The sequence below is a fragment of the Peribacillus phoenicis genome (genome assembly GCF_047238085.1).
Taxonomy (GTDB): Bacteria; Bacillota; Bacilli; order Bacillales; family DSM-1321; genus Peribacillus.
The window spans coordinates 358,528-473,870 of sequence record NZ_JBDFMF010000001.1; the positions used below are offsets into that span (position 1 = coordinate 358,528).

Sequence of the window (115,343 nt, forward strand, 5' to 3'; positions counted from 1 at the left end):
CCGCTAAGTTCAATTCCTCCATGATTCTCCCATTTTCCATGACCGCCACCCTATTTGCTAACCTTCGAATTACATCCATTTCATGAGTCACGATCAGGATGGTCACACCATAGGTTTCGTTTATTTTTTTTAGATAGGCCAGGATGGATTGAGTGGTTTGCGGATCAAGTGAAGAGGTTGGCTCGTCACATAGCAATACATTAGGTCTTGTGCTTATGGCACGGGCGATCGCGACTCTTTGCTTTTGTCCGCCAGAGAGCTGCGCAGGATAATGATTGGCTTTATCAGATAAATCGACGATTTGCAGTGATTCAGCTATAATTTTGGCTCGCTCATGTTTTGGTACATTGGCAAGTTCCAATGCCAGACTAACATTTCCTTGTACCGTTCGATTTGCCAAGAGGTTGAAATGCTGAAAAACCATCCCGATTTTGTTGCGTGCTTCTCGAAGCTGTTTGCCAGATAAATCACTAAGGATAGAATCATTTATTGCTATCGTACCTTCAGTAGGCTTTTCTAATAGGTTACCCATGCGCAGTAAAGTCGATTTACCTGCACCGCTAAAACCGATGATCCCATATATTTCATTCTCCTTAATATCCAGATTTACATTGGAAACGGCAGTGAATAATTCATTTTTTACAGTAAATGTCTTACCTACATTTTTAAATGTTATCATTCTGGAACCTCCCAATCTTAAAGCGTTTATATCCATTCATTTAAAATAATCAGGCCGGTGAAATCCTTCAAATTCTGTATTGCTTTCAATCGCTTTTTGAAATTCAGGGGATTGGTAGGCGTTAATGATTTCCTTCACGAATCGTTTTTTCTTATCTTCGGTTCTTACTGCTACAAAATTTTGATATTCAAATGGGGGATCCTCCAAATAAAGGGCGGAAGAAAGTTTCCGGTCGGATACCAAGATGGTATACCCATTGGCTACCGCATAATCTACATCAGGCAAGATTCGGGGAACTTGAGCCTGTTCCACCTCAACAAATGAAAAGTTCACTTTTTGATCGACGATATCTTTTTTGGAGACAGTCAAGGGATCGTATCCTTTTTTTAATTGAAGCCACCCTATTTGTTCAAGCATTCTTAATGCTCTTGCCACGTTAGCGGGATCATTCGGGATTGCCACTTTTTGCCCATCCTTCAATTCATCCTTGCTGCCATGCTTATCGGAATATAAGCCCATAGGTGCTGTGGGGACTTTAATGGTTTCGGTAAGCTCCAGTTTGTTTTCATTGATGAAATTCTTGAAAAAAGCAGTATGCTGAAATACATTTACATCGATGGAGCCTTCGGCCAAGGCAAAGTTTGGTTGGTTTGGGTCACTGATTTCCACGTATTTAACGGAGTATCCTTTATTTTTCAGATAAGGTTCTATGCCTTTTTTCACTTGGTCACTATAAGGACCTGGAGTGAAGCCGAAAATAATTTCTTTCTTAGCTTCACTCGCTGCTTTATCACTGCCGTTGCTGTTGCAAGCTGAAAGCAACATGACGAATAATAGGGACATGATGATGAACAGAAATGAATTTCTCATGGAATTCCTCTTTTCTTTTTTTGTATAGGGTTCATTCTTTTTTAGGAATAAAAAAAAGCATGAACAAGGTTTGTTCATGCCGCCGGTTATCCGGTAGGCTTGCATAGTATAGTTTTCCAATTGGAATAATTAAACTATAACAAGAGTATGGATAATTTATCAAGTGTTAATTTTTCTGGATATTTATGGGTTAAAATCAAAAACGCACTTGACCAATTGATTTTATCGGATTATGATAGTGAACATAAAAAAATAGCTTATCGGACAACCGAGAGCCCTTGTTAGGAGTCAGTTCCATACTCCTTCAAGGGCTTTTGTGTTATCCAGGGAGGAGTTGGGAACTTAATGAATAAGAGAAGCCGGCTTGCCGAAAGTTTGAAAGACGGAAGAAATGTTTGGCTTGATGGAAAGAAAATAGACGATCTATATGCCCATCAGGCTTTCACAGGCACTTTAAAGACTTTAACAAATTTGTTGGGTATGCTGGATTCACCTGAAGAACAAAAGATTGTCGGGTATGAAAGTCCAAAAACAAAGGAATATGTTCATAGATCTTTTCTCATTCCTAAAGATTTGGAAGAACTGATTTCAAGAAGAAAGGCTTTTGAGTTATGGTCGCGGAAAACTTACGGAGTGATGAGCCGATTATCCGACTATGCGAATTCGATGGTCACAGCATATTTCATTGATAGGGATTTCTTTAACCAGTATGATTCAGGATTTTCCGAAAAAATCACTGCATACTATGAACAGGCTAGGGATGAACGGCGTATTGTGATCCAGGCGATTCTTGACCCTCAGATAGATCGGTCAAAGCCGAGTGATGAACAGGAAGATGCTTTATTGAAAGTCATAAGGGAAACGGAAGAAGGAATAGTTGTTAGAGGGGCGAAAATGATTGCTACCGCTTCCCCGTATGCACATGATGTCATCATCATGCCGCATCAGAAGCTGACTCCTGATAAAACGGAGCATGCCAATATGTGCATTATCCCTTTGAATCTTCCTGGCCTGCAAATTGTCTGTCGTGAATCATTCGCTTCAAAAGACCAAAAGAAACATCCATTAAGTGCACAATTTGATGAAATGGACGCTGTTTTAATTTTTGATGATGTGTTGATTCCGTGGGAACGCGTTTTGATAAGGGGATCTGTAGAAGGAGTGTTTGAAGCTCAGCGGCACCAGCAATTGAACTGTCTCGCCCATCATCAGACGGTCGTTCGCTTGCTTACGAAGCTTCAATTCGTAACGGGGGTGGCTACGGCCATCGCTCAATCGATCGGTGTTGATCAATTCTTACAAGTGAAGGAAAAGCTTGGTGAACTATATACCCAAATCGATAGTATAGAAGCGTTGCTTATTGCTTCAGAGGTTCAAGGTTCACTTAACGAGAAGGGCGTTTATCTGCCTGCTCTCGTACCTTTGCAAACGGCCCGAAATCTTGGAACCCGCCATTATCCAAGAGCGATCGAGATTTTAAAACAAATCGGGGCGGGCGGTTTTATCCAGCTCCCTTCTACAACGATAGAGGACAGCAACGACCTCATTCCACTATTGGAAAAGTATTATAGAGGAGCGAATGTTGATGCCGTCACTAAAACTTCTTTATTTCAAATAGGATGGGAACTGATCGGAAGCACACTGGGATCGAGGCATGATCTGTATGAAAGGCTGTATACCGGGGATCCCATTCGAACCTTCGCTTTGCAATATGAAACCTATGATAAAGAGCCGTTAAAACGGAAACTCCTCCGTTTTTTGGAGGGGGTAAATGGAAAGGGGAATCGTGATGATCGAAAACAATCGGTATCTTCAACGACTTAATGATGGGAGAAATATTTGGCTAGATGGGGATATCGTCAAAAACTTAGACGAACACCCTGCATTTAAGGGAACGGTCCATACGATACAATCATTGCTGGATTTACAAACAAAAGCAGACAGTAAATCGTTGCTGACATACAAAACGGAGGAAGGGCTTGATGCGAACCTGTCATTTCTCGTTCCAAGGACGCATAAGGATCTGGAAAAAAAACGTTTGGCGTATCAGCATTGGGCCGATCAGACTTTTGGGGTCATGAGCCGTCTATCTGAATATTCCCGTTCCATATTTACTGGTTGGTTTGCAAACCGTTCAGAGTATGAAGATGCACATCCAGGTTTTTCTGAAAAAATAGAAAGCTATTACTATCAATCCCGTAATCTTAATTTATTGTCAACAGTTGCAGGGCATGATCCACAAAAGGATCGTTCAAAAACATTAGTGGAAAAGAAACCGGGGATTTTACATATCAGCCGTAAAGATAGCGAAGGGATCTATGTTCGCGGTGCGAAAATGATTGCGACAGCGGCTCCGTATGTCGATGAAATTTTAATCTTTTCCTATCACAAGAGAGGAGAAAATGAACGTGAATTTGCAAATGTTTTCTTTGTGCCTGTCAATGCGAATGGATTGCATATCGTTTGCAGGGAGTCATTTGCCGATAAACGGGAGGAGGATCACCCGTTAAGTGCACGTTTTGACGAAATGGATGCAGTCCTAATTTTTGATGATGTATTCATCCCTTGGGAGCGAGTACTGGTTCATGAGGATCCGGAATTTGCTTGGAAGCTTCGTTGTGATGCCCCTTCATCACTGCTTAGCCAGCATCAAACAGTAGTGAGACTTGTCAGCAAACTGGAAAGTGTCGTAGCAATCGGGAACGAATTAGCGGAAACGGCTGGGGCAACACAATTTCTGCATGTGAAAGAGAAGCTTGCAGAATTGATCATACAGTTAGAAACCATTAAAGCATTACTGCTCGCTTCAGAATATAAAGCAAAAATGTATAACGGCATACTGCTTCCTAATCAAGATTTCTTAGCGACAGCAAGGAATCTGGGAACTAGATTCTACCCAAGAGCGTTGGAAATCCTCCAGCAGATTGGGGCAGGGGGGCTATTGCAGGTCCCATCCAGCATAAAAGAATTGGAAGGTCCCATAGGTCCTTTGTTAAAAGAATATTACCAGGGTACAGAGACATCTGCAGAAGATAGGACACGATTAATTAAATTAACGTGGGATTTATTGGGGAGTCCTCTTGCATCAAGACATGAATTATATGAGAGATTTTATTCCGGCGATCCTGTCAGAACGTATGCAGCACAGTACAATAATTATAAAAATAAGCAGAATCTCGTTGATTATGCTTATGAGGTTTTAAAATAAGGAGGTCCTATAATGTCTGTGCATTTTTACTGGTATGTACCTACAAATGGTGATGGTGAATACTTAGGCCTAAACGAGCCGCAGAGGAAGCCTACCTTGGATTATATAATAAGTGTTGCGAAAGCAGCTGAAAAGGCCGGTTTTGAAGGGATATTAATTCCTACGGGCATACCTTACCTAGACTCATGGATAGTGGGTTCGGCCATCATTCATCATACGAGAACAATTAAGCCGTTAATCGCTTTTCGCCCAGGATTCATTGCTCCGACGGTTGCGGCTAAAATGGCCGCGACCCTTGATCAATTCTCAGAAGGGAGAATGCTTGTCAATGTAGTGACTGGAGGATCGGCAAAAGAATTGGGTCAGGATGGTGACTTCGTTGAGCACAATGAGCGATATGCCAGAACAGGTGAATTCCTTGAAGTCGTACAAAAATCATGGACTGAACAGAAGGTTAATCATATAGGAGAATATTTTACCATCAGTGATGGAGTATTGAATCCAAGCATTCATCAAAGTCCGAATATTCCGATTTATTTTGGAGGTTCATCTGATGCAGCAAAGGAAATTGCAGCGAAATCCGCCGATGTATATTTGCAATGGGGAGAACCAGCCCAGCAAATTGAACAACAAATCAATGACGTCAAACAAAGAGCGAAGAAGTATGGAAGGCAATTGGAATATGGTGTCAGGATTCATGTGGTCGTTCGGGATGAGGAGAGTGAAGCATGGGAGGCAGCCGCAAAAATAATAAGTAAGGCTGACAGGGAAACTCTGAGTAATATGAATCATTACTATGAAACGACGGATTCAGTGGCCCAAAAACGGATGAATGAATTAACGAGGAACAATGAGCGTTTTGGAAGATATGGCTGGTCGGGAATCGGGAAAATCAGGAAAGGAGCGGGTACAGCCATTGTAGGCACCCCTGAACAAGTAAGGGAAGGCCTGCAAGAATATATCGATATTGGCGTCAAACATTTTATCCTATCCGGTTTTCCTCATTTAGAGGAGGCAGAACGATTTGGGCAAGCAGTACGACCATTATTTGGAGAAAAGGTTTTATGAGCAGGAAGGTCCATAAAAATAAGGAGGGAAGGATATGAAATTTTCAATCTGGGGGGCTAATTTATCAGGTGGTTTCTTGCGGGCAAACGTAGAACAAAATACGGATGGAAGTATGGAGTATAATCGGAAACTCGCTAAAATGGCAGACCAGCTACAAGTGGATTCCATCCTTTATGCCATTCGCTATGTGGGCAGTATCGGAGGTAGCTCGACGGATAGAGGTCAACTTGATCCCTTATCAGTAATTACCGCTTTGGCAGGGTATACCGAAAGAGTTCATTTTATTGCTGCGGTTTTACCAGGCTTCATTCACCCTGCAACCCTCGCAAAAGTAAGTTCAAGCATCGACATTATCTCAAATGGGAGATTCCACATAAATTTGGTCAGCGGTTGGTTTAAAGAAGAGCAAGAAATGTTTGGGATAGAATGGATTAAGCATGAAGAGCGGTATAAACGTTCAAGGGAATACCTAGAAGTTTTAAAAGGATTGTGGACGACCGATAATTTTTCTTTTCAAGGGGACTATTATCAAATAAAGAATGCGATATTGGCACCGAAACCGATTCAAAAACCATATCCAGCAATCTATCAAGGCGGTAATTCCCAAGATTCCCAAGAGATGGCCGGGGAATTATCCGATTATTACTTTATGAATGGAGCCTCCATAGAAGAGTTGAAAGAACAAATGAATTATGTAAATGCTGTAGCACAAAATCATGGTCGTGAAGTTAAATTTGCCGTTAATGCTTTTGTCATTGCCAGAAAAACGGAAGAGGAGGCAAGAAGCGAATATCGGTATATCATCGAACAGGCAGATGATACGGCGATAGCACAGTTCAAAAACCGTAAAGATACGAAAGGCATGTGGAAAAATGCATCCTCTATTAGTGATTTTGTTGCTAATAATGAAGGATTCAGGACAGGGTTGATCGGCAGTTACGAATCAGTTGCAAGCAAAATTCAGGAACTTCAAGCAATTGGAATCGATAAGATCCTATTAACTTTTCGAAATGCACTTGAGGAATTACCGGATTTTTATAACAACGTTAACAATCGCTTACAATCAGAGTTCATTAAGAAATAAAAATGGACAAAAAATTCAGAAGCTTAATCGAGGATGCCATAATGAAACCTGGATGAATCGGAAAATATAGAATTCAAAAAGACCGCTATAAGTGGTCTTTTTGGGATTGGATTGAAGAAATTTCCGACACTCCTGCCGAATTACTGGCTAGCCGAGACCCCACAGGCACTTACTTTGATGAGGCTTGGCAGACACTCGCTTTCCTCGGGCAATCTTCTTAATGAAGGATCAAACCTTTACCTTTTTTAGTGTACAAGAATCGAAATGGCACTATACACTAATAACAAAGCCATGATTACATTAAACTGACTTCGATACTTTGATAAAAACGTTTGAAAAACAGAACCGAACATACTCCAGCAGAACGTACTCATAAAACCAACAAAAGCCAGAAATAATGAAAAGAATAGTAAGCTGAAATTTGAAGAGTGATAAGGTAGTATGAAGGTCGATATTGCCGTGATGCCATATAGGATGCCTTTTGGATTTATGAATTGTAAAAGCATGCCAGCTATAAAACTGTTGTTCCTGTCATCATTATCGTCCTTATCTTTATTTGAACTGGAAATGATTTTTATGGCCAGATACAGCATGTAAATTGCACCTAGGATCGTCATGATAAATTCAATCTTTGGTATGAAATTTTCAAGCAAAACATTAAAATAACTGCACAATAACATTATTACAAAAAAACCGGCACCTACCCCGAAACAAAATTTAATATTCTTTTTTAACCCGTACTTGTTCGCAAATAACATGGCCATGATGTTATTTGGACCTGGAGTGAAACTCGTAATAAAAACAAATAGCAAAAAAGATAGTAAAGGCATGGTTGACTCCCCTTTGTATGTTATAATGTCCAAAAGTGACATTATAACGACTTCCTTTTTATTGTACAATGCGGACGTTATATTGTAAATGAGGGGCATTTTTATGGAAGAGATAAATTTTATTATTGCTAACAATTTAAAAGCCATCAGGGAAAGTAAAAAATTAAGTCTTGAAAAGGTTGCAGAATTAACTGGAGTAAGCAAAACGATGATCGGACAAATAGAAAGGGGAGGATCGAGCCCAACGATTACAACAATTTGGAAAATAGCCAATGGATTAAAGATTTCATTTTCTTCATTGATAAATAGTCCGCAGCCGGATACAAAAATTGTTTTAAAAAGTGAAATTCAATCATTATCTGAAGATAACGGCAAATATCGAGTTTATCCCCACTTTCCCTTTGAGGATGAGAAGCGCTTTGAAGTATATTCAGTCGAGATAGAAAAAGGTGGATTCCTAAGTTCCGATTCGCATAGGGATGGAACGGAAGAGTACATAACTGTTTTTGAAGGGGAAGTGACTGTACGTGTAAATAACGAAGAATATACAGTAAGGAATGGTGATTCTATCAGGTTCAAGGCTGACAGACCGCATGCCTACCATAATTCAGGGGAAACATTGACTCGATTAAGCATGATCTTATATTATCCAGCTTAAAAAAAGGGAGTAATGTAGTTCTGTTAATTATATCTTTGCAAAGTGAATATCCCCTATAGATTGCCTGTTGGTAAGGTCTTCCTGTTGGGGATACTGCTTCAACAAGTCAAAGGCCCAACGATTTGACTCGTTATCAAATTACTAGTAAACTGAGGTGCATCAAAGATGGGAGGTAGGCTTAACATGGATAGACGGGGATTTTCGGATGAGAACAAATTGAGTTTGCTGATTTGGCTGCGAATGGTTCGTTTTTATCAAAGAAGCAATCAGCTTTCGAATGAACACTTACAGCATTTCGGCGTAACCGCTGCACAATTCGATATGTTGGCACAAGTGCTTATCCATCAGCCTGTTTCACAAATCGAATTAGCGGAGCACCTAACGATAAGCCGTGGAGGCGTATCACATATGCTGACAAGGCTGGAAAAAGAGAACTTGATCGTCCGTAATCAACAATGGAAGGTTAAATATATTTCATTAACGGAAAAAGGGAAAGAGTTAATGGAAAAGGTCATGCCTATTCAATCCGATTTCCAAGCTTCATTATTCGATATATTGGATGATGAAGAAAAGAAGCGCATGCATGAGATGATGATAAAGATTCATAGACATAGTTTACAGATGGAAGTGCCTAATCCCAGCCAGGAGGAATCCTAAGACTGGATCAGGCAGCCATAATGATAGTATTCTTATCAGTTTACTAGTAACTTAAGGGAGGAATGGAGTAATGAAAAGTGAAAATCATTTTAAACGGGATATTGTCGAAGTGAAAGATGTGAAGCTTCAAAGGTATAGTCCGATTCATACGGCCGGACCAATCATAGAACCAGGAAACTGGGAAAAGAGTGATCCGTTCCTTTTAATGATGGAGGATAAATTTCAAAAGGGATCATTCGATATTCACCCGCACAGGGGAATCGAAACCGTTACATTCGTCATTGACGGAACGATCGAGCACTATGACAGTCATACCGGGGATGGAGGGATACTTGGACCTGGTGATGTCCAATGGATGACAGCGGGAAGCGGCGTCGTGCATAATGAGGTGCCTTCCGAAGGTGTGACTGCCCATTCCCTTCAACTTTGGGTCAACCTTCCCCGGAGTGAAAAGATGACGACACCAAGATATCAAAACTTAATGGCAAAAGATATGCCGGTCAGAAAAGAAGAAGGAGCACTGATCCGTGTCTTTTCCGGATCATCCAAGGATGTTATCTCGACAACGAAAAACCATGTTCCCGTGACGATGGTGGAGATGGTTCTGGAGCCAGGAGCTCCGGTCACACAGAATTTACCAGGAAGCTTCAACGGATTCATCTATCTAATAGAAGGAAGCGGAATCTTCGGTAACAACGAAGTGAGAGCCTCAAAGGGACAGGTCTTATGGCTGGGTGCTTGTAAAGAATCAGGGGAAAGTGAAGTTGATATAACGGCTACTGAACCTTTAAGACTTGTTTTATATGCAGGAGAACCTTTAATGGAGCCTGTTGTTGCCCGCGGACCGTTTGTCATGAATACTGAAGAGGAAATCGATCAGGCATACCTTGAGTATCGGCAAGGGACTTTCTTGAAGCATTGATATGAAAATTTCGACAAGGGCATCGTAACTGATGCTCTTTTTTTTGAATCCTCCCATAAGAATAGGTAAATATTGATGGCAAAAGGGAGTGTATTTAATGCGTGGATCGGAAAAAATGCTCCGGAGTCCGAATAATGAGGTGAAGGTTGAAAAAATTCGTGAACGGTCGAATAAAGTACGGTGAAGGTCGAATAAAGTGCCGGAACGGTCGAATAAATTCGTGGAAGGTCGAATAAAGTGCAAACCTCTGAAATCAACTGGACTTTTTTTGAAAAAACTGGAAACTAACTAGTCTTCTTCGTCATTGTCTGCAGTCTGGGAGAGATTTAAATCTCTCCCTTTTTTGATTTTTAGCAATTAGGTATAAAGACCAAGGGTTATTCCAAAAAACTGATTCTATTTTACCACTAATTAATTTTCTTGATATATCATCAATTAGCCACTAGGTATTTTGGGGTGATTATAATGATAATATTCTGTTAATATTCCGTGATGTATTGTAAATTTGTTTTAAAATTGGATTATTTTGTTGTAATATAGGAGATACACGGATCTTTAGAGGAAAAAAGTAGGGTGGATTTGTGTATGGGTAAGTAAATTTGTCGGAATTAATTTTTTGGAAAAGCGTGTCAATTCTATGGATAAGTTAGCAGAATGTTATGTCAGTATAGAACTTATAGGGGGATTAACTATAATGGGGAAAAAGAAAATCGTAAAAATTGCATCCGCTACCATGATGGTTGCGACAGCGGTCGTAGCAGTAGCACCGGCACCTTCGGATGCTGCCACTAGCCTGAATAGTAAAATCAAAACAGCCAAGGCCGCCATCAAAAAACCATTCGACACCTATTTCTACACTTCTAAACTCGCTTCAGTGTCCACTGTTGAAAAACAAATCAAGTCTGCAAAACAAGCAAAAAAAGACATCAACTCTACCATTAAAAAATCAATGCTAAGCAAAAAAGAAAAAGATGCCAAATACAAAGAAATCGAAGCTTATGATAAGTACATCACTCGTTCTGAAGGTTATGTAAAAGGGTATAAAGCGGCTGAAAAAGCAAAAGCTGCCCATGATAAATCGATTAACGCCTTTACGAATTCCATCATCGCCAAAAAATCAAATGATATCAGGGATCAATATAATGCACTGGATAAAGCCGTGAAAAAGACAGACAAAGATATAAAAGATACGGTTTACGGTGCGAAAATCGAAAAGCTTCTATATAATAAATTCACTAAATCGACCAAAACAGCTTTGAACGGTGACCTGAAAGTTCCGTACTACTATGAAAAAGCTGCATACTGGGTGAAGAAGGGTGATTTAAAGACCGCGGACAACCGGATGAATACCGTTTCGTCGCAGTTGAAAAAGGTCAGCAAAACATCCAAACTTGGTAAAGCCATTCATGCTTATGTTAAAGAGGTGAAAGGTAAGTATGATGAAGCGGTATATGCAGAAAAGAAAAAAGAAGTGGCAAAACGGGTCAATGCCTATGTAGCTCTTGCCAATGGGGAACTTAAAACGAAAGAACAGATAAAAGCGGCTAAAAAGGCGAGAGCCGACATCCATTTAAATGGGATCAAGGAGTCGGACCGAAAGGAATTCGAAGCGAAAATAGCATTGGCGGATAAGAAAGTGGCAGCTGCTAAAGAAGCTTTGAAAAATCCGGCGAAGGCAATCACGCTTTCCTTGATGCATACGAATGACACGCATGCCCACTTGGACAATGTAGCCAAAAGGGTGACGGCTGTTAAAGAAGTGCGTAAGAGTAAACCGCAAGCTCTTTTGGTGGATGCTGGTGACGTATTCTCGGGAACGCTCTATTTTAATGAATTCAAAGGGCAAGCTGATCTTCGCTTCATGAATTTAATGAAATATGATGTCATGACATTTGGGAATCATGAGTTTGACTTGGGATCAAGCGCTGAAGGGCATCAAGCTTTGGCTGACTTCATTAAAGGGGCACAGTTCCCATTTGTCAGTTCGAATGTGGACTTCTCCAAAGATGATAAGTTCAAGGGACTATTCTCGGACATGATTTCAAGTAAGCCGGAGCAAGGGAAGATATACAATGGAATCGTAAAACAAGTGGATGGCCAAAAGGTAGGGTTCTTCGGGCTTACAACGGAAGAGACTAAAGATATTTCAAGTCCTGGCAGTATAGAATTCGAAAACTACCTTGAAGAAGCCGAAAAAGCGGTCAAGGCGTTCAAAGGCATGGGTGTCAATAAGATAGTTGCCGTATCCCATATTGGTTATGATGACAATGCAGCTTATGACAATGATTTAACATTAGCTGCCAAGGTCAAAGGCATCGACGTGATTGTGGGCGGACATAGCCATACGCAGTTAAACGCCCCCGTTATTGTTGACAAAGATGATAAAGGGAAAACCAAAGATCCGACAGTCATCGTTCAAGGGTATCAGTATAGCGACTATTTAGGCACGATCGATGTGGAATTCGATAAGAAAGGCAAGATTGTCGGACAAGCCGGACAGCTGATTAAGCTTTCTGAAAAACAGGATGATCCTGAAGCGGCAAAAGTGCTCGAAACATACTCCTCGAAGATTAAGGAACTCAAGGAAACGAAGACTGGGGCAACAGCTGTGAAGGCTTTGGACACACCGCGTGATGCAGGGGATGAAACGAAACCGAGTGTTCGTAAAAATGAAACCGAACTGGGTAATTTAATTACAGACGGAATGCTTAGTAAAGCAAAAGAATTCAATAAGGATGCGGTCATTGCTTTCCAAAATGGCGGGGGCATCCGCGCTAGTATTGATCAAGGTGAGATCACATTAGGGGAAATCCTAACCGTTTTACCGTTTGGGAATACGTTAGCGACGATAAAGCTTACAGGTGCAGAGATCAATGAAGCATTAGAGCATAGTGTAAGCCTCGCCCCTAAGGAAAATGGCGGCTTCCTGCATGTTTCCGGAATGAAATTCAGCTACGACAGTTCGAAGGAAGCAGGCAATCGTGTGACAAAGGCTGAAGTCCTTGGACAAGATGGAATATATTCCGAATTGGATGCAGCGAAGGAATATGTCGTGGCGACAAATGCTTTTACAGCCAAGGGCGGAGATGGATTCACCGTTTTCAAGAAGGCTTATGAAGAAGGAAGAGTGACGGATATCGGACTCGCTGATTGGGAGAATTTACGGGATTATGTAAGCGGGCTGAAAACTGTCGATCCAAGCATCGAAGGACGCATCAAGGATGTGGCCGGAAGCAATACAGACCCGACTGTGGTATTGGCCAAAGACTTTGGCGGAACGGCTGAAGCGCCAAAAACACATGAAGGCAATGTAGTTGTTGATATTACTGATGTTGCTTCATTGGAAAATGCAGTGGTTAAAGGGAATCTTACATTAACGGGAACTCCTTCGGATGACTTTACTTTTTCACAGGTTACAGTCGAGGGTAATTTGGATTTATCGGGACTTAACGGTAAGACCGTGAGCATGAGCGGTGTCACGGTGAATGGCGAAACCATTCTTTAAGCGGTATTCAAATGACTGCCGAGCCTACGAAAAAAAAGTTGGAGGGGTTGAGATCTTGAAGAAGAATGGGATAAGCAAGCTTTTATTTGCCATACTGATCGTGCTGTCAACGGTTCTGCCAAATGCAGCCGCTGCAAATGCCGAAGGGACAATATCGGTCATGGAAGCGATTAATAATAACAGTGGAACGGCGACGGTGAAGGGATACATCGTCGGTACAGCTAAAAGCGGTACAAGCTATCAGCAAACATCGCCTTTTACGGAAAGTACAAACATAGGTATTGCGGATAGTCCGGATGAAACGGATGTTAAGAAAATCATGCCTGTTCAGCTTCCAGCCGGAAATATCCGAACGGCTTTGAATTTGGTCGAACATCCGGAATTACTTAAAGCGCAGGTGATGATTACGGGAAAACTGGAAAAGTACTTTTCAGTACCCGGCCTGAAATCCGCAACGGATTACAAAATCATCACTGATGGAGGAACGACTCCAGAACAGCCTGATGTGAAGGTACTGGACTCCATTGCCGAAGCACGCACGAATACCGAAGATGTCGTGCAGGTAGATGGAGTGGTCACCACGGGGCTTGGTTATTGGGGAGGAAAGGGTTTTTATATCCAGGATGAAACGGCTGGGCTATATGTTTATGGTTCTTCGTGGCCTGCGGATGTAAAGCAAGGGGATAAGGTTACTTTAATCGGACAAGTATCCGCTTATAATAAGGAATTACAAATCCAACCAACTTCCCTTGAAGTCGTATCTTCTGATAATGAACTTCCTGATATCCAAAAAATTGATGCTTCAGGGGTCAATGAGGAAACACAAGGTGAGCTGGTCACCATTGATAAGGCGACCATTACAGAATTGGAAGCATCGGGAACATACGGAACATTCGAATTCAAGGCGGAAGATACTGAAGGGAAATCTGTTGTCGTTCGCCATGATAACCGGACCGGTTCGAGTTATGAAGATTTCGTGAAGAGCTTTAAAGCAGGGGATGTCATTTCCGTAACCGGAATCGGATCGAGGTTCAATGACACGTATCAGTTGAAGCCGCGTGGTCTTGAAGATTATGAACTCGTGAACAAACCAGCCGTATACACGGATATTTTCCCTGGTACGGTTAGTGAAAATACAAAGGTATCACTTGAATCTGGTTGGGAAGGAGCGAAAATCCATTATACGCTGGATGGATCCACACCGACGTCTTCAAGTGCTTTGTACACAGAACCTATCATTTTAACGAAAGATACTGTCATCAAGGCAATCGCAGTCAATGACAAGACATCGGAAGTTTTCACATTTGCCTATACCGTTAACAAAACCACTGAAGTGAAGATTCGTGACATACAGGGGATGAATCATTTTTCATCTTATGAAACTCAACTCGTCTCGGGTGTGGAAGGTGTCGTCACTTATGTAAAAGATGCGAATAACTTTTACATGCAAGATCCCAACCCGGATAAGGACTTAACGACATCCGAGGGAATACTTGTGTACAACAAAGCACATGGCCTGAAAGCGGGAGATCATGTCAAAGTGGCAGGTAAAGTTGCCGAATGGTATATCGAAGGATACGCTGAAATGAAAACGACGGATCTGCCGACAACTGAATTGACCAATACTACGATTGAAAAGCTTGGCACTGCAGCTATGCCAGAACCGATCATCATTGGAAAGGATGTCATTCCGCCGTCTGAGAACATCGATGATGATAGATTGACAGACTTTAACCCAAGTGAAGACGGCATTGATTTCTACGAGAGTTTGGAAGGAATGCTCGTAGAAGTATATAACCCGAAAGTGGTTGCTCCTCAAGACTATGGTGAATTGGTCGTGATTCCGGGGTATATGGAAACGACGACTGCAGTTGGAGGCGTCAAAATAACGGAAACGGATTTCAATCCTGAAAGAATTACCCTGGATATAAATGATGAATCATATACAGCTAAAACCGGTGATTTCTTTGAAGGCTCGGTTACAGGTGTCATCAGCTATGGATATAGCAACTATAGGGTACTGACGGATAAAGCTCAGCTGCCGGCATTAAAGGATGGCGGTACGGCTCGGGAAGTGACATCCTTAGAGAAGGATACTGATAAGCTATCGATCGCTTCCTATAATATCGAGAATTTCTCGACTCAAACCGCTAATTCGAAAGTTGAAACGATCGCAACATCCATCATTACCAATCTAAAACAACCCGATATCATCGGCGTAACGGAAATGCAAGATAATGATGGGGCAACAGATAGCGGGACAACGGATTCTGCCCAAAGTGCCAAGAAGTTAACCGACAAAATAAAAGAGCTGGGCGGACCGCAATATCAATACATCGATATCGCACCGGAAGATAAACTTGATGGCGGGGCACCCGGCGGGAATATCCGGGTAGGCTTTTTATATAATGTCGACCGCGTCAAATTGACTGAAGGAACGAAAGGAACGGCAACACAGTCCGTGGCCTTCAAAGATGGAAAACTTACCTTGAACCCTGGACGAATCGAGCCTGCCGATCCCGCCTTCACTTCAAGCAGGAAGCCTCTAGCCGCTCAATTCGAATTTAAAGGTGAAAGCGTAGTGGTGGTAGCCAATCACTTTAATTCCAAGGGCGGTGACCAGCCGTTATTCGGCAAAAACCAGCCTCCTGTCCTTTCAAGTGAAACGCAAAGGCTTCAAATTGCCTCTATCGTCAATCGGTTTGTCAGTGATATCAAGTCACAGGATGCAAAAGCGAATATCGTCCTGCTTGGAGACTTTAATGATTTTGAATTTTCGGCTCCGCTTAAAACATTAAAGGGCAAAGACCTAACCAATATGATCGAGAAAGTCCCTTTTGAAAAACGTTATTCTTACACATATCAAGGCAATTCACAAGTACTGGACCATATCCTGGTATCGAATAATATGGCCGCGGCCACAAAAGTCGATATTGTCCATATTAATTCATCCTTCATGGAAGTTCACGGAAGGGCTAGCGATCATGACCCTGTATTGATTTCAACCACTTTATCTAAATCAGGCGAAGTTGAAACTCCTGCTCCAGAAAAAACATATAATCTGACAAACGTTAAAACAAAAAAACTTACGATTGCTTCACCTAGTGCTTTGATCGATCTTGATGAAACATCCAGCATCGAAGAAGGTATCTGGTTAAAAGGTTCATATGCTGTACTCAAAGGCCTTGGGCTTAAGAATACTGCTGTGTCGATAAAACCGGATAAGGAAGGTGCAATCATTGATTTTGGAGGCATGGCGGTGAAGGAAGTCATCATTGATAACGCCAATGTAAAAGAAATCAGGGGCGCTGAAAATGTTCAGAAATGGTCGGTCACAGAAGGTGTCGACACATCGAATATCAAGTTTGTCGATTCGAAAGGGGAAGCAATTGCTTCCCCTTTCGACCCTAAAGAAAACCATGCGCCCGTCGTAACGAAAAACATGGAAAATCTTGAAGTGAAAGCCGGTTCCAAGGTCACCATCGATTTGAGTGAGCACTTTTCAGATCCAGATGGAGATAAGCTGACCTTTTCATCCACTATCGGTACAGTCACAGACCAGACATTAACCCTTCCTGCAAATGAAGCTGGAACATACCTTGTCGCAGTCAAGGCCGAGGACCAGCTATCGGAAACGGTTGTCCGTTTCACGCTGACCGTTTCGAATGATAAGCCGCTCGAAGCTTATTACGAAACGGCGGCAGGAAAAACGGGAACGGAATTGAAATCGGTTCTGCACTCGATAATTAAGGGCCATACGATGTTATCTTATGATCAAGTGTGGAATGCCCTTAAAGAAACGGATGAAGATCCGGTGAACAAACAGAATGTCATCTTGCTTTACTCTGGAAAATCCATCTCGGAGAACGCGAATGGGGGCAATGCCGGACAATGGAACCGCGAACATGTTTGGGCAAAGTCCCACGGTGATTTTGGGACAAGCAAAGGTCCCGGGACAGACCTTCATCACCTCCGTCCCGCTGATGTGACGGTGAATGGTAAACGGGGCCACCTTGATTTCGACGAGGGAGGTCAAACGTATAGCGGATGTGAATGTAAGTTTGATTCAGATTCATGGGAGCCGCCAAATCATGTTAAAGGCGATATAGCACGGATGCTATTTTACATGGCCGTCCGTTATGAGGGAAGCGGCGAGTTGGATCTTGAATTATCCGATACAGTCAATACGTATCCGAAGCCCCTACATGGAAAGCTATCGACACTTCTGAAATGGAATGAACTCGATCCAGTCGACGATTTCGAGAGCCATCGCAATGATGTCATTTATGACTGGCAAAATAACCGCAATCCTTTCATTGACCATCCGGAATGGGCATCCGAAATTTGGGGTGCCGCTAAATCCATCAATGAGAAAAAAGCGAGTTAAATCGGAGTTGGAATGGGAAAGCAGCCTGATGGCTGCTTTTTAGTTTGTTTACACAAGGGGTTGAAAGTGCAAACATGATGTTAAGATGAGGGTTGGTTTAACTGGCTAGCGGAGACCCTGCTAAAATAACCGCGTGAACGGTCGAATCGAGTGGGAGGTAGGTCGAATAAAGTGCGTGAACGGTCGAATCGAGTGTGTGGTAGATCGAATCGAGTGGGAGGTAGGTCGAATAAAGTGCGTGAACAGTCGAATCGAGTGCGTGAACGGTCGAATCGAGTGTGTGGTAGGTCGAATAAAGTGCGTAAACGGTCGAATCGAGTGTGTGGTAGGTCGAATAACTGCGTGAACGGTCAAATCGAGTGTGTGGTAGGTCGAATAAAGTGCGTGAACGGTAGAATCGAGTGTGTGGTAGGTCGAATAAAGTGCGTGAACGGTCGAATCGAGTGTGTGGTAGACCGAATAAAGTGCGTGAACGGTCGAGGGAATGGCCTTCTTATTCAATAAAGGCACCCTTTAATGGAGGAATTGAGTAGCTACTATTAGCTGGTTTGCTTAAAAAGAAAAAATCGTGATCATGCAAGTGCTCACGACTTTTTGTCTACAAACTGAAAGTGCCACCAGGCTGCTTTTTTCATGCTTCACTACAAAGTTAATCATTTATGGTTAATTATCTTTAAATACTGAAAAATCAAACATTGACATCTCGTTAAATAATAAAAATTTTGGTAGGTATGTTATGTAATATATGTTAATATGGGATATGCAATGAAAGGGTTTTCATTGCAGAAAAGATAAAAATATTTTAATATAGTAATTATGCCGCTTTTTGATTTTCATTTACCCTTAAAAGACGGTTAAAAAATATACTGCCAGAAATGGGGCATTACGCGATGAAATACAGATCTGCATTTGATATAATCGGTCCCGTCATGATTGGACCTTCAAGCTCACATACAGCAGGAGCTGCCAGAATTGGCAGAGTAGCACGAACATTATTCGGAAAGCAACCGAAGAAAGCCATTATTTCTTTATATGGTTCTTTTGCAAAAACTTACAGGGGACACGGTACGGATGTTGCTGTCGTAGGTGGGATATTGGATTTCGATACGGATGATGAACGAATTCCTGCCTCTTTAACGATAGCGGAAGAAGCCGGTATGGACGTTTCCTTTACAATCGAGGATACTGTGATGGATCATCCTAATACAGTCAAAATCAGACTGTTCGACGAAGATAAAGAATTGGAACTTGTTGGGATCTCGATTGGTGGCGGAACGATAGAAATAACGGAGCTGAATACGTTCAAGCTTAAATTGTCGGGTGAAAACCCAGCCATTTTAGTTGTGCATAACGATGTGTTTGGAATCATATCTTCCGTTTCGACAGTATTGGCGAATCATGAAATTAACATTGGCCATATGGAAGTTTCACGGAAGGAAAAAGGTCAAATGGCCCTCATGGTGATTGAAGTCGATCAGAAAATCCAGAGCGATGCCATGAAGGAAATTGAAGGATTGGAAAATGTGTCGCAAGTCATAAGGATGGTTGAATGATCATCATTAAAAGTGTTGGCATAGATATGGAGGTACAAACATGTTCCGAAATGTAGCAGAGTTGGTTGAACTTGCTGAAAGTAAAAATGTAAAAATCGCGGAAATCATGATTTTACAAGAAATGGAGTTCTCGGGCCTGTCGAGAGAACAGATTATTGAAAAGATGGACAGGAATTTGACAGTGATGGAACAAGCGGTGGAAAGAGGTCTGAAAGGTGTGCAATCCGTGACAGGCCTAACGGGCGGAGATGCCGTTCTTTTACAAAATTATATCAAGTCGGGCAAGGCACTGGCCGGTAATTTATTATTGGATGCCGTCAGTAAGGCTGTTGCAACGAATGAAGTGAATGCAGCAATGGGAATGATTTGTGCCACTCCGACTGCAGGTTCTGCTGGTGTTGTTCCCGGTACATTATTTGCCGTGAAAGAAAAATTAAACCCGACCCGGGCAGAGATGATTGAATTCCTTTTCACTTCCGCTGCTTTTGGATTCGTGGTTGCAAACAATGCTTCCATTTCCGGAGCGGCTGGTGGCTGCCAAGCAGAAGTGGGCTCGGCAAGTGGAATGGCCGCAGCTGCGATAGTGGAACTGGCCGGCGGTACACCAAGCCAAGCCGCAGAAGCGATGGCGATCACTTTGAAAAATATGCTTGGATTGGTTTGTGATCCAGTGGCTGGATTGGTTGAAGTTCCTTGCGTGAAACGTAACGCAATGGGTGCATCCAACGCGATAACGGCAGCTGATATGGCACTTGCAGGCATTACGAGCCGCATTCCATGTGACGAAGTTATCGATGCCATGTATAAAATAGGATTGACCATGCCGGTTGCACTTCGTGAAACGGCAGAGGGCGGCCTTGCGGCGACTCCTACTGGGCGTAGATTGGCAAAGGAAATTTTCGGTTCATATAAATAAACATTCAGTCCCATTAACAACAGGTTTGTTAATGGGATTTTTAATTTGTCTTAAAAAAACAACTCCAACTCCTCAACCTGCCCAAAAATAAGATTATTTTTTAGTGAGTGAAAAAAGGAAATTAGAGGAAAATGGAGGGATTTGGCGTTTATGGAAACGGAGATGGAAACAGTCGTTAAAAAATCTGAATTATCAGTGAATATGGAGCCGTAGCAACTTTGTGAGTTATCACTTTCAATGATAAGATGAGTACGAAATTCACTATGGGAAGGATTGATTCTTCATTAATTTTCTCGAATTAACGTACACGTCGGCAATGGAAAAAGCGATGTTTCAGGCTCATGGAATCGGCTATGCACTATATGCTCAAAAACTGGAGCAGCGCATGATGGTTGAACAAGAACGGGAACAGGATTATCTAAAAAGCAGGCGTATATCAGACGAGATGAGAGCCAATCTTTTTTTAGGGAGTTAATTTCGAAGATATCGAATAACATAAAACGAAAAAAATCATGAACAAGCGAAAGAGCAATCTTAAAGATTGCTCTTTTTGTCCTGCTCTAAAGGGTAATTTTCTATTTTAAAGGAGGAGACAACACTTTTAAATAGAATGTATGTTGATGAAGAGGAGGATTGATCTTAGTGGAGAGAAGAGCATTACTGGTATCTGCATTACCGGGATATGAAGAAGAAATTGGGCGGTGGCTATGGTGTTTGGAGGATGTTCGCCGTACGCTTATAACGAAATTGACTGGAATCAGCCAAAATATACTTGATACGAAAATCGATGAAAGGCAAACGATTGGCTCGATGTTATATCACATAGCTCTGATAGAGGCAGATTGGTTATACGAGGAGGTCCTTGTTTCGGAATGGGATTCGGAAATACGCGCGTTGTTTCCATTAGGATGCCGTGCCGAAGATGGCTCCCTAAACCACATTGAAGGACAAACATTAGAAGAACATTTCTACCGCCTCAATAAGGTGCGTGAAGTATTTCTTTCAAACTTTCGCACAATGGACCTAACGGATTGGCGCAAACCGAGGGTACTTGAACAATATGACGTTACGCCTGAATGGGTCGTTTACCATTTGGTTGAACATGAATCACATCATCGAGGACAGATTTTTCAGTTGTTGAAGAAATTACGGAATGAAATAGAAGTTAAAGAAATGTGATTCTTTAATGGCCAACTATCCATATCAGTTTGTCGACAAATCTGCCGAATAACTGCTTGGCAGGCGATCGGCGGATAGGGAGCGGATTTCTGAAACGTTTGTCAAAGAAAAAAACTGTAGGCAAACTCGATTTTCTTCGAATTTGTCTACAGTCAATATTCCTGGTCTGATTTATATCATTAATCTATTTGGTGATTGAATTTCGATTTTAAGACGCTGCTGGCATACCCAATGAATCCTCCAACAATGGCAGGGATGACCCATCCTAGTCCTGCCTCATACATAGGAAGTATTGCAGTGAAGAAATCATTGATGAATGAAATGTGTACACCTGCTCCATTTAATCCATCAAATAAACTGACGATGAATGTTAAAAGTAAACTGCCTTGATAAACTTCAGATCTTCCTTTAAATAAAGAATGAAGAAATGTTAGGAAAATCAAAACAATGGCCAATGGATAAATGGCTGTCATAACAGGTACAGAAATGGCAATTAACTCGGTTAGTCCAATATTGGCAATGATTGCACTGAATACGGATAAACTTATGGCAATCGTTTTGTAAGGCAGATTTGGGAAAAGCTTATGGAAGTATGTCGAGCAAGATGTAATGAGTCCTACGCTTGTCGTTATGCAAGCCACTGTGATCATTAATCCTAATAATAGCCCGCCATATGCTCCAAAGTAATAATCCGAGACTTTCGCCAAGACAATGCCTCCATTATCCAAGCGTCCAAGTTCCCCAACGCTTGAAGCACCCATATAAGAGAGAGCTGTATAAATGGTGGCAAGGATAACGGCCGCAATGGCAGTCGCTTTCCCGCAAACGATCATTATTTGTTTTTTTGTTTTAGCCCCTTTTTCTTTGATGGCATTAATGATGATGATGCCAAAAACAAAAGATGCAAGGGTATCCATGGTTAAATAACCTTCTCTGAACCCATTGAAAAATGGTTGAACCATATAGTGCTCTGCAGGTGCTTGAAAATCTCCAATTGGATTAACGAAAGCGACTACCACCAGGATTCCAATGAATGTCAACTTGATGGGTGTTAAAACTTTCCCCACAATTTCGACAATTTTCGCAGGATTGAGCGAAAGAAGGCACGAAACTGTAAAAAAGATGATGGTGAAAATAAGTAAAGGCAATGGACCTGAATCTTCAGGCAAAAATGGTTTTACACCGATCTCAAAAGAAACGTTTCCTGTTCTAGGCATTGCGAATAAAGGACCAATGGCTAAATAAAGGACGGTTGTGAATACAATACCAAAGACTGGATGGACACGGCTCGCTAATGATTGTAAGTCATCTTTTCCCGAAAAACCGAGTGCCAGCACACCAAGTAACGGTAATCCTACTCCTGTGACCAAAAACCCTGCATTTGCTGACCAGATATTCATACCTGCTGATTGACCAAGCATTGGCGGAAAAATTAAATTCCCTGCCCCAAAGAAAAGGGCAAATAACATGAACCCAATCACTACTATAAATGAAGATGGAACCTTATTAGACAAAATAAACCCTCCGAAAAAACCAAAATTTGCTATTTTAGAAAATTATTAAATTTTCTAAAAATTATATACACAGTAATACTAAGACCGTATCGTATTATAACTAAATTAAATTGATATTTCAATATATTTTTTGTTTTTTATTATTTACCTTGAATGATCAGTGGTCCGCCATTACCTTATTTTGAACATCTAAAAGCTGCTCATACTAATGAAATTCATTTTGAACAAATGAAATTTAAACGGAAATGAGGGTGCAAAAATTAATAATTTTCTTAGCTTTTTGTTGTTTATCGCAGTGTTTTCATGTATAGGTGCATGTAACAAGGAAGTGGTCAAAGAAAAAGGTGAAATTACAGAGAAGAGCCTTGTTAAAGAGGGAAATGTGGTCAAATTGGGAGAGGCAGAAAAGTTATTTAAAGGCTATTATACTGCACGATATACCATTAATGATCCAACCAATCCTCCAACCTTTGATGAAATTGCAGGTAAAATTAAAGGATATTTATCAGAAGATGAATATAATGCCCAAATTCTTAACCGTTTTTATTCAATGCCTGCACTGGTAGCCAAAGAAATCAATAAAAGCATTGAAGTGCAAAGTGTGAAGCTTGAAGAACAAAGCATAAATGAAGATGGCACAGTAGATTACACATACACAACTGTATTTAAGATTTATGACGAGAATTCATCCAAGACTTATGAGAAAGAAGGAGAACTCACGATAACCATCATAGATAATGAATTAAAAGTCACCCGTGATTGGAGCAGAGGGATAAAAATTGACGGTTTAGATGGCGGACTTTAATTGAATTTTGCTGTAAATTTGGGGAGGGAACAGTGAAGGAGGTGTTTTAGAATGGGAGTATTTTTTGAAAAAATACTAGGATTGTTTTTTGAAAAACGGAAACAAAGCAAAAAAGATGTTTTATTACTAATTTCCATATTCGCGCTTTCTATATTGAATGTGGTGGAGTATATCACGGATATGGACTTATTTTGGTTATCTGGTGTTGTATTAATTGCAATCATTGTTCTATCGGCATCCCTATATTTTGAAGGAAAAAGAAACAGGGAAAATGAACATTAAAATTCGTTTTTTGTGAAGCGGACGTTAGGTTAAATGTTGTTGTTTAATCAATAAAATAAAATGACGTTAAAATAACAATTATTACTTTTATTAGGGACAGGTACTTCAATAAGGGAGCTGCTTTGGCAGCGCTTGAGTTTGTAGACAAAAGGGGTTTATCTAAATTTCAAAACAAAGTTGATGGGAACGGAAGGTGCGAGAATCCTGCGGGAAAAGCGCGTCGAGGGGAGAGCCCGCAGGCGCAAGGCGCCGAGGAGGCTCCCGGACCGCCCGCGGAAAGCGAGTGCCTGGAGTGGAAATCAGCGTTCGGGGTTTTATAAACCAAATAAAAACTGAGAAAAACTTAATTTTCAAAGAGTTTGTCTACAGTCTGGGCTGCTTATGCAGCTCTTTTTTATGGAGCTATTGGGGCAGCTATACTCCCGGAATAAGGTGGAATTATTAGAAAGTAAATCGAAGCTCTAAGGTATCCTATCAACGGGAGTGAAAAATAACATGTACTCAGCAGGGTTTGTATATTCTTCTTCTGTCAATAATGGTTATGGAATCAGAATTTCTGCCGTTTGTATATAACTTACCGTTTTGTCGTGAAAGGAACTTATGAAAATGCTCGAGAAGGGTAAAATCGGAAGCCGTCAACTGACGATATTAGTGATTTTATATACGCTTGGAGATTCTATATTAGTCATTCCCTCCATTGTCGCTTCTGAAGCTAAACAAGATGGTTGGATTTCGGGTATTATAAGCGTGGCAATAGCACCGTTATTGGTTGTTTTTATATATGATGCTTTAAGGAAATGCTATCCTGATTTAACATTAGTGGAATACAGCCAAAAAATTCTGGGTAAGTGGCTGGGAATAGTGATCTCTCTTTTATTTATAAGCTACTTTTTTATAACCACAGCGACTTATTTGAGTGAAATTGGGGATTTTATGATAACTCATATTATGCCTGATACCCCAATTCAAGTGATCATGATTCTTTTTATGAGTGTCGTCCTCATGGCCGCACGTCTCGGTTTGGAACCCTTGGCCCGAAGCGCGGAAATATTTTTTCCTTTTGTTGTATTACTTGTATCAACATTGATGATTCTTCTCCTTCCTGAGATTAAACTTCAAAACCTGCACCCCGTATGGGAGGGAGGATTGAAACCGGTTATAAGGGGATCTATACCATTTATTGTCTTTCCGTTTATTGAACCGGTTGCGGTTCTAATGATACTCCCGTTCGTGAGTCAAAAAAACAGAATAAGAAAAAGCCTTTTTGTCGGTCAATTGTTGGCTGGAAGTGTTTTGATCATTATAACCATGCTAGCCATTCTTGTACTTGGTACAGAGTTAACAGCGAGACAAAATTATCCAATCTATATGTTGGCTAAGAAAATAAATATCGCTGATTTCCTGACGCGGCTGGAAGCAATACTAGCCATAATATGGTTCATCACCATTTTTATTAGATTTAGTTTGTTTTTTTATGTGACCGTTTTAGGTCTGGCACAAACGTTAAAATTGCAGGATTATCGTCCTCTGGTTTTTCCGTTGGGTATCCTTTTGATTGCCTTTACATTGATTATGACACCTAATATCGTCCATTATAGTAAATTCATTTCAGAAATCTGGCCGTTTTATGCTATTACATTCGGGTTTCTGCTTCCATTGATATTACTAATAATCGCCAAAGTTAAGAAAAATGATCGACGTAACTAAGGTCGTGTCTTATTTGTTAAGATACCTGTGTAAAATTCTATTAGAAACTCAGGTGTTATTCCATTAAAGGGCGCAATTCTTTAATAAAGCATGCCTTCCTTAATGAACTAATGGGTGCTTTTACTTCAATAAGGGAGCTGCTTATGCATCTCTCAGTTTGTCGACAAAAGGGGTTTACCTAAAATTTCAAAACAAAGTTGATTGGAACGGAAGGTGCGAGACTCCTGCGGGAAAAGCGAGTCGAGGAGGCTCCCGGACCGCCCGCGGAAAGCGAGTGCCTGTAGTGGAAATCGACGTTCGAGGTTTTATAAAACTTGATTTTCATTGAATTTGTCTACAGTCTAGGAGCTGCTTAGCAGCTTTTTTTCTTATGAAGCTAAAGGGGCAGGTTGGTGTAACAAGAATAGTTGGCTTTAATTTAATAGAGGCAGGATATAAGGATAAGGCTACGTTGATCAAAAAGTGGATTTGATAGACAATAAAAAATAGTTTGACTTTTTTAACAACTATGTTTATATTTGGTTTAATACTAACTACCGTTAGTTAATATGGTTCAATAAGTATGTGTTAGAAATAAAAAGTAATCTAATGAATTATTAGTTGTAAGCGATTACACTATGTGGTTGTAAAATTTGTATGAAATGATCTTTATTTAAAACCAGGAGATGATACTTATGAAATATCCACTTACACCAGATGTAAAGCCAGAGTTTTGTACAACAGGAACCTTTATGCGTTTACCTTCTCAAAAGCATGATGCAAAGCTGGCAATTGTGGGTATGCCTTTTGATACAGCTGCTTCTTTTAGGGTGGGAGCCAGGTTTGCTCCTCAAGCCATTCGCCAAGCATCCATGACCCTGTTTCCTTATCATCCTATTCATAAGGTATATCCTTTTGAACAATTGAATGCCATTGATATAGGGGATATCCCTGTTATTCCCCATAATATTCATCGAAGTTATGATCTAATGAAGGAATCCATTTTTGAATTGATGTCCAAAGGGGTCATACCTATTGGATTAGGGGGAGATCATTCTGTCACTTTAGCTAGTTTACGAGCTGCGGCAAAGGTATATGGCCCAGTAGCCATGATTCATTTTGATTCTCATACAGATACTTGGGATACATATTATGAGGAAAAATATTGGCATGGATCTCCATTTATTCGTGCACACGAAGAAGGTTTGCTGCAGGCAAATAGAGTATTTCAAGTAGGAATCCGAGGTACGCTAAACCACACTGGAGATTTACAGGCAAGTCTTGATTTAGGTTATCGTTTGATTACAACTGGTGAACTTTCCAATCGCGGATTTGAAGATGTTTTGAAAGAGATTAGAAAAACCATAGGCAACACACCTTGTTTCTTGACATTTGATATAGATTTCGTTGATCCTTCTTTTGCTCCAGGTACAGGTACACCTGAAATAGGTGGTTTTAGCAGCTTTGAAACACTTAAAATGATTCGTGCCCTAACTGACTTTAACTTTATAGGATATGATGTGGTTGAAGTGCTGCCATCATATGATCCAAGTCAAATCACTTCACTTTTAGCAGCAACACTTGTACATGAGTTTGCCAGCCTTGCAGCATTAAGTACGAAAGAAGTCAATCAATAAAAAGTAGTCATTACATTTGATAAAGGAGGCAGCTCTTTGCGATGAAAGGAATACCCGAGCTTAAGCGTTCACTGAATACAAGATATGTTATTGTATTTGGACTTTCCTTTATGGCGCCTGTGACAGTCTTTAGCACATATGGTATCGCCATTGATCGTACCCAGGGAATGATTCCGACAGCATACATAATTGCTTTAATTGTCATGCTATTCACTTCATATAGTTACGCAAAAATGGTTCAGGTTTATCCCACTACCGGTTCAGCTTATACCTTTGTGCAGAAAGGAATTAATTCACACCTTGGTTTTCTGGTAGGATGGGTAATTTTATTGGATTATCTTTTCAGTCCTATGATCAGTGCATTACTTTTTGGGATTATGGTGAATGCTTACTTCCCTGGTATTCCTATCATTGCCGTTATCATTTCTTTTATTATAGGTGTGACTACCATTAATATTTTTGGGATTAAGGTTGCTGCAAATGTGAATACCTTTTTGGTAATATTTCAATTTCTTTTTATCATTATCTTCAGCCTGCTTTGCATAAATGGGCTTTTAGCAGGAAAAGGTACCGGGGAGTTGTTTTCTAAGGATCCTTTTTTTAGTCCTGACGTAAATTTTAATAATCTGCTCTCGATTGTACCTCTATTATGTTTTAGTTTTCTTGGGTTTGATGCGGTTACTACATTAGCTGAAGAAACCAAAAATCCGAAAAAAACACTTCCTAAAGCTATTTATGCTACGACATTGATCGGGGGGATATTATTTGTTGCATCTACCTATTTTGCACAATCCATTTTCCCGAACTTCAATGCTTTTAAGAACCCGGATACAGCTATAGTCGATATCATGATTTATACCGGGGGTAATTTTCTGAATAGTTTGTTTATTTCAGTTGTAGTGACATCTGCTACTGCTTCTGCAATAGCTTCAGGAGGCAGTGGAGCCAGGATTTTATATGCAATGGGGAGAGATAATGTTCTGCCTAAGAGGATATTCGGATATGTTTCTCCAAAATTTCAAACGCCCATATTCAATATCCTACTCATTGCTTGTGTTGCAATGAGTGCCGTATTTTTGGATATCGCAACAGCTACTTCTTTCATTAATTTTGGAGCACTGTTTGCTTTTACATTCGTTAATCTTTCAGTGTTTATCCATTATTTTGTGAGGCAGAAGCAGAGATCGCCTAAAAGTATCGTTTTATATTTACTTCTTCCCTTAATAGGCACCGGTATAACCATATTGTTCATGACAAAGTTAGATATCCATTCTTTAGTATTAGGGATTACTTGGATGGCAGTAGGATTCATATATTTATTGTACTTAACAAAAATGTTTAAGGAACGTCCGCCTGAACTGAATTTTGCAGAGCAAAAAGAAGAACTCGATGTAAAACTAGTGCAATGATCAGTTACTGTTTTATTATTTTGAATGAAAAGAGGTAAACTCTATGGCTATTAAAAAAGCAGATATTGTTCTTTCCAGTGATGCTATTTTTACAGGGCTTGCACATGAGCCGACGTCTGGTGCAATTGCTATCTTAGGTGACAAAATTATGAGTGTAGGATCAAAAGCGGAGATTGAACCTTTTATAGGAAGTGAGACAAAAGTATTTAACTATGGAAATCAATTAATTTTGCCTGGATTTCATGATTTTCATCTCCATATCATGTTTAGTGCACTAAGTTTAAATAGTGTTAATTTATTTGAAGCCAGGTCAGCTCAAGATGTAGCTGCAAAAGTACTGGGATTTTCTAAAGATTGTTCTGAGGAAGAATGGATTATTGGCATGCAATGGGACGCAGGTTATTGGCATGATAAACAAGAGCCCCATTATAAAATTCTTGACGCTGTCATTCCAGATCGTCCTGTCGTTCTTTTTCATGCTGAAGGTCATTATACATGGGTGAACAGTAAGGCCATGGAATTAGCAGGAGTTACTGAGGATATACGTAATCCGGATTTTGGTCGCTATGAAAGAGATAAGAATGGTTTACTTACTGGAATTTTATATGAAGACGCCCAGCAAATCGTCTTAAAAGAGGCATTGCGATTAACACAAAATAAAAAAGAAAAGATATTAAAGGAGTTTTTACGATTATTATCCCGATATGGAATTACTTCTGTAAACGATTTGTTTGCGCCAATAGATTACTTCCTTCAAGACTATGACCTTTTTGAGAAATTGGATAAGCAAGGAGGATTAACGACTAGATTTCATATCACTCCTGAATTGGATGGCAATTTGGACAAAGCTCAAATACTGAGAAATAAATATGAATCAAAGAAACTACAATTCTCAGGATTAAAGCAATTTGTTGATGGAACAGTCACGGGTCATACCGCTTACTTCCTGAAACCTTACTCCGATCAATTGGATATCTGTGGTCATCCAGCTCTAGATCCAGAAGTATTGATTGATCGAGTTGTTAAAGCGGATGAACTTGGATTTAGAATCAGGTTTCACGCTATTGGAGATGCGGCAATTCGTTTAGCTTTAGACGCTTTTGAAGAAGCTGTACGCAAGAATGGAAAAAGAGACTCAAGGCATACAATAGAACATATTGAAGTAATCGATTCGGATGACATTGAACGTTTTTCAAAACTGGGGGTCATTGTCTCCATGCAGCCTGATCACATGGCTGCTTCATCAAGAGAGGTATATTCTTCAATAATAGGTTCTGAAAGGGAAAAAAATGTTTTCCTGACGAAGTCGCTTTTAAATTCAGGTGCATCTTTAGCTTTAGGAACAGATTTTCCGGTTTCCATCTCATTAAATCCAATGAGGCAAATATATACTGCCATTACAAGAATTGATAGCAGCGGAGATCCACAAAACACTTGGCATCCTGAACAAAAGCTCACTTTGGCAGAGGCATTGCAAGCATATACATATGGCTCAGCCTATGGATGTTTCAGGGAGCACGAGCTAGGTACAATAGAAGAGGGGAAACTTGCTGATCTTGTGGTTTTAGACAGAAATCTATTTGATATTCCAGAAAGTGAAGTGCTCAAAACTAAAGTGGTACTTACAATAAACGATGGGGAAGTTGTGTATAAAAGCGAAGAAACTTCTTTATCAAGCACATTCTAATTCTTATCTTATAGAGAAAAGAACTATGTTCCAAGGTGTCAAATATTTAGTTTAAAAAAGGAAATGAGTTTATAATGAAATTAACTAACGTTGGATAGTTTGGAGGCTCATTATGACAAAAAATGAAATTAAAAACATTTCCTTAACACTTTTTACTAAGTACGGATACGAGGGAACTGCTTTATCGGAAATTGCCAAGAGGGTAGGTATACAAAAACCCTCAATCTATAACCATTTTAAAAATAAGGATGATCTTTTCTTGTGTCTGTTTGAAGAAATTCTGGAAGAGCATATACAACAGGTCGAACAATTTGTCGAAGAAATAAATACACTCTCTTCTGAAGAAAAGTTAAAGCATATCCTTCTTGATACTTGCAACTATTATAAAAACCATGAAGATAAAGCAACTTTTTTAAAGAGGGCAATGATCTTTCCGCCGGAACATTTGAAGCACATCTTAAATGAAAGTTTCCTTAGATCCGAAGAATCATTTTCCGCTATCTTACATGATATCTTTGTCGAAGGAATCGACAAAAAAGAAATACGCCAAGGGAAAATCGAGAACTTAATCATGTCCTACTTCTGTTTGATTGATGGGATATTCATGGAATTTTCTTATTATGGTAAAGAGAATATGGAACCTAGAATTCAGAATATATGGGAAAATTTTTGGTATGGACTAAGTGGATGATACATTCAAACAGTTCATGCTCTAAAAACTATCAAATAGGTGTACTTGCTCATACACAGTCTCCCTTGGATTCGCGTTTCCCGCAGGAGTCTCGCGCCTAATAATCGAAGTCTCTTCCAATACCCTGAAATTGCCCATTAAACATATAAAAGATAACTTTACGATTACGTTGTTCTTTCTCAGTTAACACAACTTATGATAAACTGGTATTATCAGAATTTTCCAAATAACAGAACGTTCATTGTTCCGTTAAAGGGCCAGTTTAATTGAACAAGGAATTGGCATGACACCTTGGTTAGTTAGTTATCTAAAACACGTCGAAAATGAATGTTGACCAAAGGGATTATCTATCAAAGGGATTAAATTGGAGGGAATAGAAAATGGATGTAAAGACCCTTTTATTACAACAATGGGCAAGCTGCTTAGATGAAGAAGACTGGTTTCCACCACTTGAAAAAGTGCTAGAGGATATTACTTTTGAACAGGCAATTTGGAAACCAGCTGATGGGGCAATGAATTCCATTTGGGAATTAGTTTGTCATTTACTTTTCTATGAAAAGAGATTTCTGATGCGGTTTCTTGGTGAAACAGAGAATGAACCACAGGCAGAAAATAATGATTCTACATTTCGTTTACCAACTGAGACGTTAGAAAATTGGAAAGAAACAAAACAAGAATACTTTTATGTTCATCGTGAACTTGGAAAAATACTAGCAAAATCAGAACATGAAGATTTGTATAGACAGGTCCCGGGAGAAGATAATTCATTAGTGCTTGAACTGAAGAGTTTAGCCATGCACGACGCATATCATATTGGGCAAATCGTATTCCTTAGTAAAATGCAAGGAGCTTGGCCAGGGAAACGCAGCTTTTAAAAATGCTTCATTAGCTTTACAGTTATTCCATTATAGGGAGCTTTAATGGAATAAGAAAGGGAACGTCCAAATAGGACGTTCCCATATTTTATACCTAAAAAGAAGCCCTCATTGGATGGAAGAAATTTGCGACACTCCTGCCGAATATCTGGCTAGTCGAAACCCCACAGACGCTTGGCAGGCAATCGGCGGAAAGGGAGCGGGTTTCTGAAATCAACTCGAAATTGTCTACAGAAAAGCTATGTGAATATAAGATTCCACATAGCTTTTATTTTTGGTTATGCGCTTGTGCTAATTTCTGTGCATTCGGCGTAGTACTTCCATCTACTCTTTTAATCTAAAGTTTGGAACGCCTGTTAAAAAGTAAACTCACAATTCCTTTGTCTTAATCCTTTTGATTAACTCTTCAAACCAAGATATTGTGTGATCTGTTCTGGTCGAAAAATAACCAGCCAAAAATTCACGAATATTCTCGTTGCCTTTAGGTTCTGGCCCGATATTCCCAAGCTGCTCCCAAATAGCCTTGATGGACTTTATTTTTCTTTCTAATATATCTACTACTTTATCCCGGTCCACATACTTGATGTTGGCTAAACCTACAATCATATCCTTGATTTCATCCGCATTTTCAAATAATTTATAGATTTTTTTTGGTAGTTCTTCGCGACCCTTATCCGTAATCGCAAATACTTGTTTATCAGGCCGATGTTCTTCTTTTATCACTTCAACTGGCTCGACTAAACCTTGTTTCACCAATGATTCAAAATGGTAGTACAGTTTACTTTCCGTTAATCCGCCCAGGCGATCCAATGGAATGGGTTCTGAAAGCTGCTTTTTTAATTTATAAGGATAATTTTTATCCTCCATCAGCTTGCTCAATATAAAAATTTGAATAGACATTTTCTACGCTCCTTTAAGAAGTATTATCTCCTTATTGTAGCAAAACCTAAGCTGTGATTTCTGCCGCTTTCTTTTCAACTTCTGTTTCAGAAACCTGTTCTGGCATTGGTTTTTGTAAAAACGCGACAATAGCCATATTAATTAACATCGCAACGGCACCAACCGCAGCCATCGACCAAATATACGGACTTGGACTGATGCTGCCAAATAGGTTTGCAAAGTACGCTTGCACCGAGTAATACATCGGTGAAATGTGGCTCATCCATTCATATGGTAAATGCATCATATCACGTGTGATAGTGGCACCATTCGCTATTGTTTGCATTAATAAAATCGGTAAGTTTAAAATCATGCCGCCTTCACCAAATAAGAAGATTAAAATCGCGGTGAAATTAAAACATACCATATAGTTTAGTATTTGTTGACCTACTATACCGAAGAATAGGTCACCGCTTGGCGTGTCAATTAAATATGCTACACCTACAGCGATGATTGATGAAACCACTGCAATCAATAAGGCAGCCATTTGCACATAAGTGAATAACCGTGTTTTGCTTGCTTTTCCCCGGCTGGCTCTAAATGCACCTACTAATTGCATCGCTCCGATCATCGCCCCTACATAACCGGCCATTGTTAAGAACATAGGCAGCATATTATGATTCATGCCATCCGGTATTTCGTTGATTGTAACCACATTTCCTACATAGGATTTCTCAATCTTTTCGGCTAATTCAGCGGCTTGCTTTTCTGGTACATTAAAGTTCATCAATACGCCCTGAGCTGTTTGCTGCGAGAATTGTGTGCGTAACTGACTGTTAATTTCAGTTACGATCGCATTCATGGTAGAAGAAACGACTGTTGCCCCTGCCTCATTGATTGTAAAGTCGATGCTTGATGACGCTTCACCTTTTTGCATATTTTCAGAGAAGGTTTTTGGAATGTGAACGACTAATGCTAAATCATTGTGCTCCAAATCTTTTAAGGCTTGTTTATTTGTTATATCCGTCTTGATTTCTTTAAAGGGTAAATTTTCTTGTAAATTTTCGGCGATCATCGCCCCATTTTTACCAGCATCATCATTGATGATGGCGATAGGTAATTTATCGACATTTCCTGGAATGGCTGTATAACCGGGCAAGAAGATGCCTAGCATGGCAACTGCATAGAAAATCCCCATAAAGATTGCCGCAGTTGCACCTCTTGTTTTTAAGAATGCAGTAAATTTCATATGTTGAATCCATCCTTTTGATTTAATTTCAGTATATCACTCAATTCAAAGTACTCAAATTAGAGTAGTTTAAAAGGAGTACTTAGAATTTTATTTTATTTTTTTCATAAAGTCAATCGAAAAATTTTATGTATATGAAAAAACTCCCAACAAAGCAGAACGTCAAAACATCTGCTTTGTTGGAAGTAACTAATAGGGAGGGGGTTCATTTGGATTCCTTCGGCACTTCTCTGGCTATCAATATGACCACGATTTAGATACTCATTTTCTCAGTGTCATTAAACCTGTTTAATACAACTTCAACAAAAGCCTCTACTGCTGGAGACAGCCATTTCTTCTTTTTTATCAGCATATAGGAATAAATGGGATCGAGATTTTCTGAATGACTAAGGATTTTAAGCTTGCCGCTCTCCACTTCAGCTTTTACTGTAATATAAGGCAAAACCGAAAACCCAAGTCCGCTCATGACAATCTGTTTGATTGCTTCAATACTCCATAACTCCATGGTTTGGAAGATATCCATTTCATGCTTTAATAAATATTTTTCAAACATGGTCCGATAACTGCAGCCTTCTTCATTTGTGATGAAGAAATGGTTGGTGTTCGTGCCGATATTTTTATATGCATCAAAATGATCAGGACCGTCAGGACTGCTCACAAGAACGATTTTCTCCTCAATCAAAGAATAATGAATGCATTTTTCCGGTTTTATTTCCGGATATACCATTAAAGCGACATCAACCCGCCCGCTTATTAAGTCAATTTGGTTTTGGCTACATGGACCGTTGGTTAATATGATTTTGACATCAGGATATTTCAAGGAAAAATCCCTTATTATTGGACCTAACCTGGAGATTGTTAAAGACTCCGGTGCAGCCACTTTTAAAACACCTTTAACTTCGTTCGTGCAACGCATGTTCTTAATCTGTTCGTGAGTGGAAAGTAAATCTTCCGCTAACGGTATTAAGTCTCTGCCTAGAGCAGTAAGCTGCAAATTTCTATTTGCATAAGTGAAAATTTCCCCGCCAATCTCATGTTCGAGCGCCTGAATATGTGAAGTTATCGTGGATTGAGTATAGCCCAACTTCGAAGCAGCCCTTGTATAACTTCCTATTTCGACAATAGTCTGAAACGTTTTAAGGTGTCTAATTTCCATATCGTTCTCCTTAAGTTGGATGATGTATCGAAAAAAATGATAATGAATTTTTTATTTTCAATTTTATTTATAGTTATAGTCATCTTACAATAAAGACTGTTCGTTAGGAAATAGTGAATGAAGGTGAGATTATGAGTATAATAGCGTTTCTTTCATATGTGATGATTACATCGATTACACCTGGTCCAAGTAACATCTTATTGATGAATGAAGCAAGGAGGTTTGGCTTTTTTGGGTCATGGAGGTTCACTAGCGGCATTTTGGCAGGATTTGCAGTATTAGGAATCATGAGCGGAGTATTTACAACAAGCCTCTACAGTTGGATGCCTATCGTGGAGCCATATTTTAAAATTGCCGGTGCCGCATATCTTCTTTACTTAGCTTGGCAGATTAGTATGCACAAAGGTTCAAAGAAGGAATCCAGAGATGTGCAGTCTTCTTTTTTATCAGGCTTCATTCTTCAAATCATCAATGTAAAAAGCATTTTGTTCTATTTAACCGTGTTGAGTGCGTTTATTTTACCGTTTAATGAGTCGCTTAAATTCGTTGCTATATATTTAGCTTTAACGATTTTTCTGGGATGGCTGGCATTGCTTCTATGGTCAGGATTCGGCTCGCTTTTCAAAGATTTTTTTGCTAAACATGACAAGTCATTTCGGTTAATTATGTGCCTATTATTGATTTACTCTGCCGGTACAATTTTTCTGTGAGTACTCAAAAAGTAGCTGTCTATAAGTTCTTATCTTACTAAAAACGGTAAGCTTTAAAAATTAAGCAGTCTTAATTTATGAACAATGACATTAATGAAGTCTTTTTTTCATACGATATTTTTGGGGTGAAAAAATGGCAAGAGTAAGTTATCGAAGTTCAGACGTTGACTTAATGGCAAGGATGATGAGAGCAGAAGCCGAAGGTGAAGGAAAACAAGGGATGTTATATGTTGGAAATGTAATTGTTAATCGTCTTAAAGCGAATTGTATAGATTTTATAGATTTAAGAACAATTCCACAGGTCATTTATCAAGTACAAGGAGGAAATTATTCTTTTGAAGCAGTTCAAAAAGGTAATGTATTTTATCAAAGAGCAAGATCTGCTGAAAAAAGATTAGCAAAACAGAATTTGGATTATTGGAGAGAACACCCAGGTAAATATGCACTTTGGTATTTTAATCCATATGCCCCGTGCCCGCCAACATGGTACGATCAACCTTTTGCTGGTCAATTTAAAAATCATTGTTATTATGAACCAAAACCTGGAACATGTGCAAGTGTTTATACCGGAGGTTGACTGGGAGTTATTATTTCATTTCAAGGAGCTGATCAGCAGCTCCTTTTTTTATATGCAACAATCGGGCATTTCAACAAGGAGATTTGTGGTAAAATATAGTAAAAAATGGATTGCTTTATGGGGGATTTTTAGTGGAGGCTATTATATTTCTTGTTTATTTTACTATTGGGTCATTCATTCTCTATATAGTTATTGAAACAGCAGTAAGAAAAGGAATTGACAATTCAATTATCGGTCAATTTCTTGAAAAAAAGTATGGAGTTAAAGAAGATAAAAAGTCTTTTCTTGATGATGATTTAGATAATGAAAATAAAACGGATCATTAAAATAAGGGAGGTTGCTGCGGCAACCTTTTTTTAGTGGGGATTTTTTAAAAAATAAATTCAAAAAGACAACAATTGTCTTACTCAAACAGGCGCCAGTTTGTGGAACAGCACACCTATTCAGCGTTTTTCCGAGGGCGACGAAATTCTCCGTAGTAGACCTTCCGCTTTTCTGGTTCGGATTCAATATTTTCAATGAAAGCTGTTTTGGCTTCCTCCAGTAACATCCCCTTTAAATTCCCAAGCTTTATTGGTCCCACTCCTGGCAACTTATCAGGTATAAGAACTTCGAAATCACCCTGCCGTTTATAAAAACGAATGCTGCCAAGACCCGTTCTTTCGACTTTCCCCAAGGTATATGCGAATTCAAATCGTTGCTGAATGAATGAGGATAACTCAGGCAGCCCTAAACCTTCATAGAGGGGAGGGAATTCATGATAAACTAGAGGTTCTTTGAATGATATTGAAGAGATCTTCAAATGCATACTCCTCCTTTGGTGCAATAAAGTCAGACAGACGTTGCCTATATTATTGTGCTATGGGCCGTTTTTTTAAACATCCTTACAGTGGATCGTGCTTTGCTGTAACCAAGAACAGTGCAGTTTTTATTAGGTCCGCATCGGCACTTTCCTTATACTACAATAACAACTATACAATCAATATTTCATAAGCTCGCCGAATATTATATAAATCAAGATAGTTATAAATCTATTAAATTTGGGTGCTAAAGTTCCATATGTAATAGCTATAAATCTTCAGCAAACGTGCGCGATTCTTAATAGGATCGCTTTTTTTATTGAACTAACGGGACACCTCAATAAGAAGTCTATGGTATGGTGAAAATGAAGAAGTGAAAAATGCTCTAACTGCACAGCATATGCGGGAAAAGCTTATCCAACCGAAGCAAGTAGCTAGCGTAGTTACGTTCTTGTTTAGTGAAGGGGCAAGTGCAATTAATGGTCAAACAATTCCTGTTGACGATGGTTTCCTAAGCTTCAAATCTAAGTAAGAATTCTTAAAAAAAGACATAACGGTGTGAATTTTTCACACCGTATTTTTATGTGAATGATAGTGAATTAGCTTTCAATTGAGAAGCATACCTAAGATTTTTAGATCTTAGAAGAGAAGGTTAATGGTTGTAGAATTGATACCGTATTCTATATAAGAATGGAACCTTCCTTTTAGTTGTTGTTGAAATCCTAATAATGTTAGAGCAGTCGCGAGATTGTGATTAGTGTACTTAACGTTTATATTTTTTTGAATAAATTAATCCTGTAAAAGCCAGATTATTAACATAGGAAATACGAGTGATGTAAATGAGGGTCCTGTATGAACCAAGCTGGTGTGAATGAAAAGTATAAGGTATCGCCATTCTATGTGTTTTTTTTACTGCATTCCATGCAAACTGGATTAGGCGTGTTAAATTTTCAAAGAGATTTAGCTAAGGCGACGGGAACAGATGGTTGGATTTCGATAATCCTAGCCGGACTGATCGTTCATATATTAATTTGGGTGATATATAAGATTTTTAGCTTTGTTCCTGGTGATATCATTTCTGCTAATAATCTTGCATTGGGTAAATGGATAGGGAATTTCTTCAGTCTCTTATTCATTTTTTATTTTTTTTTCCTTGGAATGACGATCATTATTGGATATATAAATGTCATTCATGTTTGGATGTTTGAAGAGGTACCTTCTTGGGCGTTAGCTTTGGTTTTCCTGATCCTGATTTATTATATAAATACGGGGGGGTTCCGAACCATTACGGGTATTGCCTTTTTAACTGTAATCGTTTCATACTGGCTTTTATTTGTACCATTATATGGTTTTAAATACGCTGAGTTCACCGGTTTTCTTCCCATTTTCGATCATACGTTAATGGAAATAATGAAAGGAACTAGAAGTACTTCATTATCAATGCTGGGTTTTGAAATGATCCTGATGTATTATCCGTTCATCAAAAATCCTGAAACATCACAAAAATATGCTCATGGAGGAGCCTTGGCAACTACGTTATTGATCTTATTGATTTATTTTGTTTCGACAGTCTTTTATTCACAGAAACAGTTGGTCCTTACCCTATGGCCAACACTGACAATGACCAGTACTATTGAATTGCCATTTATTCAACGGTTCGAATACATAACTGTTTCTTGGTGGTACATCGTTATCATACCTAACATGGTCATTCCTTTGTGGGCTGCCAGCAGGGGTGTCAAGCGCTTATTCAATGTCCAGCAAAAGTATCCCTTATGGGCAATGTCCATAATCATACTGCTTGTCAGTATATTTTTTTTCGATATTGATTCCTTATATGTATTAAATAAAATAATCAATCCATACAGCGTGGGCTTCCTTGTTTTATACTTACCTCTTCTTTTTGTTTTATTAAGCATAAAAAAAGCGAGGAAACGTTTATGACAAATTATCATTTATATAAATATATTACTCAGACTGTAGACAAACTTGAAGAAAAGAGAGTTTGCCTGCAGTTTTTCATATTAAAAAACGTTCCAGCTGATTTCAGAAATCCGCTCCCTTTCCGCCTACTGTCTGCAAAGCCTCACCAAAGCAAGCGTCTATTTTTAAATGAGCTATTACAGAACTTCAATCATCTTAGTTTAGGTCAAATTCACAATAAGTCTTATGGAGGTAACGGGGCAGGTTAGTTGAAGAACATTATTTCTAACAAATCCATTATTTGTTAATATAGAGGTAACTAATGATTTGCTTTTGAAATAAAAACGAGGGGGAATACAATGAAACGAATGCCATTCAAACAACCAACCGACCATTATGATGAAAAGGTTTTTTCAATAGATGAACAACTTTGTGCATTATTAAAACAACGTAAGGAAATTTCAAATAATGATCCAGGTTTTCCACCTCATAAAAATATCTCAAATTGGGCAAAAAGGTTCGGACTGTACGAAGATTTGTTAAATTCGGTATTCGGTACATTGAGAAATGATGAAGAATTTAGACCACGTGTTGAACCAAAAGATTTTAGACGGCATTTACCCATCTTAAAATCAGTTGATAAAGGTGAATATTTATATACCGTAACTTTTATTCGGCAATATCAGAATGCAAGCGTGGTTCATCTTAATATCGATTGGGATTCGACGAAGGAGTCACCATACGACGGACATCAACACAATTTTTTCGAATTGTTTTTAGGAGAACAATATGATTGTCGATGGGATACTGGAAGTGGTTCAACAGGACAATTCGTATATAGTTTTATCGTGTCTCCGCCGTTACCTGACGATATTTCAGGACTTGATTTAGTTTTTAGAGAATATAGCGTGCCTTTTGGGGACAAACCCACAGGTCTAGAGATTTCAATGCATTTGTAATAATTTCGCTAAAGAGTGATTTACTTCATTATTAGGAGATGTTGGAAGCCTCCCTTTCTTAATTGTGCGTTTGCTGAAGATCGGAGCTGTCTTTAAGGCAGCTTTTTTTATAGAACTAAAGGGGAAGGTTAGTTGAATGAGGTAATATTTGGATTAAGATAGATATAAGTAGAAAAGTTAAGAATAAGGGGTGATTTTTTGGAGAAAAATATTGGGGATGTAGATTTTTTTAAACAAGTAGTAAAAAGACTTTGCAAAAAAAAAGAAACCTAAATTGAAATCATCGAGAACGTAATGGTTATTAGCATTAAGAACCATTTAAAAGATGGAGTAGACTTAGATTGTTTTAATATTTTAAACCTTATTTACCGAACAATTGGACCTTTAGAAGAGAGCTGAACAAACAAGAAATAGAATTATTGAGGCTTATGCAGAGTGCATTTTATTTTGATTATAGCAATGAAATGAATACCATTTGTCGATGAATTATTTACTAAGTTTTTAATGTTTTTACTGATATATGCAAAGTTACCAGTACACTAATAAAGTAATAAGGTTTACTTCAGTAAAATAAGGTATATTATATTTGTTGAATAGATTCTCTTTAAAGACAAGAAAAGTAGGTGAACAAAGTGGGAAAATATCAATTGGATACCAAAGGTAAGGTAGCTGTGACAAAGTTTCATGAAAAACAGAAGCCTGCCAAATTTGATAAAAAGCAGCAACTTGAAAAAATACGTGCGGAGTATTTGAAAAAGAAGCAAAAACAAACAGATAAATAATATGAATGAAAACATAGGAAGACTAAAATCTCCCTATGTTTTTCTTATTCGAAGTTCTTTTAGAGTTTATTATTCCCATAAATTTCAGATTCGGTGACAAAAAACTGGTCATCAGATATCCATTCCTTACTAAAAATTTCAGTAGCGGAATCAATAGACCAGCCGTTATTTTGGATACACCAGTAATCTCCAGCAGAAATTTTTAAAACATTTGGATACTCACTTGGCTTAGGTAGCTGAATAAAAAGATAAGTCTCGATCCAATGAGTAAACCTATAAAAAACCTACTATATCAACGTTTATAGGTTAAAAGGTTTACAGGTTTATGAAATTCTTTATATAAAAAAATAGATAGATGATGAGTTAGAGTTAGCCTTAGACAAAATTAGCTTATCAATCATCATTAGACAGTTTGAAAATCGCTTAGAATGGTTTTCTGAACACACAAAGCTGATTAATAAGCATAGATGGAATGTAGCAAGCTACCAGCGTTTAGCTTAATAGCTTTTATTGCTAGTAGTTTTCTTACCACAGCTAAACATTTCTGATATGCTCCAATAAAAAATAAAGCAACGCATTCCAATATAGAAACGGCTGCTTTAATTCATACTTTCAATTTTACGCTTGACGAGTTTTTTATAAAAATGGCTACGGTTTTGGTTACGTTTCTAAATAGTTGTAAATCAATTCTAGTCAATTGCGATAGTTAAGAAACATTGTATTCATCGTAAGAACTAACATAGAATAATTTAAAATAATTGGGAAAATATACCTTAAATGAATAAACTGCAATCTATTAAATTGTTGATATATCAATGTTTCTAACGTGTTTTTTGATAAATTTATAAACTTAGTTACGTTTTTGATTACGTTTTTTCCAATTTTCTGTATATGGTGGCAAACAAACACAAGAAAATAGGTAAGTTATTCATCGTTCAAATATATATAGGCTATTTATTCAAACCTCTTACTTATGCAACTAACGCATGCTTTACTTCTTTATGGGGCTGGAAACTGCTCCATTTTCTAATGGAACTAAAGGGGCAGGATTGCTTAAGAAGGATTATTACCCTTTTTTGTGGAATTAGTTTGCTTTTATAAGGGGAGGTATCTGGTGAAAAAAATTGTCATTATTGGTTCGGGGGGTTCTGGAAAATCCACTTTGGCAAAGCAGTTAGGCGAAAAGTCAAAAAGAAATGTTTATCATCTTGATGCATTATTCTGGAAACCTAATTGGATAGGTGTTCCAAGAGATGAACAAAGAAGAGTTCAAAAAGAATTAGTTAAAGAAGAAGAATGGATAATTGATGGGAACTATGGTGGGACAATGGAGATAAGACTTAATGCAGCCGATACAATAATCTTTCTCGATATTCCGAGAACAATTTGCGTCTTTCGTGCATTTAAAAGAATGCTTCAATATCGAAATAAAACAAGACCAGATATGGGAGAAGGTTGCGAAGAAAGGTTTTCCTTTGAGTTTTTTTAATGGATATGGGAATATCCCAAGACGAAAAGACCTAAAATTTTAGAGAGACTTGATCAGTTGTCTAAAGATAAAGAAGTTATTATCTTAAAATCACCAAAAGAAGTTCAATATTTTTTGGAAAAAGTGCAATAACTATAACTTTTTGTTTAGCTAACGGGTGCTTTAACTGAAGATCGGAGCTGTCTTTAAGGCAGCTTTTTCTAATGGAACTAACGGGGCAGGTTAGGTCATTAAGAACCTAATGAAATATATGGTATAATATGTAATAAATATACATAAGACCTAACAAGGGAGAGTTATTAATGTTTCCAATATTAGAGACAGAAAGACTAATACTAAGAGAAATAAAAAAAGAGGATGCAGAAGGTATTTTCGCTTGTTTTTCTAACAACAATGTAACACGTTATTATGGGCAAGAAACATTACGGAGTATAGAACAAGCAGAGAAGTTCGTTGATTTCTTTTCAAAAAACTACGATGAACAAAGAGGCATACGCTGGGGGATTGAAAGAAAAGAGACCAAAGGTATAATTGGAACAATTGGCTTTAATGCTTGGTTGCCTAAACATAAAAGAGCAGAAATAGGGTATGAAATCCATCCAGAGCAGTGGAGAAAAGGATATACTTCAGAAGCAATATCTAAAGTTCTTTCATATGGTTTTGATGTTATGGATTTAACTCGTATAGGTGCTGTTGTATTTATTGACAATGAAGCATCTAATAATTTACTAATTAAAATTGGTTTTCAAAAAGAGGGAGTTTTGAAGAAGTATATGTATCAAAATGGTGAAGCACACGATACCTATGTCTATTCATTACTCGAAAGTAATAATTAATTAAAGTTCTTCAGCCAACAGGTGCGTTCGTTTAACAAAGGGTTGCTGCGGCAGCCTTTTTCTAATGGAACTAAAGGTACAGGTTAGTGGAATAACTGAAAACTAAAGGGACATTTGTTAATGTTATAGAAGTGAAAAGTTAAAAGTTGAGGTAATATATGGATGAAATTATAAAAATTCTTCGAGACAGAGTAAAGTTTTTAAAAAACGCCACTAAAATTGAAAAACTATCAAAAGGGTACTCTCCCGATAAAAAATATGTGGTTTATGTTGATGATAACAAATTTTTGTTACGGGTATATGATATGGTGGGGCATGAAAAGAAGAAGGCAGAGTTTCAAATATTGAACAAAATGAAACAGTTTAATGTTCAATCATCACAACCGATTGATATAGGTATTATTGAAGCGTTAAACGCCGGTTATAATATTTACTCTTATATAGATGGTATAGATGCAAAAGAGGCAATACATACACTTAAAGAAGAAGAACAATATAAAATTGGAATGGAAGCAGGTATACAACTATCGAGGATGCATTTATATGAAGCTCCTTCAACAGTTAAAAACTGGTATGAACGAGTGATGGATAAGCATTATAGATATCTAAATGCTTACAAATCTTGTGGAATAAAGATTAAAAATGAAGAAAAGATTATTGATTTTATTGAAAAGAATAAACATCATGTAAAAAATCGTTCCAATCACTTGCAGCATGATGATTTTCATCTGGAGAATATTATTGTGAATGATAAGCAGTATGCTGGTGTAATTGATTTTAATAATTTTGATTGGGGGGACCCATATCATGACTTTGTAAAAGTAGCATTATTTCAAAGGGAATTAAGCGTTCCATTTTCAATTGGACAAATTGAAGGATATTTTGTTGGTAGTGTTCCTGAAGATTTTTGGATGCTTTATTCTATCTATACGGGAATGGTTATCTTTTCATCAGTTGTATGGTCTTTACGATTTGCACCAGACAATTTAGATGCAATGATAACACGATTATACGTTGTGTTGGAAGACCACAAAGATTTTGAATTACTAAAACCTACATGGTATGAACCAAATAAGTTATTAAACTAACAGGTGCTTTAATAAGGGAGGTTGCTGCGGCAGCCCTTTACTTATGGAACTAAAGGGGCAGTTTAGTTAATCAAGGAAAATAAAAGAGAATAGTAGAATAAGCTTTTACTATTTAATTGGGGGATACTTGTATGATAAAAAAGATTTATGTTGTTAGACATTGTGAAGCACAGGGCCAACCTCCTGAAGCACAATTAACAAAAAAAGGATTGAAACAAGCGAAAGATTTATCTGAATTTTTCTCCAATACTAAAATTGACCGAATCATATCAAGTCCATTTTTACGTGCTATTCAATCAGCAGAACCAATAAGTAAGAAAAAAAACTTGAAAATAGAGATTGATGAACGTTTGTCAGAACGCACACTAAGTACAACGGACTTACCTGACTGGTTTGAAAAACTTAAAGCAACGTTCAATGATATGGAGTTGAAATTTGAAGGAGGAGAGTCGAGTCAAGAAGCAATGAACCGAATAGTAAACGTTGTAGGTGAAGTGTTTAAAAGTGAAACTGAAAACACAATAATCGTTACTCACGGAAATTTAATGTCTTTACTGCTAAAGAATTATAATAATAACTTTGATTTTGAATGTTGGAAGAATCTTAGTAATCCTGACGTCTTTCAATTAACTTTTATAAAAAATGATGTAAATATGGAACGTATATGGCAAGAAGAAACAATAATAAATATTTGATTAGGCGTATTATTTTGTTCAACTAACAAGGGATTTAATCAATAAGGGAGTTGCATGGCAGCTCTTGTTCTTATATTTGTGAAGGATTGTACTTAAACTAACGGGTGCGTTAGTTCTATAGGGCATAAAGGAAGACCACAATAAGTGGTCTCTTTTATTTGTTCAAAAATCAACATTTCTAGCCCGAACTTATTTGGGTAAGGATTTTTTTGTATGATGAATAATTAGAAATTGAATGGAGATATTATTATTTGTACTATCCCTAATAGTACTTCATTGAAAAAAAGCCCTTCTCGTAGTGAGAGGGGCTTTTAAACAATTATAAGCTGTTTAAGTTTAAAAGCTTACAAATATCCTCAATTTGTTTTAGCTCGTGTTTATATTTCGGCAACATTAAATCGGTAGTTAATATTTCAAAGAAATACTTAGCTTCAAAAATAATTTTTGCGAAAAAACTATTTTTGTTGACTTTTATTTCTTTATTATCTACTGATAATACTACTGAATTTGAATCTACATCTTTTATACGTATCTCAATTGGTTGGTCCGGGTAAAAACAAGATCCTTCTCCATAAGTCGAATAGTCTTCAATTACATTTAATAAATATGACCATAATGTTGTTAAGTCATCCCAATAGTTGTGACCCACTATTGTTTGATTATTAAAAGAAAGGATTACTCCGCCATCTATTACAAGAATACCCTCTTGTATATAATCAGAAGGATTATCTTTAATAATTTTAACAAAAGGCTGCGGAGTTAAAGATAGATTAATAGTATAATCATCAGGATATTTAATTAGATCACCTAGATCAGTAACTTTTTTTGTTAAAATAAAACTATTAATTTGCAAGGAGTTCATGTCATTCTCACCTATTCTTATTTGGGATATAGTTGTTTAATATGTCCTTTGGTAATACCCAATACATATTTTACTCCATCTACGGTTCCAGTAACTTGAAATGTAGAGGTTGTTCCCTTTTTTGATAAAGTAGTTTTGTTTTGTTTTGCGATAGTTAGTGCGATTTTTTTAACTTCGTTAACTGATAAATCAGGATTATAATATGTTTGATTTGCTTTTACACTACCATCCCAATATTTAGGGTGGTGCCTAGTTTACATATGTTTCATATCAGTTTTTGTTAGTTTAAAAGTATGACTACCCGTTTTATAAGTTCCTGTTGAGTACTTTGACTAAAGCATTAGTCACCTTTGTGGTAGGAGCCTTTTTGAATACCTTTTTACCATATTTTATTACATACTTGCCGCCTGATAAAACAAGTCGTGCTACAAGTCCCCAAATCCTGGGTTGTATATCTGTCACAATAGCGCTATCTAATTCTATTGGAATGTCATTCCAGTTTATTTCATCATCATTGGCCTCTAAATCGAATGTAATATCATCCCAGTTTATTTCTTCAATATGATTTAATAGTTCTTGTTCACTTTCATATTCGACCCAATTATCTTCATCAATATATGTAGATGAAGAATCTTGAAGATTATCCATACCATTTGCTAATCCAGGTGGAACAATGGTGAAAAATAATGAAAATGATAGCAATACGATAATAATTTTTTTCATATAAACCCTCCTTTTTTCCATAATAATGCTATATTATCCTACAACTTCCAGTTTTTAAATCAACATAAGCTAAAATAAGAGCTGTGCAATCAGCTCTTTTGCTTATGCAACTATCGGGGCAGGATAGTTGAAGAGTGCTGGTTGATCTTTATTCAACAATTGGGCCATTTAATTGAATAAGATCTCCAAAAAACGACTGGATATTTATGTTAATATTAGAGGTGGTAAATCCTAAGTATCAAGCGCTTGGTGAGCTTAGAAGGCAGTTAAAACATCTTTCTGTCTATGCGATTATTTACATTCAAAAGAACTTCAACGTGAAATCAACATAGGACTGAATGTAGTGGAAAATTTAATTAACACGCCTGTTAATACTATTTAGTGTTGAAGAAAGGAGGGATAGAGTGCGTGAGTTTTCTTTAAATCTTTTGTCCAATCAAAAACCTTTATTTTTTCAAATTTATAGTTATTTTAAAGATGAAATATTACAGGGACAATTAGAATATGGTGTGTTTCTTCCCTCCATACGAAGCTGTGCACAATCGCTTAAAGTAAGTAAAAATACGATAGAGAGTGCCTATCACCTTTTAGTATCAGAAGGATACATATGCAACATTCCAAAAAAAGGATATAAAGTTGTATATCAAGGTGATCAAAACGTTTATGATAACCTATTTGTTTCAGATAACTCTTATAATAAGAATATACATTTAGATTTTCGTTACGGAAATATTGAACTTGCTTCATTTCCTTTTAATCAATGGAATAAAGTGCGTAACACATTTATATCGGATAATCAAAGTGATTATATGGTAGAGGGGAAATCGCAAGGAGAATATATCTTAAGGAAAGAACTTTCAAGATTACTGTATGAATCGAGGGGAGTGGTATCTAACCCTGAACAAATTATTATCGGTTCTACCCCTCAGCAACTTGTATCTCTTTTATGCCAACTTCTAGAAGCGGATAAATATATAATTGGAGTGGAGAATCCCGGTTACGATGGGGCAAGGAACACTTTCTTAAACCATGGATTTCAAGTGCATGCTATTCCATTGACTGGAGACGGGGTTTCTATTGAAGAACTTGAAAAAAGTGATGCAGATGTTATGTATGTAAGTCCGTCACAGCAATTTATGAACAAGATGGCTATGTCTCAAGAAAAAAGACAACAGTTGATTCAGTGGGTCTTTTCAAATAAATATATCATAGAGGATGACTATGAATGGGAATTTAAATATGAAGATGGTTATTTACCCTCCATTCAAAGTCTAAATCCCGAAAAGGTAGTTTATATTGGAAGAATTTCAAAAGTGTTATTACCAGTCTCCAATTTAAGTTACATAGTACTTCCTTACGATGTACTATCCTTATTTTACTCTAAAATGCCAGAATATGATCAATCTGTTCCTAGACTTGATCAATTGACTTTTTCTCAATATTTATCCGACGGATATTGGTATAAATATTTACAAAAGATGCGAAAACAATATGAAGAGAAAAGGAAAGTTTTTTTCGAAGCTATATCGCATAATATGGGAAATTTAGTGGAAATCGAAGGGAAAGATATAGGTCTACACACTTTCTTAACTGTTAAAACAGATAAAACAGAATCTGAATTAATTGCTTTGGGCTTAAAAAAAGGCGTTAAAGTTTATGGAACATCTAGATATTGGTTTCATACGACAGGTAAGTATCCAACAGTACTGCTAGGTTATGGAGCTTTAAATTGTGAGCAGATCTATAAAGGCACAAAATTACTAGCTGAGGCTTGGTTTGAATCCGGTTAATCTCAGCCTGTCCTACTCACTTTATCCATTCTGTCCCTTTTACAGTAAAGAAGTTCTGTTTACTATGTACTTAAATCAAACTTATTAAGGTGGTTATGTACATGAACTTAATTTTTGATATGGATGGAACAATTTGCTTTAAGGGACAACCAATTTCAAAGAACATTTTAAATCTTTTAATGGAATTACAGGAATCCGGTCATTTTATTGGATTTGCTTCCGCACGACCTTGTCGTGATATGCTGCCAATTTTAGATAACCGATTTAAGAACCATCTTTTAATCGGAGCGAATGGGGCGATGACTTATAACCAAGGAAAACCCAAATGCTTTACACCTATTCCTACTAAAGTAGCTGAAGAGATAGTAAATATACTAGATGACTATCATGCTGAATATCTTATTGATGATAAATGGAACTATTCTTTCAATTTAAAGCATCATCATCCTTTTCTAATGAATGTAGATCCACATAAGTTGGCTAACCATATAGAAATTGATCAAATTGAATCTTTCATTAAAATCGTTGTGTTATCTTGTAATAACTTTGAAGAATTATCTGAAAGAATAACACAATTAGATGTCACCATTCATTATCATTCTGCTGAAGGTATTTTAGATATAACATATAAAGATGTGAATAAAATGGCGGCCCTGGAGGAATCAGGTCTCTCTCTAGAGGAGTTTATTTGCTTTGGAAATGACATGAATGATCTCCCATTATTTCAAAAAGCTCACTATTCAGTAGTAATCGGTGAATATGAACCTCTTCTTATGATAGCGAAGGATCAAATTTTAGTTGATGAAAAAGTCGAACAAAATATTATATCAAAACTACAAGAGCTTAGTACAATATTTGTTTAAAAGGATAATTATTAATTTTACTTTTCTTCTAAACATCAATTAAGTATGATCAATTTTAATATATTATTATGAGAGGTGGAGGGAAGTTTTGAATCAATTCCTAGAGAAAAGACATTCAGCCTTAAGAGATGCCGAAAGGAAGGCTGAAGAGCTATTCAGAGTGGTTGAAGAAAAAGGTATATTACGTGATGGTGTAACTGAAAAACAAATCAATAGAGAAATTTATGAATTGGCCTTTCGAATGTTCGGAATTAAGAAATATTGGCATAAACGCATTGTGCGAGCTGGAAGGAACACATTATTTCCTTATAGAGAAAATCCACCAGATTTAACCGTGTCGGAGGAAGATATTGTATTTCTTGACTTTGGTCCCATCTTTGAAGACTGGGAAGCTGATTTCGGCCGGACATACGTTCTTGGAGAAGATCCGGTCAAAATAAAGCTTCGTAATGACATTAAACAAGCTTGGGAAGAGGGAAAAGCCTTCTTTCAATCCAGGCCTAATATTACAGGTAGTGAACTCTTCGCATTTGTTTGTGATCTTGCAAAAAAGTATGGATGGGAATATGGAGGTCCGCACGCCGGGCATCTTATTGGTGAGTTCCCTCACGAACGAGTTCAAGGAGAAGAAGTTGAGAACTATATTCATCCTGATAATGAAGTTCCCATGAGAGAACCTGATAGAAACGATCAACCACGAGATTGGATTCTAGAGATACATTTTATTGATCGAGACCTAGAAATAGGCGGTTTCTATGAACAGTTATTAACAGTTGAATAAATGGGGATAGTAGGGTCTGGAGACCACTCTAAGATTAAAAGACGATCCCTGTAACAAAATGTTCAATTTTGTTACAGGGATCTGTTGGTTTAGTGAAATCTATTCTAATGTTTAAGGAATTCGTCAAATTGCATTGTTTTAATTTGATTTTAGTGAACCACATTGCACCATTATCACTTTCAGGTCGATCACGTTTCTTACCTGTTAAAGATATCAATACGTTCAAATTATTGATACATATAGCACTTAAAGGGTTATTTAAAGTTAGGAAAATTGTATGCTTATTCAAGAAAAGGTCGCGATTCTTTAATAAGAATCGCTTTTCTTAATGAACTAACGGGTGCGTTAGTTCTTTAAAGATCTGTGACGATTAGTTCTTTTCTTCTGGAGCTAACAAGGCAGTTTAGGTGTTTTTAATTATCCCAATATATAATTGTCTGAATTTTATATCAAATTAATGCTTTGTTGAATTAAACCTGAAAAGCTACTCCTAAAGATTGGTATCTCTGGAGTAGCTCCTACTTTATAACTTTCTATACTTTTCTGGTACTCTGGAATCGAATATGGGAACATCTTTTCTTATTTGGGGTACTTTTTCTAAATCTAAAGTTGCCTTTAATTCACCAACTTCTTGATCTAATTTTTGAACAATGTCTCCCCATGGATCTACAATTTGTGAGCAACCTGCGAATTCCACTCCTAACTTTGTTCCCGTTACATTTGATGCAACAACATACATTTGGTTCTCAATTGCGCGCGCACGAAGTAACGTATTCCAATGTGTCTCCCTTGCGAGTGGCCATTCTGCTACGATATGTAGCACTTGAATACCTTGTAATGCTAAGTCACGAATAATTTCAGGGAATCGTAAATCGTAACAAATAATAATCCCCATTTTCACACCTTCAAGTTCAAATACTTCCACTTGATTATGACCGCCTGTTAAAAACTTGGGTTCATCTAACATCGGAACAAGGTGCATCTTATCATATGTATGAACAATATCACCTATTCGATTGACAATAACTGCACGATTAAAGATATCTTTACCTTCTAGTACGGCAACCGAGCCACCCACCAAGTTTACATTAAACTTCTTAGCCAGTGATTGTAAAAATTCAATTGATTGATTACCATCCACTTTGCAGAGTTCTTTCAATTCTTCTAACGCATAACCCGTAGACCACATTTCAGGAAGTACTACAACGTCCAAATCATCACTGTAGTTAGCTTCTAACCAGCATTCAATGATTTTCCTATTCTCTTCTGGATTCCCAACTTCTAATTCCATTTGAAATACCAAATAATTCACATTATTCACTCCTCAATATTATTTAGTAACGAAGTATCCGGTTTTACAAACAACCATAATATAGCTGCAATAAACACTGGGATTACAGTTACTCCTAATGTGATATTCCAACCAAAATTTTCTGCTAACCATCCACATAATAACGGTGAGACAAATGCTCCTAGATTTCCCCACAAGTTCATCCAACCTGAAACGGACCCTGAAAAGTTTCTGCCTAAGTCTGTAGCAGAAGCCCAAGAACAAACTACTGTGAATCCTAGTGACCCCAAGCATAATGATAACCATAAAACATTCATATAAGGCGATACTGTCATAACAGCCAGGTACATTGAAATAATAAATACTATTAAACCTGATATAGCTAACGAAGTTCTAGATATTTGTTTAGAAAAACCTTTACGTACTAAATAATCAGAAAGAATACCCCCAGTCATTACCGTTATTAGTATTGCTAACCATGGTAGGCTTGCAGCAAATCCCATTTTACTTAATGAGAATCCTCTATCTTCTAGTAGATAAGTAGGTAACCAAACTAAAAAGAAAGTAATAATATATAAAACAACAAAATACTGCATTCCTAACGCCCAAAATCTATAGCTTTTTAGAAAAGTATTCCATGGTGCTCTAACTTTAGCGGTTTCGACAAGTTCTCTGTCTTCAAGTATATATTCTTTTTCTTGTTCATTTACTAACTTGTGAATTTCAGGATAGTCTCTAGCTACAATGTACCATACACCTGCAATGATTATTCCTATTAATCCAAAAATATAAAATACAGCTTGCCAGCCAAAATATTGATATATATAAACTGTAACGATAGGGGCTATAACTGGTCCAAAATATGAACCTGCCAATAGAGCACTAGATGCTCTAGCCTTTTCATCTCTTCTAAACCAGTTTGTATTAAATACGGCGTTAGCTGGGAACATTGGTCCTTCACCGATCCCAAAGAAGAATCTCACCATATACAATAGACCGTGAGATTTAACTACACCCGTCAAACCCGTAAATACTGACCACCATACTAGAGCAAAAGTGATCATTTTTCTTGGGCCAAACTTTTCTGCCATAAGTCCTGCTGGAATTTGAACTAACGCGTAACCTAATGAGAATAATGATGCAAGCATACCAAACTGAACTTTATCTAAGCCTAAATCATCCATCATTGGTTTTGCTATTATTGAAATATTTGACCTATCCATGTAAGCGATTACACCGATGATAAAGAAAAAGAATGCTAGTCCCCATCTAACTTTTGTCGGTTTCTTTTTCAAAACAATCCCCCCTTAATAAACAATGGAATAATGATGTTTAATTTTTCTGTTTAATTTGGGGTGTTCAATTTCGTATTCAAATTTATCACCAAAAACAAATCCATTTTTTGTAGGCACGGTACCTGAAAAAATAACAGTATGTTCTAAATCTTTTTCCCCGAATTTGTCCAGCTTTTCCAATAAAACATCAACCTCTAAAAGAGCTTCTAGTGTGTCTTCTTGATATAAACTTTTTTCTCCATTTGAAGTAACATAAGAACGTAAAATAATATTATCCCAGTCTTCCTTTAAATCTGCTAATCTCCAAAAGTCAGTTGCAAGAGGTTTATCACATATTGATTTAGACTTTAAAATATCTTCTTTTTCTACTTCTCGATCTGTATGATCGCTTCCAAGGGTAACCAACCATTCTTTTCCGTCATGGAATAACACATATTCTGTTTCCCCAGAGGAGAATTTGCTTCCATGACATTCATTAGAAAAATTCAGTTGTTCTATTTTTTGTGGATAAATCATCGGTACATTAGGTGGAGGTGCAATTCCTAATTCTTTTAATTCATCTATGTGTTCTTGGATCTTTTCTATATTTCTTCCACCATACCCAACAACAATTACTTTATTAATATCAATTTCATGTTTTTTAACCTCTCCATTAGAAAGATGTAAATTAATTTCTTTTCTCATTTGAATTCCTCCTCAATTGATTAACAATTTCATTTTTTGTATTTTCGACATGATTATTTGATGCTACCAGAAGTTGATTAATATCTTGTGATTTTAAAGCTTGTACAATTGCTTTATGTTCAGATATTGTTTCCTCAATACGCGACTTCTCAGTTATGGCTTTTAACCCAAACCATCTAATCTGATCACCAATTTCTTCAAACCATTTTTCTAATCGCTGATTTTTAGTTAATAATACAATTTCAGAATGGAACTCTTTATCTAATTCAATAAATCTTTGGTGATCTGTTTTATTTTTTTCTTGCTCCTCTATGTAACCTTCTAATACTTTTATTTGTTCTGGAGTAATATTTCCACAGATTTTTTCTAGTGAGAATCGGTCAAAAATCATTCGTATTTCCATGACTTCAATTACATTTTCTTCTGTAATTTCATTAATAAACGTACCAACTCGTGGCTTTGAAATTATCCATTTTTCTCTTTCTAATAACGATAGGGATTCTCTTACAGGAGTTCTACTTACACCTAATTTTTCACTGAGGTCTCTTTCATATATTGCTTGACCAGGTAGAAGTTCATAATTCAAAATTGATTTCTTAATTGCCTCAAAAGCTATATCTCTTAACGGCATAACTGTCTCTATTTTTTTCATTTTTCCTCCTATTGGTATGTGGTATACCAATTATATTATAAACCCAAAATTCAGTCAATTCAAAATAATATGTTTTCTTTGGTAGCCCTTTTCTTAGGGCACTAAAGGGGGAGGATAGTTGAACAAAGAATCTCAATAGAAATACAAGATTACATGGTAAAATAGTGAAAAAAGGCTGTGTCATATATGAACGTTTCTTTAATTGTTGCGATGGACAAGAATAGAGTAATTGGCAAAGAGAATGATATTCCATGGAGAATTCCAAAGGATTGGGAGTATGTTAAAAATACTACAAAGGGACATCCAATTATATTAGGTAGAAAAAACCTTGAGTCAATCGGAAGGGCTTTACCTGACAGAAGAAATATTATTTTGACGAGAGATAAGGATTTTAGCTTTGACGGTTGTGAAATTGTCCATTCAATCGAAAATGTATTTGAGTTATGTAAAAATGAAGAAGAGATTTTTATTTTCGGTGGAGAACAGATTTATAATATGTTCTTGCCTTATGTTGAGAAGATGTATATTACAAAAATTCATCATGAATTTAAAGGAGATATATTTTTTCCAGAAGTTAACTTCGATGAATGGAAAGAAGTATCTGTTGAAAAAGGGATAATGAATGAAAAAAACCCTTATAACTACTATTTTCACGTTTATGAAAGAAAACTTAATTAAGCTAACTGGGTGCATTAGCTTAAGATCGTAGCTGTCTTTAAGGCAGCTTTTCTTTATGCAACTAAAGGGGCAGAATAGTTGAAGAACTTAGGAATTTGAAACTTTAAATCGGTTAAATCGTAATAAAGATAAATGTCAAAGGAGAAGTGAATAATCGGAGGTGAAATCCTTGAGAAATGATGAAGGTAAACGTAAATAAAGCAAAATTGATACTGATGATGGATGGAATAGAACGTTTTATGGAAGCCCCACAATTGGAGGGGTTATTGTAGTTGGGGCAATTGTTCTATACTTTATATTCAAATAGATTTATTCAACTAACGGGTGCGTTAGCTTAAGATCGGTGCTATTGGTAATTATATATGCTTACGATGCTGATTAAGGAGTGAGATAAAATATTAAATTTACCAAAATTTTCAAAAGTAAAGATACTAAAACTATCTGTTCATGCATTGTTAATAGGTGTTTTATTAACTTTTTTTAGTTTAATTGTTAATGATGTTATTTCAATTGTTTTTCATGAAAGAATTACATTGAATTTATTTTTTATTAATTTAATTATGGTTTTGTGGGTTTTGTGGGCAATGCAAAATACAAAATATCAAAAACAATGAACTTGAGTTTAGTAAATAAAGTGTTTTTTATTCAGCTAACGGGTGCGTTAGCTGAAGATCGGGGCTGTCTTTAAGGCAGCTTTTTCTTATGGAACTAAAGGGGCAGTTTAGTTGAACAAGAAATCATGGTAAAATTCATAAAAATTGTCGAGGTGATTGTATGAAATATACTTGTCCTTGTTGTGGATATAAAACTTTAGATGAAGAACCTCCAGGAACGTATGATATTTGTGAAATCTGTTTTTGGGAAGATGATGGTTACCAATATGAACATCCAGATGAGGATGGAGCAAATTATGTTCCCTTTAGAGAAGCACAACTAAATTTTAAAAAATTTGGGGCTAAAGGTGAAAGAAGTTTACAATTTGTAAGAAAGCCAAATAAATCCGATATAAAGGATCCTAATTGGAAACCGTTATGAGTTTACATAGGGAATTATTAAACTAACAAGGGCGTTAGCTGAAGATCGGAGCTGTCTTTAAGGCAGCTTTTTCTTTATGGAACTAACGGGGCAGGTTAGTTCAACAAGGTTCGGCAAAAAAGAATAATGGTTTAAGCGCATATATAAATCGGGTAGTAACAATTGAATATAAATAATTGACCACTAACATAGAGCTTCTATGGGGAGGCAGCACTATGGCTTACTTGTTGGGAAATCTAAAAGCATCTTTAGAGCAACCAAGGAACGTTTAAATCTTCTCAACGAACGTGGTGTTGAAGCATTAAACATTCTTTATCCAGGACTAAATTATGGTGGAATGCTTTATTATCAGCTTTTAGAATCTTTACCCAAAGAAATCACAGCCTAATCCTTGAATTTAAGGGAATATATCCTGAAAAGTATGAAAATTTCAGATAAGTGCTGTTATGTAAACATATTTTAGGTAAATGACTGTTTGTGAAAATATATTTTTTATTCCGATATTCAATTATCTTGAAGTATGTTTTGTAGTGTTACAATACAGTTAAAAAGGAGACCATAATGTGGAATATAATTTGAAATTATCCAATGGAGAACATATATTTTATCACTTTGAACAAATTGACTATTATATAGAGAATGCTGTCTCTTTTATAGTCTCCGGTATTAAACAAGGAGACCATATAATATTAATCGAAAATGAAAGCATTTCTGTAAGGATATTTAATAAAGTTAGATTAGTGCTTACCGCTGAAGAATTGTCTAACGTACACTATACAGACAACTTTGCTTTCTACTGTAAACACGGGGATTTTCATACGCCAACGATTGTAGCGGATTTTGAAGAAATTTTAAAACCGTTCCTTGATGAAAATTTAACGATTCGAACATGGGCTCATGTAGAGTGGGGGCATCAGCTAGAAATAGAACAAAAAATAAATCAATTTGAAGAAGTAGCAAATAAAAGCGTAAATGAAATGGGGTTAGTATCAGTTTGCGCATATGATACAGCAACAATAACTGAATCTATAATGCAAAATTTAATGAAAAGCCATGAATTCCTCATGACAGACATTGAACTTCGTCCTTCCGCTTATTACATCAGAACAATTATAGTATAGTTGCTATGTTTAGTTTTGTTCTCACCTAATTCATTTTGATATTTTAAACTGACTGCATGAACGGCGGCTTTTTTCTTGTTGAACTAAAGGGGCAGTTTAGTTGAACAAGGAATATTGGGATATAATAGGATTTGAGAAATGAAAGTAATCATAAAAAAGGGGTTATTGTATGGCTTCTGGACGTGATGAAATGATTAAAGCACTGAAATCAATTCTTATTCCATTATTAAGAGAGAAAGGATTTAAAGGTTCTTTTCCTCATTTTCGAAGGATTTTAGAAACCCGAATTGACCTTATTTCTTTCTTCTTTGACAAGTATGGTGGTGGGTTCATTGTTGAAATAGGTGCGTCACCAGCCAATGGTTTTACAATTAAGGGTGGACCTCATTTTCCTCCGAATAAGGTAAACACTACCCACCATGTTCCTATGACACGACTTGAACCAACGGAAGACCACGACTCTTTTAGATATGACGAAGAACCCGTTCCACCTGACATTTTTACAAAATTAGCCAGCGAGGTTGTTTCTCTTTTACCTAAAGCAGAGGAATGGTGGAACTCGGATAAAATAGCTCGTATTATTAAGAAAAAGACGAAACAACAAGGTGACATTAATTTTGATTGAACATATCCCTTGTTGTTGAACTAACGGGTGCGTTATCTAAGGATCGGAGCTGTCTTTTAGGCAGCTTTTTCTTTATGCAACTTAACGGGGCAGGTTAGCTGCAAAAGCAAAGGATATAAAATGAACCGTATATCCCCACTAATGGTAAAATAATGTTATAAAAACGGAGGGGTAATATGGGAATTACTAATATAAGCATTAAAGAGCGTATGGATTATCATAATGTAAATGGTTTGAGCATTGCACTAATTAATAACGCTCAAATTAGTATGACTGAACACTATGGTTTACTTGAGGCAGGAACGACCAAAATTGTAAATAGTAATTCTATTTTTAGTGCTTGTTCGATTAGTAAGTTCTTAACCGGGATGCTTGTTTTGCTACTAACTGAACAAGGTCTTGTTGATTTAGATGAGGATATAAACAAAAAGCTAACCTCGTGGAAAGTTCCTGATAATAAATTTACGGAAAACCAATATGTTACATTAAGAAACTTGCTAAGTCATCAATCTGGAATTATAGACCCTGAAGATAGTTTTATGGAACTTAATTCGAATGACGGTATTCCCTCAATCGTTGACCTATTAAAGGGACACACACACTATTGTAAAGTACCTATTCAAGTGAACTATGAACCTAAGAGCGACTTTCAATATTCAGATGCAGGCTATTGTATAATACAACTACTTTTAGAAGATGTGACTGGTAAACGTTTCGAAGAAATAATGGACGAACTAATATTTCAACCATTAAAAATGCACAACAGTTCATTAGCAATGACCATTTCAGAAGAGAAAAGTGATAACTTTTCTTGTGGTCATAAAAAAAGTGGAGAATTAGTTGATGGAAAATATGCTATATACCCCTATCAAGCTGCGTCAGGACTATGGACAACACCTTCAGATTTATCCATTTTGGTTATTGAATTAATTAATTCTTTAAAAGGTAAAAGTAAGATTGGACTTTCTGTAAGTAAAGCAAAAGAACTGATAACCTCCCAAGGTTGTAAAGAGTGGACTGGACTAGGGGGGTTTTTAGATGATTCAAAAGGAGAACTAGAAATTTCATCGCTTGGTTGGGGAGTAGGCTGTCAATGTATGATGGTTGCATATCCCTATTTAGAAAAAGGATTAGTCATAATGACAAATACAAATTTAGATGTCCATCAATTGAAAGGGATCATTGGTGAAATATATGATTCCTACGCTTCTGGATTGTGAAGAAATGTACTTAAACTAACGGGTGCATTAGTAAAAAATTAAAGGGTGATCAATAATTGAGAAATCCAGTAAAGATTCAGGCCATTATTGAAGAATTGGAAATGCAGTTTGATGAGTCTCGGACATTTTTGAATGTAAAAACTGGTGAAATCATTTCAGTAACTTTGGATGACTTGAGAGCAGCTGAAGATGAAGAAGAATTCGGGCATTTACCTGAGTGGGAACAAGAAGATAGAAAAGTTGCTAATGATGTATTTGAAAACTTTGAGAATTATAAGGAACTCCCAACAAAATATGAAGTAAATGAATATGAGATCATAGAAGACTTTTGCTTAACTGTTAGTGATGAAAGAAAGCAAGATAAATTATTAAGTTCAATTAAGGGGAAGGGTGCTTTTAGAAGGTTTAAGGACAAAATCATTGACTTTGAAATGGAGGACCAATGGTATTCTTATCGTGACGAACGATATAAACAAATTGCGATTAAATGGTGTCTAGACAATAACATAAACTTTATTGATAATTAGACTTTAAAAATGTATGGCACGAGACCTATGGCTGAATAAGGTGATTGCTCTTTGTTCAACTAACGGGTGCGTTAGCTTAAGATCGGAGCTGTCACTAAGGCAGCTTTTTCTTTATGCAACTGTTTAATATGAAATAATTGACCCAAAAGAGTGATGAATGAATTAGAATTTATATATCGAAAAACAAAGATTTTTAACAAACAAAGGAGAAATACTATGAAATTTAAAATTGGAGATTTGCTACTTTTTCTTCTATGGGGAGCACTTTGCACAATTATTTTTAATATAATTAACCCTTCAAATTATATTGGCGAATTAATACTCATTTTTTTACTTGGGGGTCTTGGAGTGACAATGGGAGGCTATTTTAGAAATAAAAGAAAGAAGAGGTACTTTTCTTAATGAACTATCGGGGCAGGTTAGTTCAACAAGAGATGGAATACCTTTCCTGAGGTATAATGTAGGGTTTTTGGTAAGATGTCTTTATGGAGAAGTGATATTAAATGTATAAAAGGAACACTTTGATTTTGAGGGTGAATCGATTATGAATTGGTTAAGAATAATATGTGCTTTAATTGCAATTATTATATATTTGTATTTTATTTTTCAAACATCAAGGTTTAGTAAGGAATTTAAAGAGGCCATCAATGATGATAGGAGTATATCAAAGAGATTTGTACATAAATGGGATAGAAAATACTCAAAAGAAGCTATTTTACTTATTATTGGTTCCATTTTCGGTATAATAGCTATTTTTTTATCTTAATAAACTAACAGGTGCTTTACTTCATTACTAGGAGCTAATCAGCAGCTCCTTTTCTTAGAACTAAAGGGGCAGAATAGTACGTTTTACCCTTAAAAGATTTTGGTAGTATTAAAATTAATTAGAACAATTAGGGTGGGATTTTAGTGCAACGTGAAAAGTGTCCTTGTTGTGGCTTTCCAACATTAGAAGAGCGTGAAGTTTACGATATATGTGAACTTTGTAATTGGGAAGATGATGGACAAGACGACCCATATGCAAATCAAGTTTGGGGTGGTCCAAATGGGGATTACTCTCTTACAGAAGCAAGAAGAAATTTTAAAGAAAATCTCATTATGTATAGGGATAGAAGAAATATACTTACTCAAACTGATAAAGAAATTGAAGCAAAAAAATCTTTAATAAGTGCGTTCATTGAATTAGACAAGTGTGAACCAGATTCGTTAGAATACAAGGCACTTTGGAGCAAAATAAAGTCTTACGAGAAGATTTTAATAGAAGTCCCTTAATGAACTAACGGGTGCGTTAGCTGAAGATCGGAGCTGTCTTTAAGGCAGCTTTTTCTTATGGCATTAACGGGGCAGTATAGTTCCATAAGGTTTCATTCTTTTTTTGGGCTAATTTTGCAACAAGTGAATTGAAACATCATTGATTCGGGAACGTATAAGAAGAAACTATAAAAAAGGAATTGAAGGAAATTGGCACAGTATTTCTCATTACTAATCTTGTCATTTGTAATGCTTGTGGGGATGTCGGCTTATTTTTGGCATTTTTATAAATTGAAAAAGAAAAACGGAGATTCGTATAAGATACCGATCAAGGACATTCTGGGAGTCGCCTTTTTATTTCTCCTATCAGGATTCCTGTTTGTTTATTCTTTGTTAGACCTGCCTAACGTTTTAGCTGATAAGACGAAACAATATAAAGGGGATTGTGAGATCGTCATATTCGATATTACAAGAGGGGGACATACAGAGGCTAACTTTGGAAAGTATAGCATTATGTTTCCTAAGAATTATCAGGGTGTAGAAGAAGGTAACTACTACTGTGAAGTAAAGTATTATCCACAAACTGAACAAGGAAAGTCTTTGAGAGCTTATCAGTCAAAAGGCGGAAAACTAATAAATGAAAAATAGTGTCCCTTTATCAACTAACAGGTGCTTTTGTTAAAGAAGGAATAACAAGGAGTGAGTGGAAATGAGTTTGGCTTCCTATATTGGGTGTAATATAGAAATACCGATTAATGATGATGAATATTCAGATGAATTTCTTTATATTGGCGGTTGTTTTGCCGGTGAGTTTGAATTGCTAAATGTAAAGGAATATCAGTTTACTACTCCTTACGTTTATGAAGTATCAAGTCATTGGGGAATTGAGATTTCAAAATATATGAACCCAAGAACGTGTGCCGAATCGAAGAAGAAGCTAATAGAACTATGTGAAATTATGGACAGTTACCTTGAAAAAGGTGATTTTTTTGAACTGTATAGTTGTTGGGTAGGAGAAGAAGATGAAAAGCGAGATGGTGAGATAACCCTCCAAATCAATAACTTTGATATTGACCAGATTGAAATTCCCGAAAAAACGTTAGTTAGATTTGAAAAATGAATTTTCCTTAATGAACTAACGGGTGCGTTAGTTCTATAAGGACACAGTATTTCGGCCATACAGGGCGTTTAATAGTTTCGTGAACTTTTATACATTGAGTAAAACGCTAACACTTGTTATAAGGTTTGCTAGAGCCTTATAACACACCTTCTCGGCAGTTGATCTTTTCACAAACCCAGTGATATCAATGGGTTTAAAATGGCATCGAATTATCCCATATACAGGATTTGATACATCGTTGATATACCGCCTTTTGTCGGAAAATCATGTTACGTATTTTCCGTTTTTATTGCATAAATGACGGGCGGGTTTCATGGAGAGAAAGATGAGCATGTACTGCCTATATGGGGTCCCACCAACATTTAATTAAGTCTTAGCACACTTAAAATGCAATATGAAATAGTTGCAGAAAAACAGGCTACCCGCAGCCTGTTGTCTTTTTTTATTGGCTTTGTAATGCAATCCTCTTGAATAGATAGTGCAGGAATCTCGGCTTTCGCAGCAATCATAAGAGTTTTCACTTAAATAATCAAGTTTTCGCTCGAATCAGCAGTACTATCGCTTCATTCATAGTTTCTTCGATTTCATATTAAATTTGACTGTCTCCATTTAACACCAGAAACGCTGTGATGCCCGTCAGGTCCCTTAGGGAATCGAAATGGTGTCAATGGGAGAGTTATAAGTTGTTTTACAGTCAGGCCTTTAGGGAATTTATCTATAAAAAGCTTCGGAGGTTATCTATGAATAGTAATGAAGTACAAGCATATTGGTTTGAGGATGATGGCATAATTCCAAACAACCCTACTCTTCCCATTCTCCTTTATCCCGGTGCCTTAACAGAACAGGCTGAATTGACAGAGGAAATATTCAATAAAAATAATTGGCGAAATAGCTGGATAAATGGCGTTTTTGATTTTCACCATTATCACAGCAATGCCCATGAAGTGCTTGGTGTATTACAAGGGAATGCAATCGTTCAACTTGGAGGGGAAAAGGGAAAATCTGTAGAGATAAAAAACGGTGATGTACTCATCTTACCGGCAGGAACAGGACATAAAAGACTGGCTTCGAGCAATGATTTTAAGATAGTTGGTGCTTATCCCGAAGGAAAGGAATACAATCTGAAAACGGAGAATGCCGAAGACAGGCTTCAATCCTTGGAGGATATCCCTAAAGTAACCCTTCCCGAAACTGATCCTGTTTTCGGCGATCATGGACCATTACTATCGGAATGGAATGTCAGCAGTTAAAACGAAAGCCTTCTTTGTATCGCAAATATTGAGTACTTTCCCAGTCCCCCTTCTAAAAGTCACGTCCATGGAACAAAATGAACTAACGGGGCAGGATAGTTGCATAAGCCATAAATGTAGATTTTATAATTTACATAAAACGGTAAATTAGTTAATATTAATTTAATAAAAAATGCGATGAAGAGAAGAGTAAATAAAATCAATTCTTTCTAGAGAGCTCCGTTTGGTGGAAAGGAGTAAGGATGATTTATTGAACCAAGCCTCTGAGTATCATATTGGAACCTTTTTGGGGATGGTGTGACGGGAGCTCCCGTTATAGAGCTAGGGTATAGGATTTCTGTACCTGATAAGTTTAATATGGTGACATATTAATAAACTGGGGTGGTACCACGATTTTTAAATCTCGTCCCCAAGACTTAGGTCTTGGGGGTGGGATTTTTTTATTTTGTATCTAAACAATAAATAAAAGTATAGGTTAGGTCTCTAGCATAAAATTTCTATATTTTAATAAGAATAGAGGGAGATAAGATGGTTTTGAAGAAAAAATTTGCGTCTTGGAAATTCCCATCAATATTGTTACTAGGAATTGGAGTCTCAAATGTGGGTGAATGGATTTATTTCATATCTCTTAATTTAATTGTTTTGGATATGACTGGCTCTCCTCTTGCAGTATCTGTTTTATACATCATCAAACCCTTAGCTACTTTATGTACGAATTTTTGGGCTGGAAGTATTATTGACCGATTAAACAAACGAACACTAATGGTTTTTTTTGATTTATTCCGAGCTATATTTATAGCTTTATTACCTTTTATGTCATCCATTTCCCCCATTTATTTAGTTGTATTTATCATAAATATGGCGAGTTCTATGTTTGGTCCCACATCAATGACTTACATTACAAAATTAATTCCACAAGAACAAAGAAAACGATTTAATTCCCTTCATAGTTTAGTTACTTCAGGAGCATTTTTAATAGGTCCATCTGTTGCAGGATTATTGTTTTTAATTGGTACTCCAATATTTGCAATCTATACAAATGCAATAGCATTATTTATATCAGGTATGATTACGTTATTAATGCCTGATTTAGAAAAACAAACAGTTGTTTCCTCAATGAATAATAAACTATCAATGGAAATAATAAAAAAGGATTGGTATGTCGTAGTTGATTTTAGTCGTCAAAATAGATACATAATGATGATTTACTTTTTGTTTAGCTGTGTGATGATTATTATGGCGAGTGCAGTAGATTCTCTTGAAGCAGCATTTGCCAAAGAGGTACTATTTTTGTCAGACAGTGAATATGGTTTTTTGGTCACTATTGCTGGGGTAGGTATTGTAGTTGGATCAATAACAAACTCATTAATAGTTAATAAGATAAAAACCTCATTATTAATAGGTGTGGGGTCTGTACTAGTCTCAACTGGTTATATTATATATTCTATTTCAAGTACGTTTATCATTGCAGCAGTAGGTTTCTTTATCCTAGCTTTTTTTATAGCTTATGCTAATACGGGATTTCTAACATTTTATCAGAACAATATACCAGTTGATGTGATGGGGCGAGTTGGGAGTGTTTATAGCTTATTTCAAGCGATTTTAGTCATCACGGCAACAAGTATTATGGGAGCTGCGGCTCTGGTTACTTCAATTCAAACTGTTGTGATTTCAGGTGTTTTAGTTATGATGATACTCTCCTTAACGTTGTGTGTGTTTAGCTTGTTACCCTCAAAAAAGCAATTATACCAACCTGAATCTGTTAGAACTAAGGGTTTTTAAACAGAATTATTAGAAGAAAACATCCCAACCTTAGTGAACTAACGGGTGCGTTAGTTTAAGTAGGTATGGCTGCTTCGTCAGCCTTTTGATAATTGCCTCCAGAAGCAGCGGAAGGCATAGTGAATTCCATTCTATATGCTCTTATGGTCAGCAAAGAAGGCTAGTGGGAGCTTGGTTTTACAGACATTTGGGTAATTCCATAGAAGAAGGAAGAAGCTTATGAGAGTTTATCCATATCCAAAAACGGGGATATGTTACTAAACGATAAAGAGGAGGAGACATTTTATGAAACTCGAAGTTTTGTGTAACGTAGAGAATTGTACGTACTGGGCCGAGGGGAATCAATGTGTTGCCGACTCCATTTATGTCGTGGGCCTTGATAACAATGATGCTGACAATGTTGAGGAAACGGCTTGTAAAACCTTTGAACCTCGCAAACAATAATGGAATACAGAATGGGCCGGACGGCTGATGCCGCCCGGTTTTTTAATTCGAGAAATAGGAACAGTCCCCTTAAAAATAATTTAATTAGCACGACTATGCAAGAGGGGATATAACTTGAAAATCAATTTAAAAACTTTATTAATTAATGAACAAAATAATTTTATTAAAGTAAGTATTTATATATTTGGTGGATTTTCAATAGTATTAGCGCGATATAATGTTGGACGGTTGGTGGTAATGATAATGTTTTAGTCTAGGCAGTCAATAGTCATTCCAACCGTTAAAAAGGAAGGGCAGATAACTAAAAATTATCTGCTCTTTTTTAATTTATCTTCTATTTGAACTAATATGTGAACAAATGTACTTAGACTAAAGGGTGTGATAGTTTAACAAGAATGCCTAAACCTTTATTTTAATTTGGATTAGCATGGATTTTTCTGTTAAAGCATAAATTTGATAATGATTCATCTCCGTGGTCTCCAATATAATAAGGGTAACGTGTAATACAGTAAAGTTGGGAAAAAGCGAGGTTATATATGCTAAGAAGAGTTAGAAAAATTGAACTGAAAATGGCTGTATTTATGGGGATTTGTTTTTACGGAATAACAGTGTTACTCCATGTTCTTATTATTAGCGGTGTTATTCCATTCACATGGGTTAATGGTGGACGGTCTGTTTCCTATGCTGCTCAACTACCAATATCTATTATAAGTATCATTATTTGTATTATGGGAGGAGTCTTCACGCAAATTGTTGGTGGAAATAGACTTTATAAACATAAAAGAGGAAGAACCATTATATGTTGGTTTTTTGTTGTACTTTGGTTTTTTGGGTTTTTACAACAATTATTAGGAACACCTTTTGAAAAAATGTTTTGTTCGTTACTAGTGCTTCTTGGTGTCATTTCGAACTTGCGTATGGCGATTGAATTAACCAGTAAGTGAAAAATGTACTTAAACTATTGGGTGCATTAGCTTAAGATCGGAGCTGTCATTAAGGCAGCTTTTTCTTTATGCAACTAACTGGGTAGGTTAGTTCAATAAGGATTTTTGGTGAAAACATGATGATATCTTGAATTTTTCATAAAAAAACACTTCATAAGTTAGAATATAGAGATACTGTAAATAAAAATAATTTAAATATAAGTGGGTAAACAAATAAGAAAAAATGAGGGAAAAATTATGAAAACTTATCCTTTAACAGAAAATGATTTTAAATTAATTGATGAAGCTAAAAGTAAAATTACTCACCTCTATGAAGATGATAGGCATCATGTGGGAGCAGCGTTAAAAACAAAGTCGGGAAATATTGTTTCTGCGGTACATATAGAAGCATACATTGGACGGATTACAGTATGTGCTGAAGCTATCGCGATTGGAAATGCAATTTCAAACGGAGAAAAATACTTTGATACAATTGTTGCCGTTAGACATCCTTATTCAGATGAAAAAAATAGAGAGTTAAGAGTAGTTAGTCCGTGTGGGATGTGTAGGGAATTAATCACCGATTATTCACCAGATTGTTTTGTTGTTTTAGATATAGATGGCGAGTTACAGAAAACTAAAATTGGTGAACTAATTCCACTTAAATATAGTCGAGAATCATAAATAAAAAACCTTAATGAACTAACAGGTGCGTTAGTTGAGAACCGGAGCTGCCATTTGGTGGCCTTTTGCTTAATGAACTAAAGGGGCAGGTTAGTTCACCAAGAAATGTAATGAAATTCATGGTATATTATGTAATAAAAATGTAAAAAAGGGGATTTATTCATGTTTAAGTTTTTTCTTATAATCGGAGTAGTTGGCATTATTATTTCTGGTATTTTTATTGGAGCTTGGACGGGTGGGCAACAGCAAAGAGCTAATTTTCATTCTGAATCAGAAGGACATAGGAATTTTAGAACGAAAATAGCATTCTTCTCAGGCCTCATAGGTGTAATCTCTTTGGGTATTACTGGATTAATATATTTTCTTTAAGCACTACTTTTTTCTTTAACTAAACGTGTTAGCTTAAAATGTAATTGTGTATTTTTGGGGGAATTTGATGTGTGGAAATTTACAGTGATGTTGTTTTTGTTACTCATTGGAGGGATAGGTGGCATTGGCATAGTTAGCCTTTTTGAAGGAAATGAAGTTTTTTCCGGATATCATGCTGGTATTGCGGCTATGGTTGGTATGATTGTTGTTTTACTTTTGTTTATAGTCGCTCAATTACATAATATAGAAAGTAAAAAGGATTAGAGTTTTTCACTACAATAAGAGAGGTTGCTGAGGCAGCCTTTTTCTTATGGCACTAACGGGGCAGGATAGTTCAACAAGGAAAATGTTTATTTAGAAGAGAAAAAGTAGTGAGGAGTATTTAAATATTAATGCTGAGGAGAAAAGAATGGCTCAAAATGGGATTGTTTTAGTAGTTAGTGTATCAATATTCAAAGATGGAGAAGTTTTAATGATAAAAGAAAATAAACCCAGTGCAATGAATAAGTGGAATTTTCCTAGTGGACGAATTGAGTCTGGTGAAGACATTCTCTATGCAGCCCGAAGGGAAGTAAAAGAGGAAACAGGGTTTGATGTGGAACTTACTACCACTACTGGTATTTATAACTTTATCAGTAGTGCTGGTAATCAAGTTGTTCTTTTTCATTTTACTGGAGAAGTTACTGGAGGATCATTAGATATTAAAGAAGATGAAATTATAGACTGTAAATGGGTAAATATGTCTGACCTCGTGAACTTTGATAATGAAGAACTTCGTGATGCAGGTGTTATAAAACAAATAGGAAATAGTCTAGTTAATAAAAGTTTCTATTCAGTAAATATCTTTAATCAACAATTAGGTAAATAAATATCCTTGTTGAACTACATGTGCGTTAGCTGAAGATCAGAGCTGTCTTTAGGGTAGCTTTATCTTTATGCAACTATCGGGGCAGGTTAATTGAAGATGTAACTATAAATATAAAACATTAACCATAAGAGATTCTTATGTATTTTTATAAATAATATAAAATTTTATTTACTTTGGAAGTTTAGTATCCTTTTGTTAAAGGGGAAGTTTTGGAAAAATTTGAATTCATAGGGGTGATAAAATGATTAAAGGATTACATCACGTTCAGATAACTATTCCAAAGGAGACTGAAGAAAAGGCTAAAAATTTCTATTGTGGTATTTTAGGTTTAAAAGAAATCGAAAAACCCGAATCTCTTAAAGGACGAGGAGGATTTTGGTTAAAAGTCGGTGATAAAGATGTACATATAGGAACAGAAGATGATTTTGATAGATTGAAAACTAAAGCACATATTGCTTACGAAGTAGAAGACATCTCATATTGGAAAAATAGATTAACAAAAGAGAATATACAAATACTTGATGGTGTTCCAATTCCAAATTTTGAACGATTTGAATTTAGAGACCCATTTGGTAATAGGGTAGAAATGATTCAAAATTTGAACTTATAAGTTCTTTTTTGAAACATAGAGTACAATACAAGGCCTTATAGAACTAACGGGTGCGTTAGCTCCATAGGATGCACTTTAGAGACCACAATAAGTGGTCTCTTTTATTTGTTCTAAAAAATCAACATTAATGTTTAACAAAGCCAAAAAAAGATACTGCAGGTAGGTTATATAAAACTGGCGGCTATCTATTTAGGTCTCTGAATAATCATAGTGCTTTTCTAGTCCAATTAGATTAAGATGGATTAGTTAATCTTATATGAGAGAAAATGGGGAAATTTTTAATGAAGAAGAATCTTATTTTAGCAGCAGGCGTTATCTCAATTGGATTGCTTGGTGCATGTATGCAAGAAGAAAAATATGTAGAAATAAAAACCTCGGCCGAGGTAGAACCGACAGAAGTTGAAGAACTTTCTTCAGAAGAAGTTACAGAAGAGCCAGAATTTGAAGAAGAAGAAATGTCTGAACTAGAAGCTTCAGGATCATTTGAAGGTCAGATTGGTTATTATGCCGATGCTTTTGGCGGCGGTGTGGAAAGAGACAACGCTGATGTAATAAAAGAAGATGGTCACCCAGCTGAATACTACTATTACGGAGAAGCAACAGCATTTATAAATGAGTTCGAAAATTCTCTTGATGTACGAGATAGTATGAAAGAAGACTTTAATAATCTTATGGCTCTATCTTTCATAATAGAAGTTGAGCAAGAGAAAGTGTTAGATGGCGTTACTTTACCTAAAGGAACAGATAAATGGGAAGCACATAAGTATTGGAATGAACCAACAGACAGACAGAAACAAGCTATCAAGTACATGAGCTTAGTGTTTAACGACCTTGATATTGCAGTAAATGAATTGCCAAAAGAACCGACTGGCTACACATACTTTTCTGAAGGCAAGAAAGTTGAAGAGATTGAAAAATTCATCAGTAGTAGTAACTGAAGGAATACGGATTGTTCGACATCTTGTATAAGATGAATCATAGAAATGAGGAAATCAACATGAAGAAAAGTTTATTATTAGCAGCAGGCGTTATCTCAATAGGATTACTTGGTGCATGTATGCAAGAAGAAAAACCAGAAGGAAAAGTTAAAGCAACAGCATCAGCCGAAATACATAAGCCATCAACAGTTTCAGAACCAGAAGAAGTTTCGGAAGATAAAGTTTTAGAATCAGGAGAGCCTGATTTTTCTGAGGACTTTGAGAATACTGTTTCGCGAGAAGAAGCTATCACACCAGAAATGAAAGCAATGGTAAAAGATCAATTCGAATACTTTTCTAAACTTGTCGTTATATACGAAAATATGCCAGGAGAATTAGAAGATGATGCTTGGTTAACTGAAGAAATTAAATCAGAACTGGCAGAAAAAGCCAAGAGAATTGAAGCTTTTCTACCAACTAAAAACGCTAACCTTGAGAGAGATTTGCTAATGGCTTTGGGAGAAATTCAACAAGGACTCGATTACGAGTCTGGTGGAAGTATCTGGATGCCTTATAGAGTGTTTCTTGGATTGGATGCTGGTATGAATGGAACGAAGACTAAAGAAGAGCAAGCAGCAATTAATGAAGAAGGAAATTGGACAGCAACTTTTACTGATAAAGAAATAGGTTGGGAAGATCCAATGGAAGGTTTTTGATTTTATATAAAACAGATAAATTTTCTATATACGATTTAAAGTTATACAGAGTCCATACAGGGCTCTTTTTTATTTTCTCTTAATATCCTATATGAACCTATCTGACTATTGGTGCGTTAGTTGAGATCCAGGGCTGCAATGTGTGGCCTTTTGCTTAATGAACTAACGGGGCAGTTTAGTTCAATAGGCAGGGAAATATTGAAGGTGTAATGAAATAGAAATTTAAGGAGAAAAGGATGACGAAAAAGAAGAAAACATTAAAAAAAACAAAGGGTAAAATAATACAAGGTAAGACAACAGAAGATAGATTTAAAGAAATACATGGAATGACTATTCAGGAATGGAACGCAAAGCAAGAAGAAGAATTTAAAGCTAAAACAGGAATGACTTACGATGAATGGTATGTAAATCAAGTAAAAACAACGACACCGATTGAATTTATTAAAGAACCCAAAGGTACTATTACAGAAGAAGATGTAAAGTTAATTGAGGATTTGCAAGAATTGGGACTGAAAGATGAAGTAATAATCGTTTTACTGCATTATGTTATAGTGGTCAGTAGAATCGGAATGGTACATTCCTTGGTTAAAGAATTGGGTAAAAGTTGGCACGAAAACAATCTAACTACTGTTGAAGAAGCTTTTGTCTTTGTTAGGGATGAACAGAAAAAATACAAAGAATCACCAGGAAAAAATTACTGATATGGTCGTAATTAGAAATTTATTCTTTAAGTAACGGGTGCGTTAGCTTAAGATCGGAGCTGTCTTTAAGGCAGCTTCTTCTTATGGAACTATAGGGGCAGGTTAGTTCCATAACGATTTGGATTTTTATGGTATAATTTTAAAGGTTGCAACGGATCCTGTATCATTCTCACCCTTCAGTCACCTTGCTCTATATCATTACCGAACAAGATACAAATAACGTATTGAAAATATTAGTGTTTTTCACTGAAGTTTTGTTTCATTCGTAGTGATCGTTATAAATTACAAAAAAGGACGATTTATTATGTCTAAAAAAATAGTAATTATTCTAGGAGCATTTATATTAACTCTACTTACTTTAAATAACCCTTTAACTGTTATGTGGGAAACCTCTGGAGTATTTGAAGTTTGGAGTTTTTGGATTATAGTTCTTGTTCTATTTTTCTATTTATGATTCTGTTCTACATCACCTTTTTGAGATCCGTGGGCTGCCATTTGGCCTTTTTTGCTTAACAGGTGCGTTAGCTGAAGATCGTAGCTGTCTATAAGGCAGCTTTTTCTAAGGGGCAGGATAGTTCAAGAGTGTATATGGAGTTGTTCAACAATTGGGCCACTTTATTGAAGATGGGTCTTGTTTAGAATGAGTATATTTGAAATAATTGGAGCTTGATAAAAAAGAAAGATTTTTTTTGTAGGTGGTGATTCGTTCGTGGAGAGTGTTTTCGTAAAGTTAATTTTAATGTTATCTGTTTTTGGACTTTTTCTCTTTTTCATTAATAAAGTTTTGAGAAAATGGCTTAATGTTGAAAAGAAAAAATTGTTTTCCTATGGCCATGTAAATGATAAACACAAAAAAATTGATTGGACAATTAGAATCATTTTTATTGTCTTTTTGTTTATCGGTTTTTTCACTAACGTCAAACGTGAACCTTTAGAACATATTTGGTTTTTGGAAACGCATATCCTTTTGTTTGTTTTTATAATTGCATCTGAAACAGTTAGAGTAATTATGGAGAAGAGATATGCAGAAAATAGAAATGATTATATTTTTTCAACTATTCAATTAGTGATAATATCAATATTTTTACTTTCAGTGTTTACGACTGATTTTTTTGGGTTGTTGAAATGGTAAAAAATCTATCTTCAGCAATCGTGCGCGATTCTTGAATAAGGTTCGCTTTTCTTATAGAACTAATGGGTGCGTTAGCTGAAGATCGGAGCTGTCTTTAAGGCAGCTCTTTTCTTATGGAACTAAAGAGGCAGGATAGTTGGACAAACAGGAATTGATTTACGGATATAGAAAGTTATAGTTGGGAGGAATATATAGATGTCAAACCATGAAAACGAAGAGATGCTAACAGGAGGGAATGTTTCTAATGTTTGCCATTCGGGAGATACAGTGCGACGGGAATTAAAGCCAGATAGTCCCAAAATTCATAAGCTATTAAAGCATTTGGAGAACAAAGGTTTCAGTTATGCACCAAAGTTTTTAGGTATTGATGAAAAAAGAAGAGAGATATTATCATTTATTGAAGGAGAAGCGGGTAATTATCCTTTAAAGGAATACATGTGGTCTGATGATGTCTTAATGGATATAGCGAAAATGCTCCGTCTTTATCATGATTCTGTCAGTGATTTTTCATTTGATGGTAGCTGGGAATCGATAGATAACACCCCCCAACAATTTGAGGTACTATGCCATAATGATTTTGCAATGTACAACATTATTTTTAATCATAAAAGACCAATAGGCATTATTGATTTTGATGTTGCTGGACCTGGTCCAAGACTTTGGGACATAGCTTATACTCTTTATACTTGCGTTCCCTTAAGCAGATTTTATCTTTCTGAAACAGGTGAGAAAGTTTATTATAATTCATTACAGCATGCTAACCGTATAAAACGAAGAGTTATATTGTTTTTTGAATCTTACGGTGAGGGAATAGAAGAAAATTATTTGGAAATGGTATTGCTGCGATTAGAAGGTTTATGTAAAACCATTACAAGAAAAGCCAGGGAAGGTGATATTGCTTTTCAAAAAATGATTGCTGAAGGGCATCTTAAACATTATCAAAATGATATCAATTTCATTCGACAACATGGAAAAGAGTGGATTTAAGGGTAGGTTTTTGTTGAACTAACCGGTGCTTTACTTCATTGACAGAAGCTGATCAGCAGCTCCTTTTTGCAACAAACGGGGCAGGTTAGCTTGAGGAGGGAAAAGCGAGTATTTGGGATGTTTTTATAATGGACAGTAAAAAAGGGGAGTGGAAAATGGAAAGTGAATCTTCGTTAGAAGAACATTTACGTCAACTGGAAGAGAAGTTGTTAAAACCAGAAATTCGTACATCCAAAAAAGAGCTTAATAATTTACTTGCAGACAATTTTTTTGAATTTGGAAGTTCTGGTAACGTCTTGTACAAAGATGAGGGGATTGGTGAAGAAGGAATAGGTGAGGTAAAGATGACATTGAGTGATTTTGAAATACATCCATTGTCTGAAGAAATAGTGTTAACTACCTACCGAATATTTAACGAAGGTAAAAAACAACATTCATTGCGAAGTTCAATTTGGAAATTTAGAGATGGAAGATGGAAAATGTTCTTTCACCAAGGTACAAAAACAACTCCTTCGCTTTAGTTACTGAACTAACGGGGAGCTTTAGTTCAACCAGAAATTATTAAATTAGGACTACACATTTTAGATATGACTAATATGTGTAGTCCTTTTCATATCTACTGCTATGCTAAAATAACCTAAATATAAAAAAGTGTTTTTTTTTGAAGGTGATTCATTTATTTTGTTGTATTTTTAATAATTGGTAGATCAATTAAAAATATAGAAAAAAATGGAGGTAAAATCACATGTATAACCATTGGAAAAAAGCACTGATGGCTGGAGTGATCAGCTTATCCTTGCTAGGTACTGGTTACGTCGGTCACGACCTGATCTCCTCGCAAAACGTCTCGGCTGAACCGGCATCTGAAAAAGCACCAGGGCATTTGAAAAAAGTTGACTCTTCTCAGCTTGATGAAATAATCAAACGTGGGTACATCCGGGTAGGAATGACCGGGGACTACAAACCATTTACCTATTTGAACCCTGAAACAAATGAGTATGAAGGCTTTGACGTGGACGCTGCCAAAGAGCTTGGCAAAGACCTTGGTGTGGAGGTGAAATTTGTCGCTACCACATGGCCTGAGATGATGAAAGACCTGCAAGCGGACAAATTTGATATCGCTGTGGGAGGTGTGACTCGCAACACAGCCAGACAAAAAAGCGCTTATGTATCCCAAGGTTACCTTTCATTCGGTAAGGTGCCTTTGATTCGCAAGGAAGATAAAGACAAGTATCTTACCATTGAAGATATCAACAAGCCTTCTGTACGCATTGGCGTAAATCCAGGCGGAACAAACGAAGAATTTGTTCGTCAGTATCTAAGCAATGCTAAAGTAACGGTTGTAGAAAACAATCTTGATATCCCACATCTTGTTGCAGAAGGTACGTATGATGTAATGATCACTGACACAGTAGAAGCAATGCTGTATGCAAAAGCTGATTCCAGACTGTATGCGGCTCAAACTGACAAGCCTTTCACAAATAGTGAAAAAGGTTATATGATTCCAAGAGGTGATTTCATTTATGCAAGCTACTTGGAAATGTGGATGGATGAAATGAAGCTTCAAGGGAAATTTGAAGCCCTCTACAAAAAGTGGATGGAATAGAATAAGGAGATGCTCCCAAAAGCTACTCTAAATACTGCCGTGTAGGGTAACAGGTGCTTTGATAGTATTAGAATGCCACAGTGAATTTAAAAAAAGAATATAGTTTTGAGTTAGATGAAAGCAAAAACCGGGGGTGACAAATGAAACAAAATATATGGGAGAAGGAATATAGAAATGTGGATAGTTTATGGGGTTTCAATCCTAATGACATCTTATCTCAATACGTTGAAATGCTTCCTGAAAACGGAGAGGTTTTAGACATAGGTATTGGAGAAGGAAGAAATGCCCTTTTTTTCGCTGAACAGGGATTTGCTGTTGAGGGTATTGATATTTCGGAAACAGCAGTAGAGCGATGTTTGGAACTTTCAAAAGAGCACAATTTGAATGTTAACGCTAAAGTTCAAGATATTAATTCTTTTGAGATTGAACCAAATAAATACTCTTTAATCATACTTTCGAATGTACTTAATTTTTTTCCTGATAATGAAATTAAAAATATTATCGACAAGGTGAAAATTGGGTTGCAAAAAAATGGGTTTGTATATATTAATGTCTTTGATGATAAAGAACCAGGTAGAAAGAAAGCACCAGAGAGGTATGAACAGTTAGCAGAGCATACGTTTTATAATGAAAATTCAAATATGTTTCTTCATTATTTTACAAGAAGTGAATTAGAAGGCTTTTTTACGGATTATAAAACCATATGCTTGTCTCAGTCTTACTCTTTGGACATTACGCACGGTCAACCTCATTTCCATAGTACATTAGAAATAATGTCACAAAAGTCTTAAATAGGTTAACATTCTTTATTTAACCACCTGTGTTAGTACCTTAAATTAGGCCATCATTTGATGGCCTATTAAATGTGAAAAAATATCCTTAATTAAATAAAGGGGCAGGCTAGCTAGAAAAATAAAAAACCACTCAGAGTGTTTTTTAATCGCGCATTGCTCCTGCCTCTCGGGAAGTCATTGCACCTTGTCCTTCGCTTACATCTTTTTGAATTTCTTGTTTTACTTTTTGTGCATCAGTTCCGGCAAATTCTGGTTTCATAACAGAACCCAAATTCTCTTTAGCTTGTTGATTCTGTTGCATACAAAGTCCTCCTCAATTCATTGTTCAACAATTGGGCCAGATTGTTGAAGAACAAAAGCAAATTGCTTTTGCAAAAATAGCCCTAAAACCATTAACACCTCTCGGAAACTCAAGTGATACTCTACATACTTGATCGTATTATTTTGTGGGAGTTGAAGGGAATATATGTGTCGTAAAGAATATATATTGAAAAAAATTATATTGATGAGAGGGAATATATCATGATTAGTGAAAAGAGCAAATAAATCATTGAAAATTATATTATGACCTACAATTCATTTGATATTTGAAAATATCGTTAAACTCCTTCATAAAGAGATAATGTTTAGGAATTTCACGAATGGCGAAATGAACTCAGAGACCAGAGGAATACAGGAGTTTAGAGAACTGGCGGAAAAGTCGTCAAAGATTTTCTCCAGTCGCCGTCAGACGGTTATTGACTATAGTGCTATAGATGATAAAGCAGAAGTGCAAATTATATGAAGCAATACTGGCTGTTGATTTGCCTAACGGATTAAAAAGTGGAGATAAGATTCAATTAAAAGAAAGTCCATATTTGGACTTACTGAAGGGAAGATATCATTAATTGAAGATTATAGTTGAGTGCATCTAACATTCTAACGGATTTCTTTATTGCAATAAACGCGTGAACAGGCTTCAAAAGCCTTTAATAATATTGTCGGTATTCAACAAAAGGGAGCGGTTCTTTAATAAGAATTGCTTAATGAATTAACAGATGCTTTACTTCATTATCAGGAGCTGATCAGCAGCTCCTTTTCTTATGCAGCTAACAGCTAAAGGGCCAGGACAAACAATTAATATGCGAGGTTTTATTCAAGAAGGGTATTTTTTGTTGAAAAATAATACTTTTAGTGTAAAATTACACTAAAAAGGAGTATTTAGTATATATGGAAAAAGAAGAATTCATCAATTTAATATCAGAAAAAATGAAACTTGTCCGAACAGAACAAAGCTTTTCTCAAGATAAGATGTCTGAAATTCTAGGGATTTCAAAAAAAACACTAGTTCAAATTGAAAAAAGAAGAACAGAAGCCAATTGGACCACCGTTGTTGCCTTTTGTGCTTTGTTTAATCATAGCCAATTGTTGATATCTTCAATTGGTGACAATCCTGTTGATTTTGTTCAGTTAATTGCTAGCAAAAATGGTGGGACGCCTAAAGAAAAAACAATGGGTGGTAAGATATGGTGGAAAGAAATCGAGTATAGAGGGGATTTTCGTTTGCAACAAAATTTGATTAGTAACCATTACCGTATATTGGATCAATATGATTATCGTTGGCATAGTTCTTTTGATAAAGAAGAGAGTTTAAGTCGTTTAAATGAATTACAGGATGTGGGGAATATCGAGATAGACAAAGGTATAGGGATATATGAAGAATAAGATTTTGCTTGTTCTAAGAAAAATAGTAATTGGTATTCTAATAGTCTGTTTATACTGTTTTCCTTTTGTTTATTTTTCAATGCACCAAGATTTTGCTAACCGTTCAATGCTTGGCTATTTAATTATGCTTGTAGTGACTTCACTTCTTGCTTTCTTCGGCAAACTCTTTAATAATTCAATCTCTCTTATTATTGGTAATATATTATCTGTAATAATTTCATTTTATTTTATAAGCGAGATGACAGGGAACGAACGATGGGGTGGCTATTTTAAGCCATTAACTCCATATCAATTATTAATCTTGGTGAGTTTTTTGAATTTGATTCCTCAGTTCTTCGCTATGAAGTTAGCAAATAGAACCAAAAATAAAGTTAAAGATTAATTTGATTAAGAAGAGTAACTTCTTTGAATTAAAAGTTACTCATTTCTTTAATAAATATAAAAAAATATCCATTAACATAGCCTACAAAGAAAAAGTAAAAAAAAGCCTCCTTGAATTGCAAGGAACGTAGGCTTACTTTATTCTACGTGTTTAATTTACAATAAAGCAGTACCGATTTGGGAAAAATTTTAACCGTTTTCTTATGGAACTATAGAGGCAGGTTAGTTGAATAAGAAATCCTGGTAAAATTCATAAAAATTGTCGAGGAAATTGTATGAAATACAATTGTCCTTGCTGTGGAAACATTAGAAGAAGAACCTCCAGGAACGCATGATATTTTTGAAATCTGTTTTTGGGAAGATGATGGTTACCAATATGAACATCCAGATGAGGATGGAGCAAATTATGTTTCCTTTAGAGAAGCACAACAAAACTTCAAAAAATTTGGTGTTAAAGGGGAAAGAAGTTTGCAGTATGTAAGAAAGCAAAATAAGTCGGATATAAAGGACCCAAATTGGAAAAGAGTGAGGGTAAATTGATTATTTTCTTCTTCAACTAGCGGGTGCGTTAACTTAAGATCGGTGCTGTCTTTAAGGCAGCATTTTTGTATGAAAACACAATAGTAAAAAAGCCATACTAAAATAAACCCTCCATATTCTCATTTTTTTGATGGGCGTAAATGTACTATGTCGTAATTTAACTGGTTATGCAGTTTGTTGCTCAGCTGGATCGATTGTATAGCCTTTCTTTTTTAGGTATTCGATCATTTTTAATTCTTTGTTATTTTGTTTCTCTTCAAGGTAATTTGAGCCTAGTTCATGATAAGGTTCTCCTGTTTTTAAGATGTTGTAAGCAATCGTTAATAGTAAATGGGCAGAAGCGATTCGTCCCTTCATTTTTCCTTGCCGTTTGGTAATCCTTTTTCGATGTGAAGCAATTCGATTATTTTGTCTTGATGTCGCTAATACACATTCTACGGCCATTGTTTTTAAAGCTTTATTTCCTTGTGTGGTTTTACTCGTTTTTTTTTTACCAGCACTTTCGTAATTTCCAGGACTCACACCAGCCCAAGAGGCAAGGTGTTTAGCTGACTTAAATACAGACATATCAATACCCATCTCCGCAATAAATGTAGCTGCAGCAGCCTTGTTCACACCAGGTATACCATCCAATAATTCTACTTCCTTACGATAGGGGGACAGGAGCTGATCGATTTGTTTTTCCAATTCTTCTATGGTTTGTTCTAAATAACCCATATGCTCCCAATGGAAACGCAACATATCACGATGATGACGGCGAATACGGCCATTAATTGCACTGGCAATGTCAGTAATACTTGCTTTTGTTCGCCAATCCACCATTTTTCGAAGACCATCGGTCTCTATTTTTTCACCATTTAGAATCGCTTCAAGGATACGGCGTCCCGATACACCAAAAATGTCTGATAGAACGGATGTTAGCTTGATATTAGCATCTTGAAGAATTTTGTGAATGCGATTCTGCTCTGATGTGCGATGATGAATCAGTTTTTTTCGATAACGAGTAAGATCTCGTAAATCACGAATATCCTCTGGTGGGACAAAATTGCTTTCAATCAGTCCGCATCTTAGAAGCTTGGCAAGCCATTCGGCATCTTTCACATCAGTCTTACGCCCTGGAACATTTTTGACATGTCTGGCATTGGCCAGAACAAGGTGAATAGAACCTTCGAGTATATTCCATATTGGTTTCCAGTAGACTCCGGTACTTTCCATCACAACATCGGATACCTGAAGGGTAGCGAGCCAATCACTTAAAGCTAGGAGTCCCGTTGTTGTAGTTGAAAAAGTTTCAATAGAGGTTTTTGGCTTTTTATCTAATGGTCCAACTAATACACAGGCTACTACTGTTTCTTGGTGTACATCTAGGCCAGCACACCGTTCAATCATTGCTTCCATAGGAGAATCACCTCAAAAAAAGATTAACAATACATATGACAGGAGATTTGTTACAAAAATTTTTGTATACGTACTAGCAGTACACTAAATGGTTCTTCCATACTGTCACAACCAGTTTCTTATACAGGGTATCTTCCTTGAGATCCTCCAAAAAAAGTTCAGCCTGGTTGTATTGTTATCACCATTATTGTCAACGGTTTAATGGGTTAGACTTTATTTTGGGGTAATGAGCAGGTTTCGTGGTAGATGGTGGCGGCGAGGATCGCCGCCATAGAAGTTTCTTATGGAACTAACAAGGCAGGTTATTGGTAGAAGAAGGTAATCAGCTGTTAAGTAGAGAAAAAGGTAGCAATAAATATAAAATTAAATAACTGAGGCGAAAAGGATGGCTCATAATGGGATAGTTTTAGTAGTTAGTGTATCAATATTTAGAGATGATGAAGTCTTAATTATTAGAGAAAATAAACCAACTGCTATTGACAAGTGGAACTTTCCGAGTGGACGCATTGAATATGGTGAAGACATCCTCTATTCAGCACGTAGGGAGGTAAAAGAGGAAACTGGCTTTGATGTAAAACTTAATGGTACAACGGGTGTATATAATTTTATCAGTAGTACAAACAATCAAGTTATTCTATTTCATTTTACTGGTGAGGTTAATGGTGGTTCTTTAAATCTTGAAGAAGATGAAATTTTAGACAGTAGATGGATTAAGGTGAATGACCTTGTGAAATTTGATAATGAAGAACTACGTGAACCAAGGGTACTGAAGCAAATACTAGATAACTTATTAAAAGAGAGGGTACATTCAATTAGTATTTATAATGAACAACTAAGTAAATAACTTTTATTAAGCTAACAAATTTTTGTACTTAATTGCCAGGAGCTGATCAGCAGCTTCTTTTCTTATGCAACTAAAAGTTGTTTAATTTGCAATTATTTTGCGGTAATGAAATTAAATATCAAATAAAGGAAATATCTTCTTGACAGTCGAATATTAGCCTAGAACCATAATTAACTATTCCGATGAGGAGGATTCTTGTGCGTCCACGCCCATTAGCTATTGAAAATCCAGAGTATGATAGGTATGTTAGTCTTGTGCCAGATGGAGATATAGAAGAAATACTTAGTAAGCAACGAACTAAGAACCATTACCTTCTTGAGCAGCATATCAGAGGAGTCAGCAAGGAAGGCGTACGCACCAGGGAAATGGACTTTAAAAGAAGTGATTGGGCATTTGGCCGACGTGGAACGTGTGATGTCGTATCGAATGCTTGCCATTGCACGAAATGAAAGTGCACCACTCCCAGCAATGGATCAGGATCAATACGTTTCTGCGGCAAACTTCAACAAATTATCCTGGGAGCAGCTACTAGCTGGTTTAGACACGGTACGCTCCAACACGTTAAGTCTTATTTCAACCATTGATGATGCAGCGTGGGATCGTTATGGAACTGTAATGAACAGCCCAGTTTCGATAGGTACCTTTGCATATGGCATTGTCGGGCACGAGTTACACCATATGAAAGTGATTAGTGATAAATACTTATAAGTCTTTTTCTATTAATGAAAAAACCTAATTTCTCATTTAATGCTGAGAAATTAGGTTTTTTAATATTGAAACTTTCTTAACGTTGTAAATCCGCATTTTCCTGACTCTACCCCTTAATGAACTAACGGGGCAGGTTAGTTGAATAAGAATATAGTAAAAAACTGAAAAATATACTAATGAAAAGAATGGTTTTTGTATTTATCCCTTATGGTATATGTTATTATTTGGAACATTAAATCATTTATCAATAGGGATGTGCATATTGGTGGAAGTCAGTATTAAAAAGACCAAATTGAATGAAGTCGAAGATTTATTAGCTATACAAAAAGAAGTTTTTGCAGAAGATTATGCCTTATATGAAGACCACGATTCAACACCTGTAAATGAAACGGAAGCAAAATTAATCGAAAACATTGAGCGTTTTTTTCATTACACTATATTGTCGGGCAATGCTATTATTGGAGCAATAGATATTCGCCCTTTGGATGAAAACCGATTAAGATTAAGTAAATTATTCTTAAGAAATGAATTTCAAAATAAAGGACTTGGAAGTAAGATAATCAAGTTAATGGAGTCCGAATTTCCATTGATAAAAGATTGGAGCTTATATACTCCTTATTTAAACAAAAGAAATCACCATTTTTATGAAAAGCTAGGTTATATAAAAATAGGTGAAGTACAAGTTACTGAAAAACTCCAGTTATTTAAATATGAAAAAAAATTATAAGATTATTTATGTTTTTCTTCTCTTCTATAAGATCTGTCTTTAAGTTGTAGTGGCAACTTATTCCGATTTCTCAAAAAAAGATTGTGAAGGATTGTACTTAAACTAAAGGGTGCATTAGCTGAAGATCATAGCTGTCTTTTAGGCAGCTTTTTCTTAGAGAACTAAAGGGCAGGATAGTTAAAGAGTGCTGTTTGACCTTTGTTCAGCAATTGGGCCATATTCTTGAATAAGAGAAGAGATTAATCGTAAGAATCGAACTATAAGTTATTCAATTAACGGGGCAGGATAGCGCAATATTTTGCTTGCAGTTATAATGTTCAAAAACGGATATTTACTGGCTCCAATTCATATGATGTTTACCAGTGACCTGTGTCGAAATATTCTAAAAAGGGAGGTAAGGTGTGTAATGAAGGATCCTAATAAGATTTACAACACTGCGGTAGAGGGAACTTTGGAGGTGATTGGAGGAAAGTGGAAACCAGTAATTCTCTTTCATCTAACATTTGGAAAGAAACGTAACAATGAATTGAAAAGCTTGATACCCGCAATTACTCAAAAAATGTTAACGCAGCAACTTCGGGAGCTTGAAGAGGAAGGCGTCATCTTGCGCATTTCTTACAATCAGGTTCCACCAAAAGTCGAATATGAGTTAACAGACTATGGCTGGAGTCTAAAGGAGATCCTTCATCTGATGTGTAGGTGGGGGGATTTGCATATAGAGAGAAAGTACGGGGGAAGGGCTACCGTTCTAGCTAATCCACAGCTTGAAGACGTACATGACATATAAGAAGCCGACCTAATTTACAAGGCCGGCTTTTCGTTTATGGGATAACTTTACGTTTGCGGAAGTCGTCGAAGATGTTCATAAACATCGCTTCGGTATCGACGTATTCGTGAAAACCTAAGCGACGGGCCTTAGTTCCGTCGGCGAAGAAATCGTAATCCCAAGAGAACACGAAATCACCGAATCGCCAGGAGGATACGTCTTTATAGGAATGCCGAGCAAGCCCATGATTCTTGACCATTTTGTTCCAAAGTTGCTCCTTGTCCGCCATGACAACGTCAAGTGACATCTGCAGCGGAGGCGCCGTCTCCAAGCCGAAGTAGTGAGCGATCTTCGGCCATAATTCATTCCAACGGAACAGATCGCCGTTCGTGATGTTGAATGCCTGATTAGCACAACGCTCGTCTGTCGCCGCCCATACTGTTGCCTTCGCGAGAAGCCCCGCATCTGTCATCTCCAAGAGGCTGTCATAAGCACCCGGTTTGCCCGGAAACCGTAGCGGAAGTCCAAGCTCCTTCGAAATTGAGGCGTAGATCGCAATAACCATGGCGAGGTTCATCGGATTTCCAAGCGAGAAACCGCAGACTACAGAAGGACGGAGCGCCGACCAAGTCCAAGCCTTACCTTTTTGCCTTTGTTCTAAGAAATCTTGCTGATCAATATTGAACTCGGGTGGCATATGGTTAGCGTCTGTCTCACGAGCAGGGGTCTTGAACGGGCCGAGATGTGCGCCGTATACCTTGTATCCCTGCATCAAACTGACATGTTTTAAACCCGACGCGATTGGTTCTATCGCCTCTACGGTATTCACTAGCATGGCGAGGTTGGGCGGAACAAGTTCGGCCCAAGTTGGACGGTCCTGATAGGCGGCATAGAAGATGTGTGTTACCTCAGTTAAACTGTTTAGCTTCTCGCGGGTGTCGTCTATATTGAGGAGATCTGCAGCCACATACCGGACACGGCCGACAGACTCTCCGCCTCGACGCGATACGCCGATCACGTCCCAGTCAGGGAGAGTAATGAGGTGATCAATAAGGTTGCGTCCGATAACACCATTTGCGCCTACGACCAAGGCGACTTTGCGTGTTGTTTGAGATTCATTATTCATAATGTTTCAGCTCCTTCTGTATTGTGCTTTGTTCACTGTTATTTTGCATCAAGAAACCACACTTGAGAAGTACGCACTTTGAAGTACCATAAGAACTTTTTTGTAATCCAGCAGTGCTCTTAAGACAAATATTTTGTATTAATAACATCAAAAAAGCCATCATTTTAAAATAATGCTAGTTTACTAAATTGTTATATAATCCTCTCACTTCTCTTATTCGTTCTTGCGCTAACGGGTACGTTAGTAAAATAACTTAGAAGCCATTTTTGAAGCTCTTTCATATTTTTCAATCTTTCGCAATCGGGCCATATAATTGAAAAGCACGTTTTAAAAAATCTTGAATTAGGTGAGATTGTGAAGAAATGTACTTAAACTATCGGGGCAGGTTAGTTCAATAAGCGATTTTGTAGAATGAAGTGTAAACTCACAACACATTTGAGTTGCAGAATACACTCAACAAATTCAAAAGCTATCAAAAAAAAAAGCAACAGTTTAAATAAGCAGAAATCGCAAAGTGGTTTCTGTTTATTTTGTTAAACTTAGGTTTTTATTTGCATGTTATGCTTTTTCTAAAAATACTTTAACTTTTTGAAACTTTTTCTGAAGATATATTCCACTAATAGTTGAAAGGAGTTGAGAGAGAGATGGAGTTTGAGAATGATAAGATGATTAAAAAAGCAATCAGGGGCAATAAAAAAGCTTTTGAACAACTCATAAAGCAGCACTATGAACGAATCTACCGGACTGCTTATCTTTATGTACATAACGAAGAGGATGCATTAGATGTCGTTCAAGAGGCAACGTATCAAGCTTTTACGAGTATTCATTCGTTAAAGCATTCGGAATATTTTATGACTTGGCTTACAAAAATCATTATCCGCTGTGCTGGCCAAATCCTTAAGAAAAGAAATAATATTGTGCGGCTAACAGACGAAGTATTGTCTAATTTAACGGTAACCTATCATTCAGGTCATGATGAAGCAATAGATCTATTAAATGCGATCGGACAGTTAAAAGGGAATTATAGATCCGCCATTATTTTGTTTTACTACTATGATTATTCTATTAAAACCATTAGTGAAATCATGGAGATCCCCGAAGGGACTGTAAAAACTTATTTAAGCAGGGGGAAAGCCGAATTAAAAAAGTCCTATAAAGATGAGGAGGGCAAATGCAATGGATAACAAAGAAGTAAAAAGTACTATTGAAAAAATAGTTGTACCAAAAGAAAAAGTGTTTGGCGCTATTGATAAAGGCTTAAAAATGTCAGGGCAAGGTAGGAAAATAAAGAAAAAGAAAGTTCTTGCAGGTTCAGCTGCTGCAGCTGCTCTTCTTGGAATCACCATTGCTTCTGGATTTGTTAATCCTACAATGAATAAAGTATTGGCTAATACCCCTATAATAGGCGGAATTTTTCAAGAATTCAATGATTCAATGGGCGTTGAACTTGCGAATCAAGATGCAGTTACAGGATTAAATCAATCCTTAACTAAAAATGGAGTGACTGTAAAACTCACCAGCGCTTATTTTGATGGCAATGTGGTATCAATTACAGGATTTGTAGATGAAGATGTTGAAAAAGGGCATAACGAAAAAGGGGAAGTAAGCTTTGATATGAATTTCGAACACAACAAAGGGGATAATGACCCTTGGTTGAATGGAAAGTCGACAGACATTAGAAAGGTCAAGGGGGGATACAATTTCCAATGGAAAATGGAATATCCATATAAATCATTTAAGGAGAATTCTACTCTCCCCATAACTATTCATAATATTAACGGGATAAAAGGTGAATGGAATTTTGATATCCCAATTCAGCAAGAAAAAAACAGTACACAAGTTATTGATCAGGAGCAAGGATACCCGGATGATGAGGTCAAAATCCGTATTAAAGAGATCCTAACCGCAAGGGTGTCATCTTCGCTTATTTATGAGACGGTGGAAAAATATAAAGATGATGAAATTTATATACTAAAAGCAATTGATAATAAAGGAAAGGTATATAGGTTTGGAAACGGAACATCTCTAGAGGGGGCAACACAAGAGGATGGATATCATAGTACTGTTCGAACAAAAATGACCAAGCTAAAGTCAAATATTACCTCACTTACTTTTTATCCGCAGCTTACTGTGGCGGACCCAAAAGTACAACAGCTATTGGACAAAAAATCGTTTACATTAAAAAGTAAACGATTCAATTTAGGCCTTCAGGTAAATGATATAACTAAAAAGGGCAGTAAACTTGTAATCGATTATCAATTTACAGGGCTCTCCAAGGAATTGAGTAAGCATCAGCTTGAATTGTTTGAAAATAACTTGCAGTATGTATTACTGCTAGTAGATAAAGAATATATTGGTAAAATCGATCCTGAAAATCCAGTACCACCTAAAAATCATAGTATTCATCTGAATAAAGTGAAAACTATCGATAAAAAAGCAGCGCACTTCCAATCTACATTCGATTTAAATGGGGAAGAAAAAATTATGAACTTTAAGTTGGAAAATACAATTTTGCAATTTAATTTTTCAAGCTTTTTCCCAGCTAAGGAATTACAACCATTTACTGTTGTACTTCCAGTGGGGAATGAATAAACTATTAAAGTAGCTTATTTTAGGGACCATATAGTTGACGAGTGGGATTTAACTAGTGCATTGAATAATTAGTAATATCGGGGCGATGACTTATGTAAGTCACCGTCTTTTTTTATTAGTTTTAGAAGTTTGTGAAATATTGTACTTAAACTATAGGGTGCGTTAGCTGAAGATCAGAGCTGTCTTTAAGACAGCTCTTTTCTTATGGCACTATCGAGGCAGGTTAGCTCATTAACCTTAGCGGAGTATAGTCGAACTGTGCGGTAAACTTTAATACTCCTATAGAATGATAAAAAGTTAATTAATGTGGTATCCTACTAATTAGTAATATTATCCAGATAAGGAGTGTGTAAAAGAGTATGAGTGACAAACAATGCCCTAAATGTAATTCAAACAACATTAAGAAAGGTGTTCTAGGAACCGGGTTTAAATTTGTTCTAATGTTTTCCCATGATAATCCAAAGAATAAACCTTCCAAGATTATCTCTTATTATTGTTCAGATTGCGGCTACATACTTAGTTCTAATTTGGAAAACCCATCTAATTTAGATTAATAAACTAAAAAAGTGGAGGCTTTTAACATGGGTGAATACACTGGTTTCTTCGTGATGATGGGACTTTTATTTATAGTTGTAATTTCCAATAAGTTTTTATTTTGGTGGGTTAAGCTCACAATAGTAGCTTACTATTTTGTAATTTCTTATATCTTTATCAAAGTTACAGCCAAAATAAATGAAGAATATGAAACTCCTCTTCCTGATGCCTATTGGGATAAAAATACAGGTTGGGTAGATACCATTGCAGGTTACATATTCTTTCCGTTGTCATTTATACTTCTTTTTATCTTTTACAAATGGTATTCAAGCCGGAAAGATCTGCAAGCTAACGGTTATGTTATAGCTATGTCTGTTCCTACAATTGCTATTGTCCTATTTTTCTTTTTGATGTTTAAGTTTGTATACGGGTACAGACCATAAGGATTGTACTTTTTTATTGCACAGTTTGTGTCAACTCTACACTAATCCTTGATGAACTAATGGGTGCGTTAGCTGAAGAACTGAGCTGTCTTTAAGACAGCTTTTTCTTATGGAACTAAAGGGGCAGGTTGTTGGAGAAGGAACTATTTTGAACGATCTAGAAATAAAGACTATAAAGAAAAGATAATGAGGTGTTTGTATAGAAAAGATACCTGTTAAAACGATTAAAAAGATAGAAGAGAACATTGAAAAAAATGATTTAGGGAAAGCAAGGGATAGGCTACACGGGTTAATTTCGACCTATCCTAATGAGTTAGAACTCCGCAGAAAGTTGGGGGACATCTATTTTGCATTGAAATACCCTTCAATGGCAGGTCGTTACTGGTATTTAGAAAAGAATAAGACATCAGAGATGGTAAAAGCTTGTATTTTGTTCGAAAAATCTATGGGAAACGATCCTTTCAGAATAGCACGAGCTCTGAAATTTAAAGGTGATAGTGAAATTTTAATAAGACTGGAATTGAATCAGGTAATTTCGCCTATACAAAATAAATTGAAAGAGAGTCTGCTGGAACAACCTGACGATCTATTGAAAGATAATTTGGTTAGTTTGGGTTGCTTCTCAATAATCATATTAACAATTCTCTTTGCATTAATCGGAGTTTACGCTCTTTTCAACTGGATTTTTTGATCCGTAATCTTGCTTTATAAGAGAGTTTTATAGTAACTGTTCTTTACCTAACGGGTGCGTACTTTTAAAATCTGGCTGCCATCGCTGGCAGTCTTTTTAGGGGCAGGTTAGTTGAGCAATAAAGATAAAAACCATTCTATAATGAATGGTTTTTATGTTTATCATAATTTGGTGATGTACTGGAATGTGTTAATATGCGGTCTATTACTTTTTCAGTAACTGGCATAAAGAAATTAAGTATTAGCCCCCCTAAACAAACGGTTAAAAAAGTTCCAACGCCAATTGGTCCATTTGAAATCATTGCCAATATCAAGAATAGGAGGTAAATGGATGTTCTCGAAAGGAATATATTTGTTCTAGTTAATTCTTGTATGATTAATGTTAATCGATCAACTGGAATCGGTGCAAAATTTGTGTGTAAATATGTTGCCGTTCCTAATCCTACAACAACCAAGCCGATTCCAAAATAAACAACTTTGCTGTACCATAGTTCAGGTGTTATCAAATTGTGCAATAAAAAAAGCCACATATCGATACCAATACCCGTTATAAATGCTGTTAACAATCCCAATACTTCTGGTCTTTGTCTTTTTAAAAATGAATTACTGAATATCAATATTAAAGCTATTATTATTTCCCAACTTCCCACAGTAAGCCCCACATTTATGGAAAGTCCCACCAAAAGAGCATCAAAAGGTGAAGTTCCAAGGTCTGATTGTATAGTGAATGAAATACCAAGGGTTAATATTAAAATTCCCAATACATAAAAAACATATTTCACTTTACTTGACCCCTTTATCATATTTTTTGTTGCAAACGCAACAAAGTTGAGCTAAATTAAATATATGTCATTTTTATTGCATTTGCAACAAAAATACGTGCTAAGGAGTTAATTATGAAGGAAATTCTTCGTGAAATTGGAATGATAGCAAGGGCATTAGATTCCATAAGTAATATTGAATTTAAAGAATATGACCTTACAAAAGGGCAGTATTTGTACCTTGTGCGAATATGTGAAAACCCAGGAATCATTCAGGAAAAGTTAGCTGAGATGATAAAAGTAGATCGAACAACAGCAGCTCGTGCTATAAAAAAACTTGAAATCAATGGCTTTGTTGAAAAGAAAGAAGATAAACATAACAAAAAAATTAAAAAACTCTTTCCAACAGAGAAAGGGAATAATGTTTATCCTTTTATAAAAAGCGAAAATGATTATTCCAATATCGTTGCATTAGAGGGATTTTCCAAAAGAGAAGTAGAAACCATTTCCAATCTTCTTCAAAGAGTAAGGGAAAATGTGGAAAAAGACTGGGAATTTGTAAAAAAGGGAAACAAGAGAAATTATTGATTATATAAAGGAGCGGCATATTTAAATGACTATTAAAAAGTGTACCCTAGACGATTCACGCATTCTTCAAGAAATTAGTTATGAAACATTTAATGAGACATTTAAGCATCAGAATTCACCCGAAAATATGAATGCCTATTTGGAAAGGGCATTTAACTTAAAACAATTAGAAAAAGAATTATCCAATATTTCTTCGCAATTCTTTTTTGTTTATTTTAATAACGAAGTCGCTGGATATTTAAAGGTCAATACCAATGGTGCTCAGACTGAAGAAATGGGTGATGAATCACTTGAAGTCGAGCGAATTTATATAAAGAACAAATTTCAAAAACATGGGCTTGGTAAATATCTGCTAAATAAAGCTATGGAAATTGCGATGGAACGTAATAAAAAGGAAATTTGGCTAGGCGTATGGGAAAAAAATGAAAATGCCATTGGTTTTTATAAGAAAATTGGGTTTGTTCAAACTGGAGCCCATTCTTTTTATATGGGTGATGAAGAACAAACGGACTTTATAATGACCAAAACACTTCTATAACTTATTTTGAAAGGTGGATCATTATGTAAATTCCAAAATATTTTAAGGTCACTGATTGTCACAACAGAACAAGGGAAACCAATTGCGACTCATTTGCCTTTGGGGTTAAATAAAAAAGGTGATGATTACTATATTACTGGGCATCTGGCAAATGGAAATCCTCAGTGGAGAACATATGAAACCTGTGAAGATGTGCTTGTAATGTTTCAGGGACCGAACGCTTACATTTCTTCTTCTTGGTATGGGCATGAAGGAGTTCCAACATGGAATTATCAAGCCGTCCATGTATATGGTAAGGCAAGCGTTTTAGAGAAAGATGAATTAATCGAGGAATTAACAATAATGCTGGAAAAATATGAAGAAAATCGTGAAAACCCTGTTTTATGGGATAAACTTTCTCCTCAGCTCTTAGAAAGTGAACTGAAAGGTATAGTTGGAGTTAGGATTAAGGTGGGAGAAATTCAGGCTGCATATAAATTAAGTCAGAACAGAAATGCAATGGATTAATAACAGCATCGATAAATTACAAAATGAAGGAAATCCAAATTCGGAACAAGTGGCAGAACTTATGGAAAAGAGATTAAAAAATCACATATAAGCCCACTTTATTTTGATGGTACTGCACTAATGGTTTCGTTAGCTGAGATACGAATTTGAACTCATTATTCACTTTATTATTTACCCGAATTACATGACGGATTCATGTTACTGCGGGTTTTTATTCGGGGTATATTTCTTCTTTCTGATCTCATACTAAAGATAAGAAGGAGGGGTATACATGGCAAAACGAACAAAGAAAAATGATGCAGATCAAAAAAACAAACAAGGATTTGATTCAAGCAAAACTGATTCTGAATTCTCTAAAGAATTTGGCAGTGCAAATGCTAATCAAGCACATAAAAATAAAGCAAAAAAAGAAAAAGCATCTAAAAATCAAGGTGAGTGGAAAGGCATGCATTAATTAATAATTGCCAGACTCGAACTCATGATAAGTGATGCCTGCACCGAGTTTAAAGGGTGGAGGCTTCTCGTGCTTCAAACTTTTTACTGAACTTTATGTAAAGGAGCTTATTTAGATGACTCAATCTAAGCGACAACAAGAACGCCAATGGAAAGATCGTAAACAATCGCAGAATCCACATGGTAAGGTCAATTCATTTGAACAATTAGCTGAAGATACGGGCAAAAATGAATCTGAAACTAAGTAAAACTATTTAAGAATGAGGTCCAAAGGTGATGGCCCCCACATAATAAAGAGTTCGCTCCCTTGGGGTACCCTCTCTTTGTCGTTACCTAAAGGCCATAATTATCGGTAGTGATGATTATGGCCTTTTAGGTTTACATATACGATCTGTTTTTTTATGGTAATAGTATGGACAATGATTCGTATGTCATCCCCTCAAGTAGATACTAAGATAAAAGACAAAGACTACATAAAAATACGGATTATTACAAAACCTTTTAGCAAGGAGTTTTGGGAGGGGGGAATAGATCAGATATATGTTTTCATTACGGGGAGATGCTCATAAAATTTATCTTCAATTAAAAAAAGCATCATACAAAGACCGATCTTTCAAAGGTATGAAGAAACTAATTGAAGTGGAAGAAATTCAAAATTTTTATAGTTCCATTGATAGCGATACGTTAAAAAAAATTTATTATTGTATGATGAAAGAGAAAAACGGATCGGGGATCATTCCTATTATAATATCCTCTGGGCCTTGGCTTTTTCTTCTGTTTTCAAATCAATTGCAAGATTTCCTTTTTAGAGATGGGAGTTTGCTTTGGGTCGTCTTCATTTTAATTTATATTTCCATTCTTTCCATAAGTGTGTTTCTTCACTTTCATGAAAAATCATGGTCTTTTGTTCATATTGAAATCATTCAAGAAATTTTACATGAACGAAAAGGGATAAGGGAAAAGACATGAGGTTCACTCAATGGAGAGGTTCCTCTACATATTTAATCTTAATCCCATTTACCTTTTCATTTATTCGTAAGTTCGGATGTTATTTGTCTACAAACTCAGCGATTCTTTAATAAGAATCGCTTTTCTTATTGAACTAACAGGACTGGTTAATTTAACAAAAAGTAATGTAAAATATAATAAAAAAGCGTGTATTAGGGGAGTCAGAAAATAATATGGAATGTTTTTGTGAACAAAAAGAAACAAATGAGTTAAAAGTTGAAGGTGATGTTGGGGCGGACCCTATATGGTGCAATCAATGTGGTTGTAATTTGGATATAGAGGACGTTCCGATTTCAAATACGTTAACAAATGAATTGATTGAATGGGTAAATATGTATGGTGAATGGATTGATTGGGATGAAGATAAATTGCTTCCTAATGGGATTGAACTTGAAGAGGAACACAATAAACAAGGATTAAATTTAACAGAAAAAATTAAGAAAGAACTTGAAGGGAAATATAGAATTAAATTTTCACCTTCGACAATGGCAAGAATGTATGCAAATAAAAATTATTAACCCTTTTACCACGGAGCTGTCTTTAAGGCAGCTTTTTCTTTATGCAACTAACAGGGCAGGTTAGTTCATGAAGGACAAATGAAAGTTTATATCGAAATTAATTAAGTAAGAGATTAATTAATTATAAAAGAGGTAGAACAATGACTGTTTCAATCAACCCCATTTCCGAAGATGAAAAGCATATTCTTCAGAATTTATATTCCCTTTATTTACATGACCTTTCGGAGTTTACCGAGGGTTTAGACATATCAACAGATGGTTCATTTGAATTTGATTCATTTGAATTAATTTGGAAGAAGGAAGGATTAACACCATATTTTTTGAAAAAAGATATGAAAATTGTTGGGTTTTTATTACTGTTAGAAAGGCCGTTTTTAAATAAGGACTATGATTACAGCATTAATGATATTTTCATTTTAAAAAAATATAGAAGAAAAGGTGCTGCAATTTCATTATTAAAGGAATTGTTTAAACAAAAAAAAGGTAGTTACTTTGTTGTTCAATTAGCTAAGAATATTTCTGCTGTTATATTTTGGAGAAAGATTTTTAGTGAGCTAAATATAGATTTTGAAGAAAAAAAGAAAATTGTCGATAATGAAGAATGTTTGGTTCAATCCTTTCAAATTTAAACAGATATTAAACAACGGGTGCGTTAGCTGAAAATCGGAGCTGTCATTAAGGCAGCTTTTCCTATGGACCTGTGGGCAGGTTAGTTCAATAAGGAATTGGTGTATTATGGTATAATTTTTAGGTGATTGTTTTCGATACTCAATGTTAGGGTGGTAATTTAATGGTTCGAAATTTACCTCAAATTGGAATTGGTCTGCAAGTAGTTTTCTTTATTTTATTCTTTGGAACTTTATTACCAAAAATAAATAATATGGTAGCCGCCTTCGTTTGTCTATTTATAGGTTTTTCAAGTTTAATTGTTGGTATATACTCTGTTATAAGGCAAAAAAACTTAATTTTATCTATGGCAGTCATCATTATTGCATTTCTTATTTTAGGCTTTACAATATTCGCATATTTTTTGGGTGAGGCGGGTTACCCACCACTAATAATGCAATGAAAATTTCAATCTGCATTATATTAACTGTGGAGATTGCAGATAAAGATATCACCTTTTCTTATGGAACTGAAAGGGTGCATTAGCTGAAGATCGGAGCTGTCATTAAGGCAGCTTTTTATTAATGCAACTATCGGGGCAGGTTAGAATAAGCTTATCGAAGTGACGGGAATCAATTTAAAGCAAAAGAACAGGGAGGAGTTAAAATGAATCAAAATATTGGTACAGAAGAAGCGATTAAAAGGTGGGATAGTTTCGCGGATACATATTCTGCAAATCATACCGAGCAAGGAGACCTTCATAAAGAAATTTTTTAAATCCAACTTTATTATCACTTATGGAAACATTAAGTAATAAAAAGGTTTTAGATGCCGGGTGTGGTGAGGGGTATTTAAGTCGAATTTTAGCGAGGTCTGAAGCGACTGTAACTGCTGTGGATTATTCATCACGGATGATAGAAATTGCTAAGGGAAGAACTCCAAATGATTTGTTGATTGATTATAGGCAGGGTAATTGTGAGGACTTGAATTGTTTAGAAGATAAAAGCTTCGATTTAATAGTATCCAATATGGTTATTCAAGATCTTGCAAATTACGAAAAAGCATTTCAAGAAATGTATCGTCTATTAGTAGATGGAGGCTGTTTTATATTTTCGATTTTACATCCTTGTTTTGTTACTCCAGAAAGTGGTTGGGAGAAAACAAAAGACGGTAAAAAGTTGCATTGGAACGTAGATAAATATTTTTATGAAGGTGTGTATGAACAAGGTATAGGAGATAAAGAAAAAATGCTATTCTTTCATAGAACATTAACAAGTTATATAAACACTTTAATCAAAACAGGTTTTATTTTAGAAAGCATAATAGAACCTAAGCCATCAAAAGAGATGTTGGAAAAATATCCTTCATTTGAAGAAGATTTCAGATGTGCTGATTTTATGGTTTTTAAACTTAAAAAGTAAAGGTGAATATTTCTTTTAGAAATCATTTGTTCAACTACCAGGTGTATTAGTTGAGGATCCAAAGGTGTTAATGCTTTTCGTCTAGAAGGAAGGTGTACATGAGAAATTTCAGAATGATAAATGAGGTCTTAACAAATGTCCAGTAAAAAATATCAAATGAACCAGAGTTATGTAGATTCCCAAGAAAAACAAAAAATGTTATACAAACGTACATTAATTATTATAAGTATTTCACAAATTTTTGGTGGTGCCGGGTTAGCAGCTGGAGTTACGGTGGGGGCACTTCTTGCACAACAAATGCTTGGCACAGACGCATTTGCCGGACTTCCTTCGGGTTTATTTACTTTAGGGTCTGCAGGGGCTGCTTTAATCGTAGGTAGACTTTCTCAGCGTTACGGTCGTCGTACAGGTCTAACAGCTGGTTTTATGATAGGTGGACTTGGAGCAATAGGAGTCATAACCGCAGCCATCATAAATAGCGTTTTCCTTTTATTTGCTTCCCTGCTTATTTATGGTGCAGGAACAGCGACGAATTTACAAGCTCGTTACGCTGGTACGGACTTAGCAAACAATAAACAACGAGCTACTGCTATTAGTATTACTATGGTGTTTACAACATTTGGTGCAGTTGCAGGACCGAATTTAGTGAATGTAATGGGGGATTTTGCTCTTTCTATTGGCGTTCCATCACTTGCTGGTCCTTTCATTTTATCAGCAGCAGCATTTATCTTAGCAGGTCTTGTCCTTTTCATTTTGCTTCGCCCAGACCCATTAGTAATAGCTAGAACAATAGAAGCGTCCAACCAGGAAAGTAATCGAATAGAATATTCGACTGATACTGAACAAATAGAAAACAAAAGAGGTATTATTGTTGGTGCGACAATTATGGTTCTTACTCAAATTGTAATGGTAGCTATTATGACAATGACACCAGTTCATATGAGACATCATGGACATGACTTGGGTGAAATAGGTCTCGTTATTGGATTTCATATAGCTGCAATGTATCTTCCTTCACTGGTTACAGGTGTCCTTGTTGATAAGTTTGGCCGTACTACCATGGCTATTGCCTCTGGAGCTACGCTGCTTCTGGCAGGTTTAATATCAGCGATTGCACCAGGTGATTCTATGATTCTCCTAGTAATTGCTCTTTCTTTACTTGGATTAGGATGGAATTTTGGTTTAATAAGTGGGACTGCTCTTATTGTGGATTCAACTGACACTTCAAATCGGGCTAAAACTCAAGGTACAGTGGATGTTTTAATTGCATTATCAGGAGCTTCTGGTGGCGCCTTATCAGGAATGATTGTGGCCGGTTCAAGCTACACAACATTATCATTTATTGGAGGGTTATTATCTTTATTATTGATTCCAGTGGTTATCTGGTCTCGGGGAAGTAAAATAACCAATTTCTAAAGAATCCAAACAATAAGAGAAAAAAGTCATTTCCTAACGTACAGGAAACGGCTTTTTTTGCTGCGATTTGCTTATCATACAAAAATGAGTGACTTCACCGTTAACAGTCATTCGACCAATTTAATGCAGCTCTTTCTTTAATTAACTAAAGGTTCAGGTTAGCGCAACCTGAACCAAAAATATTATTGAAGCGTATTTAGATTTTGTGCCCTTAAAAAGCTTACAACTACCTCTCCAATTTGTCTGCCTAACCTTAAGCCTTCATTGTTATCCACGTTAAAATGTACGCCAGCGTACAAACGAGATTGAGCACTTTCTTCCATTAGTTTTTTTATTTCGGAAGATTCTTGAGGGAAGATATAACTTAATACTGTCTCTGCACATCCCGCCACAGTTGCGTGTGCAGATGGGTAAGCTGGAAAACGAGGGGTAAACAACACAGTAGACAGATTTCTGCCATATTGATTTGGACGTGCAACATCCCATTGATATTTAAAAAACCACGTGATAACAAAGGTATCATTCATAGCAGCGTGGAAATAACTCTGAACCCTTGCAACACTCGGTGATCCCAGCATATACTTTTCAGCTAAATTGAAAATTAGAGTGGTAATTTTCGCGGTTAATTCACCTGTTCCCCAATATTGTGCGATTCGTATTTGCTGGGAAGTCAATGACTTTAATGTCTCTTCTACAATGAATAACTCTGTTTCCCAATCTATATCTAGAGGATTTTTAATTCGCCAAATGATTCGTTGATGAAAGGGGTCCAGGAAATCATTATCTCTTCCCCTTGAAATAAAAAACATTGGCCAATCTCCTGCCTCTGGAGAACCTTTAGGTGGGTTACTTTCCCCTGGGTAAGGAAATTCTGTCCATCTTCTATAACTTGTTCTCATAAAGACCACCCCCTAATAAATGTTCTCCTTGTTCCTTATGATTACGAGTAATGAAATATGACCATTTAACTTTTGGCTCCCTTATCAGAAAGATCAGGGGTTTTAGCCATTTTAAGCTTTTATAGCTGATTCCCCCAAACCTTCACAACATAAATTAACATTTCAAAGTTTTATTTGAAAAATTTCCAAATATTCAAAGGTATTCAAATGATCATGTCCTGAAATAATAAAAAAAACGCAGGAGAAACGCTATATGAACAGAAAAAAATGTTATAAAGAATTTATCGCTATTTTTATTTTTATATTCGTCTTAATGGTGAATCATTCGGTCTATGCAATTGAATGGGAAGATGAAGAAGTACCTATAAACTTTAAAATTGAGGTATTACCTTGGGAGATAGTAAACGACACTATTCCTAATAGAACAAATTTCACCATCATAGACATTGAAACCGGATTATCATTTAAGGTTCAACGAAGAGCAGGTAATCATCATGCAGATGTTCAGCCACTAACCAAGGATGATACTCAGATTATGAAGGAAATTTATCATAATCAATGGAGTTGGAAAAGAAGAGCAATTATTGTATTAATCAATAATCAAATGATCGCTGCCTCTATGAATGGAATGCCACATGGTGCCGGTTCTCTTCAAAATGGTTTTCCAGGTCACTTCTGTATTCATTTCTATGGAAGTTTAACACATCGTTTAAAAAACGAAGATTCCGCTCATAAATTGATGATACTGAAAGCGTCCGGTAAGCTTGATGAATATTTAGGCACGGTGAGTCCCTACGAACTTATCCATATTTTTACCATTGCCATAAATCAAGGAGATCGAAAATTATTATCAATGACCTTATCAAATCCGGATCATTCCAAACGTTTCATTAAAATTGCTGAAAATATTACATACTTTGGGGTTAAAGATTTTTCAAGACAACCACTTGAAGACGCAAACGGGTTAATACTCATGGATGTACCTGTTCAAGTGAAGATTTATAAAGAAAGAAAAGGAAGTGAAAGCAAAATCATCCATTTTATGATCCGAAGGGAGAGTTTGACTGATCGTTGGTTCATTGATCAAGATGCGATCTATGAAGCCTTAAAATGAGATTTGTAAGATTCTGAAAAATAAATTCCAATCCATTGTGGGGGTGCATTTTATGCGATTATCATGGATTGCCGGACTTTTACTATTCGTTCAACCAGTGAATATTTCTGAAAGCTTATCGGTAACCCACCAAGGACAAACGATTGCCAGTGTCAACCATGCTGATATTACTTTGCCCTTACTAGATGTTCCTATCATGGACGTAGATAAATACAATCAATTTGTCGAGAAAATAGATCGACAAGTGTACCAAAAACCTGTAAATGCCACAATAGACAAACAAGGTAATATTCTTCCTGGGCGGGTAGGTTACAAGCTATACCATCAAGCATTTAAAGAGCAATTTTATTCCTTTTTGTACAGTAGTAAAGCATACAAACTAGAAGTACCTTTACTTGCTATTCATCCAAAAGTTGACAATGAATTACTTGCGGAGATTCGTGAAAAAAAGATAGGTGAATATAGAACTTATTTTAATGTGAACAACAAAAATCGTACAAATAATATCTCGCTTGCTACAGATGCCATTAATAATTATGTCGTGTTTCCTGGAGAGGTGTTTTCTTTTAATCAAGCCGTTGGCAGGAGATCAGTAAATAAAGGATATATGCTCGCTCGAGTTATCGTTAAAGGAGAGTTTTCTGAAGGGATTGGTGGAGGGATATGTCAGGTGTCATCCACCCTGTTTAATGCTATCGACAATGCAGGGTTGCAAACTATTCAACGCTATTCCCATACTAGGAGCGTTCCGTATGTTCCATCTGGCCGCGATGCTACAGTAAGCTGGTATGGTCCTGATTTTAGTTTTAAAAACATGTACAATCAACCTATTCTAATCCGAGCTACAACCCAAGGAGGAATGGTAAGTATCATGGTTTACTCTTCAGATATGATAAATTATAAGACACGAAAAGTTCCCGCTGCTTCAAATCAGAAATCAAAAGAACAGGTTTACCGTTCCTAAAAGTACACTTTTACGAACGGTTACTTTTTTATAAAATCATTTACTATAATATTTCTGATAAATTTCATTTTCAATCCAACAATATGGACGGAATACGCAATAGCCCCTCCGTTGTATAATTTCTGAGCCTTCCCTTGCACCTAATCTTCGGATCTATAAATGAATTTCACAACAATTAAATCCGGATACTAGCTATAGAATTGTTTCCTGGCTGCAGGAGTGACAAACTCCTTTATGCCGGCTGGCTTTCTCCGGTTATTAATGCATCGGTATATTGATAATTAATAACCTTAAGCCAATCATGTGATCGTTTTCCAATCTCTAAGGTAGATTATGTGAATGAAAAGCCGACACTATATTTTAATAGTGTCGGCTTATATTGTAGCTTCAATATAAAGTTAGATAATTTTAAACAGTATTTCGAAATTTTTTGTAGGTTTAATTTTATGTATCACAAGAAATATCAAATAAAAGAAATTGATACCTCTTATAATTTTATTAAGGAGTGAGATAAATGAATGAACAGATACAGCTTATGATTGATTGGATTGAAGCCAATTTAAAAAAGCAATTTTTATTAGATGAACTATCTAATTTATATGGAATATTCCCCTTATTATTGTTCGTTTAAATTTCACCAAGTAACTGGTATAAGTATTAGGCGCTATGTTCTTCTTAGAAGATTGTATTTATCCACGGAAGATTTAGCAAATAACAGGAAGATAATTGACGTCGCCTTTGATTACGATTATTCTTCGCAAGAAGCATATAGCAGAGCCTTTAAAACTGTTTTTGGTATCAATCCTAGAGAATATCAACTTAACAGGTTGCCTGTCCAGTCAATTATTAAACTCAATATTAATAAGAACGGGGAATGGTGTAGAATGAATGTTTCTAGAAAAATTGAGGTTGAACAGTTACAAAATGAGAAGAGTGAATTGTTTTATATAGACGTACTCAACATTTTGAATGGTCAAGTTATGTATGAGGAGTTTAAAGATAACAGACTAATGGGAGATTCTGATTACGCTCCATTTAATGAAGCGATGTGTGTAAACGCGACTACTAAACAAGTTTTTAATGAAGAATTTATAAACACACGAGCTTCTGGACATCATGAGTCAGTAGAGAATTATATCAAAAAGGTCATTGTTCCATTAGATAATCTTTTTAATAAAGAGTATAAATGTATCGTTTTATGGTTTGGTGAAGACATGTTTTGTCAAATGAACCTACTTACCATACTTTCCTATCTTGAACAGTCCGGATATGAAGGCAAAGTGTTCTTAAATTGCTTCAGAGAGGATGAATTTAAAATTAATCAAACTGAACTTAAATTAGGTCATTATTATTCTGTATACAAGGAAGTATTGGTCAATCATAATAAACCATCAAATGAACTACTTCCAGTCATGTATCAGGCAATAGACATATATTTAGATATGCTAAAAGAAGATAATGCAGTAGTAAAGTATATTTCCAAAAATAAAGATTTACCAACATCAGAATTAATTAATAGGTTATTTGCTCTGTTCCCAACAGTAGGCTATGGAGATTTACAATATAGAGAGCTTATTAATAAAATTTAAAATTGGAAGTGGAAACAAGAATTTTTAAAGACAATCATTGAAGGGGTTTCCAATACAGTGAAAAAAAACTAAACCTCTTTTTCCTCATCCGGGACTATTCTGAACGACTTGTCACATAAACTTTTGTTAAAATAATCATTCTTTTGGAACTAAAGGGGCAGGTTAGTTCAACAAGCGTGGCTAATTCGAACCGTGACTATTGACTATTTTTATAAAAATAACTAAAATTTAGTTAATGATATAATAGAGCGATGTGAATTTGTTAAGTAGTATAAATATTCCAGGATTAATTCTATGTTCTCTTTTCGTAATATTAGGTTTGTTTTTGCTAAGAAAACTAGTGCAAATTATTAGACGGTAAAACCGTCTTTTTTTATGTCACAAAACTCAACAAGTAGGTGATTATATGAAAACTTGGATGAAAATACTTATTGGTTTAGTATCAATTCTTATAATCGCTATGATAATTGGAATTTTAAGCTTTTATTCAATTTAACGTTAGTGAAATCGGAGCTGCCTTAGGGCGGTTTTTTATTTATGCAACTAAAGGGGCAGGATAGTTCCATAAGGAATACTGTTAAGTGACATTAAAGTCGTTTAAAAACGTCAGTCCTGTTATTCCATTAAAGGGCCGGATTGTGGAGGATTGGGAAATTTTGATTCTGCAAATAATTGGGGGATTGGAAAAAGGAAATCTATGTATAATTAGTAATGTAAGTTTATGCTTTTTATGTAATAATTATTTTGTAGAAATGTAAAGTTACAATTCATACATAGTGAAGGTGGGGATCATAATGGCAACGGGAACGCATACTGTAGTAGTTCCAGTAGATGTACAAGCAGTTTGGGATTATGTCAGTGATCTCGAAAAATGGGCAACGACAGTACCAGCCTATAAAGAGCATGAAATCATAAATGACAAGCAATCTATTTGGACATTTGAAGGTCGTGTGAAAGGTATTAAAAAAACAATAAAAGCGCAGGTAGATATTACCGAATGGAATGAACCTTCAAATATTAAGTTTGAACTGAAAGGTTTATCAGATAATTTTACAGGAAGCGGTCACTTTACTGCAGAAGATGTTAATGGTAAAACAATAATGACTTGTACAGTGGAAATCCATGCAGGCGGATTATCTGGTGCGGTGTTAACACCAATTATTAAATGGGCTGTTCCAAAAGTAGCATCTCGTTTAACAGAATCTATCGCACGTAAAATTGCAGTATTCTCATAGTTTTCAAAGATTGAAAGACAATTCATTTTGGAGATACCTTCACTGAAGTATAGATGGTAACATTCTGAAGTGACCAATATAATGATATCGAGCTCTACTAGAAATTTTATAATTAGCGGAAAGGGGGCTGTCCAAAAAGGATAGCCTCTTTTTATCAATATTCCAGAATCGCTTTTCTTAATGAACTAACGGGTGCGTTAGCTGTAGATCTGAGCTGTCTTTAAGGCAGCTCTTTTCTTATGCAACTATCGGGACAGTTTAGTTGAAGAAAGAAAACACCCAAATCAAATTGTATAATCTAGACAAAGGGGTGATTTGGTTGAAAAGTGTTCCGAAGGTAAGGGAAATATTGCTTGACGAAGAAATAGATGAACAGGAGTTTGTTGGTATAATCAATGGCATTTATAAGCAAGACTGTTATATCTATGCCGTTATTCCTGATTGGGAACTCTTTAACGAACTTTCAAATGATTTTATTATAATTAATAAATTTCCGTTCCCTCTAACACGCATTTTTCCAAGAACAATTAGGTTTTTAGGATATGTAAAGGATAGACTTACGACTGCACCCCAATTGTTAGACACAACTAACAATTGATTAAATGATATCACAACAGTAGTAATAACAGGTTTGACTACGCCCCACTGTGTGTCTACGACCACAAGAATGAGTGGGAATTTAGGTTTTAATACATACCTTATTTCAGATGCGACAGCAACATTTGGCATAAAAGACCAAAATGATAACTATTATGATGCCGAGACTATACATAATATCTCTTTAGCTACCTTAAATGACGAGTTCGCAACTATACTTACAACAGAACAATTAATAAATGAAGTATTTTAAGTTTGTTAAACTAACACGGTGCTTTTACTTCAAAAAGGGAGATTGCTGCGGCAATCTTTTTTCTTAAGGAACTAAAGGGGCAGGATAGTTGAACAAGCAATTCAATGTCATGCTACAATTATACAAGCAAAGTTGATGTTTGGGAGATCACTATGGGAAAAATAAAAATAGCTTTATTACACCTATTGCCAATCGCTGGTGATGTGGAGTATAACCAAAAACTAATTGAACAAGCCATTCATATAGCATCAAATAATAATGCCGAATGGATTATAACACCCGAACTATGTGTCAGCGGACTTCAATTCAATCATAAGATTGGGACTGGATGGATTAACCGGCAACCTGATGTCTGGATGAGTAATTTGAGCCGTAAACTAAAGAATTTGAAAAGCACTGTATTTTTGGGTTGCCCTGAAAAAGGCAGTAACGGAGAGTTGTATAATTCTGTGTTTGTCATAGATAAACAAGGTCATTTATTAGGCAAACAGAGAAAAATAAGTGTTATTGATGATTGGTCAGCATCAGGGGATGTAATAGAGCCAATAAAAACAGACAATGTTGAGGTTGGTATTATGATTTGTGCAGACGCCTATCCCAAAGATATTGCTTACAACTTATTTGAAAAAGGAGCAGAAATATTAATTGCACCGTCTTCCTGGGGTCCCGGATTACACGGTCCAGAGGGAGAATGGGAACAAAGGTCATTAGAAACAGGACTGCCCGTATTTGTCTGTAATCGTACTGGAGAAGACGAAACTGTCCGTTTTTGGGATGCAGAAAGCATGATCATAAAAAATGGAGTACGCCTTTTAACACATAAATCAAAACAATCAGCCATCCTTACTTTTGAATGGGATTTACAAAGCATGGAATTAATATCCCCTCATTTCGTTATTGATTACATATAATGAGTACATACTAATATACTACACTCTTGTTGAATTAAAGGGTGCGTTAGTTCTTTAAGGGAGTTGCTTTGGCAGCTCTTTTTTCTTATGGACTAAAGGGGCAGGTTAGCTCTATAAGAAAAGTGGAAGTTAAATCCAATTAATAGTATAGTCATATGTACTAGATCCTTTTTGTAGTCTATTTCTTAATCTAAGAAAAATTCAGCTGAGGGGTATTGTACCAAATTATTTACATTACTTTTATTTTTCGAGAAAATAAAGGTACAATTAATACTTATATAGTTTATATGATAAAAGATAATGAGGTAGGAATAAAATGATTGCAAAAACAGAAGAAGATTTTAATGGTTTGAAGGAAATTGGCAAAATTATTGCCTCCATTAGAGATGAATTGGTACAAAGAACAATTCCTGGCATAACTACCAAAGAACTTGATGATATCGCCGGAGAACTTTTAGAAAAAGCAGGTGCAGTTTCAGCTCCAAAAGGTGAATATGATTTTCCTGGCTATACTTGCATTAGTCTTAATGAAGAAGTGGCACATGGTATTCCGGGTCATCGGATTATTCATGAAGGGGATCTAGTAAATATAGATGTATCTGCTTCAAAGAACGGTTATTTCGCAGATACAGGAATCTCTTTTGTAGTAGGAGAAGGAGAAGAAGTATTAACGAAAATATGTGACGTTGCTAAAAAGGCATTTGAAGCAGGTCTTAAGAAAGCAAAACCCGGTTCTAAAAAAAGTAGAATCGGAAAAGCAGTATTCGAAACAGCGAGACAGCATGGATTCACTGTTATCAAAAACCTTACAGGACATGGTGTGGGACGTAGAATACACGAAGCACCTGACCATATTTGTAATTATTATGATCCATGGGATAATGAAATATTAAAGGAAGGGATGGTTATCGCATTCGAACCATTTATCTCAACCTTTGAAGAGGAAGTATTTCAAAAAGAAGACGGTTGGACCTATGCTACAGAAAAAAGCTATGTAGCCCAAATGGAACATACGATTATCCTTACTAAAAATGGTCCGATTATTGTCACGCTTTAATTCAAGCATAGACGGAAAAGACTCGTATTAATATAAGTAGTTCGCTTACCTTGTAGGAAACTTAAATTGAGTAACATATAAATTCGTAACAATTTTAAAAAATGTTACTCGCATCTAAAAAAAGAAGGATTCGATTGGTGTATCCCACATCAACCTACTCAAATAAAGGAGTTGCTTTGGCAGCTCTTTTTCTTATGGAACTATCGGGGCAGTTTAGTTGAAGAAGGAATGAAGAAACAAAAAGAGAATAGGTACTGTTAGTTAAAATGATTTTATAGAAAGAAGGATTAAAATGGCATATTGCAAAGTTCGCCAAGCTGAAATATATTATGAAGATTTAGGGGAAGGTATACCAATTTTAATGATACACGGTTATTCTCCGGACCATCGATTAATGAGTGGTTGTATGGAACCTATATTTACTAATAGGGAGGGGTGGCGACGTATTTATATTGACCTACCTGGAATGGGATTAACAAAAGAATATAACGAAATATGCTGTTCTGATGAAATGTTGAATGCTGTTTTAGATTTTATTCAAGCTGTAATTCCTAACCAAGAGTACGTAATTGCTGGGGAATCTTACGGTGGCTATATAGCTAGGGGCATTATTGAAAAGCATCAAGAACAAATACTCGGTGCAGCATTTATATGCCCTCTTATTATTCCTCTTCCAGAAAATAGAACAGTTGAGAAACATAAAATAATGAAAACGGATGAAAAATTTATTGGAAATTTATCAAAGGGTGAATTAGAAGATTTTAGAAATAACAACATTGTACTTGATGAGTACACTTGGGTAAGGTACAACAAAGAAATTCTAAGTGGTTGTAAAATTGGAGATGAAAAGTTTCTAAATAAGGTTAAGAATAAATATGGGTTTTCTTTTAAGATTGACCAGTCTGATTTTATTAAACCCAGTGTATTCCTGTTAGGTAGACAAGATTCTTCGGTTGGATATAAAGATGCTCTTGACTTAGTAAACAAGTATCCGCGAGGAACATTTGCTGTGTTGGATATAGCAGGCCACAATTTACAAATTGAACAACCACAACTTTTTAGCAATCTATTAAATGAGTGGTTGGATAGAATTGAAGAGTTCCAAAACTAATACTTAACGTAGTAAGTGAAGTTTGTGAAATATTGGACTTAAACTAACGGGTGCTTTACTTCAATAAGGGAGTTGCTTTGGTAGCTCTTTTTTCTTATGCAACTAAAGGGGCAGGATAGTTCCATAAGGAATACTGTTAAGTGACATTAAAGTCGTTTAAAAACGTCAGTCCTGTTATTCCATTAAAGGGCCGGATTGTGGAGGATTGGAAGAAGGAAATATTTGTATAATTAGTGATGTAAGTTTATGCTTTTTATGTAATAATTATTTGTAGAAATGTAAAGTTACAATTCATACATAGTGAAGGTGGGGAACATAATGGCAACGGGAACGCATACTGTAGTAGTTCCAGTAGATGTACAAGCAGTTTGGGATTATGTCAGTGATCTCGAAAAATGGGCAACGACAGTACCAGCCTATAAAGAGCATGAAATCATAAATGACAAGCAATCTATTTGGACATTTGAAGGTCGTGTGAAAGGTATTAAAAAAACAATACAAGCGCAGGTAGATATTACAGAATGGAATGAACCTTCAAATATTAAGTTTGAACTAAAAGGTTTATCAGATAATTTTACAGGAAGCGGTCACTTTACTGCAGAAGATGTTAATGGAAAAACAATAATGACTTGTACGGTGGAAATCCATGCAGGCGGATTATCTGGTGCGGTGTTAACACCAATTATTAAATGGGCTGTTCCAAAAGTAGCATCTCGTTTAACAGAATCTATCGCACGTAAAATTGCAGTATTCTCATAGTTTTCAAAGATTGAAAGCCAATTCATTTTGGAGATACCTTCACTGAAGTATTGATGGTAACATTCTGAAGTGACCAATATAATGATATCGAGCTCTACTAGAAATTTTATAATTAGCGGAAAGGGGGCTGTCCAAAAAGGATAGCCTCTTTTTTTCAATATTCCAGAATCGCTTTTCTTAATGAACTAACAGGTGTGTTAGCTGTAGATCTGAGCTGTCTTTAAGGCAGCTCTTTTCTTATGGCACTAACGGGGCAGGTTTGCTCAACAGGAAATAATAAAATAGGGTGTTGAAAGGTGTTGATGGTGAATGAATGTATTCCCGGAAGCAAACGACTTTCTTTCGTTGTTTGAGTGTGAACCTAGAAAGATTTACCATTTTACTATAATAAAGCAACATATCAATTTTCCAATGGAGAGGAAGACTTTATTGTTACACTTTCTCCATCTTACGGTGAAGTAAAAATACAAGTAACCCAAATGAATTCAAATAAAGTTTTATCAATCTTGAATTTAAAACGAGTTAACAAGTTTGAGATTACAGCAGACAAAAGAGAACTTTCAAGTGTACTTTTAACGGTTCTGTATGACGATTCCCAACAAACAATAGAAATTGATTTTAAGCCAAAATATAAACTGATTATTAGAGAACATTATTTACGAGCTTAATAGAATATTTCAGAAAGATGCTTTTACTGACGGATCGATTATATAACTTATATGGCTAAAAACTGATTGACATTGATAATCATTATCATTATTATATAAAGTAATATTGATATTGATAATCATTTTCATTTAAAACTCTTAAAAGTTCCTGATTCCTGTCAATAAAAATTCAGGAAGAAAAATGAAAATAGGTCAACCTTACAGTCAACTGACTATGTTAGCGATAACAAATAAAATTCAATAAATACTGAATATGAGTGGAGGAGGAACATCTGTGGATAAAAATTTTATAATATTAGAACAATTTCAGCGTGAAGTAAGCTGCTGCTGTCCTGGGCAAAAGCACCAACATATGATTGAGTTCCTTCAAGGTGATGTTTGGACAATTACAAACGAGCGGAAGTATGTTGATTGTTTAGGATGGCACTTTTTAATAGATATCAACAACGAGTTTCAGTTTTTTATGCATGTGGAAGATATTGAGGAACTGTATTCCAAGGGAAGCATTTGCTCCATTTTGGATTTGAATCTAAAAATTAACCATTTAAGCTTTAAAATAAACGAAGCACTCGATGCACATGATAGGCAGTCGTTTTTTTCATTTGCAGATGAACTGAGTAACGTACAGAAATTAAAGAATAAAATTAACACTGGAGATTTACATGCTTTTTAGGAAAACACGACAATTTTATGAACATATTAAATAAAGATGCAATTGACTTTTATATTTCATGCCCTTTTTGTGGTGTGAGCGATACATAGACATGATTCCCGTGTAAGTTTGTTAATTAAGATTAATCATTTTTTAGGAAAAAACAAAAAACATCGATACCTATCTTTTTTGTTTAAATGTCTGGAAATTCAATTTCACCAAAGTTTAATTAAAGGTGATAATGCTGCTAAGTAAGTTAAATTTTCACTAATAATCATCAGTGTTGGAAGGGGAACTTATCATGTCTAAAATCATTATGATTTTTGCCAGTATGAGTGGAAATACAGAAGAAATGGCGGATATCATTATAGAAGGAATCACAGAAATCAGTGATGTGAATATCGAAAAGATAGATATAATGGAAGGTCCTGAAGCCTCCATACTTGGAGAGTACGATGGTATCTTATTAGGTGCATATACGTGGGGAGACGGAGAATTACCGGATGATTTTTTAGACTTTTATGAGGAAATGGATCATATTGATCTAACTGGAAAGAAAGCTGCGGTGTTTGGTTCCTGCGATTCATCTTACTCACAATATGGTGCGGCCGTAGATATTTTGACCGAAAAATTAAGGGAACAGGGTGCTGATATCGTCCTAGAAGGGTTAAAAGTAGAATTAAACCCAGATGATGAGGATATCAAAAACTGCCAAAATTTCGGGAAGGATTTTATAAAGAAAAGTCTTGTCTCTTCAATATTACTTTAACTGATTACCATTTACAAGATTTTATAAGATGTCCTTATCAATTTTACTTTTATCATATAGAAGGAAAAATCACAACTCAATTGGATTGGAGGAAAATGGTTCAAGCTGTGGTTAATCAAGTTGTAAGTCGCTATTATAAACTGCCTCCAATATGTCAGACAACTAAGAAAGTTATGGAGTTCATAGATGATCATTGGAGTGCCATTGATGTACGTCAGTTCGAGTCAAGGAGTCATTATTATATGGCTCTTGCTAATATAACTGACCATTTACTCCAATTTTTAACTTCCAAAAAAATTCAATATCCCCCTTTATTTTTATATGAAAAGTTTAACATCAATATTGAGGAGTTGGGGACCGAACTCTCCTTGACTTTTGAAGTAGCAGAATGGTCAAGCAGCTCATACATCATAAAAAAATATGTAGTTGATACACACGAAGAAATGAACTTATTATTTACTAATATGATTTCGGTATTTTGTGAAAAGGCATTTGGTCAATTACCGGAAAGAATAGAGATATTCTCGCTTATGGAAGGCAAAATCGAAACATATATTCCAACCATGAATGATGTTTCGAATGGATTGGAATACCTCAACATAATCAAGAATCTTTTACAAGAACCCAAAAAGTATTTGAAAACGAATTCTTTACTGGTTTGCAAAAGCTGCTCTTATCAAAATAGGTGTTATGACGGTAGTAAGATAAACCAAGAAACTGTTAATTTTCAATAATTTTGTATATGTTCAGAAAACCTCGATTTATAACAGGTTATGGAACAAAAGCATACATACAGATCAAGGTCGCTCCAATACTATTTCTTAGTATATAAAGGGTGCGTATGAGGATGGATTATAAGATTGGTGCCGAAGAAAATGATACAAGCACTCTTGTTAATGATGGTTTTCAAATAAAGCCAGAAAAAAGTTCACGAACAAGGAACAGGAAGAACACTTCGTCCATAGGGTCTTAAAAGCATAGAAATTATTCAACAGATAATTGATGCAAAAAGTAGAAGCTTAAATAAGATTCTAATTGAGCTTACAAAGGGAGGTTGCTAAGGCAGCCTTTTTCTTTTTTGATCTTTCTTGGCAGGATAGTTGAATAAAGATATCAAATATAAGTATTGGGGGGAGTTGAAAGAAAATGAATGACGAAAGTATCGTCTCGGCTAGCGGAGTAGTAATAGCTGTAAGTAAAAGTGATAAACACACATTCAGCAAGGAAAATTGTAATAGTATAAATCTGTTGAAGGGTTTGGGCGTTGAAGGAGATGCCCATTCAGGTAAAACCGTTAAGCATCGTTCACGTGTAGCGAAGAACCCAAATCAACCTAACCTGCGGCAAGTTCACCTTATCCACTCAGAATTATTAGATGAATTGAAAGACAGGTTTAATGTTACAGCTGGACAAATGGGTGAAAATATTACCACAAAAGGTATTGATCTGCTTGAATTACCGAAGGATTCGTTACTATTTATTGGGGAAACAGCAGTTATTAAAGTAACAGGTGTACGAAATCCATGTGCCCAGATTGATCAATTTAAATCAGGACTTATGAACGCTGTTTTGGATCGGGATCAGCATGGGAACTTGATACGTAAAGCAGGAATCATGAGCATAGTTTTGGAAAGTGGTGAGGTTCACCCTGGAGACCAGGTTAGAATTCAATTACCACCGTTACCTCATACACCACTAGAGAGGGTTTAATATTTTCAATTGAACTGTTTTTATTTTACATAAAACAAATAGGGGGTTGCTAAAGGAGGCAGCAGCCTTTTTATTATGGAACTATAGGGGCAGTTTAATTGAATAAATATATCCTTCACAGTAATGGCTCATTTCGTGTGTAACTCTACACTTGTTTTATTATTATATGACTAACAGGCGTAGTATTTACAGAGAATAAAGCTATTCCTTTTTAATCTAGTAAGAAAGTGATAATTACTTGAGAAATATGTCCCCCGCTATTTTGATTTCGACAGAAAAAAGCGATTTGGAAAAATTCCAAATCGACTTTTTTAATAGGATTACTTTTTGGGTTTTTTATTTAAAATAGTGCGCAGTTCATTGATATCATCATCAGATAGGGTATCTTCGTGAATGAATTGGACAAGCATGGATTTCATGGTCCCTCCATAGATACGTTTGATAAATGATTCGGTCTCGGCACGCTGGCACTCTTCCTGTGTATAGAGCGGGTAAAAGGTGTAAACTCTTAGATCTTTATTGACACCTACCACATCTTTTTGAACCAATCGATCGAGAAGGGTACGTATGGTTTTCGGTTTCCAATCGGTACTTTCCTGTAAGGAAAGTATGATGTCATTCGCTGTTTGAGGGGCTTTATCCCAAAGTACGTTCATGATTTCCCATTCTGATTCTGATATACTAGGAATGTTTTTCTCCATATTTCTCCCCTTCATTTTCATTATAGATTCCTAAATCTTTTAAAATTGATAAAGTGATTTCTCCCGCTTTGCTTCCAGATGAATCATCTTCATTTTGTATATTGGTAGCAAAGAAATAAGTATTGTTCTTCGTCTCTACATACCCGATAAACCAACCATTGATGTTTTTTCCATTCACTGCTCCTGTACCTGTTTTTCCTGATAGGCGAGCTTCTTCATGCTTTTCTAAGAGTAGTGCTTCCTTCACAGCTTGGATATGCCTTTCCTTATATCCAAATTGATTGTTATAAAAGGCTTGCAGCAGTTGGACTTGCTCGACTGGAGAAATTTTTAATGAGGACTCGTTCCAGAATTCACTAAATTCCCCAGATACATCGGAATTTCCATAGTTTATCTCTTGTAGATTGGATTGAATTGTTTCAAATCCTGTTCGACGATCTAATTCTTGGAAATACCAGTTTACAGATTTTTGTAAAGCAGATGAGACATCCTGATCCATATTCCAAGCTTCATAGGGTTGCTCCGTCCCATCCCATGAAAGTTTGGATTCTTCGGTTGATATCACATTTGATTCTAGAGCAAATAAGGCACTATAGATTTTGTAAGTGGAATCAGGTGATACCCGCAAAGTGCTTTTCTCTTCATTATAAATGCGATATTGCTGTGCGTTATGATCATATAAAACAAAGCTTCCTTCATACCCTTTAAAGAATTGATGTAAATCCTCATAAACTACTCCGTCATTTTTAAAATAGTATCGGTCGTTTTCCGTCGCAAATGCGGAAACGAAAGGTAATTGGATTGTCAAAATGATACTGGCCAACACATAAATGAAGACGCTTTTTCTTAATGATTTTTTTGCGGAATGCTTATAGGCAGAAATTTGTTCAATTCGTTTTTTGATTTGAAGTTTCGAACCGTTTAATTGTGTCACCAACTGTAGATTACTTGACCGTTTTGAAAGATCCAAAAAATTAATGATAGTATTTCCATATTCACTAATAGAATGATCATCTAGTAACTGTAAAACAGATGTATCACATGCGATTTCCCGATCCAATCTCATTTCTCTAAAAGCAAGCCAAACAAGGGGATTAAACCAATAAATGATTTGATAGAACAATATCACGTAATTTGTCAGCAAATCCTTGTTTTTATAGTGATTCAGTTCATGAAGAAAGATATACTCGTAATTTTTCAAGCTAAGCCAGTTTTCATGCTGAGAAGGTAAGACGATATATGTTTGAAAAAGCCCGAATATCATTGGAGATTGGACTCTATTCGAAATAACAATCTCTATTGGTTTTTTTATCTGTAGTCTTTTCTTGCATTCTTCGAAAAGCACGAGAACTTCTTGATTGGAAAACGGAGAAGAATAATTCTTTATCCTTCTGATTGTGAGCCATCCACGAACCATAGTAAAGGTAAATAAAAGCATCCCTGACATCCATAAACCCATCACTCCCCTATTAAGTAAGGACAGGTCCGGCCGATTGACCGATACAGAAAAGTCTTGTATGAGGTGTAGGCCCTGCATCATATCAGTCCCAGTTTTTTTCATATTAGAGCTGGGTACATTAATCTGATTTATATCCCCGCTGCTAAAGAGAGAACTAAAATTATATAAATCAGTAGGTATGAATGGAAGTGCTAAAGCGATAAAAAGAAACATCCACAAATGATAGTGCCATTTTGCTGTTAATTGTCTTCCAAACCATTTTCGTATAAGGAGGATAACAGTAACGGAAAATGAAGACACCAAAAGACTTATTATAAAGTAGGTTAAAAACATGTCCTTCAATACCACCTCTCTTGACTTTTAAATTTTAAAAAATAGGAATTTAGCAAATTTATAGTGGCTTGATGGTAAAAAAATAAAGAATTGACTTTGTTTGATTACATATGTAATACTATACTACAGATGTAATCAGACTACAAACGTAATCTGTTAAAACTCCTTGCATGAGGTTGTTTTTTCAATTCGTACATAAGAGTCTAATCAAATAATTAGGAGGTTAACATTATGAACAAAAGATGGTTTTATCAAATACTGGCACCAATAGGCTTGGTGCTTATGGTTGCAGGCTGCTCAGATGAGAAAAAACAGGTTGTACAACAATCGGAAACAGAACAAACCGGGGGAACTAACCAAACGTCGGAGAATATTACGGCAAAAGAAACCACAATCAAGAAATTTGAACAACTTGAGAAGGAATATGATGCAAAGCTTGGGGTCTATGCCATTGATACAGGAACGAAAGAAACCGTGAAATTTCATGAGAACGAACGATTTGCTTATACATCTACTCATAAGGCTCTGGCTGTAGGAGCACTTTTACAACAGAAATCAATAGAAGACCTTAATCAAAGAATTACCTATACAAGTGAGGATCTTGTTAATTATAATCCGATTACAGAAAAGCATGTTGATACGGGGATGACTCTTAAGGAGCTTTCTGATGCTTCGCTTCGATACAGTGACAATACTGCTGGAAACCTTATCCTTGAACAATTGGGGGGACCGGCTGGATTTAAAAAAGAACTGGAGGGAATTGGAGATAATGTTACCAACCCTGAGCGAATTGAGCCAGATTTAAATGTAGTTAATCCTGGTGAAACGCATGATACGAGTACACCAATAGCACTTGCTACTAGTCTTCAGGCTTTTACATTGGGAGATACACTTCCAACTGAGAAACGTGAACTTTTAATAGATTGGATGAAAAGAAATACTACTGGAGATGCGTTAATTCGTGCTGGAGTGCCGAAAGGTTGGGTAGTGGCTGATAAGACTGGAGCAGGATCATATGGTACGCGAAATGACATTGCGATCATTTGGCCATCAAAAGGAGACCCTATTGTTCTTGCTGTACTTTCAAGTCGTGATAAAAAAGAGGCTGATTATAACGACGAGCTTATTGCTGAGGCAACAGAAGAAGTAATTAAGGCCCTTAAAGTCAAAGTTAAATAGAAAATGATTGTACTAAAAAAGGTTACGTTAAGTAGCCTTTTTTAGTAGATTAATTCCTATAATGATTGGCCTTCTTCAACTCCCTTTAATGAACGAAAGCCTTTCATCAACTGTATTAATATGAAGACATGTGCGATCCTTCAATAACGAAGCGACGCTTTTTTTATAGAGCTAAAGGGGCAGGATAGCGGAGGGAAATAATGGTATGATATGGTATGTAGACTAAGGAGGTTGTTATATGAGTTATAAGAACACACTTATTACCATTTCAGATGATTCAAAAGTTTCTTCAGCAAAGGTACCTGTCATCAAAAACGGTAAAACCACCATTGCTTATATCGAGCATGATTTAATTAACAATAACCCCTATAAATTTACACAAGAAGACGTCCAATTCAAAACATATTTAATTAAAAATCAAATGGAAGCGGAAAATGCAGCTGAATTTCGAGAACAGTTCTTTTCAAAATCCAAGGCTTGCTTCAGGGCTTCTCCTTTAGTGAAAAATTATGGTTGGGGAATTCATTATAATAATCAAGGGAAAATTGCCATATATGATGTTAACAGTGAAAAGTATAACCAATTGCTTAAGCAAGCTGACATTACAAAACTTAAAGGTATGCGCTCCAAAAGAAAATAAATGCAGGATAGTTCAACAAACGTAGTGACTAGAACTGTAAAACGATGAAGATGACGCAACCAAATGATGTTTGAAGCTAAGAAGCTATAGTCATTTTTAATCATTTTAATAATCAGTTTATTCTGATATTATAAAGTGGATAAAGATGGGAGGAGGAAATAACATAAAAAACTTATTTTCAATCTTAAGTACCTTTGTGTTAGTTCTGGTAGGTGGAATGGTATTAGGTAATTCTTCTGCTCAAGCAAGTGTTCCTCAGTATTCTTTTCAAACAGAAGATGGAAAATGGGATGGTGAAATTGGAAACCCTAACAGAGGTAGTGACTTACAGGTAGAACTGGTTTCCCCAATCTATTTAAAGACCTCTTCTGGAAGTAAGTTATTGACTAATTATAGTAACGTATGGTCTCGTCTCTGCAATGCTAGTACTGGAAAGTGCACAGGCTATCATAGCTTAGCAGGTGGAAAGACATTATTCACAGGTATGAAAATAGGTAAATTTTATGTTGATGTGAAAGATGGATACTCTTCTGGAAGAGTATCTGGAAAACTACAAATTGTTTTCAAATAACTTGTATTACTTGCTACCCACTTTTAATGGGTAGCTTTTTTATATGAAAAGTTTCTGAAATAAATAAATATCTAATGGAAGACTCTTTTTGAGTATATAGCAGATTTGAATGGATTCACTTAAAAAACGGTGCTTTAGCTGAAGATCGGAGCTGTCTTTAAGGCAGCTTTTTCTTATGGAACTAAAGGGGCAGGATAGTTGAAGAAGGTAATTGTCTTTTTCGTCTAGAATATATCTTTTGAGAACTGTGAAAAGGTGTAAAAAGCCCTGTTTTGCCAAAAGGGTAATTTATCAATGCAATTGCAGTATCAATCAATATTTTAGGAGGGTTCAAATGGATAAAAGAGTTCAATTTGA

At 36.1% G+C, this 115,343-nt stretch carries 121 protein-coding genes, 6 pseudogenes and 1 other annotated feature (2 of these 128 only partly in view); of the genes and pseudogenes, 105 read left to right on the forward strand and 22 right to left on the reverse strand.

Annotated features, from left to right (window positions below; all coding sequences use genetic code 11):
* Together ABC374_RS01745 and ABC374_RS01750 are read right to left on the reverse strand one after the other, a co-directional pair.
* Window positions 1–679: the 5' portion of a methionine ABC transporter ATP-binding protein gene (locus tag ABC374_RS01745; protein ID WP_413015489.1), read on the reverse strand. Its footprint begins 83 nt before the window's first position; 679 of the gene's 762 nt are visible here — the first part of the coding sequence; its start codon is at window positions 677–679; its stop codon lies off the left edge, out of view.
* Window positions 680–715: 36 nt separating this feature from the next.
* On the reverse strand, window positions 716–1,549 hold the full coding sequence (locus ABC374_RS01750) for a MetQ/NlpA family ABC transporter substrate-binding protein (RefSeq protein WP_350301259.1): 834 nt from the start codon (window positions 1,547–1,549) through the stop codon (window positions 716–718).
* A 345-nt stretch (window positions 1,550–1,894) separates the two neighbouring features.
* On the opposite strand from ABC374_RS01750, the gene ABC374_RS01755 reads away from it, so the two are divergent.
* Genes ABC374_RS01755 through ABC374_RS01770 form a run of 4 tightly spaced genes read left to right on the forward strand, consistent with a single transcriptional unit; the run spans window position 1,895 to window position 6,909 of the window.
* Window positions 1,895–3,373, forward strand: coding sequence for a 4-hydroxyphenylacetate 3-hydroxylase family protein (locus ABC374_RS01755; RefSeq protein WP_413015491.1), 1,479 nt, complete (start codon window positions 1,895–1,897; stop codon window positions 3,371–3,373).
* Window positions 3,321–4,757, forward strand: coding sequence for a 4-hydroxyphenylacetate 3-hydroxylase family protein (locus ABC374_RS01760; protein ID WP_413015493.1), 1,437 nt, complete (start codon window positions 3,321–3,323; stop codon window positions 4,755–4,757). The genes ABC374_RS01755 and ABC374_RS01760 overlap by 53 nt, the downstream gene beginning before the upstream one ends.
* A gap of 12 nt (window positions 4,758–4,769) precedes the next feature.
* Entirely contained in the window at window positions 4,770–5,825 is a 1,056-nt protein-coding gene (locus ABC374_RS01765; protein ID WP_413015495.1) for an LLM class flavin-dependent oxidoreductase, read from the forward strand.
* 34 nt (window positions 5,826–5,859) lie between these two features.
* Window positions 5,860–6,909: an LLM class flavin-dependent oxidoreductase gene (locus tag ABC374_RS01770; protein ID WP_413015497.1), complete on the forward strand. Its 1,050-nt coding sequence runs from the start codon at window positions 5,860–5,862 to the stop codon at window positions 6,907–6,909.
* A 245-nt stretch (window positions 6,910–7,154) separates the two neighbouring features.
* On the opposite strand, the gene ABC374_RS01775 is transcribed toward ABC374_RS01770, so the two are convergent.
* The gene (locus ABC374_RS01775; RefSeq protein ID WP_413015499.1) at window positions 7,155–7,739 is read right to left on the reverse strand and encodes a LysE family transporter; all 585 of its coding nucleotides are present in this window, start codon (window positions 7,737–7,739) and stop codon (window positions 7,155–7,157) included.
* 103 nt (window positions 7,740–7,842) lie between these two features.
* Here ABC374_RS01775 and ABC374_RS01780 point away from each other — a divergent pair, with 103 nt between their 5' ends.
* The 9 genes from ABC374_RS01780 (at window position 7,843) to ABC374_RS01815 (ending at window position 21,516) form a co-directional block, all read left to right on the forward strand.
* Window positions 7,843–8,397: a helix-turn-helix domain-containing protein gene (locus ABC374_RS01780; protein ID WP_350301265.1), complete on the forward strand. Its 555-nt coding sequence runs from the start codon at window positions 7,843–7,845 to the stop codon at window positions 8,395–8,397.
* A gap of 183 nt (window positions 8,398–8,580) precedes the next feature.
* Window positions 8,581–9,054: a MarR family winged helix-turn-helix transcriptional regulator gene (locus ABC374_RS01785; protein WP_350301266.1), complete on the forward strand. Its 474-nt coding sequence runs from the start codon at window positions 8,581–8,583 to the stop codon at window positions 9,052–9,054.
* A 70-nt stretch (window positions 9,055–9,124) separates the two neighbouring features.
* Window positions 9,125–9,976 (forward strand): pirin family protein, encoded by an 852-nt coding sequence (locus tag ABC374_RS01790; protein WP_413015502.1) that lies wholly within the window; start codon window positions 9,125–9,127, stop codon window positions 9,974–9,976.
* A 694-nt stretch (window positions 9,977–10,670) separates the two neighbouring features.
* Entirely contained in the window at window positions 10,671–13,481 is a 2,811-nt protein-coding gene (locus tag ABC374_RS01795; protein ID WP_413015504.1) for a bifunctional metallophosphatase/5'-nucleotidase, read from the forward strand.
* Between the two features lie 55 nt (window positions 13,482–13,536).
* Entirely contained in the window at window positions 13,537–17,868 is a 4,332-nt protein-coding gene (locus ABC374_RS01800; RefSeq protein ID WP_413015505.1) for an endonuclease, read from the forward strand.
* 890 nt (window positions 17,869–18,758) lie between these two features.
* Window positions 18,759–19,421, forward strand: a complete 663-nt coding sequence (gene sdaAB, locus ABC374_RS01805; RefSeq protein ID WP_413015506.1) for an L-serine ammonia-lyase, iron-sulfur-dependent subunit beta — start codon at window positions 18,759–18,761, stop codon at window positions 19,419–19,421.
* A gap of 40 nt (window positions 19,422–19,461) precedes the next feature.
* Window positions 19,462–20,337, forward strand: a complete 876-nt coding sequence (gene sdaAA / locus ABC374_RS01810; RefSeq protein WP_096340651.1) for an L-serine ammonia-lyase, iron-sulfur-dependent, subunit alpha — start codon at window positions 19,462–19,464, stop codon at window positions 20,335–20,337.
* Between the two features lie 328 nt (window positions 20,338–20,665).
* Window positions 20,666–20,812: a YuzK family famiily protein gene (locus ABC374_RS28790; protein ID WP_170971720.1), complete on the forward strand. Its 147-nt coding sequence runs from the start codon at window positions 20,666–20,668 to the stop codon at window positions 20,810–20,812.
* 167 nt (window positions 20,813–20,979) lie between these two features.
* Entirely contained in the window at window positions 20,980–21,516 is a 537-nt protein-coding gene (locus tag ABC374_RS01815; RefSeq protein ID WP_350301270.1) for a DinB family protein, read from the forward strand.
* A gap of 179 nt (window positions 21,517–21,695) precedes the next feature.
* Here the strand turns inward: ABC374_RS01815 and brnQ are convergent, their stop codons facing one another.
* Entirely contained in the window at window positions 21,696–23,030 is a 1,335-nt protein-coding gene (gene brnQ, locus ABC374_RS01820) for a branched-chain amino acid transport system II carrier protein (protein WP_413015509.1), read from the reverse strand.
* Between the two features lie 328 nt (window positions 23,031–23,358).
* On the opposite strand from brnQ, the gene ABC374_RS01825 reads away from it, so the two are divergent.
* The 8 genes from ABC374_RS01825 to ABC374_RS01860 all read left to right on the forward strand — a co-directional run bounded on the left by ABC374_RS01825 (window position 23,359) and on the right by ABC374_RS01860 (window position 32,102).
* On the forward strand, window positions 23,359–23,835 hold the full coding sequence (locus tag ABC374_RS01825) for a hypothetical protein (RefSeq protein WP_413015511.1): 477 nt from the start codon (window positions 23,359–23,361) through the stop codon (window positions 23,833–23,835).
* Between the two features lie 51 nt (window positions 23,836–23,886).
* The gene (locus tag ABC374_RS01830; RefSeq protein WP_350301272.1) at window positions 23,887–24,117 is read left to right on the forward strand and encodes a hypothetical protein; all 231 of its coding nucleotides are present in this window, start codon (window positions 23,887–23,889) and stop codon (window positions 24,115–24,117) included.
* A 606-nt stretch (window positions 24,118–24,723) separates the two neighbouring features.
* Window positions 24,724–25,824, forward strand: coding sequence for a GerAB/ArcD/ProY family transporter (locus ABC374_RS01835; RefSeq protein ID WP_413015513.1), 1,101 nt, complete (start codon window positions 24,724–24,726; stop codon window positions 25,822–25,824).
* Between the two features lie 674 nt (window positions 25,825–26,498).
* The gene (gene speB / locus ABC374_RS01840) at window positions 26,499–27,440 is read left to right on the forward strand and encodes an agmatinase (RefSeq protein WP_413015515.1); all 942 of its coding nucleotides are present in this window, start codon (window positions 26,499–26,501) and stop codon (window positions 27,438–27,440) included.
* Between the two features lie 41 nt (window positions 27,441–27,481).
* On the forward strand, window positions 27,482–28,849 hold the full coding sequence (locus ABC374_RS01845; protein WP_413015517.1) for an APC family permease: 1,368 nt from the start codon (window positions 27,482–27,484) through the stop codon (window positions 28,847–28,849).
* Between the two features lie 43 nt (window positions 28,850–28,892).
* Window positions 28,893–30,536, forward strand: a complete 1,644-nt coding sequence (locus ABC374_RS01850; protein WP_413015519.1) for an amidohydrolase — start codon at window positions 28,893–28,895, stop codon at window positions 30,534–30,536.
* Between the two features lie 112 nt (window positions 30,537–30,648).
* Entirely contained in the window at window positions 30,649–31,227 is a 579-nt protein-coding gene (locus tag ABC374_RS01855; protein WP_402840334.1) for a TetR/AcrR family transcriptional regulator, read from the forward strand.
* Window positions 31,228–31,607: 380 nt separating this feature from the next.
* On the forward strand, window positions 31,608–32,102 hold the full coding sequence (locus ABC374_RS01860) for a DinB family protein (RefSeq protein WP_413015521.1): 495 nt from the start codon (window positions 31,608–31,610) through the stop codon (window positions 32,100–32,102).
* 369 nt (window positions 32,103–32,471) lie between these two features.
* Here the strand turns inward: ABC374_RS01860 and ABC374_RS01865 are convergent, their stop codons facing one another.
* The 3 genes from ABC374_RS01865 to ABC374_RS01875 all read right to left on the reverse strand — a co-directional run bounded on the left by ABC374_RS01865 (window position 32,472) and on the right by ABC374_RS01875 (window position 35,386).
* Window positions 32,472–33,002: a PadR family transcriptional regulator gene (locus ABC374_RS01865; protein ID WP_413015523.1), complete on the reverse strand. Its 531-nt coding sequence runs from the start codon at window positions 33,000–33,002 to the stop codon at window positions 32,472–32,474.
* Window positions 33,003–33,048: 46 nt separating this feature from the next.
* Window positions 33,049–34,230, reverse strand: a complete 1,182-nt coding sequence (locus tag ABC374_RS01870) for a YhgE/Pip domain-containing protein (RefSeq protein WP_413015525.1) — start codon at window positions 34,228–34,230, stop codon at window positions 33,049–33,051.
* Between the two features lie 253 nt (window positions 34,231–34,483).
* Window positions 34,484–35,386, reverse strand: coding sequence for a LysR family transcriptional regulator (locus ABC374_RS01875; RefSeq protein WP_413015527.1), 903 nt, complete (start codon window positions 35,384–35,386; stop codon window positions 34,484–34,486).
* 131 nt (window positions 35,387–35,517) lie between these two features.
* On the opposite strand from ABC374_RS01875, the gene ABC374_RS01880 reads away from it, so the two are divergent.
* The 3 genes from ABC374_RS01880 (at window position 35,518) to ABC374_RS01890 (ending at window position 36,999) form a co-directional block, all read left to right on the forward strand.
* Window positions 35,518–36,096: a LysE family translocator gene (locus tag ABC374_RS01880; RefSeq protein ID WP_413015529.1), complete on the forward strand. Its 579-nt coding sequence runs from the start codon at window positions 35,518–35,520 to the stop codon at window positions 36,094–36,096.
* A 133-nt stretch (window positions 36,097–36,229) separates the two neighbouring features.
* Window positions 36,230–36,673 (forward strand): cell wall hydrolase, encoded by a 444-nt coding sequence (locus ABC374_RS01885; protein WP_137018548.1) that lies wholly within the window; start codon window positions 36,230–36,232, stop codon window positions 36,671–36,673.
* 131 nt (window positions 36,674–36,804) lie between these two features.
* On the forward strand, window positions 36,805–36,999 hold the full coding sequence (locus ABC374_RS01890) for a hypothetical protein (RefSeq protein ID WP_413015531.1): 195 nt from the start codon (window positions 36,805–36,807) through the stop codon (window positions 36,997–36,999).
* Between the two features lie 113 nt (window positions 37,000–37,112).
* Here the strand turns inward: ABC374_RS01890 and ABC374_RS01895 are convergent, their stop codons facing one another.
* The gene (locus tag ABC374_RS01895) at window positions 37,113–37,475 is read right to left on the reverse strand and encodes a hypothetical protein (protein WP_413015533.1); all 363 of its coding nucleotides are present in this window, start codon (window positions 37,473–37,475) and stop codon (window positions 37,113–37,115) included.
* 371 nt (window positions 37,476–37,846) lie between these two features.
* On the opposite strand from ABC374_RS01895, the gene ABC374_RS01900 reads away from it, so the two are divergent.
* From ABC374_RS01900 to ABC374_RS01940, 9 genes and pseudogenes are all read left to right on the forward strand, one after another.
* A complete protein-coding gene (locus ABC374_RS01900) occupies window positions 37,847–38,005 on the forward strand; it encodes an SDR family oxidoreductase (RefSeq protein ID WP_413015535.1) in 159 nt (52 codons plus the stop codon).
* Window positions 38,006–38,325: 320 nt separating this feature from the next.
* Entirely contained in the window at window positions 38,326–39,417 is a 1,092-nt protein-coding gene (locus ABC374_RS01905) for a GerAB/ArcD/ProY family transporter (RefSeq protein ID WP_413015537.1), read from the forward strand.
* A complete protein-coding gene (locus ABC374_RS01910; RefSeq protein ID WP_413015539.1) occupies window positions 39,414–39,665 on the forward strand; it encodes a hypothetical protein in 252 nt (83 codons plus the stop codon). Before ABC374_RS01905 ends, ABC374_RS01910 begins: the two co-directional genes overlap by 4 nt.
* A gap of 90 nt (window positions 39,666–39,755) precedes the next feature.
* The gene (locus ABC374_RS01915) at window positions 39,756–40,355 is read left to right on the forward strand and encodes a hypothetical protein (protein ID WP_413015541.1); all 600 of its coding nucleotides are present in this window, start codon (window positions 39,756–39,758) and stop codon (window positions 40,353–40,355) included.
* A gap of 632 nt (window positions 40,356–40,987) precedes the next feature.
* Window positions 40,988–41,137, forward strand: coding sequence for a hypothetical protein (locus ABC374_RS01920; protein WP_048680414.1), 150 nt, complete (start codon window positions 40,988–40,990; stop codon window positions 41,135–41,137).
* A 1,114-nt stretch (window positions 41,138–42,251) separates the two neighbouring features.
* Window positions 42,252–42,758, forward strand: a pseudogene (locus ABC374_RS01925) (DNA topology modulation protein).
* Between the two features lie 170 nt (window positions 42,759–42,928).
* Window positions 42,929–43,462, forward strand: coding sequence for a GNAT family N-acetyltransferase (locus ABC374_RS01930; RefSeq protein WP_413015544.1), 534 nt, complete (start codon window positions 42,929–42,931; stop codon window positions 43,460–43,462).
* Between the two features lie 158 nt (window positions 43,463–43,620).
* Window positions 43,621–44,550 carry an aminoglycoside phosphotransferase family protein gene (locus tag ABC374_RS01935; RefSeq protein WP_413015546.1) on the forward strand — a complete coding sequence of 310 codons (930 nt, stop codon included), beginning with the start codon at window positions 43,621–43,623 and terminating at the stop codon, window positions 44,548–44,550.
* Between the two features lie 134 nt (window positions 44,551–44,684).
* Window positions 44,685–45,245, forward strand: a complete 561-nt coding sequence (locus tag ABC374_RS01940) for a histidine phosphatase family protein (protein ID WP_413020234.1) — start codon at window positions 44,685–44,687, stop codon at window positions 45,243–45,245.
* 319 nt (window positions 45,246–45,564) lie between these two features.
* Here the strand turns inward: ABC374_RS01940 and ABC374_RS01945 are convergent, their stop codons facing one another.
* Window positions 45,565–46,107, reverse strand: coding sequence for a hypothetical protein (locus ABC374_RS01945; RefSeq protein ID WP_413015548.1), 543 nt, complete (start codon window positions 46,105–46,107; stop codon window positions 45,565–45,567).
* Window positions 46,108–46,413: 306 nt separating this feature from the next.
* Window positions 46,414–46,830: a hypothetical protein gene (locus ABC374_RS01950; RefSeq protein ID WP_413015550.1), complete on the reverse strand. Its 417-nt coding sequence runs from the start codon at window positions 46,828–46,830 to the stop codon at window positions 46,414–46,416.
* Window positions 46,831–47,234: 404 nt separating this feature from the next.
* Between ABC374_RS01950 and pdxR the strand changes: the two genes are divergently transcribed.
* From pdxR to ABC374_RS01965, 3 genes are all read left to right on the forward strand, one after another.
* Window positions 47,235–48,620 carry a MocR-like pyridoxine biosynthesis transcription factor PdxR gene (gene pdxR, locus ABC374_RS01955; protein ID WP_413015552.1) on the forward strand — a complete coding sequence of 462 codons (1,386 nt, stop codon included), beginning with the start codon at window positions 47,235–47,237 and terminating at the stop codon, window positions 48,618–48,620.
* Window positions 48,621–48,721: 101 nt separating this feature from the next.
* Window positions 48,722–49,483: an HAD-IIB family hydrolase gene (locus ABC374_RS01960; RefSeq protein ID WP_413015554.1), complete on the forward strand. Its 762-nt coding sequence runs from the start codon at window positions 48,722–48,724 to the stop codon at window positions 49,481–49,483.
* Between the two features lie 88 nt (window positions 49,484–49,571).
* The gene (locus tag ABC374_RS01965) at window positions 49,572–50,264 is read left to right on the forward strand and encodes a M24 family metallopeptidase (protein WP_413015556.1); all 693 of its coding nucleotides are present in this window, start codon (window positions 49,572–49,574) and stop codon (window positions 50,262–50,264) included.
* 523 nt (window positions 50,265–50,787) lie between these two features.
* On the opposite strand, the gene ABC374_RS01970 is transcribed toward ABC374_RS01965, so the two are convergent.
* From ABC374_RS01970 to ABC374_RS01985, 4 genes are read right to left on the reverse strand one after another with little or no spacing between them, the layout of a single operon-like run.
* A complete protein-coding gene (locus tag ABC374_RS01970) occupies window positions 50,788–51,576 on the reverse strand; it encodes a carbon-nitrogen family hydrolase (protein ID WP_413015558.1) in 789 nt (262 codons plus the stop codon).
* Between the two features lie 5 nt (window positions 51,577–51,581).
* Window positions 51,582–52,850, reverse strand: a complete 1,269-nt coding sequence (locus tag ABC374_RS01975; RefSeq protein ID WP_350301315.1) for an MFS transporter — start codon at window positions 52,848–52,850, stop codon at window positions 51,582–51,584.
* 12 nt (window positions 52,851–52,862) lie between these two features.
* Window positions 52,863–53,534, reverse strand: a complete 672-nt coding sequence (locus ABC374_RS01980) for a DUF2848 family protein (RefSeq protein WP_350301316.1) — start codon at window positions 53,532–53,534, stop codon at window positions 52,863–52,865.
* Entirely contained in the window at window positions 53,518–54,186 is a 669-nt protein-coding gene (locus tag ABC374_RS01985) for a GntR family transcriptional regulator (RefSeq protein WP_413015561.1), read from the reverse strand. Before ABC374_RS01985 ends, ABC374_RS01980 begins: the two co-directional genes overlap by 17 nt.
* Window positions 54,187–54,372: 186 nt before the next feature.
* Between ABC374_RS01985 and dfr the strand changes: the two genes are divergently transcribed.
* The 28 genes from dfr to ABC374_RS02125 all read left to right on the forward strand — a co-directional run bounded on the left by dfr (window position 54,373) and on the right by ABC374_RS02125 (window position 75,543).
* Window positions 54,373–54,864 carry a DfrD/DfrG/DfrK family trimethoprim-resistant dihydrofolate reductase gene (dfr, locus tag ABC374_RS01990; RefSeq protein WP_413015563.1) on the forward strand — a complete coding sequence of 164 codons (492 nt, stop codon included), beginning with the start codon at window positions 54,373–54,375 and terminating at the stop codon, window positions 54,862–54,864.
* 774 nt (window positions 54,865–55,638) lie between these two features.
* Window positions 55,639–55,899 carry a CPCC family cysteine-rich protein gene (locus ABC374_RS01995; RefSeq protein WP_413015565.1) on the forward strand — a complete coding sequence of 87 codons (261 nt, stop codon included), beginning with the start codon at window positions 55,639–55,641 and terminating at the stop codon, window positions 55,897–55,899.
* A 563-nt stretch (window positions 55,900–56,462) separates the two neighbouring features.
* Window positions 56,463–57,020, forward strand: a complete 558-nt coding sequence (locus ABC374_RS02000; RefSeq protein WP_413015567.1) for an MEDS domain-containing protein — start codon at window positions 56,463–56,465, stop codon at window positions 57,018–57,020.
* Between the two features lie 169 nt (window positions 57,021–57,189).
* A complete protein-coding gene (locus ABC374_RS02005; protein ID WP_264640768.1) occupies window positions 57,190–57,645 on the forward strand; it encodes a DUF4304 domain-containing protein in 456 nt (151 codons plus the stop codon).
* Window positions 57,646–57,821: 176 nt separating this feature from the next.
* A complete protein-coding gene (locus ABC374_RS02010) occupies window positions 57,822–58,865 on the forward strand; it encodes a serine hydrolase domain-containing protein (protein ID WP_413015569.1) in 1,044 nt (347 codons plus the stop codon).
* Between the two features lie 56 nt (window positions 58,866–58,921).
* Window positions 58,922–59,392 carry a UPF0158 family protein gene (locus ABC374_RS02015; protein ID WP_331262938.1) on the forward strand — a complete coding sequence of 157 codons (471 nt, stop codon included), beginning with the start codon at window positions 58,922–58,924 and terminating at the stop codon, window positions 59,390–59,392.
* A gap of 216 nt (window positions 59,393–59,608) precedes the next feature.
* The gene (locus ABC374_RS02020) at window positions 59,609–59,794 is read left to right on the forward strand and encodes a hypothetical protein (protein ID WP_413015572.1); all 186 of its coding nucleotides are present in this window, start codon (window positions 59,609–59,611) and stop codon (window positions 59,792–59,794) included.
* Window positions 59,795–59,936: 142 nt separating this feature from the next.
* Window positions 59,937–60,158 (forward strand): hypothetical protein, encoded by a 222-nt coding sequence (locus tag ABC374_RS02025; protein ID WP_413015574.1) that lies wholly within the window; start codon window positions 59,937–59,939, stop codon window positions 60,156–60,158.
* Window positions 60,159–60,301: 143 nt separating this feature from the next.
* Window positions 60,302–60,664, forward strand: a complete 363-nt coding sequence (locus ABC374_RS02030) for a CPCC family cysteine-rich protein (protein WP_413015576.1) — start codon at window positions 60,302–60,304, stop codon at window positions 60,662–60,664.
* Window positions 60,665–60,853: 189 nt separating this feature from the next.
* Window positions 60,854–61,291: a hypothetical protein gene (locus ABC374_RS02035; RefSeq protein WP_413015578.1), complete on the forward strand. Its 438-nt coding sequence runs from the start codon at window positions 60,854–60,856 to the stop codon at window positions 61,289–61,291.
* A gap of 61 nt (window positions 61,292–61,352) precedes the next feature.
* A complete protein-coding gene (locus ABC374_RS02040) occupies window positions 61,353–61,763 on the forward strand; it encodes a hypothetical protein (protein WP_063591536.1) in 411 nt (136 codons plus the stop codon).
* A 740-nt stretch (window positions 61,764–62,503) separates the two neighbouring features.
* Window positions 62,504–63,013 (forward strand): cupin domain-containing protein, encoded by a 510-nt coding sequence (locus ABC374_RS02045; RefSeq protein WP_413015580.1) that lies wholly within the window; start codon window positions 62,504–62,506, stop codon window positions 63,011–63,013.
* Window positions 63,014–63,181: 168 nt separating this feature from the next.
* Window positions 63,182–63,427 (forward strand) — a binding site (T-box leader).
* Window positions 63,428–63,547: 120 nt separating this feature from the next.
* Window positions 63,548–64,795 carry an MFS transporter gene (locus ABC374_RS02050; RefSeq protein WP_413020236.1) on the forward strand — a complete coding sequence of 416 codons (1,248 nt, stop codon included), beginning with the start codon at window positions 63,548–63,550 and terminating at the stop codon, window positions 64,793–64,795.
* Window positions 64,796–65,080: 285 nt separating this feature from the next.
* Window positions 65,081–65,239 carry a DUF1540 domain-containing protein gene (locus ABC374_RS02055; RefSeq protein ID WP_101645284.1) on the forward strand — a complete coding sequence of 53 codons (159 nt, stop codon included), beginning with the start codon at window positions 65,081–65,083 and terminating at the stop codon, window positions 65,237–65,239.
* Between the two features lie 536 nt (window positions 65,240–65,775).
* Window positions 65,776–66,183 carry a hypothetical protein gene (locus ABC374_RS02060; RefSeq protein WP_413015582.1) on the forward strand — a complete coding sequence of 136 codons (408 nt, stop codon included), beginning with the start codon at window positions 65,776–65,778 and terminating at the stop codon, window positions 66,181–66,183.
* A 237-nt stretch (window positions 66,184–66,420) separates the two neighbouring features.
* Complete coding sequence (locus tag ABC374_RS02065; RefSeq protein ID WP_413015584.1) at window positions 66,421–66,846, forward strand: cytidine deaminase; 426 nt, start codon at window positions 66,421–66,423, stop codon at window positions 66,844–66,846.
* 162 nt (window positions 66,847–67,008) lie between these two features.
* On the forward strand, window positions 67,009–67,215 hold the full coding sequence (locus ABC374_RS02070; protein ID WP_034306256.1) for a DUF5316 family protein: 207 nt from the start codon (window positions 67,009–67,011) through the stop codon (window positions 67,213–67,215).
* A gap of 69 nt (window positions 67,216–67,284) precedes the next feature.
* A complete protein-coding gene (locus tag ABC374_RS02075) occupies window positions 67,285–67,479 on the forward strand; it encodes a hypothetical protein (protein ID WP_284469644.1) in 195 nt (64 codons plus the stop codon).
* A gap of 145 nt (window positions 67,480–67,624) precedes the next feature.
* On the forward strand, window positions 67,625–68,083 hold the full coding sequence (locus ABC374_RS02080; RefSeq protein ID WP_048684119.1) for an NUDIX hydrolase: 459 nt from the start codon (window positions 67,625–67,627) through the stop codon (window positions 68,081–68,083).
* 241 nt (window positions 68,084–68,324) lie between these two features.
* Window positions 68,325–68,693: a VOC family protein gene (locus ABC374_RS02085; RefSeq protein ID WP_413015587.1), complete on the forward strand. Its 369-nt coding sequence runs from the start codon at window positions 68,325–68,327 to the stop codon at window positions 68,691–68,693.
* A 281-nt stretch (window positions 68,694–68,974) separates the two neighbouring features.
* Entirely contained in the window at window positions 68,975–69,631 is a 657-nt protein-coding gene (locus ABC374_RS02090) for a hypothetical protein (protein WP_413015589.1), read from the forward strand.
* A 59-nt stretch (window positions 69,632–69,690) separates the two neighbouring features.
* Window positions 69,691–70,326: a hypothetical protein gene (locus ABC374_RS02095; RefSeq protein ID WP_413015591.1), complete on the forward strand. Its 636-nt coding sequence runs from the start codon at window positions 69,691–69,693 to the stop codon at window positions 70,324–70,326.
* 236 nt (window positions 70,327–70,562) lie between these two features.
* A complete protein-coding gene (locus tag ABC374_RS02100; RefSeq protein WP_413015593.1) occupies window positions 70,563–71,027 on the forward strand; it encodes a DnaD domain protein in 465 nt (154 codons plus the stop codon).
* 709 nt (window positions 71,028–71,736) lie between these two features.
* Window positions 71,737–72,159, forward strand: a complete 423-nt coding sequence (locus tag ABC374_RS02105; protein WP_350301301.1) for a DUF4181 domain-containing protein — start codon at window positions 71,737–71,739, stop codon at window positions 72,157–72,159.
* Between the two features lie 195 nt (window positions 72,160–72,354).
* Window positions 72,355–73,146, forward strand: coding sequence for a phosphotransferase (locus ABC374_RS02110; RefSeq protein ID WP_413015596.1), 792 nt, complete (start codon window positions 72,355–72,357; stop codon window positions 73,144–73,146).
* Between the two features lie 155 nt (window positions 73,147–73,301).
* On the forward strand, window positions 73,302–73,667 hold the full coding sequence (locus ABC374_RS02115) for a nuclear transport factor 2 family protein (RefSeq protein WP_350302784.1): 366 nt from the start codon (window positions 73,302–73,304) through the stop codon (window positions 73,665–73,667).
* A gap of 224 nt (window positions 73,668–73,891) precedes the next feature.
* Window positions 73,892–74,752 (forward strand): transporter substrate-binding domain-containing protein, encoded by an 861-nt coding sequence (locus ABC374_RS02120; RefSeq protein WP_413015598.1) that lies wholly within the window; start codon window positions 73,892–73,894, stop codon window positions 74,750–74,752.
* 140 nt (window positions 74,753–74,892) lie between these two features.
* Window positions 74,893–75,543 (forward strand): class I SAM-dependent methyltransferase, encoded by a 651-nt coding sequence (locus tag ABC374_RS02125; protein WP_413015600.1) that lies wholly within the window; start codon window positions 74,893–74,895, stop codon window positions 75,541–75,543.
* 145 nt (window positions 75,544–75,688) lie between these two features.
* Here the strand turns inward: ABC374_RS02125 and ABC374_RS02130 are convergent, their stop codons facing one another.
* Entirely contained in the window at window positions 75,689–75,847 is a 159-nt protein-coding gene (locus tag ABC374_RS02130; RefSeq protein ID WP_413015602.1) for a hypothetical protein, read from the reverse strand.
* Window positions 75,848–76,755: 908 nt separating this feature from the next.
* Between ABC374_RS02130 and ABC374_RS02135 the strand changes: the two genes are divergently transcribed.
* From ABC374_RS02135 to ABC374_RS02145, 3 genes are all read left to right on the forward strand, one after another.
* A complete protein-coding gene (locus ABC374_RS02135; RefSeq protein ID WP_350301312.1) occupies window positions 76,756–77,250 on the forward strand; it encodes a helix-turn-helix transcriptional regulator in 495 nt (164 codons plus the stop codon).
* Complete coding sequence (locus ABC374_RS02140; protein ID WP_413015604.1) at window positions 77,240–77,632, forward strand: hypothetical protein; 393 nt, start codon at window positions 77,240–77,242, stop codon at window positions 77,630–77,632. The genes ABC374_RS02135 and ABC374_RS02140 overlap by 11 nt, the downstream gene beginning before the upstream one ends.
* Before the next feature lie 296 nt (window positions 77,633–77,928).
* On the forward strand, window positions 77,929–78,171 hold the full coding sequence (locus ABC374_RS02145; protein WP_413015606.1) for a CPCC family cysteine-rich protein: 243 nt from the start codon (window positions 77,929–77,931) through the stop codon (window positions 78,169–78,171).
* Between the two features lie 165 nt (window positions 78,172–78,336).
* Here the strand turns inward: ABC374_RS02145 and ABC374_RS02150 are convergent, their stop codons facing one another.
* A complete protein-coding gene (locus ABC374_RS02150) occupies window positions 78,337–79,569 on the reverse strand; it encodes an IS110 family RNA-guided transposase (RefSeq protein WP_413015608.1) in 1,233 nt (410 codons plus the stop codon).
* A 385-nt stretch (window positions 79,570–79,954) separates the two neighbouring features.
* Here ABC374_RS02150 and ABC374_RS02155 point away from each other — a divergent pair, with 385 nt between their 5' ends.
* The 4 genes from ABC374_RS02155 (at window position 79,955) to ABC374_RS02170 (ending at window position 82,635) form a co-directional block, all read left to right on the forward strand.
* Window positions 79,955–80,413, forward strand: a complete 459-nt coding sequence (locus tag ABC374_RS02155) for an NUDIX hydrolase (protein WP_413015610.1) — start codon at window positions 79,955–79,957, stop codon at window positions 80,411–80,413.
* Window positions 80,414–80,728: 315 nt separating this feature from the next.
* Window positions 80,729–81,121, forward strand: a complete 393-nt coding sequence (locus tag ABC374_RS02160) for a DinB family protein (RefSeq protein WP_413015612.1) — start codon at window positions 80,729–80,731, stop codon at window positions 81,119–81,121.
* Between the two features lie 265 nt (window positions 81,122–81,386).
* A complete protein-coding gene (locus ABC374_RS02165; RefSeq protein WP_179891138.1) occupies window positions 81,387–81,848 on the forward strand; it encodes a GNAT family N-acetyltransferase in 462 nt (153 codons plus the stop codon).
* A gap of 406 nt (window positions 81,849–82,254) precedes the next feature.
* Complete coding sequence (locus tag ABC374_RS02170) at window positions 82,255–82,635, forward strand: winged helix-turn-helix transcriptional regulator (protein WP_350301298.1); 381 nt, start codon at window positions 82,255–82,257, stop codon at window positions 82,633–82,635.
* Window positions 82,636–82,669: 34 nt separating this feature from the next.
* Here ABC374_RS02170 and ABC374_RS02175 read toward each other — a convergent pair whose 3' ends face one another.
* Complete coding sequence (locus ABC374_RS02175; RefSeq protein WP_413015615.1) at window positions 82,670–83,740, reverse strand: SDR family oxidoreductase; 1,071 nt, start codon at window positions 83,738–83,740, stop codon at window positions 82,670–82,672.
* Window positions 83,741–84,384: 644 nt separating this feature from the next.
* Between ABC374_RS02175 and ABC374_RS02180 the strand changes: the two genes are divergently transcribed.
* From ABC374_RS02180 to ABC374_RS02195, 4 genes are all read left to right on the forward strand, one after another.
* Complete coding sequence (locus tag ABC374_RS02180) at window positions 84,385–84,924, forward strand: sigma-70 family RNA polymerase sigma factor (protein ID WP_413015617.1); 540 nt, start codon at window positions 84,385–84,387, stop codon at window positions 84,922–84,924.
* A complete protein-coding gene (locus ABC374_RS02185) occupies window positions 84,917–86,332 on the forward strand; it encodes a DUF4179 domain-containing protein (protein ID WP_413015619.1) in 1,416 nt (471 codons plus the stop codon). The genes ABC374_RS02180 and ABC374_RS02185 overlap by 8 nt, the downstream gene beginning before the upstream one ends.
* A 581-nt stretch (window positions 86,333–86,913) precedes the next feature.
* Entirely contained in the window at window positions 86,914–87,309 is a 396-nt protein-coding gene (locus ABC374_RS02190; RefSeq protein ID WP_350301332.1) for a hypothetical protein, read from the forward strand.
* Window positions 87,310–87,508: 199 nt separating this feature from the next.
* Window positions 87,509–88,000 carry a DUF6584 family protein gene (locus ABC374_RS02195; protein WP_413020238.1) on the forward strand — a complete coding sequence of 164 codons (492 nt, stop codon included), beginning with the start codon at window positions 87,509–87,511 and terminating at the stop codon, window positions 87,998–88,000.
* A gap of 136 nt (window positions 88,001–88,136) precedes the next feature.
* Here the strand turns inward: ABC374_RS02195 and ABC374_RS02200 are convergent, their stop codons facing one another.
* Window positions 88,137–88,781, reverse strand: a complete 645-nt coding sequence (locus ABC374_RS02200) for a YczE/YyaS/YitT family protein (protein ID WP_413015621.1) — start codon at window positions 88,779–88,781, stop codon at window positions 88,137–88,139.
* Between the two features lie 114 nt (window positions 88,782–88,895).
* Between ABC374_RS02200 and ABC374_RS02205 the strand changes: the two genes are divergently transcribed.
* The 11 genes and pseudogenes from ABC374_RS02205 to ABC374_RS02255 all read left to right on the forward strand — a co-directional run bounded on the left by ABC374_RS02205 (window position 88,896) and on the right by ABC374_RS02255 (window position 95,815).
* Window positions 88,896–89,348: a MarR family winged helix-turn-helix transcriptional regulator gene (locus ABC374_RS02205; protein WP_413015623.1), complete on the forward strand. Its 453-nt coding sequence runs from the start codon at window positions 88,896–88,898 to the stop codon at window positions 89,346–89,348.
* Window positions 89,349–89,373: 25 nt separating this feature from the next.
* A complete protein-coding gene (paiA, locus tag ABC374_RS02210; RefSeq protein ID WP_350301335.1) occupies window positions 89,374–89,886 on the forward strand; it encodes a spermidine/spermine N(1)-acetyltransferase in 513 nt (170 codons plus the stop codon).
* Between the two features lie 3 nt (window positions 89,887–89,889).
* Window positions 89,890–90,484 (forward strand): annotated as a pseudogene (locus tag ABC374_RS02215) (FMN-binding negative transcriptional regulator).
* A gap of 180 nt (window positions 90,485–90,664) precedes the next feature.
* Window positions 90,665–90,847 (forward strand): hypothetical protein, encoded by a 183-nt coding sequence (locus ABC374_RS02220; protein ID WP_034310968.1) that lies wholly within the window; start codon window positions 90,665–90,667, stop codon window positions 90,845–90,847.
* 115 nt (window positions 90,848–90,962) lie between these two features.
* The gene (locus tag ABC374_RS02225) at window positions 90,963–91,094 is read left to right on the forward strand and encodes a DUF6254 family protein (RefSeq protein ID WP_350301337.1); all 132 of its coding nucleotides are present in this window, start codon (window positions 90,963–90,965) and stop codon (window positions 91,092–91,094) included.
* A 292-nt stretch (window positions 91,095–91,386) separates the two neighbouring features.
* A complete protein-coding gene (locus ABC374_RS02230; protein WP_413015626.1) occupies window positions 91,387–91,815 on the forward strand; it encodes a hypothetical protein in 429 nt (142 codons plus the stop codon).
* 212 nt (window positions 91,816–92,027) lie between these two features.
* Complete coding sequence (locus tag ABC374_RS02235) at window positions 92,028–92,372, forward strand: hypothetical protein (RefSeq protein WP_413015628.1); 345 nt, start codon at window positions 92,028–92,030, stop codon at window positions 92,370–92,372.
* A 140-nt stretch (window positions 92,373–92,512) separates the two neighbouring features.
* Window positions 92,513–93,001 (forward strand): GNAT family N-acetyltransferase, encoded by a 489-nt coding sequence (locus tag ABC374_RS02240; RefSeq protein WP_413015630.1) that lies wholly within the window; start codon window positions 92,513–92,515, stop codon window positions 92,999–93,001.
* 161 nt (window positions 93,002–93,162) lie between these two features.
* Complete coding sequence (locus ABC374_RS02245; protein ID WP_413015632.1) at window positions 93,163–93,441, forward strand: hypothetical protein; 279 nt, start codon at window positions 93,163–93,165, stop codon at window positions 93,439–93,441.
* Between the two features lie 203 nt (window positions 93,442–93,644).
* Window positions 93,645–94,399, forward strand: a pseudogene (locus tag ABC374_RS02250) (class I SAM-dependent methyltransferase).
* Between the two features lie 135 nt (window positions 94,400–94,534).
* On the forward strand, window positions 94,535–95,815 hold the full coding sequence (locus ABC374_RS02255) for an MFS transporter (RefSeq protein ID WP_413015634.1): 1,281 nt from the start codon (window positions 94,535–94,537) through the stop codon (window positions 95,813–95,815).
* A 182-nt stretch (window positions 95,816–95,997) separates the two neighbouring features.
* On the opposite strand, the gene ABC374_RS02260 is transcribed toward ABC374_RS02255, so the two are convergent.
* Window positions 95,998–96,714 (reverse strand): vanadium-dependent haloperoxidase, encoded by a 717-nt coding sequence (locus ABC374_RS02260; RefSeq protein WP_413015636.1) that lies wholly within the window; start codon window positions 96,712–96,714, stop codon window positions 95,998–96,000.
* 253 nt (window positions 96,715–96,967) lie between these two features.
* On the opposite strand from ABC374_RS02260, the gene ABC374_RS02265 reads away from it, so the two are divergent.
* Together ABC374_RS02265 and ABC374_RS02270 are read left to right on the forward strand one after the other, a co-directional pair.
* Window positions 96,968–97,828 carry a hypothetical protein gene (locus ABC374_RS02265; protein ID WP_413015638.1) on the forward strand — a complete coding sequence of 287 codons (861 nt, stop codon included), beginning with the start codon at window positions 96,968–96,970 and terminating at the stop codon, window positions 97,826–97,828.
* Between the two features lie 52 nt (window positions 97,829–97,880).
* On the forward strand, window positions 97,881–98,792 hold the full coding sequence (locus ABC374_RS02270; protein WP_413015640.1) for a VanW family protein: 912 nt from the start codon (window positions 97,881–97,883) through the stop codon (window positions 98,790–98,792).
* A 250-nt stretch (window positions 98,793–99,042) separates the two neighbouring features.
* Here the strand turns inward: ABC374_RS02270 and ABC374_RS02275 are convergent.
* Window positions 99,043–99,123 (reverse strand): annotated as a pseudogene (locus ABC374_RS02275) (ATP-dependent DNA ligase); the annotation flags it as partial.
* A 183-nt stretch (window positions 99,124–99,306) separates the two neighbouring features.
* Here ABC374_RS02275 and ABC374_RS02280 point away from each other — a divergent pair.
* The 13 genes and pseudogenes from ABC374_RS02280 (at window position 99,307) to ABC374_RS02340 (ending at window position 110,103) form a co-directional block, all read left to right on the forward strand.
* A pseudogene (locus ABC374_RS02280) lies at window positions 99,307–100,381 on the forward strand (helix-turn-helix domain-containing protein).
* Between the two features lie 794 nt (window positions 100,382–101,175).
* On the forward strand, window positions 101,176–101,616 hold the full coding sequence (locus tag ABC374_RS02285; protein ID WP_413015642.1) for an SRPBCC family protein: 441 nt from the start codon (window positions 101,176–101,178) through the stop codon (window positions 101,614–101,616).
* Between the two features lie 319 nt (window positions 101,617–101,935).
* On the forward strand, window positions 101,936–102,214 hold the full coding sequence (locus ABC374_RS02290) for a hypothetical protein (RefSeq protein ID WP_413015644.1): 279 nt from the start codon (window positions 101,936–101,938) through the stop codon (window positions 102,212–102,214).
* A pseudogene (locus tag ABC374_RS02295) lies at window positions 102,215–102,466 on the forward strand (cysteine hydrolase family protein); the annotation flags it as partial.
* A 152-nt stretch (window positions 102,467–102,618) separates the two neighbouring features.
* The gene (locus tag ABC374_RS02300; RefSeq protein ID WP_413015646.1) at window positions 102,619–103,377 is read left to right on the forward strand and encodes a carbon-nitrogen hydrolase family protein; all 759 of its coding nucleotides are present in this window, start codon (window positions 102,619–102,621) and stop codon (window positions 103,375–103,377) included.
* Between the two features lie 316 nt (window positions 103,378–103,693).
* The gene (map, locus tag ABC374_RS02305) at window positions 103,694–104,434 is read left to right on the forward strand and encodes a type I methionyl aminopeptidase (protein WP_413015648.1); all 741 of its coding nucleotides are present in this window, start codon (window positions 103,694–103,696) and stop codon (window positions 104,432–104,434) included.
* A gap of 292 nt (window positions 104,435–104,726) precedes the next feature.
* On the forward strand, window positions 104,727–105,545 hold the full coding sequence (locus tag ABC374_RS02310; RefSeq protein ID WP_413015651.1) for an alpha/beta fold hydrolase: 819 nt from the start codon (window positions 104,727–104,729) through the stop codon (window positions 105,543–105,545).
* Window positions 105,546–105,863: 318 nt separating this feature from the next.
* The gene (locus tag ABC374_RS02315; protein WP_350301346.1) at window positions 105,864–106,304 is read left to right on the forward strand and encodes an SRPBCC family protein; all 441 of its coding nucleotides are present in this window, start codon (window positions 105,864–105,866) and stop codon (window positions 106,302–106,304) included.
* 942 nt (window positions 106,305–107,246) lie between these two features.
* A complete protein-coding gene (locus ABC374_RS02320; RefSeq protein ID WP_413015653.1) occupies window positions 107,247–107,645 on the forward strand; it encodes a hypothetical protein in 399 nt (132 codons plus the stop codon).
* Between the two features lie 280 nt (window positions 107,646–107,925).
* A complete protein-coding gene (locus ABC374_RS02325; protein WP_413015655.1) occupies window positions 107,926–108,393 on the forward strand; it encodes a flavodoxin in 468 nt (155 codons plus the stop codon).
* A gap of 95 nt (window positions 108,394–108,488) precedes the next feature.
* The gene (locus ABC374_RS02330; protein ID WP_413015657.1) at window positions 108,489–109,127 is read left to right on the forward strand and encodes a hypothetical protein; all 639 of its coding nucleotides are present in this window, start codon (window positions 108,489–108,491) and stop codon (window positions 109,125–109,127) included.
* 113 nt (window positions 109,128–109,240) lie between these two features.
* Window positions 109,241–109,366 carry a hypothetical protein gene (locus ABC374_RS02335; RefSeq protein ID WP_350301358.1) on the forward strand — a complete coding sequence of 42 codons (126 nt, stop codon included), beginning with the start codon at window positions 109,241–109,243 and terminating at the stop codon, window positions 109,364–109,366.
* A gap of 173 nt (window positions 109,367–109,539) precedes the next feature.
* Entirely contained in the window at window positions 109,540–110,103 is a 564-nt protein-coding gene (locus ABC374_RS02340) for an MOSC domain-containing protein (RefSeq protein WP_413015659.1), read from the forward strand.
* Window positions 110,104–110,423: 320 nt separating this feature from the next.
* On the opposite strand, the gene blaI is transcribed toward ABC374_RS02340, so the two are convergent.
* Window positions 110,424–110,804, reverse strand: coding sequence for a penicillinase repressor BlaI (blaI, locus tag ABC374_RS02345; protein WP_350301360.1), 381 nt, complete (start codon window positions 110,802–110,804; stop codon window positions 110,424–110,426).
* A complete protein-coding gene (locus ABC374_RS02350) occupies window positions 110,785–112,596 on the reverse strand; it encodes a BlaR1 family beta-lactam sensor/signal transducer (protein WP_413015661.1) in 1,812 nt (603 codons plus the stop codon). The genes blaI and ABC374_RS02350 overlap by 20 nt, the downstream gene beginning before the upstream one ends.
* Window positions 112,597–112,827: 231 nt before the next feature.
* On the opposite strand from ABC374_RS02350, the gene bla reads away from it, so the two are divergent.
* From bla to ABC374_RS02370, 4 genes are all read left to right on the forward strand, one after another.
* Window positions 112,828–113,775 carry a class A beta-lactamase gene (bla, locus tag ABC374_RS02355; RefSeq protein WP_413015663.1) on the forward strand — a complete coding sequence of 316 codons (948 nt, stop codon included), beginning with the start codon at window positions 112,828–112,830 and terminating at the stop codon, window positions 113,773–113,775.
* 238 nt (window positions 113,776–114,013) lie between these two features.
* On the forward strand, window positions 114,014–114,415 hold the full coding sequence (locus ABC374_RS02360; RefSeq protein WP_413015665.1) for a DUF6157 family protein: 402 nt from the start codon (window positions 114,014–114,016) through the stop codon (window positions 114,413–114,415).
* A 145-nt stretch (window positions 114,416–114,560) separates the two neighbouring features.
* Window positions 114,561–114,986 carry a hypothetical protein gene (locus tag ABC374_RS02365; RefSeq protein ID WP_413015667.1) on the forward strand — a complete coding sequence of 142 codons (426 nt, stop codon included), beginning with the start codon at window positions 114,561–114,563 and terminating at the stop codon, window positions 114,984–114,986.
* A 334-nt stretch (window positions 114,987–115,320) separates the two neighbouring features.
* Window positions 115,321–115,343, forward strand: the 5' end (the start) of a protein-coding gene (locus ABC374_RS02370) for a cyclase (RefSeq protein ID WP_413015669.1). 211 nt of this gene lie beyond the right edge of the window; the window shows 23 of its 234 coding nt (coding positions 1–23); its start codon is at window positions 115,321–115,323; its stop codon lies beyond the right edge, outside the window.

Excerpts from the sequence above, each read along its gene's own strand:
- ABC374_RS02140 (WP_413015604.1), top strand. The coding sequence starts at position 77,240 with ATGAAGAATAAGATTTTGCTTGTTCTAAGAAAAATAGTAATTGGTATT.
- ABC374_RS02310 (WP_413015651.1), top strand. The coding sequence starts at position 104,727 with ATGGCATATTGCAAAGTTCGCCAAGCTGAAATATATTATGAAGATTTA.
- ABC374_RS02155 (WP_413015610.1), top strand. The coding sequence starts at position 79,955 with ATGGCTCATAATGGGATAGTTTTAGTAGTTAGTGTATCAATATTTAGA.
- ABC374_RS01960 (WP_413015554.1), top strand. The coding sequence starts at position 48,722 with ATGAACTTAATTTTTGATATGGATGGAACAATTTGCTTTAAGGGACAA.
- ABC374_RS01980 (WP_350301316.1), bottom strand. The coding sequence starts at position 53,534 with ATGAGAAAAGAAATTAATTTACATCTTTCTAATGGAGAGGTTAAAAAA.
- ABC374_RS02230 (WP_413015626.1), top strand. The coding sequence starts at position 91,387 with ATGTTTTCATTACGGGGAGATGCTCATAAAATTTATCTTCAATTAAAA.
- ABC374_RS02260 (WP_413015636.1), bottom strand. The coding sequence starts at position 96,714 with ATGAGAACAAGTTATAGAAGATGGACAGAATTTCCTTACCCAGGGGAA.
- ABC374_RS01855 (WP_402840334.1), top strand. The coding sequence starts at position 30,649 with ATGACAAAAAATGAAATTAAAAACATTTCCTTAACACTTTTTACTAAG.
- ABC374_RS02300 (WP_413015646.1), top strand. The coding sequence starts at position 102,619 with ATGGGAAAAATAAAAATAGCTTTATTACACCTATTGCCAATCGCTGGT.
- ABC374_RS02175 (WP_413015615.1), bottom strand. The coding sequence starts at position 83,740 with ATGAATAATGAATCTCAAACAACACGCAAAGTCGCCTTGGTCGTAGGC.
- ABC374_RS02180 (WP_413015617.1), top strand. The coding sequence starts at position 84,385 with ATGGAGTTTGAGAATGATAAGATGATTAAAAAAGCAATCAGGGGCAAT.
- ABC374_RS01910 (WP_413015539.1), top strand. The coding sequence starts at position 39,414 with ATGACAAATTATCATTTATATAAATATATTACTCAGACTGTAGACAAA.
- ABC374_RS01875 (WP_413015527.1), bottom strand. The coding sequence starts at position 35,386 with ATGGAAATTAGACACCTTAAAACGTTTCAGACTATTGTCGAAATAGGA.
- ABC374_RS01930 (WP_413015544.1), top strand. The coding sequence starts at position 42,929 with ATGTTTCCAATATTAGAGACAGAAAGACTAATACTAAGAGAAATAAAA.
- ABC374_RS01995 (WP_413015565.1), top strand. The coding sequence starts at position 55,639 with ATGAAATATACTTGTCCTTGTTGTGGATATAAAACTTTAGATGAAGAA.
- ABC374_RS02055 (WP_101645284.1), top strand. The coding sequence starts at position 65,081 with ATGAAACTCGAAGTTTTGTGTAACGTAGAGAATTGTACGTACTGGGCC.
- ABC374_RS02040 (WP_063591536.1), top strand. The coding sequence starts at position 61,353 with ATGAGTTTGGCTTCCTATATTGGGTGTAATATAGAAATACCGATTAAT.
- ABC374_RS02090 (WP_413015589.1), top strand. The coding sequence starts at position 68,975 with ATGAAGAAGAATCTTATTTTAGCAGCAGGCGTTATCTCAATTGGATTG.
- ABC374_RS01835 (WP_413015513.1), top strand. The coding sequence starts at position 24,724 with ATGCTCGAGAAGGGTAAAATCGGAAGCCGTCAACTGACGATATTAGTG.
- sdaAB (WP_413015506.1), top strand. The coding sequence starts at position 18,759 with ATGAAATACAGATCTGCATTTGATATAATCGGTCCCGTCATGATTGGA.
- bla (WP_413015663.1), top strand. The coding sequence starts at position 112,828 with ATGAACAAAAGATGGTTTTATCAAATACTGGCACCAATAGGCTTGGTG.
- ABC374_RS02060 (WP_413015582.1), top strand. The coding sequence starts at position 65,776 with ATGCTAAGAAGAGTTAGAAAAATTGAACTGAAAATGGCTGTATTTATG.
- ABC374_RS01885 (WP_137018548.1), top strand. The coding sequence starts at position 36,230 with ATGGCAAGAGTAAGTTATCGAAGTTCAGACGTTGACTTAATGGCAAGG.
- ABC374_RS01775 (WP_413015499.1), bottom strand. The coding sequence starts at position 7,739 with ATGCCTTTACTATCTTTTTTGCTATTTGTTTTTATTACGAGTTTCACT.
- ABC374_RS02330 (WP_413015657.1), top strand. The coding sequence starts at position 108,489 with ATGGTTCAAGCTGTGGTTAATCAAGTTGTAAGTCGCTATTATAAACTG.
- paiA (WP_350301335.1), top strand. The coding sequence starts at position 89,374 with ATGACTATTAAAAAGTGTACCCTAGACGATTCACGCATTCTTCAAGAA.
- ABC374_RS01785 (WP_350301266.1), top strand. The coding sequence starts at position 8,581 with ATGGATAGACGGGGATTTTCGGATGAGAACAAATTGAGTTTGCTGATT.
- ABC374_RS01765 (WP_413015495.1), top strand. The coding sequence starts at position 4,770 with ATGTCTGTGCATTTTTACTGGTATGTACCTACAAATGGTGATGGTGAA.
- ABC374_RS02095 (WP_413015591.1), top strand. The coding sequence starts at position 69,691 with ATGAAGAAAAGTTTATTATTAGCAGCAGGCGTTATCTCAATAGGATTA.
- ABC374_RS02350 (WP_413015661.1), bottom strand. The coding sequence starts at position 112,596 with ATGTTTTTAACCTACTTTATAATAAGTCTTTTGGTGTCTTCATTTTCC.
- speB (WP_413015515.1), top strand. The coding sequence starts at position 26,499 with ATGAAATATCCACTTACACCAGATGTAAAGCCAGAGTTTTGTACAACA.
- ABC374_RS01750 (WP_350301259.1), bottom strand. The coding sequence starts at position 1,549 with ATGAGAAATTCATTTCTGTTCATCATCATGTCCCTATTATTCGTCATG.
- ABC374_RS02270 (WP_413015640.1), top strand. The coding sequence starts at position 97,881 with ATGCGATTATCATGGATTGCCGGACTTTTACTATTCGTTCAACCAGTG.
- ABC374_RS01770 (WP_413015497.1), top strand. The coding sequence starts at position 5,860 with ATGAAATTTTCAATCTGGGGGGCTAATTTATCAGGTGGTTTCTTGCGG.
- blaI (WP_350301360.1), bottom strand. The coding sequence starts at position 110,804 with ATGGAGAAAAACATTCCTAGTATATCAGAATCAGAATGGGAAATCATG.
- map (WP_413015648.1), top strand. The coding sequence starts at position 103,694 with ATGATTGCAAAAACAGAAGAAGATTTTAATGGTTTGAAGGAAATTGGC.
- ABC374_RS01950 (WP_413015550.1), bottom strand. The coding sequence starts at position 46,830 with ATGAAAAAAATTATTATCGTATTGCTATCATTTTCATTATTTTTCACC.
- ABC374_RS01780 (WP_350301265.1), top strand. The coding sequence starts at position 7,843 with ATGGAAGAGATAAATTTTATTATTGCTAACAATTTAAAAGCCATCAGG.
- ABC374_RS02120 (WP_413015598.1), top strand. The coding sequence starts at position 73,892 with ATGTATAACCATTGGAAAAAAGCACTGATGGCTGGAGTGATCAGCTTA.
- ABC374_RS02190 (WP_350301332.1), top strand. The coding sequence starts at position 86,914 with ATGGGTGAATACACTGGTTTCTTCGTGATGATGGGACTTTTATTTATA.
- ABC374_RS02045 (WP_413015580.1), top strand. The coding sequence starts at position 62,504 with ATGAATAGTAATGAAGTACAAGCATATTGGTTTGAGGATGATGGCATA.
- ABC374_RS02360 (WP_413015665.1), top strand. The coding sequence starts at position 114,014 with ATGAGTTATAAGAACACACTTATTACCATTTCAGATGATTCAAAAGTT.
- ABC374_RS01870 (WP_413015525.1), bottom strand. The coding sequence starts at position 34,230 with ATGAAATTTACTGCATTCTTAAAAACAAGAGGTGCAACTGCGGCAATC.
- ABC374_RS01945 (WP_413015548.1), bottom strand. The coding sequence starts at position 46,107 with ATGAACTCCTTGCAAATTAATAGTTTTATTTTAACAAAAAAAGTTACT.
- ABC374_RS01865 (WP_413015523.1), bottom strand. The coding sequence starts at position 33,002 with ATGTCTATTCAAATTTTTATATTGAGCAAGCTGATGGAGGATAAAAAT.
- ABC374_RS01755 (WP_413015491.1), top strand. The coding sequence starts at position 1,895 with ATGAATAAGAGAAGCCGGCTTGCCGAAAGTTTGAAAGACGGAAGAAAT.
- sdaAA (WP_096340651.1), top strand. The coding sequence starts at position 19,462 with ATGTTCCGAAATGTAGCAGAGTTGGTTGAACTTGCTGAAAGTAAAAAT.
- ABC374_RS02025 (WP_413015574.1), top strand. The coding sequence starts at position 59,937 with ATGAATTGGTTAAGAATAATATGTGCTTTAATTGCAATTATTATATAT.
- ABC374_RS01985 (WP_413015561.1), bottom strand. The coding sequence starts at position 54,186 with ATGAAAAAAATAGAGACAGTTATGCCGTTAAGAGATATAGCTTTTGAG.
- ABC374_RS02020 (WP_413015572.1), top strand. The coding sequence starts at position 59,609 with ATGAAATTTAAAATTGGAGATTTGCTACTTTTTCTTCTATGGGGAGCA.
- ABC374_RS02070 (WP_034306256.1), top strand. The coding sequence starts at position 67,009 with ATGTTTAAGTTTTTTCTTATAATCGGAGTAGTTGGCATTATTATTTCT.
- ABC374_RS02005 (WP_264640768.1), top strand. The coding sequence starts at position 57,190 with ATGGCTTCTGGACGTGATGAAATGATTAAAGCACTGAAATCAATTCTT.
- ABC374_RS01905 (WP_413015537.1), top strand. The coding sequence starts at position 38,326 with ATGAACCAAGCTGGTGTGAATGAAAAGTATAAGGTATCGCCATTCTAT.
- ABC374_RS01915 (WP_413015541.1), top strand. The coding sequence starts at position 39,756 with ATGAAACGAATGCCATTCAAACAACCAACCGACCATTATGATGAAAAG.
- ABC374_RS02130 (WP_413015602.1), bottom strand. The coding sequence starts at position 75,847 with ATGCAACAGAATCAACAAGCTAAAGAGAATTTGGGTTCTGTTATGAAA.
- ABC374_RS02110 (WP_413015596.1), top strand. The coding sequence starts at position 72,355 with ATGTCAAACCATGAAAACGAAGAGATGCTAACAGGAGGGAATGTTTCT.
- ABC374_RS02365 (WP_413015667.1), top strand. The coding sequence starts at position 114,561 with ATGGGAGGAGGAAATAACATAAAAAACTTATTTTCAATCTTAAGTACC.
- ABC374_RS02220 (WP_034310968.1), top strand. The coding sequence starts at position 90,665 with ATGGCAAAACGAACAAAGAAAAATGATGCAGATCAAAAAAACAAACAA.
- ABC374_RS01845 (WP_413015517.1), top strand. The coding sequence starts at position 27,482 with ATGAAAGGAATACCCGAGCTTAAGCGTTCACTGAATACAAGATATGTT.
- ABC374_RS02335 (WP_350301358.1), top strand. The coding sequence starts at position 109,241 with ATGGATTATAAGATTGGTGCCGAAGAAAATGATACAAGCACTCTTGTT.
- ABC374_RS02115 (WP_350302784.1), top strand. The coding sequence starts at position 73,302 with ATGGAAAGTGAATCTTCGTTAGAAGAACATTTACGTCAACTGGAAGAG.
- ABC374_RS02125 (WP_413015600.1), top strand. The coding sequence starts at position 74,893 with ATGAAACAAAATATATGGGAGAAGGAATATAGAAATGTGGATAGTTTA.
- ABC374_RS28790 (WP_170971720.1), top strand. The coding sequence starts at position 20,666 with ATGTTTCAGGCTCATGGAATCGGCTATGCACTATATGCTCAAAAACTG.
- ABC374_RS01860 (WP_413015521.1), top strand. The coding sequence starts at position 31,608 with ATGGATGTAAAGACCCTTTTATTACAACAATGGGCAAGCTGCTTAGAT.
- ABC374_RS02185 (WP_413015619.1), top strand. The coding sequence starts at position 84,917 with ATGGATAACAAAGAAGTAAAAAGTACTATTGAAAAAATAGTTGTACCA.
- ABC374_RS01790 (WP_413015502.1), top strand. The coding sequence starts at position 9,125 with ATGAAAAGTGAAAATCATTTTAAACGGGATATTGTCGAAGTGAAAGAT.
- ABC374_RS02065 (WP_413015584.1), top strand. The coding sequence starts at position 66,421 with ATGAAAACTTATCCTTTAACAGAAAATGATTTTAAATTAATTGATGAA.
- ABC374_RS02135 (WP_350301312.1), top strand. The coding sequence starts at position 76,756 with ATGGAAAAAGAAGAATTCATCAATTTAATATCAGAAAAAATGAAACTT.
- ABC374_RS02150 (WP_413015608.1), bottom strand. The coding sequence starts at position 79,569 with ATGGAAGCAATGATTGAACGGTGTGCTGGCCTAGATGTACACCAAGAA.
- ABC374_RS01850 (WP_413015519.1), top strand. The coding sequence starts at position 28,893 with ATGGCTATTAAAAAAGCAGATATTGTTCTTTCCAGTGATGCTATTTTT.
- ABC374_RS02010 (WP_413015569.1), top strand. The coding sequence starts at position 57,822 with ATGGGAATTACTAATATAAGCATTAAAGAGCGTATGGATTATCATAAT.
- ABC374_RS02080 (WP_048684119.1), top strand. The coding sequence starts at position 67,625 with ATGGCTCAAAATGGGATTGTTTTAGTAGTTAGTGTATCAATATTCAAA.
- ABC374_RS01760 (WP_413015493.1), top strand. The coding sequence starts at position 3,321 with ATGGAAAGGGGAATCGTGATGATCGAAAACAATCGGTATCTTCAACGA.
- ABC374_RS02085 (WP_413015587.1), top strand. The coding sequence starts at position 68,325 with ATGATTAAAGGATTACATCACGTTCAGATAACTATTCCAAAGGAGACT.
- ABC374_RS02235 (WP_413015628.1), top strand. The coding sequence starts at position 92,028 with ATGGAATGTTTTTGTGAACAAAAAGAAACAAATGAGTTAAAAGTTGAA.
- ABC374_RS02245 (WP_413015632.1), top strand. The coding sequence starts at position 93,163 with ATGGTTCGAAATTTACCTCAAATTGGAATTGGTCTGCAAGTAGTTTTC.
- ABC374_RS01935 (WP_413015546.1), top strand. The coding sequence starts at position 43,621 with ATGGATGAAATTATAAAAATTCTTCGAGACAGAGTAAAGTTTTTAAAA.
- ABC374_RS02205 (WP_413015623.1), top strand. The coding sequence starts at position 88,896 with ATGAAGGAAATTCTTCGTGAAATTGGAATGATAGCAAGGGCATTAGAT.
- ABC374_RS01830 (WP_350301272.1), top strand. The coding sequence starts at position 23,887 with ATGGGAGTATTTTTTGAAAAAATACTAGGATTGTTTTTTGAAAAACGG.
- ABC374_RS02285 (WP_413015642.1), top strand. The coding sequence starts at position 101,176 with ATGGCAACGGGAACGCATACTGTAGTAGTTCCAGTAGATGTACAAGCA.
- ABC374_RS02170 (WP_350301298.1), top strand. The coding sequence starts at position 82,255 with ATGAAGGATCCTAATAAGATTTACAACACTGCGGTAGAGGGAACTTTG.
- ABC374_RS02240 (WP_413015630.1), top strand. The coding sequence starts at position 92,513 with ATGACTGTTTCAATCAACCCCATTTCCGAAGATGAAAAGCATATTCTT.
- ABC374_RS02340 (WP_413015659.1), top strand. The coding sequence starts at position 109,540 with ATGAATGACGAAAGTATCGTCTCGGCTAGCGGAGTAGTAATAGCTGTA.
- ABC374_RS02325 (WP_413015655.1), top strand. The coding sequence starts at position 107,926 with ATGTCTAAAATCATTATGATTTTTGCCAGTATGAGTGGAAATACAGAA.
- ABC374_RS01880 (WP_413015529.1), top strand. The coding sequence starts at position 35,518 with ATGAGTATAATAGCGTTTCTTTCATATGTGATGATTACATCGATTACA.
- ABC374_RS02315 (WP_350301346.1), top strand. The coding sequence starts at position 105,864 with ATGGCAACGGGAACGCATACTGTAGTAGTTCCAGTAGATGTACAAGCA.
- dfr (WP_413015563.1), top strand. The coding sequence starts at position 54,373 with ATGAACGTTTCTTTAATTGTTGCGATGGACAAGAATAGAGTAATTGGC.
- ABC374_RS01795 (WP_413015504.1), top strand. The coding sequence starts at position 10,671 with ATGGGGAAAAAGAAAATCGTAAAAATTGCATCCGCTACCATGATGGTT.
- ABC374_RS02100 (WP_413015593.1), top strand. The coding sequence starts at position 70,563 with ATGACGAAAAAGAAGAAAACATTAAAAAAAACAAAGGGTAAAATAATA.
- ABC374_RS02265 (WP_413015638.1), top strand. The coding sequence starts at position 96,968 with ATGAACAGAAAAAAATGTTATAAAGAATTTATCGCTATTTTTATTTTT.
- ABC374_RS02255 (WP_413015634.1), top strand. The coding sequence starts at position 94,535 with ATGTCCAGTAAAAAATATCAAATGAACCAGAGTTATGTAGATTCCCAA.
- ABC374_RS02225 (WP_350301337.1), top strand. The coding sequence starts at position 90,963 with ATGACTCAATCTAAGCGACAACAAGAACGCCAATGGAAAGATCGTAAA.